Source organism: Marinomonas sp. CT5 (genome assembly GCF_018336975.1).
Classification (GTDB): domain Bacteria; phylum Pseudomonadota; class Gammaproteobacteria; order Pseudomonadales; family Marinomonadaceae; genus Marinomonas.
In genome coordinates this window covers 3,417,046-3,532,388 of the sequence record NZ_CP025572.1, presented here as the reverse complement: position 1 = coordinate 3,532,388, position 115,343 = coordinate 3,417,046, and the positions used below count along the sequence as shown (strand labels likewise).

General features: G+C 42.6%; 98 protein-coding genes, 1 tRNA gene, 2 pseudogenes and 1 CRISPR repeat array (1 of these 102 running past the window's edge). Of the genes and pseudogenes, 69 read left to right on the top strand and 32 right to left on the bottom strand.

All coding sequences use genetic code 11. The features are described from left to right. From C0J08_RS16920 to C0J08_RS16895, 6 genes are all read right to left on the bottom strand, one after another. Nucleotides 1-1,097 carry the 5' portion of a DEAD/DEAH box helicase gene (locus C0J08_RS16920; protein ID WP_212653088.1) on the bottom strand. Its footprint begins 262 nt before the window's first position, so the window shows 1,097 of its 1,359 coding nt (coding positions 1-1,097); it begins with the start codon at nucleotides 1,095-1,097; its stop codon lies off the left edge, out of view. Between the two features lie 193 nt (nucleotides 1,098-1,290). Continuing rightward, the gene (locus C0J08_RS16915; protein WP_212653087.1) at nucleotides 1,291-2,172 is read right to left on the bottom strand and encodes a transglutaminase family protein; all 882 of its coding nucleotides are present in this window, start codon (nucleotides 2,170-2,172) and stop codon (nucleotides 1,291-1,293) included. Continuing rightward, nucleotides 2,169-4,748, bottom strand: a complete 2,580-nt coding sequence (locus C0J08_RS16910) for a circularly permuted type 2 ATP-grasp protein (RefSeq protein ID WP_212653086.1) — start codon at nucleotides 4,746-4,748, stop codon at nucleotides 2,169-2,171. Before C0J08_RS16910 ends, C0J08_RS16915 begins: the two co-directional genes overlap by 4 nt. Nucleotides 4,749-4,776: 28 nt before the next feature. Continuing rightward, entirely contained in the window at nucleotides 4,777-8,136 is a 3,360-nt protein-coding gene (locus C0J08_RS16905; RefSeq protein ID WP_212653085.1) for a transglutaminase family protein, read from the bottom strand. Then, a complete protein-coding gene (locus C0J08_RS16900) occupies nucleotides 8,133-9,077 on the bottom strand; it encodes an alpha-E domain-containing protein (protein WP_212653084.1) in 945 nt (314 codons plus the stop codon). The genes C0J08_RS16905 and C0J08_RS16900 overlap by 4 nt, the downstream gene beginning before the upstream one ends. Before the next feature lie 5 nt (nucleotides 9,078-9,082). Beyond that, nucleotides 9,083-10,534, bottom strand: a complete 1,452-nt coding sequence (locus C0J08_RS16895; protein WP_212653083.1) for a circularly permuted type 2 ATP-grasp protein — start codon at nucleotides 10,532-10,534, stop codon at nucleotides 9,083-9,085. A 331-nt stretch (nucleotides 10,535-10,865) separates the two neighbouring features. Here C0J08_RS16895 and C0J08_RS16890 point away from each other — a divergent pair, with 331 nt between their 5' ends. The 4 genes from C0J08_RS16890 to C0J08_RS16875 all read left to right on the top strand — a co-directional run bounded on the left by C0J08_RS16890 (nucleotide 10,866) and on the right by C0J08_RS16875 (nucleotide 17,169). Then, nucleotides 10,866-12,065 carry an FAD-dependent monooxygenase gene (locus C0J08_RS16890; protein WP_212653082.1) on the top strand — a complete coding sequence of 400 codons (1,200 nt, stop codon included), beginning with the start codon at nucleotides 10,866-10,868 and terminating at the stop codon, nucleotides 12,063-12,065. Nucleotides 12,066-12,260: 195 nt separating this feature from the next. Continuing rightward, nucleotides 12,261-14,600: a glucose/quinate/shikimate family membrane-bound PQQ-dependent dehydrogenase gene (locus tag C0J08_RS16885; protein WP_212653081.1), complete on the top strand. Its 2,340-nt coding sequence runs from the start codon at nucleotides 12,261-12,263 to the stop codon at nucleotides 14,598-14,600. Between the two features lie 224 nt (nucleotides 14,601-14,824). Then, nucleotides 14,825-16,138: a Na+/H+ antiporter NhaC family protein gene (locus C0J08_RS16880; protein WP_212653080.1), complete on the top strand. Its 1,314-nt coding sequence runs from the start codon at nucleotides 14,825-14,827 to the stop codon at nucleotides 16,136-16,138. 140 nt (nucleotides 16,139-16,278) lie between these two features. Further along, on the top strand, nucleotides 16,279-17,169 hold the full coding sequence (locus C0J08_RS16875) for a DMT family transporter (protein ID WP_212653079.1): 891 nt from the start codon (nucleotides 16,279-16,281) through the stop codon (nucleotides 17,167-17,169). Here C0J08_RS16875 and C0J08_RS16870 read toward each other — a convergent pair. Then, nucleotides 17,166-17,747 carry a TetR/AcrR family transcriptional regulator gene (locus C0J08_RS16870; RefSeq protein WP_212653078.1) on the bottom strand — a complete coding sequence of 194 codons (582 nt, stop codon included), beginning with the start codon at nucleotides 17,745-17,747 and terminating at the stop codon, nucleotides 17,166-17,168. The genes C0J08_RS16875 and C0J08_RS16870 overlap by 4 nt on opposite strands. 93 nt (nucleotides 17,748-17,840) lie before the next feature. Here C0J08_RS16870 and C0J08_RS16865 point away from each other — a divergent pair, with 93 nt between their 5' ends. Both C0J08_RS16865 and C0J08_RS16860 read left to right on the top strand, forming a co-directional pair. Next, nucleotides 17,841-19,028, top strand: coding sequence for an efflux RND transporter periplasmic adaptor subunit (locus C0J08_RS16865; protein WP_212653077.1), 1,188 nt, complete (start codon nucleotides 17,841-17,843; stop codon nucleotides 19,026-19,028). Nucleotides 19,029-19,031: 3 nt separating this feature from the next. Then, nucleotides 19,032-22,157 carry an efflux RND transporter permease subunit gene (locus C0J08_RS16860; RefSeq protein WP_212653076.1) on the top strand — a complete coding sequence of 1,042 codons (3,126 nt, stop codon included), beginning with the start codon at nucleotides 19,032-19,034 and terminating at the stop codon, nucleotides 22,155-22,157. A 386-nt stretch (nucleotides 22,158-22,543) separates the two neighbouring features. Here C0J08_RS16860 and C0J08_RS16855 read toward each other — a convergent pair. The 4 genes from C0J08_RS16855 to flgA form a co-directional block, all read right to left on the bottom strand. Continuing rightward, a tRNA-Arg gene (locus tag C0J08_RS16855) sits at nucleotides 22,544-22,619 on the bottom strand. 81 nt (nucleotides 22,620-22,700) lie between these two features. After that, complete coding sequence (locus C0J08_RS16850; RefSeq protein WP_212653075.1) at nucleotides 22,701-23,180, bottom strand: flagella synthesis protein FlgN; 480 nt, start codon at nucleotides 23,178-23,180, stop codon at nucleotides 22,701-22,703. A 37-nt stretch (nucleotides 23,181-23,217) separates the two neighbouring features. Beyond that, the gene (flgM, locus tag C0J08_RS16845; RefSeq protein WP_212653074.1) at nucleotides 23,218-23,532 is read right to left on the bottom strand and encodes a flagellar biosynthesis anti-sigma factor FlgM; all 315 of its coding nucleotides are present in this window, start codon (nucleotides 23,530-23,532) and stop codon (nucleotides 23,218-23,220) included. A 113-nt stretch (nucleotides 23,533-23,645) separates the two neighbouring features. Continuing rightward, complete coding sequence (gene flgA / locus C0J08_RS16840; protein WP_212653073.1) at nucleotides 23,646-24,338, bottom strand: flagellar basal body P-ring formation chaperone FlgA; 693 nt, start codon at nucleotides 24,336-24,338, stop codon at nucleotides 23,646-23,648. Nucleotides 24,339-24,477: 139 nt separating this feature from the next. On the opposite strand from flgA, the gene C0J08_RS16835 reads away from it, so the two are divergent. The 29 genes and pseudogenes from C0J08_RS16835 to pseG all read left to right on the top strand — a co-directional run bounded on the left by C0J08_RS16835 (nucleotide 24,478) and on the right by pseG (nucleotide 51,269). Next, nucleotides 24,478-25,407 (top strand): chemotaxis protein CheV, encoded by a 930-nt coding sequence (locus C0J08_RS16835; RefSeq protein ID WP_212653072.1) that lies wholly within the window; start codon nucleotides 24,478-24,480, stop codon nucleotides 25,405-25,407. 57 nt (nucleotides 25,408-25,464) lie between these two features. Continuing rightward, nucleotides 25,465-26,301 carry a CheR family methyltransferase gene (locus C0J08_RS16830; protein WP_212653071.1) on the top strand — a complete coding sequence of 279 codons (837 nt, stop codon included), beginning with the start codon at nucleotides 25,465-25,467 and terminating at the stop codon, nucleotides 26,299-26,301. A gap of 211 nt (nucleotides 26,302-26,512) precedes the next feature. After that, nucleotides 26,513-26,905, top strand: coding sequence for a flagellar basal body rod protein FlgB (flgB, locus tag C0J08_RS16825; RefSeq protein WP_212653070.1), 393 nt, complete (start codon nucleotides 26,513-26,515; stop codon nucleotides 26,903-26,905). 5 nt (nucleotides 26,906-26,910) lie between these two features. Further along, on the top strand, nucleotides 26,911-27,360 hold the full coding sequence (gene flgC / locus C0J08_RS16820) for a flagellar basal body rod protein FlgC (protein ID WP_212653069.1): 450 nt from the start codon (nucleotides 26,911-26,913) through the stop codon (nucleotides 27,358-27,360). A 10-nt stretch (nucleotides 27,361-27,370) separates the two neighbouring features. Then, complete coding sequence (locus C0J08_RS16815) at nucleotides 27,371-28,075, top strand: flagellar hook assembly protein FlgD (RefSeq protein WP_212653068.1); 705 nt, start codon at nucleotides 27,371-27,373, stop codon at nucleotides 28,073-28,075. Between the two features lie 12 nt (nucleotides 28,076-28,087). Continuing rightward, nucleotides 28,088-29,785: a flagellar hook-basal body complex protein gene (locus tag C0J08_RS16810; RefSeq protein ID WP_212653067.1), complete on the top strand. Its 1,698-nt coding sequence runs from the start codon at nucleotides 28,088-28,090 to the stop codon at nucleotides 29,783-29,785. A gap of 141 nt (nucleotides 29,786-29,926) precedes the next feature. Continuing rightward, complete coding sequence (gene flgF, locus C0J08_RS16805) at nucleotides 29,927-30,670, top strand: flagellar basal-body rod protein FlgF (protein WP_212653066.1); 744 nt, start codon at nucleotides 29,927-29,929, stop codon at nucleotides 30,668-30,670. Between the two features lie 49 nt (nucleotides 30,671-30,719). Beyond that, nucleotides 30,720-31,505: a flagellar basal-body rod protein FlgG gene (gene flgG, locus C0J08_RS16800; RefSeq protein ID WP_212653065.1), complete on the top strand. Its 786-nt coding sequence runs from the start codon at nucleotides 30,720-30,722 to the stop codon at nucleotides 31,503-31,505. Between the two features lie 13 nt (nucleotides 31,506-31,518). Continuing rightward, on the top strand, nucleotides 31,519-32,376 hold the full coding sequence (locus C0J08_RS16795) for a flagellar basal body L-ring protein FlgH (RefSeq protein WP_212653064.1): 858 nt from the start codon (nucleotides 31,519-31,521) through the stop codon (nucleotides 32,374-32,376). Between the two features lie 49 nt (nucleotides 32,377-32,425). Continuing rightward, a complete protein-coding gene (locus tag C0J08_RS16790; protein ID WP_212653063.1) occupies nucleotides 32,426-33,514 on the top strand; it encodes a flagellar basal body P-ring protein FlgI in 1,089 nt (362 codons plus the stop codon). A gap of 7 nt (nucleotides 33,515-33,521) precedes the next feature. Continuing rightward, nucleotides 33,522-34,496: a flagellar assembly peptidoglycan hydrolase FlgJ gene (flgJ, locus tag C0J08_RS16785; RefSeq protein WP_212656345.1), complete on the top strand. Its 975-nt coding sequence runs from the start codon at nucleotides 33,522-33,524 to the stop codon at nucleotides 34,494-34,496. Between the two features lie 239 nt (nucleotides 34,497-34,735). After that, a complete protein-coding gene (flgK, locus tag C0J08_RS16780) occupies nucleotides 34,736-36,712 on the top strand; it encodes a flagellar hook-associated protein FlgK (protein ID WP_212653062.1) in 1,977 nt (658 codons plus the stop codon). Nucleotides 36,713-36,716: 4 nt separating this feature from the next. Next, entirely contained in the window at nucleotides 36,717-38,027 is a 1,311-nt protein-coding gene (gene flgL / locus C0J08_RS16775) for a flagellar hook-associated protein FlgL (RefSeq protein ID WP_212653061.1), read from the top strand. Nucleotides 38,028-38,049: 22 nt separating this feature from the next. Continuing rightward, nucleotides 38,050-39,588: an HD-GYP domain-containing protein gene (locus C0J08_RS16770; protein WP_212653060.1), complete on the top strand. Its 1,539-nt coding sequence runs from the start codon at nucleotides 38,050-38,052 to the stop codon at nucleotides 39,586-39,588. A 350-nt stretch (nucleotides 39,589-39,938) separates the two neighbouring features. Then, nucleotides 39,939-40,419, top strand: a pseudogene (locus C0J08_RS16765) (flagellin N-terminal helical domain-containing protein); the annotation flags it as partial. Beyond that, nucleotides 40,416-41,357 carry a flagellin gene (locus C0J08_RS22805; RefSeq protein WP_349304791.1) on the top strand — a complete coding sequence of 314 codons (942 nt, stop codon included), beginning with the start codon at nucleotides 40,416-40,418 and terminating at the stop codon, nucleotides 41,355-41,357. The pseudogene C0J08_RS16765 and the gene C0J08_RS22805, both read left to right, overlap by 4 nt. Nucleotides 41,358-42,034: 677 nt before the next feature. Continuing rightward, nucleotides 42,035-42,205: a hypothetical protein gene (locus C0J08_RS16755; protein ID WP_212653059.1), complete on the top strand. Its 171-nt coding sequence runs from the start codon at nucleotides 42,035-42,037 to the stop codon at nucleotides 42,203-42,205. After that, entirely contained in the window at nucleotides 42,198-42,377 is a 180-nt protein-coding gene (locus C0J08_RS16750) for a hypothetical protein (RefSeq protein ID WP_212653058.1), read from the top strand. The genes C0J08_RS16755 and C0J08_RS16750 overlap by 8 nt, the downstream gene beginning before the upstream one ends. Then, nucleotides 42,370-42,549, top strand: coding sequence for a hypothetical protein (locus C0J08_RS16745; RefSeq protein ID WP_212653057.1), 180 nt, complete (start codon nucleotides 42,370-42,372; stop codon nucleotides 42,547-42,549). Before C0J08_RS16750 ends, C0J08_RS16745 begins: the two co-directional genes overlap by 8 nt. Continuing rightward, nucleotides 42,542-42,721 (top strand): hypothetical protein, encoded by a 180-nt coding sequence (locus C0J08_RS16740; protein WP_212653056.1) that lies wholly within the window; start codon nucleotides 42,542-42,544, stop codon nucleotides 42,719-42,721. Before C0J08_RS16745 ends, C0J08_RS16740 begins: the two co-directional genes overlap by 8 nt. After that, nucleotides 42,714-42,893, top strand: a complete 180-nt coding sequence (locus C0J08_RS16735; protein WP_212653055.1) for a hypothetical protein — start codon at nucleotides 42,714-42,716, stop codon at nucleotides 42,891-42,893. The genes C0J08_RS16740 and C0J08_RS16735 overlap by 8 nt, the downstream gene beginning before the upstream one ends. A gap of 494 nt (nucleotides 42,894-43,387) precedes the next feature. Continuing rightward, nucleotides 43,388-44,500 (top strand): flagellin N-terminal helical domain-containing protein, encoded by a 1,113-nt coding sequence (locus tag C0J08_RS16730; RefSeq protein WP_212653054.1) that lies wholly within the window; start codon nucleotides 43,388-43,390, stop codon nucleotides 44,498-44,500. Between the two features lie 63 nt (nucleotides 44,501-44,563). Then, a complete protein-coding gene (locus tag C0J08_RS16725) occupies nucleotides 44,564-44,986 on the top strand; it encodes a flagellar protein FlaG (RefSeq protein ID WP_212653053.1) in 423 nt (140 codons plus the stop codon). 40 nt (nucleotides 44,987-45,026) lie between these two features. Further along, entirely contained in the window at nucleotides 45,027-46,382 is a 1,356-nt protein-coding gene (gene fliD, locus C0J08_RS16720; protein WP_212653052.1) for a flagellar filament capping protein FliD, read from the top strand. A gap of 42 nt (nucleotides 46,383-46,424) precedes the next feature. Continuing rightward, nucleotides 46,425-46,865, top strand: a complete 441-nt coding sequence (fliS, locus tag C0J08_RS16715) for a flagellar export chaperone FliS (RefSeq protein ID WP_212653051.1) — start codon at nucleotides 46,425-46,427, stop codon at nucleotides 46,863-46,865. Further along, on the top strand, nucleotides 46,858-47,154 hold the full coding sequence (locus tag C0J08_RS16710) for a hypothetical protein (RefSeq protein WP_212653050.1): 297 nt from the start codon (nucleotides 46,858-46,860) through the stop codon (nucleotides 47,152-47,154). Before fliS ends, C0J08_RS16710 begins: the two co-directional genes overlap by 8 nt. After that, nucleotides 47,144-49,252: a motility associated factor glycosyltransferase family protein gene (locus tag C0J08_RS16705; protein WP_212653049.1), complete on the top strand. Its 2,109-nt coding sequence runs from the start codon at nucleotides 47,144-47,146 to the stop codon at nucleotides 49,250-49,252. Before C0J08_RS16710 ends, C0J08_RS16705 begins: the two co-directional genes overlap by 11 nt. A 2-nt stretch (nucleotides 49,253-49,254) precedes the next feature. After that, nucleotides 49,255-50,274: a pseudaminic acid synthase gene (gene pseI / locus C0J08_RS16700; protein ID WP_212653048.1), complete on the top strand. Its 1,020-nt coding sequence runs from the start codon at nucleotides 49,255-49,257 to the stop codon at nucleotides 50,272-50,274. Further along, on the top strand, nucleotides 50,271-51,269 hold the full coding sequence (gene pseG, locus C0J08_RS16695) for a UDP-2,4-diacetamido-2,4,6-trideoxy-beta-L-altropyranose hydrolase (RefSeq protein WP_212653047.1): 999 nt from the start codon (nucleotides 50,271-50,273) through the stop codon (nucleotides 51,267-51,269). Before pseI ends, pseG begins: the two co-directional genes overlap by 4 nt. Here the strand turns inward: pseG and pseF are convergent. The 4 genes from pseF to C0J08_RS16675 all read right to left on the bottom strand — a co-directional run bounded on the left by pseF (nucleotide 51,244) and on the right by C0J08_RS16675 (nucleotide 54,805). Further along, entirely contained in the window at nucleotides 51,244-51,954 is a 711-nt protein-coding gene (gene pseF / locus C0J08_RS16690; protein ID WP_212653046.1) for a pseudaminic acid cytidylyltransferase, read from the bottom strand. The two genes, pseG and pseF, sit on opposite strands and share 26 nt — an antisense overlap. 3 nt (nucleotides 51,955-51,957) lie before the next feature. Continuing rightward, a complete protein-coding gene (gene pseC / locus C0J08_RS16685; protein WP_212653045.1) occupies nucleotides 51,958-53,145 on the bottom strand; it encodes a UDP-4-amino-4,6-dideoxy-N-acetyl-beta-L-altrosamine transaminase in 1,188 nt (395 codons plus the stop codon). Continuing rightward, on the bottom strand, nucleotides 53,132-54,127 hold the full coding sequence (pseB, locus tag C0J08_RS16680) for a UDP-N-acetylglucosamine 4,6-dehydratase (inverting) (RefSeq protein ID WP_212653044.1): 996 nt from the start codon (nucleotides 54,125-54,127) through the stop codon (nucleotides 53,132-53,134). Before pseB ends, pseC begins: the two co-directional genes overlap by 14 nt. Nucleotides 54,128-54,238: 111 nt before the next feature. Continuing rightward, on the bottom strand, nucleotides 54,239-54,805 hold the full coding sequence (locus C0J08_RS16675; protein ID WP_212653043.1) for a DNA-3-methyladenine glycosylase I: 567 nt from the start codon (nucleotides 54,803-54,805) through the stop codon (nucleotides 54,239-54,241). A gap of 115 nt (nucleotides 54,806-54,920) precedes the next feature. On the opposite strand from C0J08_RS16675, the gene C0J08_RS16670 reads away from it, so the two are divergent. The 6 genes from C0J08_RS16670 to C0J08_RS16645 all read left to right on the top strand — a co-directional run bounded on the left by C0J08_RS16670 (nucleotide 54,921) and on the right by C0J08_RS16645 (nucleotide 60,351). Then, nucleotides 54,921-55,541 carry an NUDIX domain-containing protein gene (locus C0J08_RS16670; RefSeq protein ID WP_212653042.1) on the top strand — a complete coding sequence of 207 codons (621 nt, stop codon included), beginning with the start codon at nucleotides 54,921-54,923 and terminating at the stop codon, nucleotides 55,539-55,541. A 4-nt stretch (nucleotides 55,542-55,545) separates the two neighbouring features. Then, nucleotides 55,546-56,526, top strand: a complete 981-nt coding sequence (yihG, locus tag C0J08_RS16665; protein ID WP_212653041.1) for a 1-acylglycerol-3-phosphate O-acyltransferase, YihG family — start codon at nucleotides 55,546-55,548, stop codon at nucleotides 56,524-56,526. Nucleotides 56,527-56,546: 20 nt separating this feature from the next. Beyond that, nucleotides 56,547-57,014, top strand: coding sequence for a DUF1249 domain-containing protein (locus C0J08_RS16660; protein WP_249344354.1), 468 nt, complete (start codon nucleotides 56,547-56,549; stop codon nucleotides 57,012-57,014). 35 nt (nucleotides 57,015-57,049) lie between these two features. After that, nucleotides 57,050-57,631, top strand: coding sequence for a YqiA/YcfP family alpha/beta fold hydrolase (locus C0J08_RS16655; protein ID WP_212653039.1), 582 nt, complete (start codon nucleotides 57,050-57,052; stop codon nucleotides 57,629-57,631). Nucleotides 57,632-57,763: 132 nt separating this feature from the next. Continuing rightward, complete coding sequence (gene parE / locus C0J08_RS16650; RefSeq protein ID WP_212653038.1) at nucleotides 57,764-59,662, top strand: DNA topoisomerase IV subunit B; 1,899 nt, start codon at nucleotides 57,764-57,766, stop codon at nucleotides 59,660-59,662. A 74-nt stretch (nucleotides 59,663-59,736) separates the two neighbouring features. Beyond that, the gene (locus C0J08_RS16645; protein ID WP_212653037.1) at nucleotides 59,737-60,351 is read left to right on the top strand and encodes a UPF0149 family protein; all 615 of its coding nucleotides are present in this window, start codon (nucleotides 59,737-59,739) and stop codon (nucleotides 60,349-60,351) included. Between the two features lie 108 nt (nucleotides 60,352-60,459). Here C0J08_RS16645 and C0J08_RS16640 read toward each other — a convergent pair whose 3' ends face one another. Then, nucleotides 60,460-61,656 carry an amino acid aminotransferase gene (locus C0J08_RS16640; RefSeq protein WP_212653036.1) on the bottom strand — a complete coding sequence of 399 codons (1,197 nt, stop codon included), beginning with the start codon at nucleotides 61,654-61,656 and terminating at the stop codon, nucleotides 60,460-60,462. A gap of 179 nt (nucleotides 61,657-61,835) precedes the next feature. Between C0J08_RS16640 and C0J08_RS16635 the strand changes: the two genes are divergently transcribed. The 7 genes and pseudogenes from C0J08_RS16635 (at nucleotide 61,836) to cas6f (ending at nucleotide 70,653) form a co-directional block, all read left to right on the top strand. Further along, nucleotides 61,836-63,071: a methyltransferase gene (locus tag C0J08_RS16635; RefSeq protein ID WP_212653035.1), complete on the top strand. Its 1,236-nt coding sequence runs from the start codon at nucleotides 61,836-61,838 to the stop codon at nucleotides 63,069-63,071. 102 nt (nucleotides 63,072-63,173) lie between these two features. Then, entirely contained in the window at nucleotides 63,174-64,001 is an 828-nt protein-coding gene (locus tag C0J08_RS16630; protein ID WP_212653034.1) for a WYL domain-containing protein, read from the top strand. Nucleotides 64,002-64,137: 136 nt separating this feature from the next. Further along, nucleotides 64,138-65,190, top strand: a pseudogene (cas1f, locus tag C0J08_RS16625) (type I-F CRISPR-associated endonuclease Cas1f). Between the two features lie 53 nt (nucleotides 65,191-65,243). Continuing rightward, on the top strand, nucleotides 65,244-68,120 hold the full coding sequence (locus tag C0J08_RS16620; RefSeq protein ID WP_212653033.1) for a CRISPR-associated endonuclease Cas3'': 2,877 nt from the start codon (nucleotides 65,244-65,246) through the stop codon (nucleotides 68,118-68,120). Between the two features lie 3 nt (nucleotides 68,121-68,123). Beyond that, nucleotides 68,124-69,071 (top strand): type I-Fv CRISPR-associated protein Cas7fv, encoded by a 948-nt coding sequence (gene cas7fv, locus C0J08_RS16615; RefSeq protein WP_212653032.1) that lies wholly within the window; start codon nucleotides 68,124-68,126, stop codon nucleotides 69,069-69,071. 8 nt (nucleotides 69,072-69,079) lie between these two features. Beyond that, the gene (gene cas5fv / locus C0J08_RS16610) at nucleotides 69,080-70,090 is read left to right on the top strand and encodes a type I-Fv CRISPR-associated protein Cas5fv (protein ID WP_212653031.1); all 1,011 of its coding nucleotides are present in this window, start codon (nucleotides 69,080-69,082) and stop codon (nucleotides 70,088-70,090) included. A gap of 8 nt (nucleotides 70,091-70,098) precedes the next feature. Next, nucleotides 70,099-70,653 (top strand): type I-F CRISPR-associated endoribonuclease Cas6/Csy4, encoded by a 555-nt coding sequence (gene cas6f, locus C0J08_RS16605; RefSeq protein ID WP_212653030.1) that lies wholly within the window; start codon nucleotides 70,099-70,101, stop codon nucleotides 70,651-70,653. Nucleotides 70,654-70,784: 131 nt separating this feature from the next. Beyond that, nucleotides 70,785-76,933: a CRISPR direct-repeat array (repeat unit 28 nt; unit sequence GTTCGCCGCCGAGCACGCGGCTTAGAAA). 196 nt (nucleotides 76,934-77,129) lie between these two features. Here the strand turns inward: cas6f and C0J08_RS16600 are convergent. After that, nucleotides 77,130-77,828, bottom strand: coding sequence for a pirin family protein (locus C0J08_RS16600; RefSeq protein ID WP_212653029.1), 699 nt, complete (start codon nucleotides 77,826-77,828; stop codon nucleotides 77,130-77,132). 125 nt (nucleotides 77,829-77,953) lie between these two features. Here C0J08_RS16600 and C0J08_RS16595 point away from each other — a divergent pair, with 125 nt between their 5' ends. The 6 genes from C0J08_RS16595 to yjfF all read left to right on the top strand — a co-directional run bounded on the left by C0J08_RS16595 (nucleotide 77,954) and on the right by yjfF (nucleotide 84,719). Next, nucleotides 77,954-78,856 (top strand): LysR family transcriptional regulator, encoded by a 903-nt coding sequence (locus tag C0J08_RS16595; RefSeq protein WP_212653028.1) that lies wholly within the window; start codon nucleotides 77,954-77,956, stop codon nucleotides 78,854-78,856. 80 nt (nucleotides 78,857-78,936) lie between these two features. After that, nucleotides 78,937-79,884, top strand: coding sequence for an AEC family transporter (locus tag C0J08_RS16590; RefSeq protein ID WP_212653027.1), 948 nt, complete (start codon nucleotides 78,937-78,939; stop codon nucleotides 79,882-79,884). 182 nt (nucleotides 79,885-80,066) lie between these two features. Beyond that, on the top strand, nucleotides 80,067-81,053 hold the full coding sequence (locus C0J08_RS16585) for an ABC transporter substrate-binding protein (protein WP_283247100.1): 987 nt from the start codon (nucleotides 80,067-80,069) through the stop codon (nucleotides 81,051-81,053). A 79-nt stretch (nucleotides 81,054-81,132) separates the two neighbouring features. Next, nucleotides 81,133-82,674 carry a sugar ABC transporter ATP-binding protein gene (locus C0J08_RS16580; RefSeq protein ID WP_212653026.1) on the top strand — a complete coding sequence of 514 codons (1,542 nt, stop codon included), beginning with the start codon at nucleotides 81,133-81,135 and terminating at the stop codon, nucleotides 82,672-82,674. Nucleotides 82,675-82,734: 60 nt separating this feature from the next. Then, nucleotides 82,735-83,754, top strand: a complete 1,020-nt coding sequence (locus C0J08_RS16575) for an ABC transporter permease (protein ID WP_212653025.1) — start codon at nucleotides 82,735-82,737, stop codon at nucleotides 83,752-83,754. After that, the gene (gene yjfF, locus C0J08_RS16570) at nucleotides 83,751-84,719 is read left to right on the top strand and encodes a galactofuranose ABC transporter, permease protein YjfF (protein WP_212653024.1); all 969 of its coding nucleotides are present in this window, start codon (nucleotides 83,751-83,753) and stop codon (nucleotides 84,717-84,719) included. Before C0J08_RS16575 ends, yjfF begins: the two co-directional genes overlap by 4 nt. Nucleotides 84,720-84,800: 81 nt before the next feature. On the opposite strand, the gene galU is transcribed toward yjfF, so the two are convergent. Both galU and C0J08_RS16560 read right to left on the bottom strand, forming a co-directional pair. Further along, on the bottom strand, nucleotides 84,801-85,637 hold the full coding sequence (gene galU / locus C0J08_RS16565) for a UTP--glucose-1-phosphate uridylyltransferase GalU (protein ID WP_212653023.1): 837 nt from the start codon (nucleotides 85,635-85,637) through the stop codon (nucleotides 84,801-84,803). An 87-nt stretch (nucleotides 85,638-85,724) separates the two neighbouring features. Then, on the bottom strand, nucleotides 85,725-86,603 hold the full coding sequence (locus tag C0J08_RS16560; protein ID WP_212653022.1) for an ArgP/LysG family DNA-binding transcriptional regulator: 879 nt from the start codon (nucleotides 86,601-86,603) through the stop codon (nucleotides 85,725-85,727). A 99-nt stretch (nucleotides 86,604-86,702) separates the two neighbouring features. Between C0J08_RS16560 and C0J08_RS16555 the strand changes: the two genes are divergently transcribed. Then, the gene (locus tag C0J08_RS16555) at nucleotides 86,703-87,311 is read left to right on the top strand and encodes a LysE/ArgO family amino acid transporter (RefSeq protein WP_212653021.1); all 609 of its coding nucleotides are present in this window, start codon (nucleotides 86,703-86,705) and stop codon (nucleotides 87,309-87,311) included. A 46-nt stretch (nucleotides 87,312-87,357) separates the two neighbouring features. Here the strand turns inward: C0J08_RS16555 and C0J08_RS16550 are convergent, their stop codons facing one another. The 5 genes from C0J08_RS16550 to betI all read right to left on the bottom strand — a co-directional run bounded on the left by C0J08_RS16550 (nucleotide 87,358) and on the right by betI (nucleotide 92,790). Then, entirely contained in the window at nucleotides 87,358-88,641 is a 1,284-nt protein-coding gene (locus tag C0J08_RS16550; RefSeq protein WP_212653020.1) for an MFS transporter, read from the bottom strand. A gap of 352 nt (nucleotides 88,642-88,993) precedes the next feature. Beyond that, nucleotides 88,994-90,184 carry a choline ABC transporter ATP-binding protein gene (choV, locus tag C0J08_RS16545; RefSeq protein WP_212653019.1) on the bottom strand — a complete coding sequence of 397 codons (1,191 nt, stop codon included), beginning with the start codon at nucleotides 90,182-90,184 and terminating at the stop codon, nucleotides 88,994-88,996. Nucleotides 90,185-90,187: 3 nt separating this feature from the next. After that, a complete protein-coding gene (gene choW / locus C0J08_RS16540; protein ID WP_212653018.1) occupies nucleotides 90,188-91,033 on the bottom strand; it encodes a choline ABC transporter permease subunit in 846 nt (281 codons plus the stop codon). An 80-nt stretch (nucleotides 91,034-91,113) separates the two neighbouring features. Continuing rightward, nucleotides 91,114-92,049, bottom strand: a complete 936-nt coding sequence (locus C0J08_RS16535; RefSeq protein WP_212653017.1) for a choline ABC transporter substrate-binding protein — start codon at nucleotides 92,047-92,049, stop codon at nucleotides 91,114-91,116. 153 nt (nucleotides 92,050-92,202) lie between these two features. Then, nucleotides 92,203-92,790, bottom strand: coding sequence for a transcriptional regulator BetI (betI, locus tag C0J08_RS16530; RefSeq protein ID WP_212653016.1), 588 nt, complete (start codon nucleotides 92,788-92,790; stop codon nucleotides 92,203-92,205). 424 nt (nucleotides 92,791-93,214) lie between these two features. On the opposite strand from betI, the gene C0J08_RS16525 reads away from it, so the two are divergent. The 5 genes from C0J08_RS16525 to C0J08_RS16505 all read left to right on the top strand — a co-directional run bounded on the left by C0J08_RS16525 (nucleotide 93,215) and on the right by C0J08_RS16505 (nucleotide 97,577). Continuing rightward, nucleotides 93,215-94,369 carry a MalY/PatB family protein gene (locus C0J08_RS16525; RefSeq protein WP_212653015.1) on the top strand — a complete coding sequence of 385 codons (1,155 nt, stop codon included), beginning with the start codon at nucleotides 93,215-93,217 and terminating at the stop codon, nucleotides 94,367-94,369. A 72-nt stretch (nucleotides 94,370-94,441) separates the two neighbouring features. After that, nucleotides 94,442-94,831 (top strand): DUF1801 domain-containing protein, encoded by a 390-nt coding sequence (locus C0J08_RS16520; protein WP_212653014.1) that lies wholly within the window; start codon nucleotides 94,442-94,444, stop codon nucleotides 94,829-94,831. Between the two features lie 147 nt (nucleotides 94,832-94,978). Then, on the top strand, nucleotides 94,979-95,677 hold the full coding sequence (locus C0J08_RS16515) for a sterol desaturase family protein (RefSeq protein WP_249344352.1): 699 nt from the start codon (nucleotides 94,979-94,981) through the stop codon (nucleotides 95,675-95,677). Between the two features lie 33 nt (nucleotides 95,678-95,710). After that, nucleotides 95,711-96,379: a YceH family protein gene (locus C0J08_RS16510; RefSeq protein ID WP_212653012.1), complete on the top strand. Its 669-nt coding sequence runs from the start codon at nucleotides 95,711-95,713 to the stop codon at nucleotides 96,377-96,379. A gap of 139 nt (nucleotides 96,380-96,518) precedes the next feature. Beyond that, a complete protein-coding gene (locus C0J08_RS16505) occupies nucleotides 96,519-97,577 on the top strand; it encodes a Gfo/Idh/MocA family protein (RefSeq protein WP_212653011.1) in 1,059 nt (352 codons plus the stop codon). Between the two features lie 96 nt (nucleotides 97,578-97,673). On the opposite strand, the gene C0J08_RS16500 is transcribed toward C0J08_RS16505, so the two are convergent. After that, nucleotides 97,674-98,462, bottom strand: coding sequence for an inositol monophosphatase family protein (locus tag C0J08_RS16500; protein ID WP_212653010.1), 789 nt, complete (start codon nucleotides 98,460-98,462; stop codon nucleotides 97,674-97,676). A 320-nt stretch (nucleotides 98,463-98,782) separates the two neighbouring features. On the opposite strand from C0J08_RS16500, the gene C0J08_RS16495 reads away from it, so the two are divergent. Continuing rightward, complete coding sequence (locus C0J08_RS16495) at nucleotides 98,783-99,505, top strand: RNA methyltransferase (protein WP_212653009.1); 723 nt, start codon at nucleotides 98,783-98,785, stop codon at nucleotides 99,503-99,505. 139 nt (nucleotides 99,506-99,644) lie between these two features. Here the strand turns inward: C0J08_RS16495 and gnd are convergent, their stop codons facing one another. After that, nucleotides 99,645-101,168, bottom strand: a complete 1,524-nt coding sequence (gene gnd, locus C0J08_RS16490) for an NADP-dependent phosphogluconate dehydrogenase (RefSeq protein ID WP_212653008.1) — start codon at nucleotides 101,166-101,168, stop codon at nucleotides 99,645-99,647. Between the two features lie 561 nt (nucleotides 101,169-101,729). On the opposite strand from gnd, the gene C0J08_RS16485 reads away from it, so the two are divergent. The 4 genes from C0J08_RS16485 (at nucleotide 101,730) to C0J08_RS16470 (ending at nucleotide 105,504) form a co-directional block, all read left to right on the top strand. Next, nucleotides 101,730-103,286: a phosphoenolpyruvate carboxykinase gene (locus C0J08_RS16485; protein WP_212653007.1), complete on the top strand. Its 1,557-nt coding sequence runs from the start codon at nucleotides 101,730-101,732 to the stop codon at nucleotides 103,284-103,286. A 109-nt stretch (nucleotides 103,287-103,395) separates the two neighbouring features. Then, nucleotides 103,396-104,175, top strand: coding sequence for a TatD family hydrolase (locus tag C0J08_RS16480; RefSeq protein ID WP_212653006.1), 780 nt, complete (start codon nucleotides 103,396-103,398; stop codon nucleotides 104,173-104,175). After that, nucleotides 104,172-105,050 carry an SDR family oxidoreductase gene (locus tag C0J08_RS16475; protein ID WP_212653005.1) on the top strand — a complete coding sequence of 293 codons (879 nt, stop codon included), beginning with the start codon at nucleotides 104,172-104,174 and terminating at the stop codon, nucleotides 105,048-105,050. Before C0J08_RS16480 ends, C0J08_RS16475 begins: the two co-directional genes overlap by 4 nt. A 37-nt stretch (nucleotides 105,051-105,087) precedes the next feature. Continuing rightward, nucleotides 105,088-105,504 carry a hypothetical protein gene (locus C0J08_RS16470; protein WP_212653004.1) on the top strand — a complete coding sequence of 139 codons (417 nt, stop codon included), beginning with the start codon at nucleotides 105,088-105,090 and terminating at the stop codon, nucleotides 105,502-105,504. Nucleotides 105,505-105,506: 2 nt separating this feature from the next. Here the strand turns inward: C0J08_RS16470 and C0J08_RS16465 are convergent, their stop codons facing one another. Together C0J08_RS16465 and C0J08_RS16460 are read right to left on the bottom strand one after the other, a co-directional pair. After that, nucleotides 105,507-106,379 carry a hypothetical protein gene (locus C0J08_RS16465; protein WP_212653003.1) on the bottom strand — a complete coding sequence of 291 codons (873 nt, stop codon included), beginning with the start codon at nucleotides 106,377-106,379 and terminating at the stop codon, nucleotides 105,507-105,509. Between the two features lie 19 nt (nucleotides 106,380-106,398). Continuing rightward, nucleotides 106,399-106,938: a YceI family protein gene (locus tag C0J08_RS16460; protein ID WP_212653002.1), complete on the bottom strand. Its 540-nt coding sequence runs from the start codon at nucleotides 106,936-106,938 to the stop codon at nucleotides 106,399-106,401. Nucleotides 106,939-107,075: 137 nt separating this feature from the next. On the opposite strand from C0J08_RS16460, the gene C0J08_RS16455 reads away from it, so the two are divergent. Beyond that, nucleotides 107,076-107,972 carry a LysR family transcriptional regulator gene (locus C0J08_RS16455; protein WP_212653001.1) on the top strand — a complete coding sequence of 299 codons (897 nt, stop codon included), beginning with the start codon at nucleotides 107,076-107,078 and terminating at the stop codon, nucleotides 107,970-107,972. 28 nt (nucleotides 107,973-108,000) lie between these two features. On the opposite strand, the gene C0J08_RS16450 is transcribed toward C0J08_RS16455, so the two are convergent. The 3 genes from C0J08_RS16450 to C0J08_RS16440 form a co-directional block, all read right to left on the bottom strand. Then, on the bottom strand, nucleotides 108,001-109,917 hold the full coding sequence (locus C0J08_RS16450) for a beta-ketoacyl synthase (RefSeq protein ID WP_212653000.1): 1,917 nt from the start codon (nucleotides 109,915-109,917) through the stop codon (nucleotides 108,001-108,003). A gap of 141 nt (nucleotides 109,918-110,058) precedes the next feature. After that, the gene (locus tag C0J08_RS16445; protein WP_212652999.1) at nucleotides 110,059-110,925 is read right to left on the bottom strand and encodes a glucosaminidase domain-containing protein; all 867 of its coding nucleotides are present in this window, start codon (nucleotides 110,923-110,925) and stop codon (nucleotides 110,059-110,061) included. A gap of 179 nt (nucleotides 110,926-111,104) precedes the next feature. After that, on the bottom strand, nucleotides 111,105-112,076 hold the full coding sequence (locus tag C0J08_RS16440; RefSeq protein ID WP_212652998.1) for a glutathione S-transferase family protein: 972 nt from the start codon (nucleotides 112,074-112,076) through the stop codon (nucleotides 111,105-111,107). Nucleotides 112,077-112,187: 111 nt separating this feature from the next. Here C0J08_RS16440 and C0J08_RS16435 point away from each other — a divergent pair, with 111 nt between their 5' ends. The 3 genes from C0J08_RS16435 to C0J08_RS16425 all read left to right on the top strand — a co-directional run bounded on the left by C0J08_RS16435 (nucleotide 112,188) and on the right by C0J08_RS16425 (nucleotide 115,019). Continuing rightward, nucleotides 112,188-113,339 carry a GGDEF domain-containing protein gene (locus C0J08_RS16435; protein ID WP_212652997.1) on the top strand — a complete coding sequence of 384 codons (1,152 nt, stop codon included), beginning with the start codon at nucleotides 112,188-112,190 and terminating at the stop codon, nucleotides 113,337-113,339. A gap of 394 nt (nucleotides 113,340-113,733) precedes the next feature. Beyond that, entirely contained in the window at nucleotides 113,734-114,375 is a 642-nt protein-coding gene (locus C0J08_RS16430; protein ID WP_212652996.1) for a TetR/AcrR family transcriptional regulator, read from the top strand. A gap of 26 nt (nucleotides 114,376-114,401) precedes the next feature. Continuing rightward, nucleotides 114,402-115,019, top strand: a complete 618-nt coding sequence (locus C0J08_RS16425) for a LysE family translocator (RefSeq protein ID WP_212652995.1) — start codon at nucleotides 114,402-114,404, stop codon at nucleotides 115,017-115,019. A 61-nt stretch (nucleotides 115,020-115,080) separates the two neighbouring features. On the opposite strand, the gene C0J08_RS16420 is transcribed toward C0J08_RS16425, so the two are convergent. Continuing rightward, the coding region (locus C0J08_RS16420; RefSeq protein ID WP_212652994.1) for an integrase core domain-containing protein at nucleotides 115,081-115,343 on the bottom strand (263 nt) is incomplete at its 5' end.

The following is a 115,343-nucleotide window of genomic DNA, read 5'->3' as shown; positions in this document are numbered from 1 at the left end:
ATCAATTTTTGAGTCAAACGCTCAATGGCGCGTAATTGATCTAATTCGTCCGCAGCCACTAAGGAAATGGCCTTGCCAGTTGCGCCAGCACGACCAGTACGACCAATACGGTGAACATAATCTTCGGCAACATCAGGTAGGTCAAAGTTAACCACGTGGGGCAATTGCTCGATATCTAATCCACGAGCAGCAATGTCTGTCGCAACGAGAATACGGATACGGCCTTCTTTGAAATCGGCTAAAGCGCGAGTACGTGCACCTTGGCTTTTGTTGCCGTGAATGGCGCTAGCTCGAATACCGGCGTCTTCTAATTGTTTAGTGATTTTATTCGCACCGTGTTTAGTACGAGAAAATACCAAGGCTTGATCCCATTTGCCGTCCGCGATGAGTTGAATCAATAACTCAGTCTTACGTTTTTTATCAACGGGATGCAGCCATTGTTCAACGGAAACGGCTGTCGCATTACGTGGTGTAACCGAAATTTCGACTGGGTTATTGACTAGGCCTTTTGCCAATTGGCGAATTTCTGGAGAAAAAGTCGCAGAGAACAATAAGTTTTGACGCTTCTTAGGCAAGATGGCGAGTATTTTTTTGATGTCATGGATGAACCCCATGTCGAGCATACGATCGGCTTCGTCTAATACAAGAACTTCTAGTTTATCGAATCGCACCGCTTTCTGATTGTACAAGTCCATCATACGGCCAGGTGTTGCGATTAAAATGTCCGCGCCGCGTCGTAGGGCCATCATTTGAGGATTGATTTTTACGCCACCAAATACCACAGTCGATTTTAGGCCAAGGTGTTGTCCATAGTTTTTTACACTTTCTGCAACTTGTGCGGCTAGTTCACGGGTTGGAGTCAGTACCAAGGCTCGAACTTGATTATTTTGCGCATGTTCTCCTTTGCTAAGAAGCTCAAGCAAAGGCAGTGTGAAACCGGCTGTTTTACCTGTTCCTGTTTGGGCTGCTGCCATCACATCTTGGCCTTCAAGAATAGCAGGGATTGCCTGAGCCTGGATGGCGGATGGCTCAGTATAGCCTTGATCTTCAATGGCTTTAAGGATGGGGGCAGAAAGCCCAAGTTTGTTGAAACTCATAGATGTTCTCATGTTTTATAAAGGCAGGTGCAAAGCTGAAAGGTCAGGTTATGCAAGAATTTCGCGAAGCTTACCTTATATCTGCTCTACATGCTATGTGTATGAGTTTTGCTTAATAATTGTACAGTTGGAAATTACAGTAACAGTGCTTTTTGTATTGCCGTTAAGACGAGTATAGGTGACTGATATCTGTTTATACTCGCTTAACATCCACTGACACGGCTAGTTGTTGTGAACCTCCACCCTCAAAAATCACTCCTTGTAACGGCGTAACATCGGAATAGTCTCTACCCCAGGCGGTGACAATATGTTGATCGCTTGGCATGAGATCATTGGTTGGGTCAAATTCAACCCAGCCTAATTCAGGAATAAAAACCGCAAACCAAGCATGAGATGCATCCGCACCCACTAGTTTTTCTTGTCCCGGTGGAGGCAAGGTTTCTAGATAGCCACTCATGTAACGAGCTGGAATCCCCACTGACCGAAGGCAACCAATAGCCAAATGAGCAAAGTCCTGACACACACCACTGCGCTGTTTAAGGACTTGCTCAAGCGGTGTTGCAACGGTTGTGGTGGTTGGGTCAAATTTAAACTCAGTAAAAATTTTATGAGTGAAAGCCAGTGCTGCTTGCAAAACGGGTTTTTCATCCGCGAAGGTACTTAACGCATAGGCTTTTAAATTCTCTGAACAGTGGATTTGTGGTGAATCAAGCAAATATTCTTTTGCCATACGCAGTTCAGGGGTATTTGGGGTACTTAATTGTGCCCGTAATTGCCCGCAAGTTAAGGTACTTTGGTTTTGCCATTGCAGTACATCAAGCGGAGTGATTTCAAAGTCCGTAGTGACATCAATCACTAATTTTTTATGGGCTTCTTGAATAGAAAAGTAAAACGTTTGATTACCAAAATAGTCTTCCCCATCGTTCTGATAAACCGGTGGCGGATTGATGTGAACTTTTTGATTTAGACAGCGCTGATTTCGAGTGTCTCGTGGTAATAAGTGAGCCATGTTGTAGCATAAGCTCACCGGTGCGCCATAGGTATATGCAGTAATGTGACGAACGCGGTATCTCATAGACTTGTTCCTCGGGTCGCTTCAGTCAAAGACTGTGGGCCAGCGGTATGATCGAAATATTTATCGCTAATGAGGACGGTAAATTGCTCTAGTTGCTCTAAAAACTCGGTCATGAGTTGTGCCAATTTTGGACGACTTTGGCTTTCTGTATCGACTTTGGCAAGCTCTTCCAGGTCGGCCAGTTGGATATCATTTAGTGACTTCAAAATGATTTTATTTTCTGGGCTTAAGCCAGCTGTGGTGGATTCATTTCTAGGCAATTCTTTTATGTATTTACGTAGTTGATTGACTTGGTAAAACAAAGAGCGAGGATTTGTACCATCAATCATTAAGAGATCTAATCCATACGCTACACGAGCGCGATTACGGTAGCGACGACGGAAAGAGATAAGTGCTTCTACGCTTAATAATACGGACTCAAGAATTTGTTGCTGTGGCATAGATGGCAATGATTTGGTTAGAGCTGAACGAAGTAAGGTTGCCGTTTGCAAGGCACGTTCGGTACGTCGACCAATTTCCTGGAAGGTCCAGTCGAGTCCGCGCAGCATACTTTCGTGATTCAGTCCTGACAGAGCCAATAGTGAGGTTACCAGACTGTCTAATGACTCTTCTGGTGCAGAAGGTAAACCATTGGTGTAGGCACGATCTAATTCATGGATATGATCACGTAGCTCATTGATAATAATTCGAGTATCGGCAGAAAGCATTTCTTTGACTTGTTCACCACAGCTTAGCATGGCTTGCAAGTTGGCTTTCACCGATCCAGCTCGGCTGCCATCAGTAATAATAGAAATAAGTTCGGCTTCAGGGTTGGCAAACATATTGTCATCGGCTTCCATAAAGCCTGGCAGGCAACCTGTTTGGGTTGAGGCAATTTCAAGCAACATGCGTCGGCTTTCTTCCGGTAAAGGATCAATGCCATTCATTTGTTTAAAAATGGTTCTTAATAGGCGCATGCTTATTTCTGCTCGTTCGGCATAGCGACCCATCCAGAATAAGTTTTCCACTACTCGACTTGGTAAATTTGCCTGTAACGCTTCGTCCTGCAATAAGACTTGGTCATTGATTAAGGTGTTCTGTACTTCTGGCTCGGCAGAGATGACCCAAGTGTCTTTACTTTTAGAGTTAGACATATTGGTGACAATGTTTTCTTTTAACGATTCACCGGAACGAGATAAACCGCCAGGCATCACTGTGAAGCCAGTTGGATTAGCAACGGTAAATGTTCTTAGTAGACTCGGTCTGGCTTGTATTTTGCCGTCTAACCAAATAGGTGACATGGAACCTGGCACGTAACTTTGCGCCGTGTAAAGGTGAGGTGCTGTTTTAATTTTCTCTATCGTACTGAGCTTTTGTTTTTCGTTTAACGTGTGACCGTAAATGCTATTGCTGTCATGACGACGTATTGCGGGTTTAATAATCAGGTTATTAAGATTGGCAATGACATAATTTAAATCGTCTTTATCACCACACCACCAAGTATTGACGGATGGCAAAGAAAGCGGTTCGCCGATCAAAAAATTGCTGATTGCTGGTAAAAACTTAACCAATGCCGGAGCTTCCAAAATGCCGCTGCCTAATGGGTTAGCGAGTACGACATTACCAGCACGCACAACCTCTAAAAGCCCAGGAACACCAAGGAATGAATCGGCTCTTAATTCTGCTTGATCACAGTAGGCGTCATCGACTCGGCGTAATATGACATCCACTCGAGCCAAGCCGTTTAGTGATTTCATCCACACTGCACCATTGCGGACCGTTAAGTCGCTGCCTTGTACTAATGGAAAACCAAGGTAGTTTGATAAGTAGGCTTGCTCGAAGTAAGTGCTGCTATAAGCGCCAGGAGACAGCATGACAATGCGTGGTGTGTCTGTCCATTGACTGGCAAGAGAGGTCAACATATTTTTAAAGGATTGAAAAAATCCGGCAAGGCGACGAACTTGATTGTCTCGGAAGCTATTTGGAATGACGCGTGACACAACGGTACGGTTTTCTAGTGCATAGCCTGCGCCAGTAGGGGCTTGGGTACGATCACCAATAACCTGAAATTGGCCTAGGTGATCTCGGACCAGATCGACGGCGTGATGTAATAATTGGTGTGCACCTGGGACCATAATGCCATGGCATTGGCGTAAAAATCCAGGATGACTAAAGATAATTTCAGCAGGTATTATGCCGTTCTTTAGTAGTTCTTGTGGACCATAAAGATCTTTTAAAATGAGATCGAATAGATTTGATCGTTGGGCTAAACCTTGTTCAATGACAAGCCATTCATTAGTCGGAATAATATTGGGAATAAGGTCCAGCGACCAAACACTTGGCGTAAGTGGGTCGCTGGTTAAATTATAGGTCGCTCCGTCTTCACGAAGTATGCGCTGAGCACGACGTTGGCGGTCGAGTACTTCTTCGTCTGAGTTATTGCTTATGTTGCGCAGAAAGGATTCCCAATGCGCGCGCGGTTGGCGATCTTCCGTGAAGGCCTCATCATAAGCGTTTATCGGTTTATCATAGGCGGTAGATAACGTCGGCTTTTCATCAATCACCGACGTTACAAAGGTACCTGTTTGAAGTTGCATAATGAGCTTGAGCCTAAAAAATTAATTATTAGAGAACATTATACTGCTTCCTTAGATCTAATGTATGCGGATATTCGTTCATTGGCTCTTCGGCTGGTGGTGACATAGCGCGAGGCTCGTCGCCATTTGGATAAAAAGAGCGTAATGCACTGAAGGCGGGTGGTGGTGATAATGTACCTTGAGTGAAACCATGATCCCAAAAACGGTTTACTCGACGGGCTTCCGCCTCATTGCTGTTTACAGGCACATTGTCATAGGTTCGTCCGCCAGGATGAGATACATGATATGTGCAACCGCCAACAGACAATCCATTCCATGTATCAATTAAATCAAACACAAGGGGCGTATCGATTCCTAACGTTGGATGTAACGCTGAAGGTGGCGCCCAAGCTTTATAACGAACGGCACCGACGTATTCGCCTTTGCGCCCAGTAGAACGAATCGGCACTCGACGACCGTTACAGCTCAGTACATAGCGTCCATCAGTTAAGCCTGATAGTTTCACTTGCAAACGTTCAACGGACGAGTCTACATAACGAGCGGTACCTGACCCTGTGATTTCTTCACCAAGTACATGCCAAGGTTCAATTGCCCAACGAAGCTCGATTTCCATATCATCAATTTGTTGACGACCATAATGTGGAAAGCGGAATTCTTCAAATGGAGCCAACCATTCTAGTTTGAACGGGAAGCCATGACGTTGAAGGTCTTCGACCACTTCTTTTACATCTTGCCAAACAAAATGCGGTAGCATGAATTTGTCATGCAAGCTGGTGCCCCAGCGAACTAACGGTTTTTTGTACGGTTCTTTCCAGAAGCGTGCGACTAAACAACGTAACAACAGCATTTGCACCAGGGACATATGCGGGTGTGGCGGCATTTCAAAACCACGGAATTCTAATAGGCCTTGACGACCACTGGCGCTGCCAGCAGCATAAAGTTTATCGATACAGAATTCAGAGCGATGGGTATTGCCGGTGATATCCACTAACAAATTACGCATTAAACGATCGGCTAGCCAAGGCTCATCGACTAAACCTTCAGGCATGTTTTGAAAGGCGATTTCCATCTCATACAAGGCTTCATCACGGCCCTCGTCTGGGCGTGGCGCTTGACTGGTTGGACCAATAAACATGCCCGAGAAAAGGTAAGACAGGCCCGGGTGATGCTGCCAGAAAGTCACTAGACTTTGGAGTAATTCAGGGCGTCTCAATAACGGACTGTCTGCTGGTGTGCGACCTCCTAGAGTCACATGGTTACCACCACCAGTCCCAGTGTGGCGACCATCGAGCATGAACTTTTCTGCCCCTAGGCGGGAAAGGTAAGCTTGGTGATATAGGGTTTCGGTATTGTGAACCAACTCTTGCCAGCTTGCAGCGGGGTGTATATTTACCTCGATAACACCTGGATCTGGTGTGATTAGGAACTTCTGCAAACGCGGATCTTTCGGAGGCTCATAGCCTTCAATAACAATTGGCAATTCAAGGTCTTTCGCAACGGCTTCAAGCTGATTGAGCACATCAACAAAATGTTCGAGATGTGTCATTGGAGGCATAAATATATGCAAGCGACCGTCGCGAGGTTCAATACATAAGGTCGTGCGAATCACATTTTTCAGTGTTTTTTCAGGGGCTAAGGCAGTTTTTGCTGGTTTTTTAGCAAAATGCTGTTTGGCCACGCTGTCTAAGACAGCATTGTCTTTTTTATTTGCCAAAGGCTGACGAGGATCGAAGGGGTCGCGTTCTGGGATACGGTCCTCTTCGGCTTGTGCGGGCAAAGAATTCAGTGGTAAACGATAGCCCATTGGGCTGTCGCCTGGTATTAAGGTAATGACATCACTGCGCATTGGCCATAGAGAGCTGTTCCAACGATTGCTTACCGTATCGAATTCTAAAGGTAAAACAAATCCAGTCGTGGTACTTAAACCACGGCTAAGCAGTTTTGCTAGACGGCGGCGTTCTAGGTCGTCTTTTAAGTCTGCTTTGGTTGGATCCGCATCCGCTGGTAGCGATTGTTCCATCCATAAGTAATACAGTGTGTCTTCATAAGTGCTTTGAAGATATTGTTTATCCAGCGAAAGCTTTTCACATAACAATTCGCCAAAGGCTTGTGCCTCTTTGATGGTGTGTTTGTAGTCCTTATCGACACGCGCTAAATATTTGGCGTCATTCCACAGAGCTTGGCCGTCAGTACGCCAGAAACACCCAAGTGCCCAACGTGGCACTTCTTCTCCTGGATACCATTTGCCTTGACCATAATGAAGTAGGCCGTTAGCGCCGAATTCTTGCTTCATTTTGATCAGCAAGTCTTTGGCTAACTTCAGTTTTTCTGCACCCAATGCGCCTGTATTCCATTGTTCTGAATCCATATCATCAATGGAAACAAAGGTTGGCTCGCCCCCCATTGTCAGACGAACATCACCTTCTTCAAGTTGTTTGTCGACGGCAAAACCTAGGGCTTTGATCGTGTCCCATTCGCCTTCAGCATAAGGTTTGGTTACCCGTGGATCTTCATGGATACGAGTCACTATGTTGCTGTAGCTAAACTCACATTCACATTCGTCGACAAAGCCTGTGATTGGTGCCGCTGAAGCGGGTTCTGGTGTGCAAGCTAACGGAATATGACCTTCGCCTGCGAATAAACCAGAGGTTGGGTCTAGGCCAACCCAGCCTGCCCCTGGTAAAAAGACTTCACACCAAGCATGTAAGTCAGTGAAATCTTCTTCCGGGCCGGATGGTCCATCAAGTGCTTTTACATCGGCAGTGAGCTGCACCAGATAACCTGATGCAAAACGTGCTGCTAAACCTAAGCTTCGAAGTATCTGAACTAATAGCCACGAGGTATCTCGACAAGAGCCTTTTTTTAGAGTGAGCGTTTCTTCACAGGTTTGAACGCCCGGTTCTAACCGAATGCCATAGCCAATTTCGGCGGCTAAACGACTGTTGATTGACACTAGAAAGTCATTAATTGGCGTGTTTTTACGGTCGACTGTTGATAGCCATTTGTCTAATAAAGAACAAGATTCGGTAACTTGTAAGTAGGGTTCGAGCTCTTTCTTCAAGGCCTTGTCATAGGCAAAGGGGTATTCTTCTGCGTAACTTTCAACAAAGAAATCGAATGGGTTGATCACCGTCATATCGGCGATGACTTCCACATAAAACTCAAGTTTATTTGTCTTCTCTGGAAAGACTAAGCGAGTTTGAAAGTTACCAAATGGATCTTGTTGCACATTGATAAAATGCGTTTCTGGTAGCACTTTCAGCGAGTAAGCATGAATCTTAGTACGTGAATGTGCCGCGGGTTGTAGTCTTAAAACATGAGGTGCTACGTTGATAAAACGATCGAACTCATAGGTAGTTTTGTGCTGTATTGCGACTCTAATAGTCATGCCGCGTCTCCTTGCCGAAAATGAAACCAGTTTTCGGTGATCTGGTGGTTTATTTCAATAATGGCAATCTGTATATCATTAAGATGATTATGGAAGTCTTCATCCAAATCTTCGGAACTCTTGATTGGGTAGTCGAAGGTTAAAAGTTTATCGACTTTAGAGGCGATTAGAGTGTCATGCGGTAATTTTGTCGCAGCTTCACCGATTTGACCTAAACAGTAGGCAAGAGATCGAGGAAAGCAAGGATCGTTCATTAAGAATGTGGTCGCTTTTGCTCCGTTGATAGACGTTCTAACGGTTCGACGGTAGTCAAGATAAGCACTTTGGGATTTCAGTACTTTTGACCATGTCACTTGCCCTAATTGTATGCGTGCTTCAGGTTCGGACTGCAACATCAAAGAGACGGCTGCATCTAAAATACGGGTTCCCATGTCGGCGCGCTCTAGATAGCGCCCCATAATGAGGAAATGCCAACCACTATCGCGGCTCATGGTACCGGCTAAAAGACCAATGATTTTTTGGCAACCTTCAATAATAGTATTTAAAAAAAGGTGGCGTTCGGAGCGGTTAATACCCTGTTTGATATTTTGTTGAGCATACAGAACTAATTCGTTTATCAGCTCCCATGTTTCTTTTGGCACTACATCACGGGTGGTGCGAATGTTTTCTCTAACCATTTTTAATGATGACAGAACAGAACTGGCGTTTGTGTCGTCTGCAAGGAGAAATTTCACCACGTTGCGTTCGTCTTTGACTTTATAGCGTTGTTCAAAGGTTTCTTCACCGCTTAATATTTCTATTAGGTTATACCAAGAAACGGCAATGTCTTTAGGCAGGTCGAATAGTAAGTCATCGTAGACACTCACTAATCGAGCCGTGTTTTCAACACGTTCTAAGTATCGTGCTGTCCAATATAAGCGTTCTGCGACTCTAGATAACATGATGATTACCCCTTAGTTTCAACGATCCAAGTATCTTTACTACCACCACCTTGTGACGAATTAACGACCAAGGAACCTTTTTTCATTGCCACACGAGTTAGGCCACCAGTCGTGACGTAGGTGTCTTTGGCTTGTAATATGAAAGGTCTAAGATCTAAGTGGCGAGGTTCTAAAGCACCTTTGGAAATTAAAGTGGGTGCGGTCGATAGTTTTAGCGTTGGTTGAGCTATGTAATTTCGTGGATGCTTGGTTATTAATTCCGCAAATAAGGCCTGTTCTTTTTTGGTGGAATGTGGGCCAACTAACATGCCATAACCGCCGGATTCGTTGGCAGGTTTGACAACCAATTTATCTAAATTTTCAAGTACGTAAGCGCGTTGTTCTGGATCATCACATAAGAAGGTTTCAACATTTTTCAGAATGGGCTCTTCTTTTAGGTAATAACGAATAAGATCCGGCACATAAGCATAAACCACTTTGTCATCGGCAACGCCAGCTCCTGGAGCATTGGCTAAGGCGACATTACCTTTGCGCCAAGCTCTCATTAATCCAGCAACACCTAAAACAGATTCGGGGTCGAAGGCTTCGGGGTCAATAAACAAATCATCAATGCGACGATAAATAACATCAACTCGCTCAGGACCATCAATTGTTTTCATGTAAACACAGTCGTCACTGTCGACAAATAAGTCGCTACCTTCGACCAGCTCTGTCCCCATTTGTTGGGCTAAAAAAGCGTGTTCAAAGTAGGCTGAGTTATATATTCCTGGTGTTAATACAACAATTTCAGGGTTTTCTATATCCCGCGGTGATAAAGCGGCTAGGGTGTCAAATAACTGCGAAGTGTAAGAATCAACCGGTAGGATAGACTCATTTTCAAACAACTCAGGTAAAACGCGTTTGGTGATGGCACGGTTCTCTAACATGTAGGATACGCCAGAAGGCACTCGTAAGTTATCTTCTAAAACAAAGAAGTCGCCATTTTCATCTCGTACTAGATCTGTTCCACAAATGTGTGCCCAAACGCCATGAGCTGGTGATACACCAATGCATTCAGGCCTGAAGTTTTTGGAATCTTTAATGATGTGTTCTGGGATGATGCCGTCTTTGATGACGTTTTGGTCGTGATAGAGGTCGTTGATGAAAAGGTTGAGGGCGGTGAGACGTTGTTTTAATCCTGATTCTGCTATTTTCCAATCTGAGGCTTTTATGGTTCGGGGAACAATATCGAAGGGCCATGCCCTGTCTATATTGCCTTCTTCTGTGTAGACCGTGAAGCTGATTCCCATCTCTTGTATGGTGGCTTCTGCGGTGAGGCGTCTTTTTTCTAATTCGTCTTCTGAAAGACTGTCTAAATACCCCAAAAGCTGTTTTGCAGGACTTCTAGGTTTGCCTTTGTCATCGATAAGTTCATCAAAAAAATCGGATGACGGGTAATGGCTGGTTAGTTTTTCCATATGTACCTCGTTCTCTTTATCAAGCCGGAGGTGGGTGCCTTAAACTCGCACACATTCGCGTGCTTTTTTGGTGCATCCGCCCCACATCGGGGAGACTTCTTTGCTTTGTAAGGTTTAGCCTAGCAATATCACTACCTTGATTGGCTAGGCTATGCATAGTGTTGTCGCACTACTGGAAAAATATAGCAAGGATCGAGCCACACTTTTTTATAAGTATTTTTTGAATTTTTGTTTGAAGATGTGTGATACAGATCGATACTTTTTAGATCAAAATTCGCTACTATGGCGCTGTAAATTCTTGTAAAAGCATCATTTTAAAGAGGAAAAACGAGTGAGTCAGGTTAATCGTGTTGTGATTGCTGGTGCGGGAATTGGAGGTTTATGTGCTGCATTGGCTTTGGCTAAGCGTGGCGTTAAGGTGACGGTTTGTGAGCAAACTGCGTGTCTTGGTGAGGTGGGCGCGGGTTTGCAGATGAGTCCCAATGCCATGAAAGTACTACGCAAGTTGGGGGTGGCAGATGAACTGCAACGGTTTGCTTTTGTACCACAACGTGCCGCGATACGTGATTATAAAACAGGCGAATATTTTCTTAAATCTGCTTTAGGTGAGTCCGCAGAAGCCCGCTATGGCGCGCCTTATTGGCACTTGCATCGCGCTGATTTACATCAGGTCTTGGCTGAAGCCTGTTCACAGGTTGGTGTTGAGTTGGTGCTAAATGCGGCCGTTTCTGGTTATCGTGATTCCACAGAATCAAATGAAGTGTGTTTGCTGCTTGATGATGGGCGTGAGATTGGCGCGGACTTGGTGGTCGGTGCGGATGGTATTCGTTCGAAAGTACGTGAGCAAATGCTGGGTATTGAGCGTCCAACTTTTATGGGGCAAGTAGCGTGGCGTGGCGTGATTCCGGCGAGAGACTTGATGGTGGAAGTCAAACCCGATGCCTGTGTTTGGGCTGGTCCTGGCCGTCATTTTGTCAGCTATTATTTACGTGGTGGTGATGAGGTGAATTTCGTTGCTGTGGAAGAACGCAGTGATTGGCAATCCGAATCTTGGCGTGAGGAGGGCGATGTCGAGGAGTTGAAGAAAGCCTTTGCTGATTGGCATCCAGAAGTAAGTGAATTGGTAAAGTCTGCCAGTAGTACCTTTTTGTGGGCGTTAAATGGTCGAGATGAGTTGCCAACATGGTATCAAGGTCGTGTTGTTCTACTTGGTGATGCTTGCCATCCAATGTTGCCTTTTATGGCGCAAGGTGCGGCAATGGCAATCGAGGATGCTTACGTACTAGCAGAGTATGTATCTCGATACACTTTGAATGATGCTTTGAGGAAGTATGAACAAACACGGAAACCACGAGCAACTAGGATTCAGCAAATGTCGAAAGCTAATGCTGGTTTGTACCATCTACAGGGTGGTGTATTTGGTAAGATGAAACTAAAAGCATTACAAGCCGCAGGACGTTTAGTGCCAGAGGTTATTCAGGCAAAACTGGATAAGGTTTATGGCTTTGATGTGACGGCTGATATCCCTTAAGTGGACATCTCAGTTTGTGATTAATTTTCTATTTCCCTTTCAAATAAGTAAAAAATGAGTCTGTTTGCGTATTTTTTGTTCTATGCTTTTACTTTGAGCTCTAATCATTTATGTTGATATAGTGATGATGCGGCTTTGTTAGAGACCGTGTTGCTTGTTGTATTTTGTGAATTTAACGCGAAGGGATTGTGTCATATGATTGTTCTCTCGGTATTGTTTTTAGCCATAGGTTTGGCTTTGCTAATAGGTGGTGGCTGGCTAGTGTCTTTAGACGGCAGTCTCTACTACGCAGTTGCTGGCATTGCATTTATCGCTGTTGCTTTGTTGCTTAGAAAGCGAAATAAAATGGCGAATTTTCTTTATGCTTTGTTGTTAATCGGGACGCTAATTTGGTCGATTATGGAGTCAGGCCTAAGCTGGTGGCCTCTAGCGACGAGAATGGGGCTTTTCTTAGTTCTGGCGATTCCTCTGTTGTTATTGGCGTATTTTAAACGCCGAGGTGGTGGACGTTTACTCTTGCCTGTTTGGTTGGCGACCGCAGTGGTGACTCTTTCCCCGTTATTTATGACCTCACCGACAAGCGTTGAAGGTGAAATGACCCGTTCAGTAACCATGTCTGATGCAGATACAGGTGATGTCAACAAAGGGGAATGGAATGCCTATGGTCGCAGTAATTTAGGCCAGAGATTTTCTCCGTTAGCGCAAATTACGCCCGATAATGTCGATGAGCTACAGCTTGCTTGGCAATATCAAACGGGTGATAAGAAAGGCCCTAAAGATGTGGGCGAAACAACGTATGAAGCAACACCTCTAAAGGTTGGTAATGCGCTTTATATCTGTACGCCACATAATTGGATTGTGGCGCTCGATGCGGATACAGGTGAAGAGCAATGGGTGTATGACGCCAAAGTACCTGCTGAAAGCCAGCGTCAGCATCAAACTTGCCGAGGCGTATCTTATTTACCGCCTTCCAATGCAGAACAACTTCCTCCTGTGCAAAAATCTTCTGTACCGGCTGAGAATTTAACGAGCATGCAATGTGATGCGCAATTATTTTTGCCCACTTCAGATGCTCGTTTGTTGGCTGTTGATCCTACCACTGGAGCGCGTTGCGCAAACTTTGCCGATAATGGTGTATTGGACTTAATGCACAATATGCCGTTTAAACAGTCTGGTTATTACTACTCCACATCACCACCATTAGTGGCGGGTGGTGTCGTAATTGTCGCGGGTTCTGTTAATGATAACTACGATATAAATTCCCCATCCGGTGTTATTCGAGCTTACGATGTGAAAACAGGTGAGTTGAAATGGAATTGGGATTCAGGTCACCCTGAAGATACAACGCCAATTGGCCCAGACGAAACCTACGCAACAAGTTCACCAAACAGCTGGTCGGTTGCCAGTGCAGATGAAGAACTTGGTCTAGCTTATTTCCCAATGGGCAATAGAACACCTGATCAATTAGGTATGTATCGTACTCCGGCGGAAGAAAAATACGCGACATCGGTCGTGGCTTTAAGCCTTGAAACCGGTCAGGTGGCTTGGGTGCAGCAGTTTGTTCACCACGACTTGTGGGATATGGACACACCAGCACAGCCTGCTTTGTTGGATTTGGACACGCCTTCTGGTAAGCAGCCAGCATTGGTTGTGCCGACTAAACAAGGTGATGTGTATGTGCTGAATCGTAAAACGGGTGAGCCTATTTTTCCTATAACTGAAGAGCCTGCGCCACAAGGAACCATTCCAGGTGACTACGCGGCGAAAACTCAGCCAACTTCAGCGTTAACTTTCAAACCTGAAAAGTTAACGGAAGCAGATATGTGGGGCGCAACCCCTTTAGACCAACTCATGTGCCGTATCCAATTTAAGCAACTACGTTATGAGGGCCGTTATACGCCACCATCCGTAGAAGGAACCATTGTCTACCCAGGAAACTTTGGGGTATTTAACTGGGGCAGTATTGCCGTTGATCCAAAGCGCCAGCAAATGTTTGGTATGCCACTTTATTTAGCGTTTACTTCTACTTTGCAGCCTAGAGATGGGGCCGATTTGAGTGGTGCAAACAAAGGTGAGCAGGGCTTGAACTCGAATGAAGGGGCCGATTACGCGGTGGAGCTAAAACCTTTCTTGTCTCCATTGGGCGTTCCATGTCAGCAGCCACCTTGGGGTTATGTTGCTGGTGTTGACCTAAAAACGGGTAAAACCGCTTGGCAGCATAAAAACGGTACGATTGAAGACATGACACCATTTAAGCTGCCTATAAAAATGGGCGTTCCTGGTATTGGTGGTCCTGTGATTACCGACGGTGGTGTGGTTTTCATGGCGGCATCTGTTGATAACTATTTACGAGCCTATGACTTGTCCACTGGCAAAGAGTTGTGGAAAGGTCGTTTACCAGCTGGTGGTCAGGCTACACCAATGACGTACCTAAACAGCAAGGGCGAGCAAATAGTCGTTCAGGTGGCGGGTGGTCATGGTTCTATTGGTACAACCATTGGTGACTATGTTGTGGCTTATAAGCTAAAAAAATAGTTTATTAAAGGCTGGTTTAGTCTAAAAGGCTCAGCAAACGCTGGGTCTTTTTTATGTCTTTAAAATATAAATGGTCTATCACTGAGAGATTTTTGTTATATCGTTTGGTGACATTCATTGCCAATGGTTATTGGTTTTTGAAGTGTTTTTTTACTATCATGCGCGCCTTTCTTCCCTACGACCAAAAGTTATAGGGTTAACTTACTCTGGAATCCTCAGACGATATGACTTCTAAATCCCCTCTGGCATTATTGCCATTATTCTTATTTCTCGTTCTTTTTGTGGGCAGCGGCCTTTGGTATCAGTCAGAAGGTGTGGATTTTGCCTTCTATCAGATATCTGCCCCTGTTGCTATTTTGCCGGCTATTGCCTTCGCGATTTTATTGGGGAAAGGGCACTTTAATCAGCGTATTGAAACCTTTATTCAAGGTGTAGGCGATAACACCATCATTACCATGGTGTTGATTTATTTGCTGGCTGGTGCGTTTGCTAGCGTGGCTAAAAGTGTTGGTGGTGTGGATGCAACGGTTAACTTTGGCTTGAGTGTTGTCCCGCCTTCATTGTTGTTACCGGGTTTGTTTGTTATCACTGCGTTCGTTGCGACATCAATGGGAACGTCGATGGGAACCATTGCTGCAATTGCTCCCATTGCGATTGGTGTCGCTGAAGCCGCTGATTTGCCTTTACTGCTGACTGTGGGGACGGTTATTGGTGGGGCAATGTTTGGTGATAATTTGTCGATTATTTCGGATACCACGATTGCTGCAACGCGAACTCAGGGCTGTGACATGCGCGACAAATTTCGCATGAATTTTAAAATCGCTATGCCTGCGGCTTTAGTGACTCTAGTTTGGTTATTTTTCCAAAGCAGTGATGCGCAAATTACAGACATTCAAGACTATGATCTAATTCGTGTGTTGCCATATGTCGTGGTTTTAGGTTTAGCCGTCGCGGGTGTTAACGTCATGTTGGTGTTGTTTAGTGGCATTGTTTTAGCGGGTGTCATTGGCTTAACACTACAACCAGAGTATTCAGTGGCCACTTGGTCTGCTGATATTTATGCTGGTTACACTGGTATGCAGGAAATTTTGATTCTTTCTTTGTTGATTGGAGGTCTTGCTGCCTTAATGAAATCCCAGGGTGGCTTAGATTGGCTAGTGGGGTCTATTGAACGCATTAGTAAATCACTTGGGGCTAAAGCGGGTTCAACACGAGCTGGTGAGTTAAGTATCAGTGCTGCCGTTGCTTTAACTAATTTGTGTACAGCGAATAATACGGTATCAATTTTGATTAATGGCTCTGTCGCAAAAAATATCGCCGAACGCTACAATGTCGACCCGAAACGCAGCGCTAGTTTATTGGATATATTTTCTTGTGTGGTACAAGGAATTTTACCCTATGGTGCGCAAATCTTATTGGCATCTTCTTTGGCGAAAGTATCGCCATTAGAACTGGTCGGTTATGTGCAATACAGCTGGTTACTAGCCGTTGCTGCTTTGATTTCTATTTTTATTGCTTGGCCAAAAGGAGTTAAATAGTCCCTAGTTAGGTAGGATAAATATTTTATTGAAAGCCCATGCAATCTGCATTATCTGCGGTTCTGTGGGCTTTTTTTGTTATGTCTTTTAGTCCGCTTAAGACTCTAATTTAATTAGTTATTTTCTCGTAAGGAAAGCTCTTGAAACAGGGTGCTCATTTTAAAGCCGAATTAATACTGGTACTGGTGACTATTTTGGCTGGTTTTGGCTGGATTTTTTCTAAGGAAGCATTAGCCGGCTTACCGCCACTTTTTTTTATGGGAGTGCGCTTTATTGTTGCTGGCTTTGTTTTGTTTCTTGCGGGGCAGAAGTACTTTCGAGGTCTAGATTGGCAAAATGTTAAACAAGCTAGCCTAGTAGGTTTAGTGATGGGCATCTCTATGATGTTTTGGGTCACAGGATTAGATCAAGGCTCAAACTTAGGGGTAGGGGCTTTCATTACTAGCCTTGGCGTGGTTCTAGTTCCTGTTGTTGCTCGTTATATGTTTGGGGCTCGTCCACCACTGAGTATTTGGGTTGCTTTGCCAATTGCAGTTATTGGCTTGGGCTTTTTAGCACTGAACAATGGGATGAATTTTGAATTGTCTCATTTGTATTTTTTAGGGGCGGCGATAGGTTCTGCATTTCAGCTAAATTTGTTGTCTCGTTTTTCTATGCGCATGCATGCCTTGGTGCTAACTGCCATTCAGCTAACGGTAGCTGGTGGTTTTTTATTGTTTCTATCTTTATTAACTGAGTCATTACCGTACAGTGTCAGTATGGCTGTTGGTGGGTGGTTTTTGCTTAGTACTTTGGTAGCAAGCAGCCTGCGCTTTTTTTTACAGACCTATGGGATGAGTTTGACTCCTGTGAGTCATGCGGCCGTTATTATGAATTTGGAGCCTGTTTGGACGGCGATTTTTGCAGTGATCTGGTTTAGTGAGTCGATGGCATCTGGGCAGATTTTTGGCTGTGTGTTGATTTTTATCGCTATGGTGGTGAGTCGATGGCCGCAAATTCGAGCGATTTTTAAACCATCTAAATCCATTTAGTTAAAAGTATCTGGCAGAATGTTGTTGAGCGTTTGGTGATATATTTTGTATGTTTCTTTGCTAAAAGGCCTCGTTTGGAAGTCCCAACGGACCAAAAGCCCTTCTGCTAAGGTTACTAGCATTTCAATACGCGCGATGGCTTCTTTTTCTGTTATTTCAGGGTAACGTGCTGTTAGGATGACAACCGCTCGCTTTTGCAGTCGAATATGTGATTCACGATAAATTTTGGCAATCACTGGATTGCGAGTCGCTTCAGCCTGAATTTCTGTGTGCATGATTCTCATATTATGAGTTTCTTGGCTTTCTTCAGAAAAATGCCTTTTTAGCCAATCCTTCTTATCTAGAAAAGAGGACATAAACTGTAATCTTTTTTGCGTAAGCTGCTCTACTAATGCACAGATAATGTCATCTTTATGGGCATAGTAACGGTAAATTTGACCCACGCTTAACCCTGCCGTTTTTGCAATTTCACTCATGCTTGCTTTATGAAAACCTTTCGTTAGAACGTGTTGCTCCATGGCATCAATAATGCATTGTTTTCGCAGGTCGTTATTGCATGGTAGTTTAATAGTTCTCATTTATTTGCACGATTTGTCATATATTAGGCGTATTGCTTATATTATAGTGCCTGTGAATGATCATTCTCAATATTTTGAAAGGAAGTCTCCTCAATGTTGTCTAAATTTAAATTTGCTTCAAGTATATTGCTTGTTTTGTTGCTGGTTGGTTGTCAGGAGGAGTCCCCTAAGTCAGCGGCAGCCCCATCTGCTCCCCCTAAGGCTCAAGTAGGTGTTGTAACTATTGAGCCTAAAAAAACAGATTTAATTGCGGAATTACCAGGACGAACTACATCAAGTTTGGTTGCTGAAATTCGTCCTCAAGTGGGTGGAATTGTAAAGAAGCGCTTTTTTGAAGAAGGTCAAAACGTTAAGACCGGTGACTTGCTTTATGAGTTAGATGACTCCACTTATGTTTCTTCTTACAACCAGGCTCAAGCTGATCTAGAGTCTGCTAATGCCAGTCTTAAATCGGCTCAGTTAAAAAAAGAGCGTTACACTCTACTTCGAAAACAAAATAATGTGTCTCAACAAGATCTAGACGATGCAGAAGTTGCTTATTTAGAAGCTAGGGCAAAGCAAAAAGGCTCTGAAGCTGTCTTAGAAAATGCCAGAATTAATTTAGGCTATACCAAAATCAAATCACCAATTGATGGCCGAATAGGTATCTCTCGAGTGACGGTAGGGGCCTTGGTAACGGGGAGCCAAGCAACGGTAATGACAACCGTTCGTTCATTGGATCCTATCTTTGTTGACTTATCCCAAACCAGTTTAGATCAGTTGAAGCAACGTAATTTTCTTGCTCAGGATGACGTTGTGAAAGGTTCTAATAAGGTGTCTTTGATTCTTGAAGACGGTACTAAATATCAATACCAAGGTAGCTTAAAAGCCAGAGAAGTAAGTGTTGATGAATCCACTGGTAGTGTGACTTTGCGTGCTGAGTTTCCAAACCCAGATAACCTTTTGTTACCCGGTATGTTTGTTCGTGGTTTGATCCATGAGTTAACACATAACGCAGCACTTCTTGTGCCTCAACAAGGGGTATCTCGTGATGTGAAAGGTAATCCCATTGCTTTGGTTGTTAACGATAAAAATGTGGTTGAACGTCGTGTTTTAACCGTCGAGCGTGCCATAGAGAATCAATGGTTGGTTCTTTCTGGAATTAAAGCGGGCGAGAAAGTGATTGTTGAAGGTTCAATGAAGGCAAAGCCAGGCAATGAAGTAATAACCGTTGCGATGAAACGAGACAGTAAAACGGGTGCTATTGTCGACGCCAATGGTTCTTCAGCTCAAGGGAATTAATCTATGTTAGCTCACTTCTTTATAAATCGTCCGGTTTTTGCGTGGGTAATTTCCATTGCAATTATGCTGGCAGGTATTGGTGCGATAACGACCTTACCTGTCTCTCAGTATCCAAATGTAGCACCACCGACCATTAGTATTTCTGCAACCTATTCAGGGGCGTCAGCAAAAAACGTTGAGAATAGTGTGACTCAGGTTCTAGAGCAGCAACTGACTGGGTTGGATGGATTGTTATATTTTTCATCTTCTAGTAGTTCAAGTGGTCGTGCCAGCATTAATGTTACTTTTGAGCAAGGTACGGATGCAGATATTGCTCAAGTACAGGTTCAAAATAAGATTCAGCAAATTACCTCTAATTTGCCTACCTCTGTACAGCAAAATGGTGTCACGGTTAGAAAAGCTAACTCAGACTTCTTGATGGTGGCGGCTGTTTATGATGAAACCGATAAAGATACTGCTAATGATATCTCTGATTTTTTAGTATCGAGTATTCAAGACCCTGTCTCCCGCGTTGATGGCGTGGGTAGTATTCAGGTATTTGGTGCTGCCTATGCAATGCGTGTTTGGTTGGATCCACTAAAACTTGCCTCTTATAAGCTGATGCCTTCTGATATTGCAGCGGCTATTAATGCGCAAAATACGCAAGTGGCAGCTGGCAGTCTTGGAGCTTATCCAATTATTGAAGGGCAAGAACTCAATGTTACTGTCACCGCTCAATCAAAATTACAAACAGTGGAACAGTTCAAAGACATTATTCTGGCTTATGATGATAGTGGGGCAACGGTTCGCTTAAGTGATGTTGCGAGAGTTGAGCTTGGTAGTAAGTCTTATGGTTATATACCACGTTTAAATGGCCATCCTGCTTCCGGTGTTGCCGTGATGCTAGCACCTGGCGCTAATGCGTTGTCGACATCTGAAGCCGTTAAAAAGACGCTGAATGGTTTATCCAATAGTCTGCCTGAGGGCTATAAGTTTTCTTTCCCTGTTGATAATACGGATTTTATTCGAATTTCTATTGAGGAAGTGGTCAAAACCTTGTTTGAAGCCATCGCCTTGGTAGTTATTGTTATGTTCATCTTTTTGCAGAATTGGCGTGCAACGCTTATTCCTGCGATCGCAGTGCCAGTGGTCCTGTTGGGGACTTTTGGTGTGCTGGAAGTGTTCGGTTTTTCCATAAATACCTTAACGATGTTTGGGGTTGTGCTGTCTATCGGTTTGTTGGTAGATGACGCCATTGTCGTAGTAGAAAACGTCGAGCGCGTTATGGAAGAAGATAAATTGTCACCGAAAGAGGCGACGATTAAATCCATGAAAGAAATTACCAGTGCCTTAATTGGTATTGCGGTCGTTTTGTCTGCGGTATTTTTACCGATGGCGTTCTTTAGTGGCTCAACAGGTGTTATCTATCGTCAGTTTTCGATCACGATTGTTGCGTCGATGGTTTTATCTGTTGTGGTGGCTTTAACCTTAACGCCTGCCTTGTGTGCGACTTTGTTGAAAGCAAATCACGAGACAGGCAAAAAAGGGCTTGGTGGTTGGTTCAACCGTAATTTCGATCGCTTCACCGGTAAATATTTTAACAGTGTGAGTAGTATTGTTAAAAAGCCTGTTCGCTGGATGGTGGTTTACGGGCTAATAGTTGCGGGTCTTAGTGGTCTAATGATGAATTTGCCATCTGGCTTCTTACCGACTGAAGACCAAGGTCGAGTGATGGTCATGGTGTCTTTACCGGAAGGGGCATCTATGTCTCGAACGGATAAAGTCATGCGTAAGATTGAGACTTACTTTTTAGAAACTGAGAAAAAGAATGTGAATGACATTTTTACTATCTCAGGTTTTAACTTTATGGGTAGTGGGCAAAATGCTGGTTTAGCCTTCATAGCGTTAAAAGATTGGAGTGAGCGTGTTGGTCCGGCTAATAGTGCCAGTGCTATTGTCGGACGATCTTATGGTGCTTTTGCTGGAATACGGGATGCACAAATTTTCTCTTTGATACCGCCATCGATCCAAGGTTTAGGTCAAAGTAGTGGTTTTACTTTCCAGCTACAAGCTACAGGTAATACGGACCGTGAAACCTTATTAGAAATGCGTAATGCTTTGCTTAACGATGCAAATGCTAGTCCATTGTTGACTGGGGTGCGTTTGGGGTCGCAATCAGAAGGGCCGCAGTTGCATATTGATATTGACCAAGAAAAAGCTTCTGCGCTTGGTTTGTCGATGACAGATATTAGCTCGACTTTGAGCAGTGCTTGGGCTGGTCGTTATGTTAATGACTTTATCGATCGTGGTCGAGTGAAGACTGTGTATATGCAAGGTGAGGCTGAGTACCGTTCTGCCCCTGAAGATCTTCAGCATTGGTATGTTCGCGGTAACGACAACACCATGACGCCATTTTCTGCATTTGCTAAGAGTGAATGGACCTATGGACCGAAAAGCTTGAGTCGTTTCAATGGTTTAGCCTCTTATGAAATTCAAGGCTCTGGGGCGCCTGGTGTGAGCTCTGGGGCGGCGATGGATGAACTTCAGCGTGTGACAGATAGTTTGCCTGGTGTAATGGGCTCTTGGAGCGGTTTGTCTTATCAAGAACGTTTATCAAGTGGGCAGACTCAATTGCTTTACGCTATTTCTATTCTTGTCGTATTTTTATGCCTTGCTGCACTATATGAAAGCTGGACTGTGCCGTTTTCTGTGATCTTGGTTATTCCTCTTGGGGTAATTGGTTCTGCAGGTGCTGCGCATTTACGTGGATTGGAGAACGATGTCTACTTTCAGGTTGCTCTGTTGACGACAATTGGTCTTTCGTCGAAAAACGCTATTTTGATTGTTGAGTTTGCGGAAGCCGCCTACCGTCGTGGTGTAAATGTCTGGGATGCCGCTACCCAAGCTGCTCGTTTGCGTCTACGGCCTATTATCATGACATCTATGGCGTTTATGGTGGGAACCCTGCCGTTAGCCTTGTCTTCCGGTGCTGGTGCAAATAGCCGAATTTCAATTGGTTCTGGTATTGTGGGTGGTACGTTAACAGCGACTGTTCTGGCAATATTCTTTGTACCTTTATTCTTTGTTATCGTGCGTCGTATTTTCTCGAAACGACCAGAAGCTTTATCGAGCAATGATATCTCAGAGTAATTTGTCATTTAGTTGATAAAAAAGGAGCCAAGTAAGTTATGCTGCTCACTTAAGAGGGAGCTGCATGATGATATAGTGGATATCTTGTCTTTGTCTTCTTCACCACGCGAGGCCTAGTCCTATTAGGCCTCGCTTTCTTTCACTTAGAAACAATCTTTGACCGTTTCACCCCAAAAAAGAACTACCTCTGACATTCACTAAAGAACTTGATCTTCAGGTAGGCGTCGTAGCCTGATATTGGTTTTGAAGAAAGAGTTAATGCGGACTCAGTTAAATGATTTGAAAATGGGTGGAGTTGATCAATATTAAGAAGTAGCTGCTGAATAGATAAAAGCCTTAAGTGAACAGTATTAGCTTTTGAGTTCTTTTTTTATGGTTTTTTGAAATGGTGTCCCCACCAGGACTCGAACCTGGAATAGCTGCTTAGGAGGCGGCCGGTATATCCTGTTTACCTATGAGGACGTATTATTGAGTGGGATTTATACCTTAATTAAGGAGAAAATACAAATGAAATCTTAGTATCGCATTGATTTTTATGACTTTTTAAGCGCGGCCGAGGGTGTGTTTACTACTGACTGGGCGAGTAGAGCCTCTAGAAGTATAAACCTTATTTTTATTGTTATGGCCTTGAAGAAGCTCATAAAGATGCTTATTGCGTTTTTGCAGGGTGTTTAAGATGCGTGCATTTGTATTGTTTTTAATTTTACAGTTCTGAAGTAGGGCTTCACAGTCTTTCATTAAAAGCCTAATGTCATCCATTGAGCTATCTTGTTGACTAAGCCAATCTTTAAATTCTTCTTCAGTAGGGTTTTTCCTATCGACAATGTCAAATTTAATGAGAATGTTGACTCTTTTCTCATTAAGAAGATTCATTTCGTCGAGGAGGGTTTGTTTTTGGTTGGATAGCTCGATTATTGCCTCACTATCTATTTCGCCATAAGCTAGTCTTTCTTCATCAAGAAGCAATGAGAGTTTTTGTAAAATCTCTTTGCTTCTGACAAATATAGGGGCAATAGGAATCATAAGGCAGATCGCTTTAAGGCTGTATATTTAGTACAGCCTAGAATAGCGAATCCATAGAGGCCATGTTATTTGCAAGTTTTTGAGTATCGATTTTGTACTCGCCAGCTGCAATGGCACTTTTGATTTTCTCTACCTTATCCATATCTACATCAGGCAAACTATTAATTTTAGATTGCTGAGTTTGTAGTGTTTGTGCCGCTCCACTTAACTTCACAGTATCTTCCGCAAGGGTTCCACCGCTTTGAACAGCGTTATTTTTTGCTGTTGTATTGTTAGCAACATCATCTTTTTGCGATCGCTCACTTTTGTTGATGGTGCTTTGATTTGATAGACCTGAAAAATGTATTGCCATTGGGTTTTCCGCCCTGATTATGATTTGCCTGTCTATGTTGTCGGCTGAGTTTATAAATACTTTAGTACAAAAAACACAAAAAGAGAATTTATAAGTCGCCTATCACTATTTGATCAATAGTTTACAAGAACCTCACTGTCAGTTACAACTTTGGCGTATATAATTCGTCCAGAACTGGCGTTTTTAACTCGAATCTGTTGATTTTTTACGCCGTTTTCTAGGGCGATGCCATTCATTTTAACTATAATTGTACCGCTTCTTGCTGTTATTAGTACGGAGTCGCCTTTTTTGACAAGTGTTGGAGGAGTCGTTAAAGCGTCTGTAATAAAGGTGTTTATGCGTAAATTCCGTGATGCAACAAGGCCGTAGGGTGGGTTCTTCTCGGTGAAAATATGTCCTCTTAAACTGGATATATCCACTTCGCCAACATCTGTGTTTGATTTGCTGATGATTTGTCCTCTGTTGATAGGAGTGATGGCTTTAATAGCGGGAAGCATAATGGTCTGAGTGACAGGAACATAAGATTTCCAAATTGGCGACTCGCAACTGATTTCGTAATTAGTTCGTTTTGTTGCTTCAGGTCTTTGATTGCTGATTTGTATTGATTTGTTATCGCAATCAGGTAGGTAATTGAGAGCTGCACTATTATTTAGGGAAATGTTAATGGTGGCATTAGGGTAAATATCTGACAACCGAGGTATTTCTACTTGGTTGATGTAGCGATGGATTTGTTCTTCAACTGGGGTGGCAAATAATAAGCCTGCTTGGAAACAAAAGAAGGCTATGCTTAGCCTTGTAATTCGCATGATTTGTTCTCTTTGTTTATTATTACGTGATAAATAAGATAGTTAGTAAAAAAATTAAAATCACTTTATCATTGGATGATACATTTTAACAATTTGAGGTTATACCTCAGTATAATGTTTACACATTTTGGAGGCGTTTATGGCTGGAGTTCTGGATACTGTTAACCAACGTACACAGCTCGTAGGGGAAAATCGACTAGAATTGTTGTTATTTCGCTTAAATGGTAAGCAAATATACGGCATTAACGTCTTTAAAGTAAAAGAAGTGCTTCAGTGTCCTAAGCTAACAACTATGCCTCATAGTTCTCCTGTGGTAAGAGGTGTTGCCCATATTCGTGGTGGTACCATTCCCATCTTAGACTTAGGGTTGGCAACTGGTGCAAGTCCAATCGAAAATATCAGTCAGTGCTTTGTCATTATTACGGAATATAACCGCAGAATTCAGGGCTTTCTGGTTCGTGGTGTTGAACGTATTGTTAATATGAATTGGAGTGATATTCAGCCACCGCCAAAAGGGTTATCGAATGACAACTACTTAACTGCAGTTTGTCAGGTTGAGAAAGAGATGGTTGAAATTATTGATGTTGAGCAAATTCTTTCTGAAGTGGCTCCTATGCGTCAAGATATTTCAGATGGTATTGTCAATTCTGGTGTAACTGAAAATGCTCAAAAGCATCACATATTAATTGTGGATGATTCTTCTGTAGCACGTAAACAGATTAAACGTTGTATGGAACAGGTTGGCTTTGCTACTACTGTGTTATGTGATGGTCGTGAAGCACTAACTTATCTTCAAAACATGGTTGCTGAGGGTAAGGATGTAACGACAGAGTTTTCTATGGTGATTTCGGATATTGAAATGCCAGAAATGGATGGCTATACCTTAACAACCGCAATCCGTAACGATAGCCGTTTACAGGACTTGTTTATATTACTCCATACTTCACTTAGCGGTGTGTTTAACGAAGCAATGGTTAAAAAAGTAGGAGCTGATGGATTTTTGGCTAAATTTCAGCCGGATGAATTGGCTAGATTGGCAATTGAAACAGTACAGGTACAATCTGAATAATTTTGTTTTCTAATACCTGTATTTTTAATAGTTGAACCTGTCACTTATGGAGTTTTAATGCTCAGTAGTACAAATGCAATTACACCTAATGGCTATGTTAGGTTTCGAGATTATCTACAGAAGGTTTGTGGAATCTCATTAAGTGACAATAAGCAATATTTGGTTGCGAGTCGCCTTGGTAAAATTTTAGAGAGAGAGGGGTTCTCTAAAATTGAGCAATTGGTAGACGCATTAGAGCGGTTAGGTGGTTCTAAGTTAAAAGAAGAAGTCATTAATGCAATGACAACGAATGAAACGCTTTGGTTTAGAGATTCTCATCCCTTTACAATTTTAAGAGATAAAGTTTTACCAGAGATGAAGGTTTCACCGTTAAGGATTTGGTCTGCAGCTTCTTCTACAGGTCAAGAGCCTTATTCTATTAGTATGGTTATTGAGGAGTTTAAGTCTTCTCGTCCTGGTGTTTTAAAAGCGGGTGAGAAGATAATAGCGACGGATATTTGTACAAATATTCTCCAGCATGCCAAGCAGGGAGAGTACGATAGTTTAGCCATCGCTCGTGGACTTGGAGCGGACTTACAGCGTCGCTACTTTGATAAAGTAAATGATCAGACTTGGAAGATTAAGCCAAACTTGAGTTCTCGTGTTGAGTTTAAATATTTGAACTTAATCGACTCTTTTTCAATGTTAGGCAAGTTCGATGTTATTTTTTGCAGAAATGTACTGATTTATTTTACTGTGGATCTAAAGTTAGACATTCTCAAAAGAATGCATGCTTCATTGAAGCCTGGGGGCTACTTGTTTTTAGGTGGTTCAGAGGCTTTGAGTGGATTGTCTGATTATTTTGAAATTGTTCAATGTCACCCGGGAATAGTCTATAAAGCAAAAGCTTTGTAACTTGTAATCCAATACTCTTTAGTTCATTCCTAGAGCTCGTCTAACTCTGTTAGGCGGGCTTTTTTGTTGTCTTTATACTATCTTTTTTATTGCCGCTTTTTGCCGTTTATTGTTTTTATTTTCTTAACTTTATGATTTTTATGGTTTTTTTATTTTGGCATCATAATTGCTTTATCTTTTCCAAGGTAGATTGTTTTTTATTGAGGATTAAATGGCTATATCTTTCGCAAGTGCATTTGCAGGACATGATAAAACGTTAGAGTTTAGAAGTGCTAGAGCGGCTGTCCTTGCAAACAATATTGCTAACGCTGATACACCAAATTTTAAGGCGAGAGATATTTCATTTGATTCCTATTTGAATAAAGAGCAAAGCCGATTGCAACTAGCTGAAACGAATCCTCGTCACATTCACGCAGAAGGTTTTGCTGGTGAACCAGATGGGTTGCTATATCGAAATGCTAGTCAACCATCATTGGATGGAAACACGGTAGATATGCAAAGAGAACAAGCTGAATTTGCTCAGAACTCTCTTCAGTTTGATACGAGTTTTATGTTTTTGGACCGAAAAATTAACGGTATGAAAAAAGCGCTTGCTGGGAATTAATAACGATGTCATTGAGTAATATTTTCACTATATCAGGATCTGCAATGAGCGCCCAAACCGTACGTTTAAATACGGTCGCGAGTAATATGGCGAATGTTGACAGTGCGGCTAGTTCAGCGGATCAAACTTATCGTGCGCGCAAGCCTGTGTTTTCAAAAATGATGAATGACAGCATGCGTCAATATGGTTGGGGGAATGCAACCATCGATAATAGTGGTGCTGGTATTGGTGTGAAAGTGGATGGCATTGTGGAGTCTGATGCTCCATTGCAACCAAGATATGAGCCGGATCATCCTATGGCAAATGAAGATGGTTATGTGTTTTATCCAAACGTAAACCCAATTGAAGAGATGGCCGATATGATGTCAGCTTCTCGATCTTTTCAGACGAATGTAGAAATTATGAACTCAGCAAAAAGTATGATGCAGAAAATGCTCACGCTTGGGCAGTCATAGGAGCTGACAGATGGCAAATATATCTGATACGAAAGGCTTAAGTGGATTAATTTCCCAGTATGGAACGGATGCTGCAAAGTCGAAAGCTGGAATTGAAAAACCTGAAGTTGCAAAAGATGAGGCCGCTTTAGCAGACCAGAATGTCTTTTTGAAGCTCTATATTGAGCAGCTTAAAGGGCAAGATCCAACAGCTCCTCAAGATACGAATGACATGGTGGCTCAAATGTCACAGTTTAGTTCGTTAGAGCGATTGACCAGTATTTCTGATCAACTGGAAAATATGGCAACGTCATTGACGTCTAACCAAGCACTTAGTGCTTCTACTCTGGTTGGTAAGTCTATTTTATTAGATGGTAATAAGACTAATGTGACTGACAATGTAGAGGGTGTACAAGTTAGAGCTGTTATACCTGAAAATTCACAGTCGGCGTCGTTAAAAATATTTGATGCAGATAATCGTCTTGTTCGTACTGTGCCTTTAGATTCCGGCGAGTATAAATGGGATAAGTTGGATGATGACGGAAATATATTGCCGTCTGGGGAATATCGTTTTGCCGCCTCATCAACGGATGAAAAAGGTGAGGTTTCGACAGCAAGTATTCAGCTGCCAGCGCGGATTCAAGGTGTCACCATCAATGGTGAAAATGGCACTGTGTTGAATGTAGAAAACCACGGCAAAATCAAACTCACGAATGAATTAGAAATATTAGGGTGATTGGAGAATATTATGGGATTCAATACTGCACTATCTGGCATTAAAGCGTCTGCCGATTATTTAAGTGTTACCGGTAATAATATTGCCAACGCCGACACGACAGGCTTTAAAAAGTCTCGCATTGAATTTGATGACCTTTATAACACTAGTGTGTTAGGTGCCGGAAGTGGCAACAGCATTGGTTCTGGTGTGAGTGTTAGTAAAGTGTCGCAAGAGTTTGCACCAGGGAACTTATCTTATACTGATAACAATCTTGATTTGGCGGTTGATGGATCAGGATTTTTTGTGTTGGACGCTGGAGTTTCTCAGACCTACACAAGAGCAGGGAATTTTAAGCTGGATGAGAGTGGCTTTTTGGTAACAAATACAGGAAGCCATGTTCAGGGGTTTAATGCGGTAGATAATGTTGTAGGCGGGAATTTAGAAGATTTAAAAATTCCGACGGATCGAATTGCACCAGAGGCAACAACGTCCATGGAATTGAAGGTGAATTTGAACTCAGACAATAAAGATGTTCCTGCTTACATTAAGGCTGACTTTGATCCAACCAACCCCGATTCCTACAATTATACTCAAACACAAGGTGCTGTTGATGCGAATGGTCGAACTCACGTTGTGACTTATTATTATTCGAAGAGTGAATTGCCAAATACCTATCAAGTTCATGTTACGGTGGATGGTAATTTAACCGATGATACTGGTGTCCCGTTTATGGGGGAAACCTACGCCACTTATAATACGTCTGAGGGTGGTGTGGATTATAACGGTGACGGTATTCTTGAGCAGCCGAATCAGCTTCTTTATCTTGGTGCTGCAAAACCTGGTGCCGCAGATATTGCTGCAATGACGCAAGCCCCCATAACTATCAATGGTACGCTAGGCGGAGTGGCTATTACTTCAACGCTTGCTCCTACTGAAGTTCGTGATAACAGCTCTGTTGCTCGTGATGAATTTGACCCTTTAAATGTTGATTCTTACAACTATGGTAATACTCGAACAGTATATGACTCTGTGGGTGGTGCGCATACTTTAGGTTATTACTTCATTAAGCAGGGTGAAAATAATGATTATGAGTTGCGTGTTACTTTGGATGGCAAAGAAACTTACACAGACCCATTGACCGGAAATGAAACTCGCTTTTTGAAAGAAAATACATCAGTAGGTTTTGATGCTGCTGGTAACTTGCGTGGAACATATCGCGGTTTACCTCCTTATGATGTCCCTCAGCCAATCAATTTAGAAATAACGGGGATTGATCCATCCAATCGAGGTAAGGTTACACCTTTAGACTTATTTGGATCGACTCAATTCGCTTTAGAAAATACCGATACTTTTGATCAAGACGGTTTTGCTGCTGGCGAGCTTCAGGGGGTTTCTTTTGATGAGGATGGTTTGTTGGTGGCAACCTATTCTAATCAACAAACGGCAACACTTGGCCAGATAGCGTTGGCAAACTTTGATAGTACCGACGGTCTTATTCCTAATGGTCACACTGGCTGGCTAGCTAGTAAAGGTTCTGGACCAGCTGATATTGGTCGTCCAAATAGTGGTACCTTGGGACGAATTCAAGGTGGTGCATTAGAAGAATCAAATGTTGATCTAACCGCTGAATTGGTTGCTCTGATTGAGGCTCAGCGGAATTATCAAGCAAATAGTAAAACATTAGAAACCGAAAATACGGTCACTCAAACGATTATAAATTTACGTTAATTTTCTGGAGAGAGAAGATTTCATGCCGGAGCAGCCTCGCTGTTTCGGCATTTTTTTTGCCTTTTTACCGGCGCTATTTAAGTTGGTACGTTTTTTGATAGTAAAAGGTTAATTAGAGTGGACTCTTCTAGGGGAATTAAAGTGGATAAGGCCTTATATTTGGCAATGAGTGGTGGTGTTCAGACCATGAATGCTCAAACAATACACGCTAACAATTTGGCAAACGTAAACACAACAGGCTTCCGTTCTGATTTTGAACAAGCCCGTTCGATGCAGGTATATGGCGACTATTACCCTAGCCGTGTATATGCAATGACAGAAAATCCCGCTACTCGTTACACTCAGGGAGATATGATTCAAACTGGTCGCAATCTTGATGTAGCTGTTGCCGGTGATGGCTTCATTGCCGTTTATGATGACAGTGGGCAAGAAGCGTATACACGAGCTGGAGACTTGCAAATTAATGCCGCAGGGCAACTAGTAACAGGACGAGGTTTGCCTGTTGCCGGAGTAGATGGTCCTATTTTTCTTCCGCCTGTTGATAGTATCAATATCACCGAGGATGGTTCTATTTCTATTGTTCCTCAGGGTGGAGCAAATAATGAAGTAGCGGTTCTTAATCAAATTAAGCTAGTGAATCCAGATAAACAGAATTTACGCAAAGAAGAAGATGGATTGATTCATACACGCGATGGCCAACCGCTGGATATAAACCCAAATGTTAAACTAGCAAGTGGTTTTATAGAGGGAAGTAATGTTAATGCCGTTGAAGAGATGACACACATTATGAACCTAGCTCGTCGTTTTGAAATGAATGTGAAGATGATGGATACCATTCGCAATAACGCCGATTCTTCCGCTCGAATACTGCAGCGCTCATCTTAAAATCGTTGAGTAAACACACAGAATAAATGATATAAATTTAGAGGCTTTTATGAATTCAGCATTATGGGTCAGTAAAACCGGTTTAAGTGCCATGGATAAGCAATTGAATGTTGTAGCCAACAACTTGGCAAACGTATCAACAACCGCGTTTAAAAAAGACCGAGCGGTATTCGAAGATCTTATGTATAAAACCGTTCGTGCGCCAGGCGGATTAAGTGCTCAAAATGCAGAGCTGCCATCCGGTCTTCAGCTAGGTACTGGTGTAAAAGTAGGGGCTTCGCAAAAAGACTTCTCAAATGGTGATTACAATATGACGGATAGGCAGCTCGATATTGCTATCCAAGGTAAAGGTTTTTTACAAGTGTTACAGCCAGATGGCACCATTGCTTATACCCGTGATGGTAGTCTTCAATTAAACAGTCAGGGGCAGCTTTCGACATCAGGTGGTTTGGTGGTTGAGCCTGGTATTCAGATTGACCCAGATGTCATTGAAATCATGATTGCGGAAGATGGTATTGTGTCGGTTCGTAAGAATGGTGATGCCGATGCTCAGCAGGTTGGTGCGATTAATATTGCCGGTTTTGTTAACCCAACTGGATTGAATTCAGCAGGGCAGAATTTATTTACAGAGACAAATGCTAGTGGGCCGCCTCAGGTTGGGGTTCCTGGTACAGATTCATTAGGTACGATTGGTCAAGGTATGCTAGAAGCATCAAATGTCAATTCTATTGAAGAATTGGTTAATATGATTACAACGCAAAGAGCGTATGAGATGAATTCTAAAGTGATCGCATCGGCAGATGGCATGATGAGCTTTGCGATACAGCAGCTATAGTAGCGTGTGGAATATGATGAAGATTAAGTTTGCTTTTTTGGTTGCTTTTAGCGCTTGCTTGTCGGGCTGCCTTTCTTGGGATGTGAATGTGAATGAGCAAGCGGTTGCTAATGCCGCTGCCGCAGGTGCTGCAGGCGCATTAACGGATGCTGTCGTTGATGCGGTAACCAATAACAATGATACGGAAGAACAGACAACGCCAGAGGAAGCGCCTAGAGAAGGTTATGTTCCTAATCCGAATGACCCATTGAATGGTCCGAAAATTACGCATTCAATACAGTCCGATGACCCCTATTATGCGCCAGTATATCCGAACGGTATGGCTCCTTCCCAAGCTCCAACAGGTGGTATTTATCAGACTGGTATGGGAGACGTGTTTTTTGGCGACCAAAAAGCCAGTAAGGTTGGGGATATTTTGACCATCAACTTGAATGAAACAACAACGTCGACCAAAGCAAATGCGGCCACAGTGTCTAAATCATCATCAGCAACCATTGAAAACCCGACAGTCTTAGGGCAAGAGCTTAGAATGGATACCACGTTGCCGCAGCAAGGAACTGATTTTTCGGGAAATGCGTCGGCTAATCAAAATAACAGTTTAAGTGGAACCATTTCTGTTACTGTTTATAAGGCTTATCCTAATGGGCTGCTTGCTGTGCGTGGTGAGAAATGGCTACGTCTGAATCAAGGGGATGAATACATTCGGTTTTCCGGAATGGTGCGTAAACAAGATATTTCTCCTGATAATACGGTTGAGTCCGAGCGTGTGGCAGACGCAAGAATTACATACTCAGGTACGGGCGACGTGGCAGCTGGAAGTGAACAAGGTTGGGTGAGTCGTTTGCTTAATGCCAGTAACATGCCTTATTAATTTAATGATTTAACAGCTGGAGGCTTTTGCCTCTTAAATAGGTGATGCGATGAAGCTCATAGCACTAATTGTCTTATATTTATTATCTTTTTCTGTTCAGGCTGAACGTCTGAAGGACATTGCTAGTGTTCAAGGGGTTCGAGAAAACCAATTGTTTGGCTATGGTTTGGTTATTGGCCTTAATGGAACGGGTGATAGTACGCCTTTTACAAACCAAAGCTTTGCCAGTATGTTATCCCGCTTCGGCGTGACTTTGCCGCAAGGTGTTAGTGCAACATCGAAAAATATTGCCGCTGTATCATTGACAGCGACCCTGCCTGCCTTTTCTAAGCCTGGCCAAAAAATTGATGTTACGGCTTCTTCTATTGGTAATGCCAGTGCGTTGCGTGGTGGTACGTTGTTATTGTCGACACTAAAAGGTGCCGATGGTGCGGTGTACGCTATTGCGCAAGGTAACTTGGTTGTTGGTGGGTTAGGAACTAATGGAGCGGATGGCTCAAGAACCGCTGTTAATATACCCACAGTTGGCCGTATTCCTAACGGCGCAAGCGTTGAGCGAACGGTTCCGAGTAGTTTTAATACAGGCGACACTTTGACTTTTAATTTAAATCGACCAGATTTTACTACGGCAAAACAAGTATCCGATAAAATTAACAATTTACTCGGTCCTGGTGTCGCTACAACATTGGATGCTACATCAATTCGAGTGTCGGCACCTCGTGATCCTAGTCAGCGTGTTACGTATTTGTCGATTTTAGAGAATTTAGATGTTGAAGTGGCGGAAGAAAAAGCACGTATTGTTATTAACTCGCGAACTGGCACTATTATTATTGGTCAGCATGTTAAGGTCTCACCAGCAGCGATTACTCATGGCAGTTTAACGGTAACCATCAAAGAGGTTCCACCTGTTGCTGGGAAAGATGGAACGGTAACCGGTGGGGAAACTATCATTTCGCCTCGTGAAGGTATTGATATTGCTCCTGATAGTGGACATATGTTTGTTTTTGATCCTGGTGCGTCATTAAATGATATTGTTCGTGCGGTTAATCAGGTGGGCGCGGCTCCTGGTGACGTCATGGCAATTTTGGAAGGCTTAAAGCAAGCTGGCGCAATTAATGCGGACTTAGTGGTGATATAGTTTGGCGATGAATACTGTTCCACCAAAGCAAGATTTCTTTGCGGATTTTTCAAGTTTAACGGCTTTAAAGACGAAGGCGCAGCAGGATCCTGATGCCGCTCTAAAAGATGTGGCTCAGCAGTTTGAGTCTATTTTTATTAATATGCTGCTGAAAAATATGCGAAGCACTAATGAAGCGATAGGGAGTGATTTGTTCTCCAGTGCTCAAACAAAGCAATACCAAGAGATGATGGATTCTCAGATGTCACAAAGTTTGGCGAAATCTGGTGGGATTGGGTTGTCTGAAGCTTTGATTCGTCAATATCAAACTAAGCAGCAGGGCTTGTTTAGTTCTCCAGAAGCAAAACAACGAGGAGATGCCGATTTCCTGAATCAGGTGGCAAAACAGGACCTTGTTAGAATCAAGGCGTTGGCCCAGCGAGCTTCTACTGAATTTATCCATTCTGTACAACAAGAAGCATCAGACCTTTCTGCTGCTGAACAATCGTCAGCGCCGTCTGCGGTTTCAGTGATTTTTGATTCTCCTGATGAGTTTGTACAGAATTTATGGCCTCATGCTCAGCGAGTGGCGGCTAAGCTTGGTGTTAACCCAAAAGCAATATTGGCACAGGCCGCATTAGAGACGGGTTGGGGAAAATACCCTATTGCGAAGGAAGATGGGGCGGCTAGTTTTAACTTATTTGGTATTAAAGCCGATAACCGCTGGCAAGGTGATCGAGCTGTTGTAAACACATTGGAGTTTAGAGATGGTATAGCAAAACGCGAAAAAGCAGCGTTTCGTGCCTACAATTCTTTTTCTCAGAGTTTTGAAGATTATGCTGATTTCCTTTCAACGAGTGAGCGGTATAAAGATGCCCTTGAATCTGGAAAAGACGCGTCAATGTTTGCCGCTTCTTTGCAAAAAGGGGGATATGCAACGGACCCTAAGTACGCAGAGAAAATTGATAACATTCTTTCTAGTAAATGGTTTCAGAAGTTATAGCGTTTTTCTGGTCGTGAACCTTTGTGAGAGAGCCGTTCAAAAGAAGCTTGTATGCCTTGCATTGCTTGGGTTTTGGGTTATTTAAGCCTATTTAGTTTCTATTTTTTCAGTGTATTTTATCCCTTATCTAAATAATAAAATTCTCAAATTTCCATCTTTGGTAAAGTTTTTGCATAAGTAGTGATTAGAGACAAAAATATCTAATGGTTACTTCTGAAAACGTACTAGGGGTGTGAGCTATGAGCTCAAGTTTATATTCAATTGGTTTGTCTGGACTGCAGTCCAGTAATGCCCGTATTAACACTACAGGGCAGAATACATCCAATGTGGATACTGAGGGTTATAGCCGTCAAAGAACGGACACCACTAGTTCACCTGTTGGTGGTGTTGTTCTTCGTGATACGTCTCGACTTGTCGATAATTTTGTAAGTTCACAGGTTCGTACGGATACCTCCACTTTTTCTTATTACGATGCTTATCAGTCGATGATATCCACGTCTGATAATTTGTTGGCTGAAGACAGCATTTCGTTAAACACTTATCTCAATAAATCTTTTGATGCTTTGCAAACAGTTAATAACGACCCAACTTCATCGTCATTACGACAGCTTGCTCACTCAAGCTTGCAAAACTTGGTGCAGCAATATCATGTTCTGTCTGGTGTGGTGAGTGATCAAGAGGGGTTGGTTGATGAGCAGCTGTCTTCTTCTTTAGAGGATGTAAATGCGATTACTTCGGAAATCTCTAATTTGAATGGAAAGATTCTTAAACAAGAAGGTCTATCTATTTCTCCAGCGAATGAGCTTCGTGATCAGCAGGAGCTTTTAGCAAAAAATCTCTCTAAATACTTAGATATTAATGCACAATTTAATGATAAAGGTTTAATGACCATCCAATTGGCAAATGGTCAGCCTTTAGTCATGGATCAATATCCTACAAAAATAACAGTGAGACCAAACCCATTACAGCCGAAAAAAATCGATTTGGCGGTAAATTTTGGCGACTATGAAGTTGGATTAAAAACTCAGGGATTAGGTGGAAGTGTTGGCGGATTAATTGATTATCGTTCGGAGTTTAGTGTGTATGCTGATAGAACTTTAGGGCAGCATGCGATAGCTTTGGCTGATGCAATGAATACCCAGAATAAAAAAGGTATTGATGCTAATGGCGAATTTGGTCAAAATTTATTCTCATTGGGAAAAATTAATGTTTACTCAAGTTCTGACAATCTTCACAAGGTTAAGAATATCTCAGTCAAAGTATCTGATGGTCAGTCAGCTAAAATAACCAAAGACACTTTTGAGTTGACTCGAACTGATGATAATCACTTTTCGATTAAGAAATTTGACCTTAATGGTCAATCTACCGAGAAACCTATTACATTTGATCCGAGTACCTTAGCCAAAGATAGCGATGGCTATTTTACAATAGAAGAGCTGGGCATTGATCTGCGTTTGGCGGATATTAATGAAATAGACAGTGATGACGTGTTTCGTTTTACTCCGACTGAAGGGGCGGCCAAAGGTTTGTCTTTATTTGCAAAAAATGGTGAAGCGTTAGCATTGAGCGCTCCTATTGCTGTGAATACTAGTTCTGATAATTTGTCTGATGCAAAAATTTCTTTAACCTCAGTGACTAATACTAATCCTGAGTCTTCGGCTTTTTCTTCAGATGGGCCGCTTTACCCAAGTGCACCCCATGAAATTTATTTCACATCACCAAGTTCCTATGTTGTTAGGGATGCTTCTGGCGTCGAGATTGCTTCGGTTAGTAATGTTACTCAGTACACTAAATTACTTGAACAAGCAGGGTTATCTGAAGAAGCGGGCTTTGATGTGTCTGTTTCGTCTAAGCCTCACCGAGGTGATGTGTTTACAATGAGTACTGATAATCTTGGTGTGTCTGATAACTTTAATGGTTTAGCATTAGCAGACTTGCAGAATAAGTCTGTTGTGGCTGGGAAAGCCACGTTGATGAAAGCTTTTTCTGGATTTATTTCTTATGTTGGCAGTAAAACGGCCGAAATAGAGGGTCATGCTGATGCCAGTAAAATTGTTATGGATGAAAGTGTGGCACGCAGGGATAGATTGTCAGCAGTTAGTCTTGATGAGGAAGCTGTAAACCTTTTGAAATATCAACAATCTTATTCCGCTTCTGCTCAGGTCGTGACAGCAGCTCGAACAACGTTTGAGACACTGCTTGGGATTATGAGGTAAGTTTATGCGTGTAACAAATAACTTAATTTACGGCCAAGCAAGTAAATCAATCGGCCAAGCCAATGACAAGATTCTTAATATTCAAAGTAAGATTGGCGCTCAAACAAATATATTAAAACCCAGTGATGACCCTGTTGGTGCCAGTCAGATTCTTTTGTACGATGGAAAAAACCAGACCCTAAAACAATATGATGAGGCCATGAAAATGGCTAAAGGGAACTTGGAGTATCAAGAAGTCGCATTAGATAGTATGAATGACTTCTTAGATACTGCTGCGGCCTTATTTATCCAGGCGCAAAATGATATTAATACTCAAGCTGACGTTAATGCGATTGCCCATGAGATTTCTTTAATTACAGAATCTATGGCTGACTTAATGAATTCTAAGAATGCAGACGGAGGCTATATTTTTGCGGGTACGGATTCTCAAAGCCCTGCTTTTGTTTTAGGCAGTGACGGACGATATCATTGGTCGGGAAATGAAGGGCAGAAATACGCCCAGATTTCAGAGGATTTAAAAATCCCTGTCACTAATTCAGGTAAAGCGTTATTTCAGGATATTTGGACCAATCGTACCTTTAATGCAAAAATTGTTGATGGCAATGTGTTAATGACCGATAAAATTCAAGATCAGTCAGATTTAGATGCTTTTATGGCCAAAAATTATGATCCTGAACACCCCGAGTTAAATACGTATCAACTGACGACTTCTTACCCAGAAGGGGAAGGCCCTAAAGCGGATGCTGGAAATTCCAAAAATGATGATAGTGATACAGAAGAAAAACCAAATAACTATCATTTATACACCGGTATGCCAGCTAACTATGTGATTAAAAATAGTAAGGGTGAAGAGATAGAATCTGGTACTTATACTATTGGTAAACCAATTGTTTTTTCTGGGATGTCTTTTATATTAGATGGGGAGCCTGGTGCTTCGGTTGATATTACGCTTAACAAACCAGTAAAAGATAACGTTCTTAATCAGATTAATGATTCATTAGCGGTGTTGAGAGATGTGAATTCTACTTATGAAGAGCGTGAAGCTGCATTTTTTAGTGCGACTTACAGTATTAATAGTGCTCGACAAAGAATAGGTGACGGGCGATCTGAAATCGGTGCAAGATTGAATATGATCGAAGATCGTGAGGATTATAGTTCTGCGAACCAATTATCTAATACTGTGGCTCAAAGCCGAGAAGGTGAGTTAGATATGGGGGCAGCCGCAACGGAATTGTCGATGAAAGAGTCGGCACTAAATGCATCGCAAAAAGTGTTTTCTCGTATGAGTAACCTGTCTTTATTTAATCAGATGTAATGTATCGTAAAAGGTAAGTAAGATGTCGGCATTTAAACTTGAGTCATGTTTTGGGGCTGATATCAATGTCGGGTATTTTGATATGGTAGAAATACTCGACATATTAGGCATTAAAAAAGAGGTTGTTGGCTGTAAAAGAGTTCAAAGCATTATAAAAACTCATGGCCGAAAAAATCGTTTAGTTAGTATCGCTATGCGTCAAGTGGCTTTTGACGTTTTACGTCCTACCTTAGACTCTTCATTTCTTCCTTATGATCCTTTTTTTTCTGATGATAAATTACTTAATACTAAGCGTGAACGTTTATATGATGCGGAAGAGCGACTGCTTTTGCTCTGTATGTCTATTGCATCTGGTCGCTCGGTTAAAAGTTTAAAAAAACTTAATCCGGATTTCACAACAAAAGAATTGCGCAATAAACATACAAAAAATCAAAGTTTGTTTCGCTATTTTAGACAAGAATTAAATGATCAAACGAGAGAATATATTCTTAGTCATAAAAAGCGTTCTAATGAGAATAATGAAGGTGAAGCAAAAAGCACTGCAGCCTATATAGACACAAGTTTCCAAGCGAAGAAAGCCGAAGCAGCTCAAAAAAAAGTGCTGGAAATGAAGTGTATCCCCACTTCGTTTGATGATGAAACAGTTACGGCTTTTAAACTTTTCAAAGATGGTCATGCCTTATTGGCGTCACAAGTTGAGCTATTTAAGCGTGGTGAGCAGCTTGATATGCCGGATTTGATGAAGTTTTGTCGACGTTTGATTGAATCTCATACTCGTAATAATTTCGCTTTAATGGCCATTCGCCATATAAAAGACGCTTCTATTTATCTAGAGCAACATGCTATAGGGATGGCCGTTCTTGGTATTCACTTTGCTAAGGCGATGAAGCTATCTGATGCCTATATTGAAGTTATCGCACTTGGAGCATTGTTGTTTGATTTAGGGCGTTTTCGACTGCCAATGGTAATGATGACAAAAACAACAAAAATGACTGATGCGGAATTTGATCTATTTCGTAAACATATAAAGTTTGGGGAGCAAATATTGCAGCAATGCGAGAATGTTCCTAAAGCCGTCTATCAGATGCTTTTTGATCACCATGAAAAGGTTGATGGATCCGGCTATCCAGAAGGTAAATTAGACCAAGAAATTTCTGTATATGGCAAAATTGCCGCTATTATTGACGCTTACGATGCAATGACTTCGGAGCAATCTCATAAGCCTTCAATGGGACCGATTAAAGCTTATCGACAAATGCAGAAAGAATCAGGGCTGGCATTTGATAAACAGCTATTAACCGTTTTTTTAAAGAGTATTGGTAGTATACCTGTTGGATCTTGTGTTTCTTTATCTAATGGTCGTGTTGGCTTTGTGCTGACTTTAAATAAATCCTTTAAGCCTTCTTTGGTTCGTCAAGTATACAGTATGACGAATAAAGCGTTTATGGCTGCGTCGGATATTGAGCTAAATAAATCAGCCAATCTTAGAACCGAGGTTGTTATTGAAAAAGAAGTAGATCCGCAAACATTAGGTTTGCAATTTATTAATCACATCTCGTAATTTTTCTTAGCATTTTTTTGTTTTTAGGGTTCTAAAGCGCTGTCATTTTTTTATCGTTATTTTTAAGGCGGTGCTCCTTGTGAGTACCGCCTTTTTTATCTAAAAAATTCACTTAATGTTCGTCTTTTTTCCTATTTGTTTAACTTTAACTCTAAAGTTATCCCTCTCTTGTTCGATAACCGTTTGTACGTTTTTTTACGCGAATAAAAAAACAAAAAAGTTTAAAAAAGTACAAAAAATATTAAAGGTTACCACGTTTGTGTCGATAACTTTTATAAGAGACAAAAACCCCAAAAAATCAATTAAATCAGAGGGTTGTCTTGTGGTTAAAATTCTTAGGAGAGAAGAAAATGGCTTTATATGTAAACACAAATGTGTCATCGCTGAATGCTCAGCGTCAGTTAACAAGTAGTGGTAAAACACTCGATACAGCGTATCAAAGATTGTCTTCAGGTCTTCGTATTAACAGTGCGGGTGATGACGCTGCGGGTTTGCAAATATCTAACCGATTGACCTCCCAGATTAACGGTTTGAATCAGTCTGTCCGAAATGCAAACGATGGTATTTCATTGGCTCAAACAGCTGAAGGTGCCTTAGAAGAAACAACCAATATGCTTCAGCGTATGCGTACATTGTCTATTCAGTCAGCAAATGGTTCGAACGCTGATGAAGACCGTATCGCACTACAGCAAGAAATGGGGCAGCTTGCTCAAGAAATTAACCGAATTGCAGACATCACTACATTTGGTGGTCGAACTCTGCTTGATGGCACCTATAAAGGTATTTTCCAAGTTGGTGCAGATGCAAACCAAACCATTAGTTTTTCAATGGAATATGGTGGCATAAATAATTCTATCAACCTGGCTGGTAATGGCGGCTTTACTATTTCCGGTTTGACTTCCGGTGTTCCTTACGTAGAACCAGAAGAGCCAGAGGAGCCTAAGAAAGATCCTTTCGAGATTATTCCTACCGAAGACGGTGGTTTTGTTAATCAGTATGGCGATGCCATTAATGAAGATGGTCATTTGATTAACGAAAATGGCGAATTAATTAACGAAGAAGGCCAACGTGTAAATGAAAATGGCATTCTGATGAACGAAAACGGTGAGCTTGTCAACGAAGAAGGAAAACGTGTTAACGAGAACAATGTTCTTATTGATGAGCAAAATCGTCCAATTAACGCGAATGGTGTGTTGATTGATGAAAATGGTACGCCAATTAATGAAGATGGTACGCCAAGAGAAGATGTCTTGAACGAAGACGGTACTATTTTAAAAGCGGATGGTACGACAGAGCACCCAGACGGCAGTATATCTTTTCCAGATGGCCGCATTATTCATCCCGACGGCTCAATTGAGCAACCAGATGGGACTATTAATCACCCAGATGGCTCAGTGACGCAGCCTGATGGAACGGTTATTGAGGCGGAGAAAAAATACGGTACGCCTTTGGTTACGGCAGACTCTGTATCGATTACTGATGTGAAAAACTCACAAAGTATGATTGCTATGTTGGATACCATGATTCAAGCCGTTGACTCCAAGCGAGCAGAACTAGGTGCCGTACAAAACCGATTTAGTTCAACAGTGAATAACTTGTCTAGTATTTCTGAAAACGTAGCAGCGGCACGCTCTCGTGTTCGAGATGCTGACTATGCTGCTGAAACGGCGTCATTAACAAGCTCACAAATTATCCAGCAAGCCAGTTCTACGATCTTGGCACAAGCGAACCAGAGACCACAGGCGGCTTTAGCTTTGCTAGGGAATTAACCGCTAGACTTTGAAGCCTCTAAATATGATGAGGCTTCATTTAAACATTCGAGTTTTCTCGGAATATAGGCAACTTCTCTCTCCTAGAGGTGCCTTTTTAGCCGGGTGATTTTTCACCTGGCTTTTTTTTGCCCAAATAACGTGTTTTTGGGTCTTTAGGGCAGTGTTTTAAGGCTTATGCCAAAGACAGTTCAGAATTTAAGACTGACTTTGAGATTGGCTTTTGTTGTCTGATGGTGTGTTTAGAAAAGGTGTTTTTTTATAAATGGTCTTTTCAGCGTGATTACTCATCAGATGTGGAAATTAATGGAATATTTGGTGGGGTACTCGTATCCGAATCGAACTGAAAGAACAGTTTGGATTGCCTGCTTTTTTTGTCAAAGGCGGTTTGCTTGTCTTTTTAAAGCGATCTAATTTGATGTCTAGTTTATATGGCAGGCTCTTCAGGCTCAGTATCATACCTTGGCTCTCTTGCTTATGTTTTATGGATAGCAAAGAGGGAGTGAATGGCTATGTCAAAAATTGGGCCCGCCACTTTTCCATCCTCTGCGTTTTAAGTTTTAGACCTCAACAGGATGATCTATTTGCTTTTTTGAAAAGCAATGAGCTGTTGAATGTTTATGTGTGTTGTCTTTTTCGTTCATCTCTTTCTGGCCCAAATGGGCGAAGGTGGTCTGATGAATAGTCATGATGATATTTTGCAGTGGTGTTTTTCTGTCCGGCGTTTGTTGGAAACTCTGCCTCAATTCTATTTACCTATCTGCTTAATTCGGCATGACCTGCCATGTTCGCTTGGTTTTCAGCTGTGTGTGCCTGTTCCGTTTGTATGGGGAGTTCAGGATGAATAGCCAGGTCATTAACGGCGATATTTTGCTGTGGCGTTTTGCTGTTCGGCGTTGGCTAGACACTCTGCCTCAACTCTATTTGTCGGTCTGCTCAATTCGACACCTTCCGCCATGTTTGTTCGGTCGCCGAATGAGTGTGTCTGTTCCACTTGAGTGGGGAGTCCAAGATGAATAGCCAGATCATTAATAGCGATATTTTGCTGTGGCGTTTTGTTGTTCGGCGTTTGTTGGGAGCTCTGCCTCAATTCTACTTACCTGTCTGTTTAATTTGGCATGAATTGCCATGTTTGTTCGGTCGACAAATGAGTGTGTCTGTCCCACTTGAGTGGGGAGTCCAAGATGAATAGCCAGATCATTAATAGCGATATTTTGCTGTGGCGTTTTGTTGTTCGGCGTTTGTTGGGAACTCTGCCTCAATTCTATTTGCCTGTTTTATCAATTCGACACCTTCTGTCATGTTCGCTCGCTTGTCGAGTGGGCGTGTCTGTTCCACTTGAATGGGGGCTTCAAGATGAATAGTCAGATCATTAACGGCGATATTTTGCTGTGGCGTTTTGTTGTTCGGCGACGGCTAGACACTCTGCCTAAATTCTATTTGCCGGGCTGCTCAATTCGACACCTTCCGCCATGTTCGCTCGCTTGTCTAGTGGGTGTGTCTGTTCCACTTGAATGGGGACTTCAAGATGAATAGTCAGATCTTAAATAGAGATATTTTGCGAAGACATATAACTGTTAAGTCGTTGTGCGTGGCTTTAGCAGAATGGCGCCTTGTGTCTTTTTTATCCGTTTGTTGAGAGGAGATGACTATCAATTTTGATTGTTATTTTGAGCGGCAAAAAACACTCCTTTTTTGTGGGGAAATTTGCCGGAAGAGGCAAAATCAGGGCGCAAATTTTGGCAATAATTTAAGGGTTATATCTCCGCTTCGTGAAAATAGAGAGATTTTAAGAAAAATGTGCGTTTTTTGTCTTTTTTAAAGAAATTGCAAAGATTTTTCTAAAAATAAATTGTTTCTAAATGTCTTTAGAAACAATGAATTAGGCATTTTTTTGCCGTTTGATGGGAGTTTTTTTACCGAATGTGGGAAAAAAAATTCCTAAATTGACTAAAGGTTTTCAAAGTGTTGTCGAAAACCTTATACGAGCTGCTTTATTTGCAGGATAAAATGAAAACTAGGAGGCTATAATGGCTTTATACGTAAATACGAATATTTCATCTTTAAGTGCTCAGCGACAGTTGATGAAATCAGGTAATACTCTAGATACCTCTTTCCAGCGTTTGTCTTCTGGTTTGCGTATTAACAGTGCGGCAGACGATGCGGCAGGTTTACAGGTATCTAACCGATTAACCTCTCAGGTTAATGGTTTGAATCAGGCTGTTCGTAACGCCAATGATGGTATTTCTGTTGCGCAAACTGCGGAAGGTGCATTGGATGAAACGACAAACATGCTGCAACGTATGCGTACTTTGTCTATTCAATCTGCGAATGGCTCGAACTCTGAAGATGATCGTAAAGCGCTTCAACAAGAAATTAGTGCTTTGTCTACAGAGATTGACCGTATCGCCTCTGATACAACCTTTGGTGGACGTGCTCTACTAGATGGTAGTTACGAGGGTGTATATCAAGTTGGTGCTGATGCAAACCAAACAATCAGCTTTGACTTGAGTAAAGGTGATAACCAGGATTATGCAAATAATGGTGGCTTCACGATGGCTGGTTTGTCTTCAAACGCTGCAGATGAAGCAAAATATCAAGAAGAAGTTGATACTTTTGAAGCAAGAACCGCTGAGTATAATGCTCAGAAAGAAGCTGCAAAAGCAGAAGCAAGAGCAGAAGCTGAAGCCAATGGTGAAGAGTATGTAGACCCTGAGATTCAAGCGAAAGCTGATGCAGAAGCTCGTGGCGAAGTTTATGTAGACCCTAACGCTCCTAAAATGCCAGAGCCACCAGCGAGTCGTTCTAGAAGTTTTGGCGATCAAGAGCAAGGTTTTGGAGCACCATCTGTTACAACGATGGCCAATGCACAAAGTATGATCGATATTTTGGATAATATGATTTCTGCTGTAGGCTCTAAACGTGCCGAATTAGGTGCTGTTCAAAACCGTTTGGGTTCAAGTATCAGTAACTTGAGTAACATACAAGAAAACGTATCCGCTGCACGTTCACGTGTACGTGATGCTGACTTTGCTGAAGAAACTGCTAAACTAACAAGTGCTCAGATTCTTCAACAGGCGAGCTCATCAATTTTGGCTCAAGCAAACCAACGTCCGCAAACAGCGTTGTCTCTTCTAGGCTAAAATTAGTGGTAACGGAAAGCTGGAGCTTTGTTCCAGCTTTTGTTTCATTCAGAGGACTAGTGTATGTCTATTAATTCTAGTGATTTTTCTAAACAGTCTTTGGGAGTCGTTGCTACTAGGCAGGATCAGCGTACGGGAGAGCAATTTAGGGCGCAACGTGAAGCGAATGCTAAAGCTATTCAAAATTCGGCCGATAGTAACAAGGCGGATAATAAGAGTAGCAATCAGAGTTTTGCGCATTCGCCTAAAATTGATCCTGAAAAAATTGTGAATGCTAATAAAAAGATGTCTCAGCTGAACGTTCAATTATCATTTGAGATGACGGAAGATAGAAGCAAAAATATCGTTAAAGTATTAGATCAAACAACAGGTGACGTGGTTCGTCAGATGCCGACAGAAGAGTTTCTAAAAATGTCGGAAAGAATTGATGCTATCATGAGTCAGTTAAGTGATGTGAAAGGAACATTAGTTAATAGTGAAGTTTGATTTGTTGTAAATATAAGGTGTTGAAACTAGGAGATTTTGTATGGCTATTGGCTCATTAGGTGCTGGATCCGGTATGGATCTTGAGTCTCTAGTAAGTGATATGGTAAGCGCCAGAAGAGATACAAAAGTAAAATTATATGAAGACAAGTTAGCTGGTTACGAAGCCGAACTCTCTGCCCTTGGTTCAGTGGGTTCAGCAATAGATAATTTTAAAACCTTCGTGAAAAACTTAAACGATGATACGCTTTTTTCTGGCCGTAATGCCATTGTCGAGCAGAAAAATGGCAAAGAAGCTTTCACGGTTACTCCTGATAAAACGGCTTCCACTGATAAATACTCGATTCAAGTAAACCAGTTGGCTAAAGGTAGCCGTCTCATTTCAGATATCACATCCTTTTCCTCACGAGATGAAGTCGTTACCTCATCTGGCGGTAAGCTTACCTTAACGGCTGGTGATGAAGAGCTTGAGTTGGATGTCAAACCTGGTACGACCTTGTCAAAACTTCGTGAGCTGATAAATTCTGAAGGGAAAGATTTTGGCGTCTCTGCTAACTTAGTAGATGACGGTGAAGGCCATATGTTTTTCACCATCACCTCAACAAAAACAGGGGCAGGAAACACACTCAATATTGATAGTAGTAACTTAACGTTAGACAGCGCAGCATTAGGTGGTTTTTTTCCTGGTTTAAGTGTTCCTGAAGGTGGTGAAGCGCAAGATGCCTATATTACTGTTGATGGTATTTCAGTACGTAGTGACTCTAATGATTTTGATGATGCTATTGCGGGACTTTCTATTAAGGCTTTGGATGTATCAAAAGAACCTGCCAAAGTTGAAGTGACCTACAACAAAGAGCAAGTTGAAGAAAGCATTCAAGGTTTCGTAAATTCCTATAATGAGTTAATCGCTGTTTTTAAACAGAACTCCGCAAAAGGTGCTGTTTTAAATGGCAACAGTATGATTCGAAATTTAAGTACCTCTTTGGCAGGTGACTTAATGTCTAATCGTGGCAGTCCAAACAGTCCATTTACTTCTATTTTTGATGTTGGCGTTGAGCTGCTAGATAATGGCACTCTCTCTTATGATAGTGAAAAATTTAATCGTGCCGCTGATACCGATTTCGACGCTGTAGCTTCTTTGTTTGTTGGGGATAATGGATTAGCAAAGTCTCTTGATAGCTTGTTAGATAGCTATACAGGTCCAAGAGGAATGAATAGTACCCTAAAGGATTCTGTATCTAAGTCGATAAGTAATACTGAAGAGTCACTTGCTGACTACGAGGCACGCATGGAGAAGTACGAAGCATCTTTGCGCAGTAAGTTCACTAGCTTAGACACCCAGCTTGCGAACATGAATGCTCAAGGTGATTATCTGAACTCAATGCTAAATAAAATGTAATATGGCGACGCTGTCGTTTTTGTAAATATTTGAGGTTGTTTTATGTACGGGAAAAAAGGGATTCAGGCCTATAAAAAGGACTCTATTAAATCCGATTTAGCCTCGGCAGATCCTCATAGAGTCATACAACTTTTAATGCAGGGTGCTTTAGAACGCTTAGCGTTGGGTAAGGGCTGCATTGAACGTGCAGATTGGGCCGGAAAAGCGGCTGCTTTTACTCGCGCAATTGAGATCATCAATGCACTTAGAGACGCCTTAGACCGAGATGTTAATCCTGAGCTTGTTGACAATTTAGACGGATTGTATGATTACATGATTATCCGCATTAATGAGGCCAGTGTATCGAAAGATTGTGCTGTTATTGATCAAGTCATTGCTTTGATACTACAAATTAAAGGTGCTTGGGATCAAATCACGGAAGCTGATAAACAGCAAGCTTACAGTGGTGCAAATGATGTGACAGCTGGGGCTGTTAATGCTTGATCTAGAGCAGTTGACCCAGTTAACTGAAGATTTAGAAAAAGCAGTATCATTAGAAAATTCAGATGAAATTCAGCGCTTGTGTTCAGAGTATAATGATTTTATCTTTTCATTAGCACCTGAAAAAGAAAATGTTCTAGCCAATGAAAAGTTAAAGTCTTTTATTAAAGTTCACCAGTCAGCAACGCAAATACTCAAAAATACCCACAAAGCAATGCAAAATCAGTTGTATCAATCTATCAAAGTCCGTAAAAGTGTCAGTAAATATAAAGGCGTGAAGCATGCAGAATGAAGACAATGGCTCTAAAATTAAGCATGCAGAGGAATTTCTCGCGACCTTCAAAGAAGGGGTCGTTAGGTTAAGAGAAAAAGACCAAGAGCTCACAGATCGTTATATTAAAAATATGACAACCTTCTCTCAGATCATGCCGCATATTTATGAAGAGCTCCAAGGTTATCAGCCTAAAAAACGCTATGTTTATATGGAAGAATCTGGGGATATGAATGTATTTAGGGAAGACATTGGTGTTCCTTTATTTTCAAAAGACCCTAGAGCTCAAGCCAAAGACAAAGTCGATTATGCGCTTTCTAAGCCTGCGAAAACCCTTCTTAATCTTGAGCGCTCTGTTAATAATGAGAGCCGTCATGTCTTTTATAGCAATAAAATTCTCGACGAAGTTGAAGTTCAATCTGTTGGTTTAGCAAAGCAGGACGAATGGCCAGATTTTGTCGGTGCCGCTATTGTGTTTGGCATAGAATTTGGTTATCAACTTGAATTACTGCTTAGTAGAAGAGAAATAAAGCACCTTTACCTTTACGAAAGTGACTTAGACTTTTTTCACTATTCTTTGTATGCGATAGATTGGGAAGACATACTAGAAAAGTTTAATCGCGATGGTAGGACAATTCATTTTTTCTTAGGCATCCAACCGGACGAATTTACAGATACTTACCTCCTTCAGTTACAAGAAAATGGTTACTTCTTAGCACCGGAAACGTACCTTTTCATGGGCTATAAAAGCCCTGAAAATAATAAAGCCTTTGAATATTTTAAAAAACATTATTCGCGTCAAGTTATGGGATGGGGTTTCTTTGACGATGCTTTAATTGGTATTGCTCAAGGCCTAAGATCATTACCTAAAACGAAAGTCGCTCATTTCCAAGGTCGTGAAAAATTACCGAAATGGGTGACTAATGTGCCTGTTTTTATTTTAGGAAATGGTCCTTCACTTGATCAAGGTATTGAATTGATCAAGGAGGTTCGTGAGCAGGTCTTGTTAATATCATGTGGTTCCACAATTAATACCCTTAGTAAATTGGGTATTGTTCCTGATATTCATGTGGATATTGAGCGCATGAAACAGACAGTTGATAAGTTTCTCTTTTTAGATAAAGAGTATTTGAAAGGTATTTGGGGGCTGAGTGTTGATGTTATGCACCCTGAATATTTTGATTACTTTGAGCGTTCTGGAATGGGCTTGAAACCAGGTGAAGCTATTACCTCATTGATTTTAGGGCATGCCCGTGCTCAAGGTGATGACAAAAATTATGTTCAACTGAATTACTGTAATCCTGTTGTTGCCAATTTGGCTTTGTCTTATGTGCATTTATTTGGTCTTAATAATGTTTATTTCCTAGGTATCGATAACGGGTTTAAAGACAAAAATACCCATCATTCTGCGCACAGTGGTTATTATAAAGATGGTAAAGAAACTGGTTTTCAGACTTTCCAAGAAGCGGTACTAGTTGAACGAGAAGGGAACTTTGGTGGCACAGTTTATGCGACGGGCATGATGGATACTACCAGAGTACAACTTGAATCTCTTATTCGATCTTTGAAAAAACGCCGTAATTTTGAGAGCTATAATTTATCGGATGTGGCGAAAATTGAAGGCGTGACCCCACTGCCGATTGAAGATGTTCTTATTACAGATCCTGTCATTGACCACAAAAAAGTTATTGATTTGTTAGAGAGTGCTTTCTTTACGGATCCGCCTACTGCTATTTTGCAACAAACAACAGATAGCCTCATTTCTGTGGATGATTTTCTCAAGATTAGTAAAACGCTTCGAAGTGGTTGGGACGATACGATTAAAACGCGTGAAGATGTTTGTAACCTGCTTTGGTCTTATCACCGTGAGATTTATTTTTTACGAGGCAGTGTTTACCGTCATATTCATGACCTGTTGATAGGCTCTTTTACTTATTCCGCTTTTCTAATAGTGCAGTTTTTATTTAAGTATGAGGACGAAGCGGAAACGGTTGCTCGTGCGCGCCACTTGTTCACACCTTGGTGTGAATTTTTGGAAGAAATGCCAAGCATGCTGCAACAAGCGTCTGATTATGTGGATCAAGGCAACGATCACCTTATCACTTATTACAATGGTTAATTATGTTCGAACGAACGCCTTTTATTATTGCTGAGTTATCGGGCAACCATGATCAAGATTTTGAACTAGCTAAAGCAATGATTCACGCTGCCGCAGAGGCGGGGGTGGATGCTATTAAGCTGCAAACCTATACGCCAGATACCATGACGTTAGACGTGCGTCATGGTGAATTCATGGTATCTGAAAGCGATAGTTTGTGGCGTGGCTCCAACTTGTATGATCTATACAAAAAAGCCTCAACCCCTTGGGAATGGCATAAGCCTTTGTTTGAATTGGCTGAGTCGCTAGGGTTAGTTGCTTTTAGTTCGCCTTTTGATTTAACGGCAGTGGCATTTTTAGAATCCATCGACGTTCCCCTGTACAAAATAGCTTCTTTTGAGATGACGGATATTCCACTGATTCAGGCCGTCGCTCGCACGGGCAAGCCGATTATTATGTCGACGGGAATGGCGAGCGAAGAGGAAATTGCCGAGGCTGTGGCCACCATTCGCGCTATTGGCGATAACCCGCTCACCTTGCTTAAGTGCACCAGTACTTACCCTTCCAAAATTGAAGATTCTAACCTAGTGACAATGGCCGATTTAGCAGCAAAAACAAATTGCCCAGTTGGATTATCTGACCACACCCAAGGCTTAGGTGCGGCTGTCGCAGCAACGGCGCTCGGTGCGACCGTTATCGAAAAGCACTTTGTTTTAGATCGAAGTGCTGGCGGTGTTGATGCTGAATTCTCTATGGAGCCCGAAGAGATGAAAGCGCTGGTGGTGGCTTGTCGAGCCGCTAAAGCGGCCCTTGGCACCGTAACTTACGGTGGTTCAGAGGCAGAACAAGCTGCGAAGAAATATCGTCGTTCTATTTATGTGGCGGCCGATTTGCCTGCTGGAACGGTTCTGACCGAAGAGCATCTGAAAATTATTCGCCCATCCTATGGGTTAGCACCTAAACATTGGCCAGAGGTATTAGGAAAAACTTTGGCTGTCGATGCACAAAAAGGTCAACCGCTTGCTTGGGATATGATGGCGTGAAACTTTTGGTGCGAGCCGATGCTTCTGTCGAAATCGGCATGGGGCACAGAGTTCGCTGCCAAGCCTTGATCCATGCCTTTGACGAATTAGGCTGGCAATGTCAGTTTGTGGTAGATCGTCGTTATCAAGCCTTTGCTTCCCCTGAAGATTGTTTTATTGGCGGCAAATCAGAAGAAGAGTGTAAGTCTGAGTTTTTAGCTTTGGCGAAACAGGCTGATGTCGTGGTATTGGATCACTACGGCTACAGTGCCGAAGAGATTACGGAATTGCATCAACATCAGCCAAATTTACTGGTGTTAGATGACATGAATGATAGGGGCGACTTCTCTTGTAAATGGCTCCTAAACCCACTCAAAGAAACCTATTCCCAACGGATAGAATGTCCATTAACGGGAAGTTCCTATGCCTTATTAAGACCCACCTTTCAGCGCTTAGAGTCAAGTGACAGTACCCCAAATCAACTGCTTATTACCTTGGGGGGAACCGATCCTTTGGCTTTAACGTGGCCAATTTTAGACGCCTTGGAGTCATTTGGTTTTCCAATGCAAGATATTCAAGTGTTGCTGGGGGCGAATGCCAAAAACGCTGATCAAGTCATCTGCTTCTGTAAAGAAAAGCATATTGCTGTTGAGCAGGGGATAACGAATGTTACTCCTTTGATGCAACGGGCGAAATTGGCGATTTCCGCTGCGGGTGGAACGCTATTTGAGTTAGCTTGTGTGGGCGTACCAACGCTATTTGCTCAGGTGGCCGATAATCAAACACGCTCCTTAGAGCAGCATACTCCCTTGGGTTGGTGTCGCTCCATTCGGTTTGATAATGTCGCTGAAAGCGTGCGGCAGCAACGAATTGAAGCTTTGGTGAAGGAGGCAAGTCAGCGTTGGTTAGACAAAGCATGGCAAGAGCGTGCCCGTAAAACCGCACGCAGCTTAGTGGATGGAAACGGCGCTAAGCGTGTGGCTGAAAAGATTAACTCTTATTTTTCAGCGCCATGATTTGTGTTAAGCGCAACCAATCTTCTTCGGTATCTAAGTCCTGAATTCTGTGTCTTGGCAGCATCAGTGGCTTGGACCTAGGACCAAAAATTTCCTGCTCAAACCAATCTTTCGTGCTTGCCCAATAGAACTGCCCCGCATCATGAATTGCTTCGATTAAATCTTGTGAGCGTTTGCCAATGTGTTCAGGGAACATGGGGGCTAATTCACCATTTTTTTGAATATGAAGCGCGCGCTGAATGGGAAAGGCAAAGGTCGTTGCCGAAAAACAGAAGGCCGTTGTTTTGTCTAGTTGTGCTAAACCTTGCTGAAGATCTTCAGGCGTTAACATTGGGCAGGTGGCATAAATGAGACAGGCTTGGTCAGGTGTTTTGCCTTCTTTCATTATTTGGTTCAAAGCATGCTGCATGACTGGAGTTGTTCCAGTCATATGATCCGCCAAATCCGCAGGACGTAGGAAGGGCGTTTCCGAGCCAAATTGCCGCGCGACGCTAGCTATTTCATCATCATCGGTAGACACAATAATACGATCAAATAAGCCTGAAGCCTTTGCTGTTTCAATCGAATAAGCAATCAAAGGCTTTCCGTCTAATAGACGAATATTCTTTCTTGGTATACGTTGCGAGCCGCCACGAGCAGGAATAACAGCAACTCGATAGCTTGGTGATTCAGCAGAGTTCTTCATGGTTTAGGCGCTCATCACACGGTTAGCAATCAAAGCATGCTTTAAAATTAAAGCGACTCGCTCTTGCTGTGCGTAAGTAAGGTCGGCAAAAAGCGGCAAGCTCAAGGTACGAGCGTAATAATCTTCAGCGATCGGGAAGTCGCCACCTGCAAAACCAAGCTGTTGATAATATGGTTGGATATGCACAGGGATATAATGCACCTGAGTCCCCACACCGGCCTGACGCAAACTGTCAAATACCCCTTTTCTAGCGGTTTCATTGCCGATGGGTAATAAAATGGGAAACAGGTGTAATGACGAATAATTGTCTTTGTCCTGATAAGGCAAGATTACGGGTAAATCTTTGAGTAACCTTTGGTAGTTTTGAAACTGCTTGTGGCGTCGAGCAATAAAATCGTCCAAGCGCGATAGTTGAGATAGGCCAAGAGCCGCTTGCAACTCGGTCATACGGTAATTAAAGCCTAAAGTGTGTTGTTCGTAATACCAGTCCCCAGGGATTTGCGTTAATTCCTCAGGGGACTTTGTTGTCCCTTGGGCGCCATGGGTTCGCATGTGTTTAGCGAGCTGTTCGTCATTTGTGACAGCCATACCGCCTTCTGCTGAGGTGATTATTTTCACCGGATGAAAGCTGAAGACACAAATGTCGCTGAATTCGCCATTCCCTACGTACTTGTTTTGGTATTTGGAGCCAATCGCATGGGAAGCGTCTTCAATGATACGAAAGCCATACTCTTTAGATAAGATATGAATGGCTTTCATGTCGCAGGATTGGCCTGCAAAATGTACGGGAATAATGACTTTTGGTAATTTACCTTCGACTTTTGCTCTGGCCAATTTATCGGCTAATTTTTCCGCGCACATATTGTAGGTACGAGGATCAATATCAACAAAATCCACGTCCGCACCACAATAACGAGCGCAATTGGCAGACGCAATAAAGGTGTTCGGCGAGGTCCAAACGCTATCGCCTTCACCAACACCTAACGCCAAACAGGCAAGATGCAAAGCCGAAGTCGCACTGTTCGCTGCAACGCCGTAGCGAGCGCCTACTTTGGCGCAAAGCGCCTGCTCAAACTCGGTAACGCAAGGGCCTTGAGTTAAAAAATCTGAGCGTAGCGATTTTACCACGGCGGCAATATCGTCTTCGCTAATGGACTGTCGACCGTAGGGGATAAAATCAGTGTGCGCCATCGAGGGTTAAAATCTCTTCAATACTTAAAAAGTGAGGGTTGTTACCAGATTGGTATTCGTAGCCTGGTTCAACCAAGTTGCCTGTTTCACCTAAACGGTTATGAGCGAAGTCCATATTTTCCTGATGAAATTTGATGCTGGGTGAAATCACATAATGGTCTTTAAATTCATAGGTATGATAAGAATCATCAGCAGGACACATAACTTCATGCAGTTTTTCACCTGGACGAATGCCCACATCTCGGGTTGGAATATTAGGAGCATACGCTGCTGCCAAATCCATAATGCGCACAGATGGAATTTTCGGGACAAAGATTTCACCACCATGCATGCGTTGGAAATTCTTTAAGACAAAATCGACGCCCATTGGCAGCGTAATCCAGAAACGTGTCATTTCTGGATGGGTAATAGGAATAGAATCCGCGCCTTCCGCGGCTAGCTTCTGGAAGAAAGGAACAACAGAGCCACGAGAGCCAACCACATTACCATATCGAACCACAGAGAAACGGGTGCGACCTTGACCAACCATATTGTTCGCGGCAACAAACAGTTTGTCTGAAGCAAGCTTGGTGGCACCGTAAAGGTTGATTGGCGCTGCGGCTTTGTCAGTAGATAACGCAATGACTTTCTCTACGTCATTCGCAATGGCAGCAGCAATCACATTTTCCGCACCATGGATGTTGGTTTTGATGCATTCCATTGGATTGTATTCCGCAGCCGGAACTTGTTTGAGTGCCGCAGCGTGAATGACAAAATCCACATCTCGCATGGCTTGGCTTAGACGGTCTTTGTCACGAACATCACCGATGAAATAGCGCATACAAGATGAATCAAATTCTTGTTGCATTTCGTATTGTTTGAGTTCATCACGAGAATAAATGATCAGTCGTTTAGGTTGGTAGTTAGCTAATAATGTTTTGACATACTGATGGCCAAAAGAACCTGTGCCACCAGTAATAAGAACGCTTTTATCATTGAACATGTTTAATACCAAACGAGGTGATGAAAATATAAAGATACTTTTATTATATCGACTACTTTAGGCTAAACCTTAATGAAATCAAGGAACTGCCGCTAATTAAGGCGCTTTTATCTATTTATTTTGTTTTCTAGATATGCATTCAGCAATGTGATCGTTCACCATGCCTGTAGCTTGCATAAAGGCATAACAGGTCGTTGCGCCAAGAAATTTAAAGCCTCTTTTTTTCAGGTCTTTGGCAAAGCGAGTGGACAGCTCCGTCACGGCGGGCGCCTCGGTGTGATGCTTGATTGGGTTATCAATGATTTTATTGTCGCTAAATGCCCAGTAATACTGGTTAAATGAACCAAATTCATCGACGATTTTCAAAAAGGCTTTTGCATTATTTATGGTGGCTTCTATCTTTGCTCGATGACGTACGATACGTTCATCTAATAATAGTCGCTCGACGTCTGTCTCGGTCATTTTTGCGACCTTATTAGGATCGAAATTATGGAAAAGTTCTCGATAACCTTCTCGTTTGCGTAAAATAGTAATCCAACTTAGACCTGCTTGCGCGCTTTCGAGTACAATACACTCAAATAGCATTTGATCATCATGGACAGGAATTCCCCATTCATTATCATGATAGTGAATGTATTCAGGAGATCCTAAACACCAAGCGCAACGTATGTTTTCCATTAACAACTCCAAACTTGTCATAGTTGCCGACATATTTTGTCGACGTTGAGAAGGCGTAGCGTGACTTGCCGTGATGAATCAATCATATCAGACCTTATTTCAAGGAAGCGATAATATGAAGTTTAAACCAACTTACAACAAAAAAGATGTTGAGGTTTTAACCGACGAATGTCTCTACAAAGGCTTTTTCGAGTATCGAAAGCTGACTTTGAGGCATAAAAAATTTAGCGGTGAATGGAGCGAGCCTATGTCTCGCGAGATGATGGTTCGCAGCGATGTTGTGTGCGTACTTTTGTTTGATCCAGTTGCCGACAAAATATTGTTGATTGAACAGTTTCGTCCTGCTGTATTAAAGAGTGAATCACCTTGGTTACTTGAGTTGGTTGCAGGGATGGTGGAAGAAGGTGAAAGCGATGAGGAGGTAGCACGTCGTGAATCTCTAGAAGAAGCCGGTGTATCAGTAAATCGCTTAGAGTATATGTTTAAATTTACTCCTTCACCGGGGGGATTGGTCGAACATATTCGCATGTATGCCGCTGAGTTTGATTCCAGTTTGGTTGATACCTCGAAAATTCATGGTCTTGATAGTGAAAATGAAGATATTAAGCTGCATTTAATTTCTTCAGATGATGCCATTGCTCTGCTTAAAAATGATGTGGAAAACGCCAGTACTATTATGGGGATACAATGGTTTGCTTTAAACAAAAACGATTTACTAGCCCGTTGGTGTGTCTAAGCAGATGAAGCCAGAAGTTTCTACCTTTGCCTACAAAAAAACACTGATTCAGCCAGTAATTGGTCTGGTTTCTTTTGTATTCATGTGTATCAATGTATTTTGTTGGGCATTGTTGGTTCATCTTATCGCGCCCTTATTACTATTAAAGCGTACGTCATATGAAAGTTTTGCTGAACGTTGTGTGAATCGTTTGTACGATGGTTGGTTGGCCTCTTGTGAGTGGTGGTTTAGACATGTTTTAGGCGTAAGGTGGGAGCTGGATGACACTATGCAGGTCGACTTTGAGCATTGGCATTTAATCATAGCTAATCATCGATCATGGGTAGATGTTTTTGTCATTTTTGCTCAGCTTAAAGGTCGTAGGCCCTTGCCAAGAGTGTTTATGAAGCAAGCCTTGATTTGGATGCCCTTTGTAGGTACGGCAACCTATATTATGGGGTTTCCCTTTATGAAGCGTTATACCAAAGAGCAGGTTAAAAAGAACCCTAAGTTAGCGGGTAAAGATTTAGCTACGACAAAACGATCTTGCAAACGATTACTAAACCGTCCTAATTCCATCATGAGTTTTGTCGAAGGTACTCGGTTTTCACCTAGTAAACATGAGCAACAATCTTCACCTTATCAATACTTACTTAAGCCAAAAGCTGGTGGCATAGGCTTTATATTGCAAACTATGCCTGGAACAATAAAAAGTATTACAGATATCAATGTCTTATATGAACAAGAAACCGTAACTGGATGGGATTTGTTATGCGGTAGAATCGGCAAGGTAAAAGTCATGGTACGCGAAGTGGCTCTGCCTGAGAGTATTCTGGCGCTAGACTATCGAGCAGCTGAAAAAGATAGAGAGCACTTTTTTACGTGGTTTAATCTATACTGGCACGATAAAGATGTGCGCATGAACCATCAATTGGAAAGATTAAGACAACCATCAAATAAGGGCGTCGAACAAAATTTTGCAGCGAGTAAGACTTCGCAAGAATGAACAAGGTGACGAAGGGTGACATGACTAAGAAAACATCGAAACACTATGTACCAGATTTAGTGAGCTTACAATTGCTCGGCGAACTAAACTATCGCCGACTTGGTAAACTCATGCGTGGACAAGAAGAGATGGATTCTTGGAATTTTTCTATTCATAGCGCAGGCGATCAAGAGAGCCGTTTACAATTGACGCTTGGCAAAGAGAGTCGTTTTACGTCTGAAATTATGCTGGAATTTGGCCCGGAAATTCCAAAAAAACTGCTCTTCAAAACTACTCTGTCTATGACGATTCGTTTGTACCATGATGTAGGTATTGCAGAGATTACTGATGGGCATCGACAATATCAGGGAGCCTATCCTTATCCCAATGATGCCATGTTGCATCGAGATGAAAAATTTCGTTTAAACCAGCAGTTAGCTGATTTGTTAGAGCTTTGTTTGAAGCATGGTCATCGACTAAACAATACCTTGTCCTTTCAGTTCGCCTAATTTTGATTTTAACCTTTTAACAGAGATGAAACCCCTTGACTGCTCTATTGTATATTCATGGTTTTAACAGCTCTGAGCGTTCCCATAAAGCCATGGTGCTGTGTAATGCAGCCAAAGATATGGGAGTACCTGACGCGGTGATTTCGCCTCGTTTATCTTGGCAGCCTGCTGAAGCAATTAAGCAACTAGAAGCCATCATTGAAGCCAATCTAGAGCAAGGTATCACACTGATTGGGAGCTCACTTGGCGGTTTTTATGCTGTTTATCTGGCGGAGAAATATTGTTTAAAAACCATTTTGGTGAACCCTGCCGTGCAAGCCCCAATTTTATTAAAAGAGCATCTCGGAGAACAATTTAACCCTTACACCGATGAAAAATATGAATTAACTCAATTGCATATGAAAGAGCTTGAGCAATTAATCGTTACTGAGCCAACCGCTGATTTATATTGGCTGATGATTCAAGAAGGTGATGAGGTGTTGGATTACAAAGAAGCACTAAAGTGCTTTCCGCAAACGGCACGATTAACCCATGAAAAAAATGGAGATCATCGCTTTACTGATTTTGAACGATTTACCGGAGAAATTCTGCGTTTTGCTGGAATATTAACTGAGTAAGCTACTGCTTTTGTTGGACTATTTCACACTAAGTAAAACCAGTGATAGACTCTAGCCCATCTAATTTACACTCGCACGCTATACAGTCCTTTTTCCCTGTATTGCACGATCAACTTGGAAGTAAAAACACGCATGTCTGCAAAAGAATATAACGCCGGATCCATAGAAGTTCTTAGTGGCTTAGAACCTGTACAAAAGCGTCCAGGAATGTATACAGATACTTCACGGCCAAACCATCTAGCACAAGAAGTCATTGATAACTCCGTGGATGAGGCGTTGGCGAAGCATGCAGATCGCATCGAAGTCATCTTGTACAAAGATGGCTCCTTAAGCGTAGAGGACAACGGTCGTGGTATGCCTGTCGATATTCATCCAGAGGAAGGTATTTCCGGTGTTGAATTGATTCTGACCAAACTTCACGCGGGCGGCAAATTCTCCGGTGATAATTACCAGTTTTCAGGTGGTTTACATGGTGTGGGTGTATCGGTAGTTAATGCTTTATCTACTTCATTAGAAGTTTGGGTAAGACGTAACGGTGTCCATTATCACATTGGTTTTGAAAATGGTTTCAAAACTTCAGAGCTAAAAGAAATTGGCACAGTCGGTAAGAAAAATACCGGCACAAAAGTGAAATTTACGGCCGATACAAAATATTTCGATAGCCCTAAATTCTCTCTCTCGCGTTTAAAACATCTATTAAAAGCCAAAGCTGTACTGTGTTCAGGCCTTCATGTCGTGTTTATCGATCAAAGTGGCAGTGAAGAGGTTCGCGAAGAGTGGTTTTATCAAGATGGTTTGAAAGACTATCTGGCTCAGGCCAACGATGGTTTTGTATTGCTACCAGATGAACCTTTTATCGGTGGACTAACTGAAAAAACACAAGGTGTTGACTGGGCTGTGCAATGGCTACCGGAAGGTGGAGAGCTGGTCACAGAAAGTTATGTTAACTTGATTCCTACTGCTCAGGGCGGAACTCATGTTAATGGGTTGCGAACTGGTTTGTTAGACGCCATTCGTGAGTTTTGTGATTTTCATAATTTATTGCCTCGTAGTGTCAAACTCACCGCAGAAGACGTGTGGGATCGTTGCAGTTATGTACTTTCCGCTAAAATTCAAGAGCCTCAGTTTTCGGGTCAAACCAAAGAGCGACTGTCTTCTCGTCAAATTGTTGCCTTTATCTCAGCGACAGTGAAAGACGCCTTTAGTCTTTGGTTGAATAAGCACGTTGAAGACGGCAAGAAAATTGCTGAAATCGTCATTAATAGTGCGCAAACTCGCCTAAAAGCCAGTAAAAAAGTTGTTCGTAAAAGAGTGACTCAAGGCCCAGCACTACCGGGTAAATTGGCTGACTGCTCTGGACAAGATTCTGCACGAAGTGAGCTTTTCTTAGTGGAAGGGGACTCGGCTGGTGGCTCTGCTAAACAGGCTCGTGAAAAAGACTTCCAAGCCATTTTGCCACTTCGCGGTAAAATTCTTAATTCTTGGGAAGTGGATTCTAACCAAGTACTGGCATCACAGGAAATTCATGATATTTCTGTAGCGCTTGGTGTTGACCCTGGTGAAGAAGATTTGAGTGGTCTGCGTTATGGCAAAATTTGTATTCTTGCCGATGCCGACTCGGATGGGTTGCACATCGCTACCTTGATCTGTGCTTTGTTTGTGCGTCATTTTCCAGCTTTGGTGAATGGTGGACATGTGTTTGTGGCGATGCCGCCTTTGTACCGAATTGATCTTGGTAAAGAAGTTTATTACGCCCTTGATGACGAAGAAAAAGACATCACCTTGCACAAAATTGCCGCTGAAAACAAACGTGGTACGCCAAACGTACAACGATTTAAAGGTCTGGGTGAGATGAATCCATCGCAACTTCGTGAAACAACCATGGCACCGGATACACGCCGTTTGATTCAACTTACCATGGAAGACAAGTTGGACACTGATGAGCTACTTGATAAGTTGTTATCTAAAAAGCGTGCAGGAGACCGCAAAAGCTGGCTAGAAACGTACGGTAACTTAGCGATTATTGATTAATGAATCAAAATATTATCGCTTTTGCCTAGACAAGCTAAAATATATGTATAGCTCAACTGATTGGAAACAAATGAATGCCTGAAAAGAAAGATGATGACGTCATCAGCGAAGAAGTCCTTTACGAGAAAATAGATCATTATTTATTAACGTTTGGGACAGACCGATCGCTTATGTGCGTATCGGAGTTAGATGGTTTCTTAACTGCGTTAGGCTGTTCTGTACAAGAGCTAGAGCCAGATGTTTGGTTGAATGCTATTTGGGGGGCGGATGAAGATCAACCAGTTTGGGAATCGACCGAACAAGAAGATGAATTCCTAAGTCTTGTCTTAATCATGTATATGGAAACCATGAATAGCTTGCTGTTTGGGGAGTTTTATCCCATTTACTTAGAGCAGGAAGTCGATGGTGAATACAATATACTAGTAGAAGAGTGGTGTGTTGGATTTATTCGTGGTGCGAAATTGATTGGCCTTGGAATCAACGGTGATCGAGATTTCTTTGATGAAGCGTTAGCTCCAGTTCGTTTGTTTGGAACGGAGACTGGTTGGAAAAAACTCGAAGGTATGGTGGAAGAAGAAGTGGCTTTCTGGCGAGATACTATAGAGCCATCTGTTTTGCGTTTGGTAAAACATTATCATCCAGAAACACAAACTAGTGTAAAAGATTCAGATAAGCGCATTCTTCATTAAACCGAAACTTTATTATCCGCTAGGCTTGTGAATAATAGGCCCTAGATCAAAAAAAACGTGATCAGTGATGAATTGAACTGATCACGTTTTTTGTTTACCGCTTAGTTGTTAACCAACAACTTTTGCAATGCTTTCGCATAAGTAGTCGATGTTGCTATCACTAACACCAGACACGCTCATGCGGCCAGTATCGGCAATATAGATAGAGTAGTCATTACGTAAAGCGCGAACTTGCTCTAGAGTCAAACCAGAGTAAGAGAACATACCACGCTGATCTTTAATGAAGCTAAAGTCTTTGCTAGCACCCGATGCGGCTAACTTTGCAACCAGCTTTTCACGCAAGCCATTAATGCGGTCGCGCATTGCAGCCACTTCTAATTCCCATTCTGCTTTTAGTTCAGGATTACTCATAATGGTGTAAACCACAGCCGCACCATGAGCAGGTGGCATAGAGTAGTTCGCACGAATTGCCTGACCAATAATAGAGAACGCAGCATTGGCTTCATCCGCAGACTCAGCAATAACACTTAAACCACCACAACGTTCGCGGTAAATTCCGAAGTTTTTCGAAAAAGAATTGGCGATTAACATATCTTTAACGTTGGCCGCCATATGACGCAGACCCGCTAAGTCTTCATCTAAACCATCACCAAAACCTTGATAGGCTGCATCAATCAAAGGCAGCAAGCCGCGTTTATTGACAAAATCGGTTAATACTTTCCAGTGGTCGAATTGTAGATCGATACCCGTTGGGTTGTGGCAGCAGGCATGCAGCAATAGAACATCACCTTCTTTTGCTTCGGCTTCTAGTTTCGCCATCATATCGTCAAAGCGCAGGCCGTTTGTTTCTGGGTCGTAGTAAGGGTACTCTTGCACCTCTACACCAGCAGAGTTGAAAATAGACTGGTGATTTCCCCAAGTAGGATCACTTACCCAAAGACGGGCGTCTTTCAAGTTGGCACTGATAAAATCGGCCGCAACTTTCAGCGCGCCCGTTCCACCAGGTGTTTGGGTTGAGCGGATACGACCCGATGCAATTAATGGATTGCCTTCACCCAATAGTAAATCTTTAATAATGGCTTCAAATTCAGTCGCGCCATAAATGCCTAAATAACTTTTAGAGTTTTCTTGCTCAAGCAAAATAGCTTCCGCTTTTTTTACCGTATTCAAAATCGGAGTGTGGCCATTATCGTCTTTATAAACACCTACACCTAAATCAACTTTATTTGGGTTTGGATCTTGTTGATGGGCAATAATAAGGGCTAAAAGAGGGTCGCCTGATACAGCTTTAAGATGCTTGAACATGATATTTTTGGGGTCCTTTTTTTACGTCACAGTAAAATCGCTGTGAAGATAATTGTTGCTTGAATAGCCTCTTCATTTTGCCGTTTTTATGACAAAATACAATCCAAGTGAGAGGGAATTTTTCCCAATACTGTAAAGAAATATAGACACCCTGATTTTCCTTCCTTGCGAGCCAATTCATGACTGCTTTCCAACATCACTTTCAACTACTGGATGCCTGGCTAAAAACGCATACATCACTCTGGCAGTTCGATACCTTTGCTCGTTTGGACAATCCTTGGAAAAATGCTTATCCCGAGTTGGCCACGTACCTAGAAAAAGAGAGTCTAGAAAAAGAGAGTCTAGAAAAAGAGAGCAGGGAAGGGCCAAGCGATTCTTTCTACGCGCAAGTTTTTCGTCTCTGTCCAGACCTAAAAAGTCCGCTGAATTTTTCCGAGCTTGAAATGCTTGATCTAACTTCGGAGCGAACACTTACTAACACAATGCCAAGCTATGTTTCAGCCGGAATAAAAGGCCGAAAGTGGTCGCAAATCCAAGCCTTTGTCGCCCTGACGCCAAAAGCAGAAAGCTATGTGGAATGGTGTGCAGGAAAGGGCTACCTGGGCAAATTATTGGCCTTTCAAGACAACAAGCCCGTTCACAGCCTAGAATGGCAAAAAGCCTTGTGTGATGCGGGCGAACAAGAAGCCAAACGACTCAATCTACCACAGATGTTTACTCATGCCGATGTGCTAAAAGGTGAAGGCGAGTTGGCGTTAGCGAATACTCACTGCGCTGTAGCACTTCATGCTTGTGGGGACTTGCATCGAGAGCTCATCCAGCAAGCAATTGTGGCAAACACGGGCAAACTTTGCCTTTCTCCATGCTGCTACCACCTGACGAAAGAGGCGCTTTATCGCCCACTATCCCAATGGGCAAAGCAATCCCAGCTTAATCTACGCCAAGCCGATCTCAAACTCGCGGTAAAAGAAGTCGCCACCGCAGGTGCACGTGAACAACGCCTCAAGCAACTGGAACTTACTTATCGCTTAGGGTTCGATTCATGGCAAAGATCGGCTCGTCAGCAAGATGAATATCTGCCTGTTCCCTCCATCCAAAAAGCCATATTGAACCAAGGCTTTACAGCCTTTTGCCACTGGGCGGCGGAACAAAAAGGGTTGTTACATTTAAAAGCCGATTTGCCCTTTGAATCATTCGAATCACAAGGCCAACAACGCTGCCAACAAATTCAAAAACTCGAAGCCATCAGCCAACTCTTTCGCCCCGCGCTGGAATACTGGCTTGTCCTTGACCGCGCCCTTTACCTAGAAGAAAACGGCTACCAAGTCGAGATAGGAAAATTCTGCGACAAAAGCCTAACCCCAAGGAACTGGATGGTTAGGGCAGAGCGCAAATCAATAAGCAGCGCAGAGTGACAAATTCATTGATCTGACTACAAAAACACCACAATTGTGGTTTGGTTATCACAAAAAACTGCGTTACATTGCTAGGCTACAAAGAGTAAGGAAGTAGTCAATATGGAAGTCGCGCAGCGTTATTGGATGTTAGAATTAATTGCCTTTTGGGAAGGACAAATAAATACCAAACCACTAATGACTGCTTTGGGCCTCACGCGGCAAAGTGTCAGTCAGCTTCTTAAACAATATCAGACCGATTTCCCAAACTCGTTAGATTATGATGCCACACGAAAAGCCTACCAAGTAACAAGCTATTTCAAACCGCACTACATTGACCAAACCGTGGATGAATACTTTGATTGGCTAAACTACGGTAAAATCCCCACCTTTTCCAATGCGGCTAAAGACGCCACCCAATACAGAATGCAAGCCTTAGCGCGCTTCGTCTCACCACAGGTCATGCGACCTTTATTAAAAGCTGTTAAAGACAAAACCGCTGTGGATTGCGAATATTTATCCGTTTCCAGCAGCGACCCGCAAGGCCGATTAATTTACCCCCATAGCTTTGTGAAAACCGCCGGACGATGGCACGTTCGCGCCTACTGTGACGTACGAAAACAATTCCTCGACTTTGTACTCAGCCGCTTTCAGAGCGTCGAGTACGATGGCAAAATCGCCGAACAGACCGCACAACAAGACACCCTGTGGAATACTCAAGTCTCACTGATTCTTACTCCTGACTCCCGCCTTACCGACAAACAAAAACGTGTGCTTGAAAACGACTACGGCATGACAGATGGTCAACTGAACATCACTACCCGCGCCGCCCTTGTCAAATACACCCTCGACGACTTACAGATCAAAACCAAAATGCTCGAAGCCAACCCACAAGCCCAACAACTGGTGTGTGTTAACTACACCGACATAAAACAATGGCTATTTGACTGATAAACACTGTTTAACACTGACATAAGGCAAAACCTGTCAAATTACTTTACCTGTGTAAATGGACAGCGTTGTGGCATTGAGAGAAGCAAGGCACAGTGGATACAAGGCAAATAACTAGAGCGAGAAGGGACAAACAATGGAACAGTTCTCACCATCGGATATGAAAACCATATTGCACTCTAAACGAGCCAATATGTACTACCTCGAATACTGTCGGGTGATGCAAAAAGATGGTCGAGTCTTGTATCTCACGGAAGCGCTTTCTAATAAAAAGTCAGGAGAAAACCAGTATTTTAATATCCCGATTGCCAACACCACCGTGCTTCTACTTGGTAATGGGACCTCGATCACCCAAGCCGCCATGCGTATGCTTGCTCAAGCAGGCGTGTTAGTTGGCTTTTGTGGTGGCGGTGGCACGCCTCTGTATATGGCGTGCGAAGTAGAATGGTTTACTCCGCAAAGTGAATATCGCCCGACAGAATACCTCCATGGTTGGCTGCAATTTTGGTTTGATGACGACAAACGACTTGATGCAGCGAAAACTTTCCAAAAAGCGCGCCTTGATTACCTTGAACGGATTTGGACAAAAGACAAAGACTTAAAAGGTGAAGGCTTCGCCCTGCAAGATGCGGTATTACAATCGTCTTTCGAGACCTTTCATAACCGAACCGATGCCGCGACGAAACAATCCGATTGATTACTCACCGAAGCTCAGCTCACCAAATCCCTTTACAAATACGCTGCTAATGCTGTGCGTATTGAGGATTTTAAACGTCAGCATGACTCAAGCGACAAAGCCAACGATTTTTTAAGCCACGGTAACTATCTCGCCTACGGCTTAGCCGCTTGTTGTTTATGGGTGCTCGGCATTCCTCATGGTTTTGCCGTCATGCATGGCAAAACGCGCCGTGGTGCGTTGGTGTTTGATGTCGCCGACTTGATAAAAGACGCCATCGTTCTGCCTTGGGCCTTTGTCTGCGCCAAAGAAAACGCCACAGAACAAGAATTTCGTCAGCAAATTCTACAAAAATTCACCGACCATAAAGCGTTAGATTTTATGTTTGATACGGTCAAAAACGTGGCATTAAATCTTGGTAGTTCATCAAATAAGCAAAATGACCTCGAAGAACAAGAGGCACTTGTAGGTCGTTCTTTAGAGCGACAAAACGACGAGGATACCGAACGATGATGGTGACCTTTGTTTCTCAGTGCGAAAAAAACTCACTCAAAAAGACCCGCCGTGTGTTAGATGCTTTTGCCAATCGAATCGGCGACAACACATGGCAAACCCTGATTACCGAAGACGGCTTGCTTACCGTCAAAAAAATGCTGCGTCAAACCGCCAGCAAAAACACCGCCGTAAGTTGCCACTGGATAAGAACCCGTGCCAGAAGTGAATTGCTTTGGGTGGTGGGGAATAAGAATAAGTTTAATGAACAAGGTATCGTGCCGGTTAATACCACAGAAAAAGAGGTTTTTATGGATGTTGTAAGAGACAAACCCAAGCAAGGTGTGTTGTATGCTAACACTCATTTGCAGCCATTAAGCGAGCACTTGTTTGCAGTCGGTTATGTTGCCGAGCAGCTACATCACAAGTTATTTCCCGAAAGCACACAGTTTTCGCTGGTAAACTTTATTGCTGGTTGCTTTCATGATTTAGGAAAAATTGATCCTAAGTTCCAAGAATGGGTTACTAACCCCAAAAAGAAAGAATTTGTAGCAGAAGATGGCCAGCATATTGATGATGCTAAATTTAGCTTTGATAAACACCCTAGGCACAATGAACTATCATTATTATTTTACCACCTACTAGATAGTGCTGAGCTGAAAGCCCTCAACCCGAGTAATAAACGTTCAGTAAAGCATGCTGTGTACTGGCATCATGCTAAGCCATATCGCAAAGAGAAAAGTGGTTTTGATTCTTACAAAGACATCTGTAAAAAGCTTATAGCAAACCAGAAGGGAGTTGGTTTAACTGATATTGTCATGCAAGCTCAAACACTGCTTAAGCTCGTTATTGGTATAGATAAAAAATATCGAAACTCAAGCAATAGTCTGCTAGAAAAAACTTTTTCAACTGAAATTGCTGAGGCATTAGAAGCGAATCTCCCTGATGCACCACCTTTACCTAATTACAAAGAGTATGAGCTGGAAGAGTCAGTCTCGGCCAATAATACCAATGTAAAAGTTAACGCCTTGAATAATATTGCACGTGCTTGTTTGATCACCGCTGATCGTAAAGTCTCTGCTTTAAGTGCTGCAGAGTTACATAAGGCCATTTTTGAGCGTAACTTAAACGATATCGTTACTGATCTGCTTGGCGTTGAGTCTACTCTTTGTGGTGATATCGATACGTGTCTCAAAACTTTTTTTCCTAATAGTGAACGCAGTAAAAAGCAAAGTGACATTGCTAAGGAGCTGACTACTGCCGAAGATGTTGCGGTACTTGCTGGAGCTGCTGGCTGCGGTAAAACCAAAATTGCTTTGGAATGGGCAAAACTACAAGGTGCAAAACGCATCATTTGGGTATGTCCCCGCGTACAAGTCTGCCAAGGTTTATTTTATGAACTAACCTCAGAACAATATCTGCCTAACAGCACCATTGAAATTAATACCGGTGAGTTTAAATTTCATAATCAGTGGGATAACCGAATTTCCGATGACGAAAATTTTTCTGGAGATATCGTTATTACTACTATTGATCAAATTTTGGGTGCAGTGATCAGCCATACTAAGGCCAATACTCTTATCGATTTTTTAAACGTGCATGTAGTATTTGATGAGTTTCATGAGTACGTGAATATGGCATCGTTTAATTTGTTGTTTGCAGAGCTAATAGCATCTAAAAAAATGCAGCAGCAACAGGCGAATACTTTATTAGTGTCGGCAACGCCACATTACGTTTTTGTTGAAGAGTTATTGAGCATTCATCCCGACGATATCAAAGTCATGCCATCGTTCAACCAAAGCCAATATCAACTCAATTTTAAAGTATTTGATGATAGCAAACTTGATAATACTAACCCGTTATTTGTCCCACAAAGGGGCTGTACCTTCGTAATCAGTAATATGGCGTTAACAGCACAAAATAGCTTTATCACTAATCAACACACTGAAAATGCCGTGCTGTTGCATTCAAAATTTATTAAAAGTGATAAACGTAAATGGTTTGCTGAGGTGTACGAGGCATACAAACGTGCTGGTACACGTAAGTATGAGGTATTGCGCAGTGGTCCAATTGTGCAAGCGTCGCTTAATATCAGTTGTGATTATATGGTGGCCGAAATCACCAGTGCTGAAGATAGCTTACAGCGGTTAGGACGATTAGATCGTTTTGGCGAAAATAGTGATGTAAATATTTACACCTTAGCTGTACCAGAATCCGTCGCTAACGGAAAAGGAAAAAGCCCAGCAGCAGGTTTTTTAGGAAAAATGTACGTACTGAGCTCAGTGCGGGCGTGGTATCAGTTTTTACAAAGCGAGCTTGTCGATAGAACTTTTACCTTGCCTGAAATTTATCAACTTTATTTCAAATTTCATCATACTGAGCGTAATCGAGATTTTATAGAGAGTGATCTAGTAGCAGCACTTAAAAATAGTGTCCAACAAATTAATGCAAAAGTGATTGATCCCATCACAGTACCGCGGAAGAAAAATAAAGATAAAAAACATAACAAAATCAGCAAAGCATCGCTACGTGGTGATAATCGTTTTGTGCAATTGGCATTAATTAACTTAACCAATTTAGTACCGCAATTCTTAGATGAGTATGCTTATTCAATGCCACTAAATGATGACAGCAATATTGATAACCTCACATATCCCACTAGAGTCATCCGTGGTTACGATCAAAGTGACAAAGACTTGTTATCTCACATGTTTAAAAAACACCACAATATTATGGGAGGAATTAAATCCTATAATGATAATGCGTTGTTAAATGAAGCGCGCGATCCAGAATCGCCCATTTATTTAAGTTACACCACCAACGACCTACTAAATGTGGGTGGAGAAAGTGCCCGACATCCACACGCTATTTATTATGTAGTATGTGATAAGCAACCGATTGGCGCAATGTCTATCAAACAAATTAATCAAACCACAGAAGACGAGGAATAACCTATGGAAAAAGTAACCGGAATTAAAAGTGTTGATTTTAAGATTAAAGCATTGGGTCATGGTGTAGTGAACTGGAATGGCCCAACTACTTTAACTGGTGATAACGGAAAAACAGTAGACAACCATACGTTGCCAAAATTGAGAGGTTATTCAAACTTAACAGGTAAAATAAAAGACGAGACAGGTTATAAATATAAAAAAGAGGCGACCGATATCGATTTTAAAAAAACGCCTTTATACATAAGTCAAAACTGTATTCGCCACCACTTATTTAAAGAGCAAGCTTTTGATCTACATTTTTCAGGAGAAAAAAACTTAGAAAAAGTATTGGCTTCTATTACAGGACTTGTTCGTGGCTATGTTGTGCCTTCTAGTCAATGCAAAAGAAGCAGCCCATTATTAATAGAAGATTTCGTTGATCAATTAGGAAATGGTAATTTTGAGCAGTTTGGTCAGGCAGGTGAACGAGATAGTTCATCGTTTTTTTCTAAAACCACGTTTGGCGATACTGAATATATTTCCTATGGCTCTATTAGCATTGAGCAATTGCAATTTATCTCACTAGATAAAAAGTTTGACCGTGCTAGCATGATCATTAAAGAAGGTCAGGGTGAAGAAGTTGCAGAAACAGTGCAAGCTTTCATCAAAGGGCTCAATCCATCGTTAAATCCAATCGCGACTTTTCATAGTAATTATGTCCGTAAAGGCACTATTTTCGAAGAAGGTGAGTGCGGAATTTTACTGAATGATGATGCAATACAAGCAATTATTGAGCATACATTGTCACGTATTGCCGATTTAAGTATTCGTCAAGCCAAAGGTTACATGTATGTTGATGAAATCACGGTAGATTATAACGACAGTCATAAAATGATGCGTATTAAGCGCGATGAGTCAGAAATCGTTAGTGAACCACAATCGCAGTATGCCCAATATTTTTACGCAAAATAGGAGGCAATATGAAAATCACGATTGATTATGATTCATGCTGGCGTAACTCGTTTTTGGGTGGCTCAAATAATGAGACACTACCTAAAAGGGGGAGAGAGTTTTTAGGTTCTATGACTAACCTTAAAAAAGAGGGAAATTTTAAAGTCTGTGATATTACATTAGATACTGTAATGGGATTGTTAAATCGATTGATTGGTGACCAGCGTAAGCTATATCAAGCGCGCAATAAAAATTATGAAAATACTTATTATTTTGAAAATTTAGAGGGTAAAGTAACTTTTATAGATAAATCATTATTGACTAATGAAATGACATTTATTCGTAACATGAATGGTAGTACAGATCAAAATTCATTTACGGGAATGATTAAAATAACCGATTCTGTTTTTACGTCTGATTATTCAGAAGAGTTTTGGGGGGTATTAAATCTAGATGTGCCAGAGTTATGCCGTTTTATCGTTGACAAGGTAATGGTTGAAGAAAGTATTAAACTTGACCCAATTGAAATTATTAGTCGCCTTGAATTTTTGAATAAAGAAAAACCTAAAAAAAATGAAAGTGTCGTTGCTAGTGCAGTGAATACTTTAAAATCACTTTTTCCTGACATAGACTATTTTAATAAAAAAGGTCAGGTAATGACCATTAGCCTTTATTGCTCTGCTTTATATTTACAATTGGTTCGGCTAGAGAAAAAGTATGATATGTCTACTGCAAAGACTAAAGCAGGTGGCATAAGCGGTATTTCAAAACGAGGTTTTACTAAAAAAGATTTTATGGACAGGTTCACGACAGGGCCCAAAAAAACAATATGGGGAAATCCCTTTGTTAAAAAAGAAAAGATAAAGGGACAAGGAGAAGTAACAACTATGATGACTAAAGCTAGTGGGCAACTAGAAATAATTATTGATGTTGAACGTGATAAAGGGCTCGAAATTAAAAAACTTATTGAGAATGCTGGCGTGTCGAGTTTTTATTTAGGTAAAAAAGGACTTGCTTATGTGTCAAATATTCGAGTTTAGGGGGAAGTATGGATTCTTATATTGATATCCGTATTAGGCCAGATGCTGAAATGCGAGAAAATGTATTATTAAACAAGGTATATATCAAGTTCCATAAAGCCCTTTTCGATCTAAGATCTTTAGATATAGGGGTTAGCTTTCCTGAAACGAAAGTTATGCTTGGAACTTTAGTTAGAATACATTCAAGTCAAGAAAGATTAGAAGAGCTAATGGCTCTTTCATGGTTAGGTGGTTTATCTGGTTATTGTGTATTCAGTGATATAAAAACAGTGCCTGAATGTGCTCAATACAGACGTGTCTTTCGTTGGCGCCCTAATATGAGCAAATCTCATCTAAGACGCTTAATAAAGCGAGGTTCAATTTTAGAGCATGAAATGAAAGCTTATAAAGCCAAAATGTTTGCTGATCAGATGACCACCTTGCCTTATCTTGAAATGGAAAGTACCTCTAATGGAAAGCACCATCGACGTTATATTAAAATGACGGATATTCAAGCCAGCCCACAGATCGGTGACTTCGACTATTTTGGTTTGAGTAAAACAGCAACAATTCCTTGGTTTTAACCAATGAAAAAGGCTCTTTAAAAAAACACTTTAAAAAACAGCAAGTTACAATATGCCGAAAAACCATTGGTAAAAACGTCTATTTTTACCTAACTGCATGTTGTAACTTGTTTTTTTGCAACTAGACTATTGTTTGCCGCCGAGCACGCGGCTTAGAAAATTATCGAGGTTATACGCTTCAAGAGCTGGCTGTTTGCCGCCGAGCACGCGGCTTAGAAAGTCTCGGCGAGTATGGGCAAGGCTAAGCTAGTGTTTGCCGCCGAGCACGCGGCTTAGAAATGCGTCATCGGGATTTCGATCGGGCATTCGTCGTTTGCCGCCGAGCACGCGGCTTAGAAAATCTGGAGCTGTGAAGTTGACGGGGCAGGATCGTTTGCCGCCGAGCACGCGGCTTAGAAAATCTTTAGATAACTGAACTGCGTCATCCGATGGTTTGCCGCCGAGCACGCGGCTTAGAAATTCTTGCATGGATACAGTTTTAAGTACCCTGAGTTTGCCGCCGAGCACGCGGCTTAGAAATATATATTGTTGCCCTACTAACCCCGAATTGCGTTTGCCGCCGAGCACGCGGCTTAGAAATAGCGCGATTTTATACACGCGCTCAACTTCCAGTTTGCCGCCGAGCACGCGGCTTAGAAAGAAAGTTTCCCCTGGCTCTGCTTGAATGATAAGTTTGCCGCCGAGCACGCGGCTTAGAAAACTCTTGGAACGTCTCTGGCGCTTCGTCAAAAGTTTGCCGCCGAGCACGCGGCTTAGAAAAATTAAAAATAGATTATGCGTTTTGGGATGATGTTTGCCGCCGAGCACGCGGCTTAGAAAAAAAACATTGCAGAAAGTTCAGTCCATTTTGTGTTTGCCGCCGAGCACGCGGCTTAGAAATTCCAAGTCAAAAAAGGCACTAAGGGCTTGCTTGTTTGCCGCCGAGCACGCGGCTTAGAAAAAAAGAGCAAGAGCGTATTATTTTCTTAATACGTTTGCCGCCGAGCACGCGGCTTAGAAAACTTGCCGCCGCACCCTTTAGGCAATTCATTAGTTTGCCGCCGAGCACGCGGCTTAGAAATTATGAAGGTGGTGATAGTTCAGGTGGTTTTGGTTTGCCGCCGAGCACGCGGCTTAGAAAATATAACAGAACAAGAGCGATACGCTAGAGTTGTTTGCCGCCGAGCACGCGGCTTAGAAATACATATATGTGACAGAGGTTAGCGTATGAGAGTTTGCCGCCGAGCACGCGGCTTAGAAAACACTACTGGACGGGTTCGCATGTCGCAGGACGTTTGCCGCCGAGCACGCGGCTTAGAAATTTGTATTATCTTCGGCACTGTCCCAATCTTTGTTTGCCGCCGAGCACGCGGCTTAGAAATCTTGGTGCGAACATGAACCAAATCGCCTACGGTTTGCCGCCGAGCACGCGGCTTAGAAATTACATGTACAAAGCAACATTCATTGATAAGCGTTTGCCGCCGAGCACGCGGCTTAGAAAGTTGTCATTTCTAAATGGCTTATTTCCTGCGGGTTTGCCGCCGAGCACGCGGCTTAGAAATTTTGTAGACCGTATTAAGCGTAAATATTTGCGTTTGCCGCCGAGCACGCGGCTTAGAAATTCTAAGTTCAACACTTTGAAATCATTAAATTGTTTGCCGCCGAGCACGCGGCTTAGAAAATTTCGCGGCCTCGATAGCCGCCGCCGTGGTCGTTTGCCGCCGAGCACGCGGCTTAGAAATTTAGGGTTTGCGCCGTGTCTACACCCTCAGAGTTTGCCGCCGAGCACGCGGCTTAGAAAACCCGAACGAATCACCAGCCCACCAACCCCCGGTTTGCCGCCGAGCACGCGGCTTAGAAATTGACTGACACCTTTTCCCTCTCTGACTGTTTGTTTGCCGCCGAGCACGCGGCTTAGAAATGAGACTTAGTGACAGGCGTTTCTAGAGGTTTGTTTGCCGCCGAGCACGCGGCTTAGAAATTTAGCAAGTAAAGCAAAACAAGAAGCAATACGTTTGCCGCCGAGCACGCGGCTTAGAAATGATAACAACCCGCCTACTACACCTGCTGCTAGTTTGCCGCCGAGCACGCGGCTTAGAAAGAAATGATCACGTAAGGCGCTTTCTACTTGTGGTTTGCCGCCGAGCACGCGGCTTAGAAACTGCGGCAATTCAGCAAGGTATTGATGAAGCCGTTTGCCACCGAGCACGCGGCTTAGAAAATAAGTCTGGCATTTATGAGGCTTGCACATCAGTTTGCCGCCGAGCACGCGGCTTAGAAAAAAAATATGCGGTGTTAAATTTGAAAATAAATGTTTGCCGCCGAGCACGCGGCTTAGAAAAGTAGGGGGCGGCTTTTCTACGCCTGTAATAAGTTCGCCGCCGAGCACGCGGCTTAGAAATCGTTGCTGTCCACTGGTGATAGTGTGATAGTGTTCGCCGCCGAGCACGCGGCTTAGAAATTGCTGTCATTCGCTCTCTAGACGGTACGTGGGTTCGCCGCCGAGCACGCGGCTTAGAAATGTGAGGATCACGGAGAGCCTAGAGCAATAGGGTTCGCCGCCGAGCACGCGGCTTAGAAACCAACGAGAAATGTAAGCCGATTCTTTGTAGCGTTCGCCGCCGAGCACGCGGCTTAGAAATACAGTGGGAAGAAGAGGGGATCTAACATGGCGTTCGCCGCCGAGCACGCGGCTTAGAAATCAAGCGCGTCTGTTTTGCCCTCTGCATCCAGGTTCGCCGCCGAGCACGCGGCTTAGAAAGTTATGACTGGCTAAGCCGGAAGATTTGCATGGTTCGCCGCCGAGCACGCGGCTTAGAAAATCTACATAATCAGCAAAAGGCCCTGTATCGAGTTCGCCGCCGAGCACGCGGCTTAGAAAAAGGTCATGGCGGAATACATGGAATTGTGGGAGTTCGCCGCCGAGCACGCGGCTTAGAAAACATTTTGAACCCTTGCTGGTGATGTAAAAGAGTTCGCCGCCGAGAACGCGGCTTAGAAAATGAAAGAATTGGCTAAAACGGTAGCGACCAGGTTCGCCGCCGAGCACGCGGCTTAGAAATTAAATTGGTGGTTGATCAGCCTCTTAACATAGTTCGCCGCCGAGCACGCGGCTTAGAAAAAACGCTTAAGCCGTTTTATGAGTCGTTAGAGGTTCGCCGCCGAGCACGCGGCTTAGAAATTTCCAGCCGCAATCAATACAAATAGATTCATGTTCGCCGCCGAGCACGCGGCTTAGAAAATTGTGAAATCACCGATGATACGAACACGTTCGTTCGCCGCCGAGCACGCGGCTTAGAAAAAATCATGAACCACACGGCCACGATGTTTGGGCTTCACCGCCGAACAGGCGGCTTAGAAACCGACAACAGCAGAGTTTGACCAGGTGCTAATCTTCACCGCCGAACAGGCGGCTTAGAAAATGCAAATAGCGAAAGCGAGAAACACAGCAAACTTCACCGCCGAACAGGCGGCTTAGAAACTTGAAACGCATCACGGCCATCTGGTGACATTGTTCGCCGCCGAGCACGCGGCTTAGAAATGTATAAACTCTGCCTTCTCTACTGGGTTTAAGTTCGCCGCCGAGCACGCGGCTTAGAAATTTCCTTGTCCCACACATCACAGCCATTAATCGTTCGCCGCCGAGCACGCGGCTTAGAAATGTTTTAGTGTCGTAAGGAAACATATTAACAAGTTCGCCGCCGAGCACGCGGCTTAGAAAGCTGGCGGAAAGGGAATGAAGAGCGTTTGTGAGTTCGCCGCCGAGCACGCGGCTTAGAAAGTAATACGGGAAAAAGTATTGATGAGCTTTTGGTTCGCCGCCGAGCACGCGGCTTAGAAATAAGTGCGGAAAATCAGAAATGACACATAAGCGTTCGCCGCCGAGCACGCGGCTTAGAAAATCAAGCAGCTTCTGCACTCGTTTTACAAATAGTTCGCCGCCGAGCACGCGGCTTAGAAAATTATGCAAGACGGTTTAAACACTTAAACGATGTTCGCCGCCGAGCACGCGGCTTAGAAAGTCCACTCTAGCATTTTATGAATCATGTTTAAGTTCGCCGCCGAGCACGCGGCTTAGAAAAGTGGCCTGCAAGACCTCCACAACTTCACTACGTTCGCCGCCGAGCACGCGGCTTAGAAAACATAAAAAAAGCCTGATTTGACTACTAACGCGTTCGCCGCCGAGCACGCGGCTTAGAAATTGATTGTGTTAATCGTCGGCGCCTTAACTTTGTTCGCCGCCGAGCACGCGGCTTAGAAATATTCAAGGCCCGTTTACTATTAAAGACTTTCGTTCGCCGCCGAGCACGCGGCTTAGAAAGTTCGCGCCTCCCGCTCTGAAATCGACTTTCCGTTCGCCGCCGAGCACGCGGCTTAGAAACCCGAAATGGTATCAGCATTAGGTGGAGTGTTGTTCGCCGCCGAGCACGCGGCTTAGAAAAGTTTGAAGAATTTCGATACTTTCAAAGGGCTGTTCGCCGCCGAGCACGCGGCTTAGACATAGTCCATGAAACTCCTAATCTCTCGTCTCCTGTTTGCCGCCGAGCACGCGGCTTAGAAATACAAAAAGTGGCCGTTGGTACAGTGTTACGTGTTTGCCGCCGAGCACGCGGCTTAGAAAAGCGGTGTGCAAACCGTATCAGATACCGCCACGTTCGCCGCCGAGCACGCGGCTTAGAAATATTTTTAGCCAGTCGAATGGGAAAAGCCAGAGTTCGCCGCCGAGCACGCGGCTTAGAAATTATTCTGGTCGTGCTGCGGGTCTGCGTGCTCGTTCGCCGCCGAGCACGCGGCTTAGAAAAAACGTGTTCGTATTCAGGCCAATCACTTTCAGTTCGCCGCCGAGCACGCGGCTTAGAAAAAACGGAGGGAGTGTTGGCGACGAACGCACGTGTTCGCCGCCGAGCACGCGGCTTAGAAAATCACCACACGCCCATACCACTTTGCAAAACGGTTCGCCGCCGAGCACGCGGCTTAGAAACGCTTGCAAAAGCGGCTGAGGCCGTCGTTAAAGTTCGCCGCCGAGCACGCGGCTTAGAAAATGCCCGTATAGCCGCTCTGTGGATCGTTAGCGTTCGCCGCCGAGCACGCGGCTTAGAAATGTTGAGTACACTAAAGCCCTAAACGTAGCCGGTTCGCCGCCGAGCACGCGGCTTAGAAAAGTGACGACAAGGGGCTGGGGTAGTCAATTACGTTCGCCGCCGAGCACGCGGCTTAGAAACAGAACTGTCCAAACGACTCGCAGAACACGCCGTTCGCCGCCGAGCACGCGGCTTAGAAAATTCATACCGATGGACATAACAGGAACGGGATGTTCGCCGCCGAGCACGCGGCTTAGAAACAGAACTGTCCAAACGACTCGCAGAACACGCCGTTCGCCGCCGAGCACGCGGCTTAGAAAATTCATACCGATGGACATAACAGGAACGGGATGTTCGCCGCCGAGCACGCGGCTTAGAAATGCGTGCTCCATACCTCTGTCACCCGGTGCAAGTTCGCCGCCGAGCACGCGGCTTAGAAATTAACCCCTGTATGTCGAGGTGCACAAAAAAAGTTCGCCGCCGAGCACGCGGCTTAGAAAATTCATGTTCATCATGTCACGAGTCTGCGAATGTTCGCCGCCGAGCACGCGGCTTAGAAAAGACACATCAGACATAATTTCTGATAGTCGGAGTTCGCCGCCGAGCACGCGGCTTAGAAAAGCGGGAAACGTAAGCCGATTCTTTATAACAAGTTCGCCGCCGAGCACGCGGCTTAGAAAGCGACAATTTACACAAATACGCCTATCGCAACGTTCGCCGCCGAGCACGCGGCTTAGAAAAAAGGCAAGAACAGCACAATCGAAATCGAAAAGTTCGCCGCCGAGCACGCGGCTTAGAAATCGTGAAAACCATCCTCGATGTTCCGCAAGTAGTTCGCCGCCGAGCACGCGGCTTAGAAAGCAAACGCAATCCACCGATGGGCGGCGCAGTGGTTCGCCGCCGAGCATGCGGCTTAGAAATTTTGATTTTGCAATGAGCTGAACCAGCGCGCGTTCGCCGCCGAGCACGCGGCTTAGAAAAGACGAGTGGTACAACCATATCATCTTGCCATGTTCGCCGCCGAGCACGCGGCTTAGAAAAGGGGAAGTGGACTGTTTTATCTTGGCTCATGCTTCACCGCCGAACAGGCGGCTTAGAAATATCAAAGCGAACGGAGGAAGAGAAGAAACCACTTCACCGCCAAACAGGCGGCTTAGAAATCCTGTGGTCCTTTTACTTTTGGCTTTATGGTCTTCACCGCCGAACAAGCGGCTTAGAAAATACAGTTATTGACACGAGTCCAAGGAACGGCCTTCACAGCCTAACAGGCGGCTTAGAAATGCAAATTGACGATCTCAGTAGACGCGCCCGTCTTCACCGCCGAACAGGCGGTTTAGAAAAGAAGAGAACGCCAAATCACAGTCGTTTCTCCCTTTTGCCTCTCTCATGCTCATGCTGCCCTACGTTTTGGTGGGGTTACACCAAGTCGAACAGTAGGGCTTTAACGCGTTTTTCGTTTAGTTTTACGAAGTTAATTTCGGATACGTTTTCAATTTTCGCGCCGTCACCAGGTTGCATGGTGATGTCGTTGCCGAGTGACAGTTCGCCTTCTATTAGGTGTATGTAGTAGCGGCGGTTGCTGTCGGCTTGCCATGTGGCCTGTTGTTGTTCATCTAGGATCAGTTGCACCAGTTGCATGTCTTGTTTAATTTGCAGTGTGCCGTTTGCTCCGTCTGGGGTGATGATGGTGTTGAATCCTTCATTTTGGCTGAAGGCTTTTTGTTGGTAGCCCGGTTGTTCGCCAAGTTGGTTGGGTTGTATCCATATTTGTAGGAATTTAAGTTGTTCCGCTTTGGAGGCGTTAAATTCGCTGTGGTAGATGCCTTTGCCTGCGGACATGAGTTGGTATTCGCCTGCGGGTAGCTCTTTGACGTTGCCTGTACTGTCTTTGTGGGCGATGGTGCCTTGTAATACCAGGCTGATGATTTCCATGTCTCTGTGACCGTGGGTTTCAAAGCCAGCACCTGGGATAACGGTGTCGTCGTTGATCACCCGTAGATGAGAAAAGCCCATATGTTGTGGGTCGAAGTAATTGCCAAAAGAAAAGGTGTGGTAGCTGTTTAGCCAACCAAAGTTTGCTTGTCCACGGTCTTGAGCCTGTCTAAGTGTAATCATGATGTGTCTCCTTAATGGGGCGTTACCCTTCTAACTCTATGGGAGCAGTGTAGTGGTTGCTAAAAAGAAAGAAAATCGGAAGGTTTTGAGCTAGTATTTCAAAAAATTTGAATAAAGGTTTAGGTATGGCGTACGCAGTTACGTTGGAAGCATTGCGGGTGTTAGAGACGATCCATCAGTTGGGCAGTTTTGCCGCGGCGGCGGAGGCTTTGTTCAAGGTTCCTTCCGCTTTGACTTATACGGTGAAGAAGTTGGAAGAGGATTTAGGTGTGGCCTTGTTTGATCGGTCCCGCCAAAAAGCGGTGCTGACGCCAGCAGGTTTGTTGGTGTTAGAACAAGGTCGAGCCATTTTGGAAGCGGCCATGCGCCTAGAGGACTCGATTAAGCAATTTGAGTCTGGCTGGGAGCCGAAGCTCAGAATTGCCCGTGATACTGTGTTGTTGGAGTCGCCTTTGATGTCTGTAGTGGGGGATTTTTTGACGCAGAATCGTCCGGTTGAGCTGAGTTTATCTGAAGAGGCGGTCGGCGGAGGTTGGGATGCTCTACAAGATGATAGGGCCGATTTGGTGATTGGTGCTACAGGGGAGCTCCCAAAAGGAAATGTTCATATTCGTGCGATTGGTGAAATCGAATTTGTGTTTGCTGTGTCACCAACGCATCCGTTGGCGTTAAATCAAGGTACAATTACTACGGCGCAATTGCGTCAGTTTCCGGCGATTGTGGTGGCAGATAGTTCAAAAATTTTGCCGGCTCGCAGTAGTGGTGTTTTTGAAAGTCGACAGGTGTTAAGAGTTGATACCATGCGTAGCAAAATCCAAGCCCAGTGTTTGGGGTTGGGGGTGGGGTATTTGCCTAAGCATCGTATTGTCGATGAGCTGAATTCTGGTCGTTTGGTGTTGCGTGAGTGTGAATTGCCAAGACCGAATCAGATGGCGTATTTGGCATGGCGAAAGGAAGATCCAGGTAAAGGGTTATCTTGGTTTGTTGAGCAGTTGGCAAGTCAAGATTGGCAACTTTTGCCCGTATAAACTTTTGTGTAGCTATTGAGCTTGTTACATCGTACATAAGTTTCTTCATAAGGGATTGTTTATTTTTTAAAGGGGTATTTGTGTTTTCTCTCTCTTTGTCTGTGTTGCCAGTGTTTATATTGTTAATGGCTGGTGCTTTGTGTCAGCGTTGGCGTTTTCCGATGGATGGCTTTTGGCCTGGTGTCGATAAGTTGTCTTACTGGGTGTTGTTTCCTGCTTTGTTGTTTAGCAAAACGTCGCAGATCGATTTTAGTAATCCTATGTTGGCAAAGTATGCGTTGATTTTGTTGCTGGCTTTGCTGGTCACAGCGATCTTCGTGTTTGTTGTTATTTGGTTTATGAAGGTGTCACCACCAACTGGGTCTTCTATGCTACAAGCGGGAGTGCGTTTTAACACTTTTGTTATGTTGGCTGTGGCGGGTAGTGTGTATGGGAATGATGGGCTGGTGCTGGCGGCGTTGGGGTCGTCGGTGTTGATTCCTTCTATCAATGTGTTCTTGGTGGTATCGATGACCTTAATGCATGGTCCGTCATCGGCTGATAGTTCTTCTGCGACATCTTTACCACGATTGTTAAGTGGTGCGCTCATTCGAAATCCTTTGATTGTGTCTATCTTGCTTGGCAGCAGTTTGAATTTGCTCGGATTGACGCCGATTATTTTAGTATCTGATGTGCTGGGTATGTTGTCTCAGGCCGCATTACCATTGGTGTTGTTGTCGGTTGGCGCCAGTGTTCGATTTGAGACGATTCGCTCTGTTGGTATGACGTTTGTGGTATCTGCTGTGGCACGTTTTGTGGTGTTTCCTTTGGCGATTGGTTTGATGTGTTGGTGGTTAGATGTCCGTGGTTTGCCAGCCTTGATTGCTGTGTTGTTTGGTGTGGTGCCAACGGCAACATCAGCTTACGCTTTGGCCCGTCAGTTAGGGGGAGATGCAGATAGAATGTCGGCGTATATTACCATGCAGACGTTGTTGTCGATTGTGAGTTTGCCGCTGAGTATTTGGTTGAGCCAACAGTATTTAGCTTAGATATATGGATAAAAAAGTCATGTTACGGTGTTCTTTCATATCAATATTGATATGAAGTTTGCTGTAACTTGCATTTGAAAGGTAAGGGAGGGAGATATATTGTGAATTTCAGAGTGTTAACTTGTCTGTAATGATAGGTGGTGCTCAGAATAGATCACAACAAAAACAAAAAGGAATCTAGTATGCAATCTCTCTCTGTTCGTTCTTCGTTTCCATGGCTGGGTGCATTCAAACGCAAGGCTGTGTTGACAACGTTCTCTGTGTTACTTCCTGTGTTGTCTGCTTCGGCGATGGCAGCAGATCTTACGATAGGTTTCTCGCAAATTGGCTCCGAAAGTGGCTGGCGAACGTCGGAAACCGAGTCCATTAAAGCCGAGGCTGAGCGCCGTGGTTATGACCTAAAGTTTTCTGATGCTCAACAAAAGCAAGAAAACCAAATTAAAGCAGTACGTTCATTTATTGCACAAGGTGTCGACGGTATTTTGCTCGCCCCTGTGGTAGAAACGGGTTGGGATCAAGTATTAAAAGAAGCGAAACGCGCTAGAATCCCTGTTGTATTGATTGATCGTGGCGTGGCGGCTGATTCAAGCTTGTATTTAACGAAAGTGGCTTCGGACTTTAAAGAGGAAGGTGCGTTAGCGGCTTCTTGGTTGGCGGCGAAAACCAATGGTCGTTGTAACATTGTTGAGCTGCAAGGTTCAGTAGGTTCATCGGCGGCGATTGATCGTAAAACAGGTTTTGATTCTATTATCAGTAACTTCCCAAATATGACAATTATCCGTTCTCAGTCTGGCTCCTTCACCCGTGCCGGTGGTAAAGAAGTGATGGAGAGTTTCTTGAAAGCCGAAGGCGGTGCGAAGAATATCTGTGCTCTGTTTGCTCATAATGATGACATGGCATTAGGTGCGATTTTGGCGATGAAAGAAGCCGGCGTAAAACCAACAAAAGATATTTTAGTGGTTTCTATCGATGCGGTTCCAGATATCTTTAAAGCAATGGCGGATGGCGAAGCCAATGCAACGATTGAGTTGAACCCTCATCTTGGTGGCCCAGCATTTGATGCGATTTTAGCTTCTCAAAAAGGAGAGAAAGTAGATAAATGGATCAAAGCCAATGGCCCATTGTATCTTCCTGATACGGCTGCAGCGGAATACGCGAAGCGTAAATAATATAGCCATACGCCTAGGGGCATGATGGTCCTAGGCGTAGATTATTGATTTATGTTCGTCAAAATGGAGACTGCGGGTCATGTCGCAATTAGTTGAAGAAGCGTTGGTTGTCGAAGAAGTGCAAAGCGCAGTTCGTCCTTTATTAGAAATCAAACACTTATCTAAATCTTTTACCGGTGTCCAAGCCCTTAATGATGTGTCTTTGCAGATTAATCCTGGGGAAATTCGAGCCTTGCTTGGTGAGAATGGTGCGGGAAAATCCACTTTAATTAAAGTGCTCACTGGGGTGTATCCGCGAGATCGCGGTGAGATTCTGTTAGAGGGAAATTTAATTCGTGCGTCTGATAGTGGTCATGCTCAGCGCTTGGGTATCAGCACGGTTTATCAAGAAGTTAACCTTATTCCTACCATGTCTGTGATGGAAAATTTGACATTACAGCATCAAGAAAAAACCTTCGGTCTGATTAGCTGGAAGAAAGCAGAAGTTCGCGCCAAAGCGTTATTAGCTCAAGTGGGTTTGGATATCGACCCGTTGCGTCAGCTAGACACTTATTCCATTGCCATTCAGCAGCTTGTTGCCATTGCACGTGCACTCAGCACGCAAGCCAAAATGCTGATACTTGATGAGCCAACGGCCAGTTTAGACAGTGATGAAATCAAGCAGTTATTTGATCTTATGTCGCGTTTAAAGTCCGAAGGGTTGGGGATTATTTTTGTTACCCACTTTTTGGATCAGGTTTACAGCATCACCGATAGCATCACAGTATTGCGCAATGGCGAGAGCATTGGCACTTATAAAACGGCAGAATTGTCTCGTTCCGATTTGGTGAGTCATATGGTGGGGAAATCCTTAGAAGACCTAACACCAAAGGCACACGATCACTCTATTCAGCGGGAGCGCGATGCGCTTTTGCAGTTAAATAATGTTGGCAAACAACGCTACCTTGAACCATTAGATTTAACCATTTCGGCAGGCGAGATTGTCGGAGTGGCTGGCTTACTAGGTTCAGGGCGTACGGAACTTTGTGAGCTGGCATATGGCTCGGTGAAACCGGATCAAGGGGATGTTTCATTAAGTGATCGATCACTTACAAAATCGTCTTTACGTCACGCGATTCAAGTGGGGATGGGTTATTGCCCTGAGGACCGTAAGCAAGATGGCATTGTGGCGGAGTTGAGTGTCCGAGAAAATATGATTTTAGCCTTGCAGGCAAGCAAAGGTTGGTGGTCGCCGATTTCCATGGCGGAGCAGCAGAAGCTGGTTGCAGAAATGATTAAGCGCTTGGCGATCAAAACGCCCGATATGGACAAGCCTATTGGTGAATTGAGTGGTGGCAACCAGCAAAAAGTCATTCTTGCCCGTTGGTTGATTACGCATCCGAAATTACTGATCTTGGATGAACCGACACGAGGTATTGATATTGGTGCTCACCATGAAATCATTCAGATTATTAAAGAGCTGTGTGAGCAAGGCATGGGATTATTAGTCGCGTCTTCTGAGCTGGAAGAGCTGGTTATGTTTGCTCATCGAGTGGTGGTGATGAAGGATCATCATAAAGTGTCGGAGCTTCATGGGGATGAGGTTTCAGAACAAGCGATTTTGCGCACCATTGCCAGTTAAAGCGCGATTGAATGTCTCTAACCAATCTTTTTATAAGCCGTACTAAAAGTAGCAGTATCTATGAAAAATAATAACTTTCTGCATAAACATCAAAAAACGCTCGCTCCCTTATTGTCGCTGGTGCTGATTATCTTGGTCACCGCATCGATAACACCGGGATTTCTGAGTATTCAAATGGTTGATGGCCATCTATTTGGTAGCCTGTTGGATATTTTACATCGAGCTACGCCTACTGCATTAGTAGCATTAGGCATGGCGGTGGTCATTGGTACTCGGGGAATCGATTTGTCCGTGGGGGCGGTGATTGCAATTTCCGGTGCCGTAACAGCGGTGTTGACGGTGAATACGGATTTTCCTGTCTGGCTCGTCATTTTATGTGCTCTGGGCACAGGTGTCGTTTGCGGGCTATGGAACGGCATTTTAGTGTCGGTATTTAATATTCAGCCCATTGTTGCCACCTTGATTTTGATGGTGGCGGGGCGTGGTATTGCTCAGATGATTACCGAAGGGCAGATCGTTACCTTCCATTCGGATGTATTGGATGCCATTGGAAATGGTTACTTTTTAGCGTTTCCAATTCGAGTGTGGATTGCCATTGGCATGATTGTGTTGACGGTGTTAGTGATGCGTAAAACCGCTTTGGGATTATTTATCGAAGCGGTCGGGGCCAACGTCCGAGCCAGTCGTTTAGTAGGTATTGAAGCGCGATTACTGGTTTTGTCTGCTTATGTTTTTTCCGGTTTTTGCGCGGCTGTGAGCGGCATTATTTTGGCCGCCGATATTCGTGGTGCTGATGCGAATAACGCTGGGCTGTGGCTAGAATTGGATGCCATTTTAGCTGTGGTATTAGCGGGAGCGTCGTTAGCGGGCGGGCGCATTTATTTATTACTGACCATCGTTGGGGTGTTGATTATTCAAACCCTAACCACGGCCATTTTGACCAGTGGTCTACCAGCGCAATATAACTTGGTGGTAAAAGCGACCATTATCCTTGCTGTGTTGTTGATTCAGTCTCCTAAAACCCGTCAATGGGTGTCTGCTGTTTTCCAGAAGAATAATAAAGGAAGTGCCAAGTCATGATTAATGAACGTAACCTGCCTATTTTGGCGACCTTGTTGGTGTTTATTCTGCTGTACGGCTTTGGAATGTACGAATACAAAGGCTTTCGTGACACCTTGGTGTTTTCGAATTTGTTGACCGATAACGCCTTCTTGATTGTGACTGCGATTGGTATGACGTTTGTGATTTTATCTGGCGGTATTGATTTATCAGTTGGTTCAATGATCGCGTTTATCGGTGTGCTGATGGCGTATTTGATTACCAATACGGGTATGCATCCTTTATTTGCGATAGGTATCGCTTTGATAGTCGGTGTAGCGTTTGGCGCGATTATGGGGGTGATCATTGCGTTTTTCGAAATCCAAGCTTTTATCGTGACCTTGGCGGGGATGTTCTTGTTTCGCGGCTTGGCGTATTTAATCAATTTAGATGCGGTGCCTATTAATCATCCTTTTATCTATGGGCTATATGATATTTATGTGCCTTTACCTGGACGAGGCGGTTTAACCTTTATCGCTATGGCCATGTTGGTGTTATTAGTGTTGGGTATTCTGATCGCACGTAGAACGCGTTTTGGTATGAATGTGTATGCATTGGGAGGTGACAGTCATTCTGCCGCTTTGTTGGGGGTGCCAGTCAAAAAGACCACGATTAAAATTTACGCATTGAGTGGTTTTTACAGCGCGATGTCTGGGGTGGTCTTTGCTATTTATACTGGCTCAGCGTATCCGTTAGCTGCGGTTGGCGTAGAGCTGGATGCCATAGCTGCGGTTGTGATCGGTGGTACCTTGCTAACGGGTGGTGTGGGCTATGTATTTGGTACTTTCTTAGGAGGAATGATCCAAGGCATTATTCAAACGCTTATTACTTTTGATGGTTCGTTAAACAGCTGGTGGACTAAGTTAGCGGTTGGTGGTTTGCTGTTGTTCTTTATCTTGCTGCAAAAGGGCATTGTGGTGTGGGTGAAAAAACGCTCAGCAGCTTAGTAACTTTAGGTTATAAAAAAACCAGTACAGAGATGTACTGGTTCTTTTGCTCTATATTGGTGCGATTTTAATTAAGTAAAATTACGCTTCGGTTGGGTCTTGGTAAATGTTTTTGTAGCAGTAGTTGGTTGCTTCAACGAAGCCATCTACACTGCCACAGTCAAAGCGTTTACCTTTGAATTTATAGGCCAATACGCAGCCTTCTTGTGCTTGTTGCAAGATGGCATCGGTGATTTGAACCTCACCGTTACGACCTGCTGGCGTATTACGAATTTTGTCAAAGATATCAGGCGTCAGAATGTAACGACCAATAATCGCTAGGTTAGATGGTGCATCTTCTTTTGCTGGTTTTTCTACCATGTCAGTCACGCGGTAAAGGCCTTCCATCATGGATTCGCCTTTAATCACACCATATTTGTGCACTTCGTCTTCTGGCACTTCTTCGATTGCAACAATGGTGCAACGGAACTGGTTATATAGTTTGGCCATTTGTGCCATTACGCCGTCATCTTCACCAAAGCAAAGGTCATCAGCTAGTACAACACCGAATGCTTCATCACCGATTAATGGTTCGCCTGTTAAAATGGCATGTCCAAGACCTAACATGTTGTTTTGACGAGTAAAAGAAAAGTTCACGTTGTCGATTAAGTGGCGAATACCTTCTAGGTATTTTTCTTTACTGCTGCCCGCAATTTGGTGTTCAAGTTCATAGCTGATGTCAAAATGGTCAGCAATGGCACGCTTACCACGGCCCGTGACGAAAGTAACGTTGTTCAAACCCGCTTGAACAGCTTCTTCTACACCGTATTGAACCAAAGGCTTGTTTACAATCGGCAGCATTTCTTTAGGCATGGATTTAGTGGCAGGCAAAAAACGGGTGCCATAACCAGCGACAGGGAATAAACATTTGCGAATCATAAATTTTCCTTAAAAATGGTTTTGAACTTTGTTAAATGGCTGTCTAAAAATAATACGGCATAGCCAGCCTGTTTCGCGATGCATTGATTATAAAACATCTCGTGTGACACTTTTTATCACCTTGCTTAAACGGTCTAATACAGGTGAGTTGAGTTTGTACCAATGCCAATATAGAGGCAAGGCTAGCCGTTTGTTTGGCAGCAAGGATACCAGTTTCTTACTTTTTATTTTCTGTTTAATTTGAATACTAGGAATTAAAGCACAGACTGTGCCACCCATTACGAGCTCGACAAATCCATGGGAAGATGGATACCAATGACTGTGGCTAATATCGGTTTTTACTTTTAAACATTCATTCTGGTAGCGCGCCCAAAGCTCATCATGTTCGTCATAAATTAAAGAAGGGGATTTTAAAACGGCTTCGGCGCTTAGATCCCCTTTTAAATAGTCTTTGATAAAGCTTGGGGTAGCGACCAGCTCATAAAACATATTGCCGAGAAAAATAGAATCACCTCCTGGCACTGGTGTACCTATCTGACTGACACAAGCAATGACTTCGCCTGTTTGTAAAAGTGATCGGGTTTTGGCTTGGTCGGCCGCTTTAATATGTAATTTGTTGGAATCGGTTGCGGAAAACTGATTAACCACGTCAGTAAACCAAGTGGCGAGTACATCGTTATTTACGGCGATGCTGATTGGTTGAGTGGCTTGCTCACCTTGAATCGCTTCTTGTAGACCTTCTTCAAGCATGGTGACTTTGTTGAAATGTGCCAACAGTTGCTCACCAAGTGACGTAGCCACTACTGGTCTAGCGCGTATGAGCAGAGGACGCCCACATTCTTGCTCTAAGCGTTTGATATTTTGTGAAACGGCAGATTGTGTCAGATGCAGATAGTCGGCTGCTTTATCAAAGCTTTGGAATTTCAGCACAGCGTGCAGAGAGGATAGTGCTTTATAATCCATCATAAAAATATCTAATATAACTTAAGTTTAATTAATTTAAATTTATAACCCGTTTTGGCTAAGATCAAGCCACTTTTGAAAATAGATAAATCGGAGATAACTATGTTGGCCTTTATCAGTGGGGCAATTACGGGTGGTGGATTAATTGTGGCGGTTGGCGCCCAGAATAGCTTTTTATTAGAGCAGGCATTGAAGCGACACTATGCTTTTCCCATCGCTATGTTGTTTATCTTGAGTGATGCTCTGTCAATTGCGCTTGGGGCATTTGGTCTGGGGCTGATTATACAAAGTCATGATTGGTTGTTGTCCATCTCTCGTTGGGCGGGCGTCGCGTTTTTAGTCTGGTTTGCTTTGGGAAAATGGCGCGCTTCATTTCAAGAAGAGCATTTAATTCTAGAACAATACAGTAAACGTCTGGCCTTATGGCCTTTGGTCGTGATGGGCTTTGCTGTGACCTGGCTCAATCCGCATTTCTATTTAGATACCATGATTTTAATGGGGAGTTTGGCAAATCAATGGCAAGAGGCTAAATGGCAATTTGTGTTTGGTGGCGTGTTTGCGTCTGTGGTGTGGTTCTTGTCCTTAGCCTTGATTGGAAAGCTGTGTGCTAAATGGTTAGAAAAAGCCGCTTTCTGGCGGTGGTTTAATCGTATAAATGCGATTTTGATCTGGAGTATTGCGCTCAAAATTGCCACACAACCCTTGTCTTAAAAAGAGCAAGGGAGGTGGCTTTATCTAATTAAGCAAGTGCTGTCGTTTACAGTTTGATTTCCACCTCGTGGCTCTTCTCTTCCACTGGAGCAGAAGAGTCTGCCTCGACAAGCATTTCTGCTGTTGCCACAGAGGAGACCGTAAGTGCAACTGGAATTTGATCCCCTTGCTCTTCGATAACCATAGCTGGCTGATGTTTGATTCTGTATAAGGCAACTAACGCCACAGTGATATTGAGCCCAGCAACAAACCAGAACAGTGCTTCAATACGCAGCGTATCCATTAATGCCGCAGCGACTAGTGGTCCTATCATACCGCCAATGCCGTTAAGCAGAATCATCCCGCTACTGGCTGATAGTATTTGCTCTGGACGAAGTTGGTCGTTCATGTGGGAAGACGCTAGTGAGTACATAGGAAAGGTAAATGCCCCCACTGCAAACATGCCGATCATCATCAATATTTGATTGTTCAAGTTGCCGCCGAGCGGCACAATAAAGGCCGATACCGCGCCTACAACACCTACCCATAGAATGGTGACTCGACGGTCTTGTCGGTCGGAAAGTTTCCCTATTGGCCATTGCAATACCATCCCGCCCACATAGCTGGCACCTATGAAAAACGAGATTTCAACAATATTTAAGCCAATGCTTTTTGCATATAGTGCTCCCAGACCCAATATGGCACCAGAGGTCGCCCCGGCGATAGTGACACCAGTAACACCGAGTGGGGCTGTTTTAATTAAACCAACAATATTGAGTTTTTCCGGTATGTTGATGGTAGGAGAAGGCGTACGCACCAGCAGTAACGGAACCACGGCTAAAGAAATTAACACTGAAGTCAAAATGAACAAGCCATAGCCACTAGGCGAAGACAAGTTCAACAAAAACTGACTGATGGTTTGGCTGGCCCAGATCTCGATAATATAAATAGAAAATAAACGACCGCGCGTTTTGTTAGTGGCAATATCATTTAACCAACTCTCGGTCACAATAAATAAACCGGCGTAACACAGGCCTGTTCCCATGCGCATTAGCATCCAGAACCATGGATTTACCACAGCAGATTGCATCAAGATAGTAATGGAAGCCAAAGACGCTACGGCTGCAAAAACACGAATATGGCCGACGTTCTTAACCCAACTTGGAACTAAAAGGGAACCAAGAATAAATCCAAGATAGTAGGCGGACATAATCAAACCTGTCGCTGTGGTATTGAACTCCTCAATAGAGGCTCGAATACCGATCAGTGAGCTTTGCAAGGCGCTTGCCATGGTCAGAACGGCAATACCTATGAGCAGACTCCAAATTGGAAACAGGGTTTGCTTTAACATTGAGTGTCCTTTTAGACTAACTGTATGAGACATTTTAATGACGACTTTTTTTGAGTGATCATTAGCAACGCTCTCATTGTATTAAACATCAAATCTATTATGATCGGGGGTGATCATTATTTCGCCTGACTATACGGATTGAATTTCTGATTGCAATGCTAAAGCCCCGTATAATGGGGATTTTTATTGCTAGAATAAAACATAGACTATTAATTAAGATGCAACGCATCGTAATTACAGAATTCTTGTTATAAATGACCTAGGAATAATGCATTTTTTGCAAAAAAGGCCAGATGTTTTTTCATCTGGCCTTTTTGTTGATCATGTTAAGACAATGCTATTTTCGCCAACGTTACGCGGCTTCTTCATCGCGTCCAAAATGTTTACCCAGTAGTGCGTGGTAAAAGTTATGGTCGTTAAGAATGCCGATGCATTGGCCTGCATCTTCCATCACCATGAAATGATTGGAGTGGTAGCGTATTTCTACCGCATCACGCATAGGGATGTTAGCAGGTACAATGAAGACGGTGTTGTCAGGTACGTTGGCAAGGATAGTTTCTGGTGTCCAGCGGGCTGTTGGAATCTCACCTTTAGCGCACAGGACTGAAATAAGTTGGCCATTTTCTAGTTTCATCTTAACGTCATCATTGATAATGATATGCTCGTCTTGTACCGCTAAATCATGCAATGGCGTCATCAGTGAGTTGCCACATAGCACATTTAGTGGATTAGTATGGGCAACGAATTTTTCTACATATTCAGTGGCTGGGTTAAGCACGATCTGCTCTGGGGCGTCTTCTTGAATGATTCTAGCGGATTCCATAATGGCGATTTTACTGCCGATCTTCAGGGCTTCGTCTAGATCATGGCTGACGAAAATAATAGTTTTATTTAAGCGTCTTTGTAGCTCAATCAATTCATCTTGAAGTTGTGAGCGAATGAGCGGATCTAAAGCGGAGAAAGGTTCATCCATTAGCAACACATCCGTGTCCATAGCAAAGGCTCTTGCTAAACCAACACGCTGACGCATACCGCCGGACAATTCGTCTGGCTTTTTGTCTGCCCATTTATCAAGACTGACCATTTTAAGCTGTTCTCGAGCCTTTTTAAGACGCTCTGCTTTTGGCATTCCTTGCATTTCTAAGCCGAAGGCCACGTTTTCAAGTACGGTTAGCCAAGGCATTAAGGCAAAGCTTTGAAATACCATAGATACGCGACGAGTACGCATATGGCGAAGGGTTGCGTCGTCACACTTTGCCATGTCGACCATTTTATCGCCATCTCTAACAAGACAACGTCCGCGGGCGATTTTATTCAAGCCATTGACGGCACGTAGTAAAGTAGATTTGCCTGAGCCCGATAGCCCCATCAGTACGCAGATTTCCCCTTCGTTAACTTCAATATTGGCATTTTGTACACCAACGACATCGCCAGTAATACCAAGTATTTCATCACGAGAGTGGCCTTTATCCATAAGAGGAAGTGTTTTTGCTTTATTGTCACCGAAGACAATATCGACATTTTCAATGCTTACAACAGCCATAAATTACCCCTCGCTCTTAGATGCTGGTGACTTACAGATACGGTCTAGCATGATGGCTACCAATACAATGGCAACACCGGCTTCAAAACCTTGAGAGATGTTTACTGTGTTTAGTGCGCGAATAACTGGCTTACCTAAGCCATCAGCACCAACCAAGGCGGCTACCACGACCATAGATAGAGACAACATAATGCACTGTGTGACACCGGCCATAATGTTTGGCATGGCTGCAGGTAACTCTACTTTGTATAGCAGTTTTGATTTTGTACAACCGAAGGCTAAGCCGGCTTCAATGAGTTCATTTGGGACTTTACTCACGCCTAAGTATGTTAAGCGAATTGGAGCGGCGATGGCGAAAATGATGGTTGAAATCAACCCAGGCACGTAACCTAAGCCAAATAAAATCAGCGTAGGGATCAGATACACAAAGGTTGGAATCGTCTGCATTAAATCTAAAATTGGGCGCAGTGTGGTATATAGCCAAGGTCGGTGAGCGGCTGCAATACCAATAGGAACACCAATAAATACACTGATTGCTGTGGCTGAGACGACAAGTACTAAAGTTTGAATGGTTTCTACCCAGTAGCCCATGTTAATGATGAGCAACAGAGATAAGGTAATAAAGATCAGTAGGCTAATGCTGCGATGTAGAAACCAAACACCGACTAAAATAATGGCAATGACCGCAAGTGGATGAAGGGCATCAATTGCATCAACCATTGTAACTATCATGGTTTCTAACGTAATGGAGACTAGATCGAAAAATACGGAAGCGGCAGTGACCAGCCAGTCGACAAAATTTTCCATCCAAGCGCCAAGAGGGATTTTATTATCCGTCAGCCAATTCATATATGTGTTCTCCCGATAGTTCGATGATGCTCCCTTAGTGGGTTATCACTAAGGGAGTAGCAGTATGCTAATTATGTGGATTACAGGCCTAGGTGAGATTTCACGGCGCTTAGACCATTATCACCAGATTTTGTGGTGACACCTTTTAGCCAAACATCAAGAACTTCAGGGTTTGCTTTGAGCCATTCTTTTGCTGCGATATTAGGCTTTTTGCCATCGTCCAGAATGGCGCCCATAATTTGGTTTTCCATCGGCAAAGAAAATTTTAAATTTGAGATAAGCTTACCAACGTTAGGACATTGCTGGATGTAACCTTTACGAACGTTAGTGTGAACATCGGCGCCTCCGTAGTTAGGGCCGAAGTAATCGTCACCGCCAGAAAGGTATTCCATTTTAAAGTTGGCGTTCATTGGGTGTGGTGCCCAACCAAGAAAGGCAATCCATTTGTTACGGCGAGCGTTACGGCTAACTTGGGATAGCATTCCTGCTTCACTAGATTCCACCAATTGGAAATTACCTAAACCAAAGGCGTTGGTATCAATCATATCTTGAATAATGCGATTTCCATCATTACCTGGTTCGATGCCGTAAATTCGACTTGAGAACTCTTTGCGGTGTTTGGCTATGTCTGAAAAATCCGTAACACCAGCATCATAAGCATCTTTGCTAACTGCTAGAGTGTATTTTGCACCAACTAGGTTGGCACCAAGGTCTTCAACCGTGCCAGCTTTAAGGTAAGGTTCGATGTCAGCTTGCATGGTTGGCATCCAGTTGCCAAGGAAGACATCTATATCGCCATTTGCTAACGAAGTGTAAGTAACAGGAACAGATAGCAATTGTGTTTTGGTTTTGTAGCCTAGGCCTTTGACAACTTCACTGGTTACCGCTGTTGTGGCGGTAATATCTGTCCACCCTACGTCCGAAAAGCGCACAGTAGAACAATCTGCAGCCATTATTAGTCCCGAAACACTTGCCACACTAATGGCTATTGCGGTCTTTTTTGCCTTATTTAACATACCCTTACCCTCTTTCTATTGAACTCAAAATCAATGAGCGAATACAGCGTCAGGTATTGACGCTGGACGTGAAAACTCCTAAAACGTTGGGTGCACTTTTTCTTAAGTGCATCCTGGAAAATAGTGATGTTAATTATTGGTTCCGGCGCGTGTTTAGGCTTGATCCTGAAACACGAGATCCAAGTAATCCTGTATTTGTGCGGCGCATTCTTTTTTATTAATGCCACCTGCTAGAGAGCCTCGTAACCACATACCATCAATAAGTGCAGCAACGGTGAGAGCAATGTTACGGGCTTTTTTAACTTCAAATTCTTCTTTTAGCACACACACAAGCGATGTTTTTAAACGCTTCGAGTAGACATTTTGTAATCGATATAAAGAGGGCTTATGCATGGCCGATGCCCAAAATCCAATCCAAGTTTTGACGACTTGAGGGTGGGTTTGGGATTGGCTAAAACTGGCTTTAACGATTGCCATAACCTTATATTTGGCTGATTTATTTTGCGTTTTTTGGACTTCTTTGGATAAAACTTCAAAAAACTCACGTATTAAACTTCGCATAGTTTCTTCGTATAAACCGTCTTTACCGCCAAAATAATGATTAATAATGGCTGGTGAAACGCCGGCTTTTTTTCCAATAACACTGACGGTTGCCCCCGCAAAACCATATTTGTCTATGGCTTTTATTGCGGCCTCGATGAGCTGAGGTTTACGGATCTCGGGCATTCCAACTTTTGGCATTGTTTATCCTTTTTTATTAAACAGCCGTTTAATTAAAACTATACTAGGCTGATTGTGCAATTTAGGTCAACCCTTGACAAAATCAAAACTTAGTTCTCTAAATAAATTAAATATATGATTTTTAAGGGTAAAATCTGGTTTTAAGTTTTTTTTAAAATATTTTTTTAGGGTCATTATGTCGGTTTAAGATAAAAAATAAGGATTTTTTACCTCATATTGTCCTCAAAACGACATCATTACTTGGCTTAATTCACTCTCCTTGGTGGCTATTATGACTGGAGTTCCCAGTAACTGATGTGTTAATTGTAAAAAGGCATTGCATGACTGCTGCACGCCATTACATATTTATAACTTATAAACGCGACTTTGGTTTATGGTTTGTTGCAAAGGCTTTTAAAAAAATTAATTGTTGGAGTGTTTTATAATGGATGTTGGCTTTTCTGTATTTGATACCTTGATAGATCGATCTAATAGCAGTAGCGATAAGTGGTCTAAGTTTTCTGACTCGGTTATTCCTATGTGGGTGGCTGATATGGATTTTGATTCACCAGATTGTATAAAAACTGCTTTAAGCCAGAGAGTTAGTGAAGGGGTTTTTGGTTATACACATCCGCCAAAAGCATTAGTGAGCGCGATTCAATCGCATTTATCCAGTCGTTATGGGTGGAGTGTTTCTTCTGCTCACTTAGTGCATTTACCGGGATTAGTATGCGCTTTGTACTTAAGTGTTCGTGCTTTTTCCAATGAGGGGGATGGTATCGTTGTACCTGGTCCAGTCTATTATCATTTAACGAAAGCTTCTGAGCTATCTGGGCGAGATTTATTGAGTGTGGATATGGTCATTCAAAATGATCGCTGGGTGCCGGATATGGCGCAATTCGAAGCCGCTTGTGCTAATCCCAAAAGTAAGATGATTTTGCTGTGTAATCCCCATAATCCTGGAGGAACTGTCTATACCAAGAAGGAATTGTTAAGTATTCACTCCTTGGCAAAGAAACACGATCTGGTGGTAGTGAGTGATGAAATTCACTGTGATTTGATTCTGGATGATTTGCCTCATATTCCATTTGCAAGTCTAAATAAAGATGCCGCTAATCGTACGATTACCTTAATGGCACCCAGTAAAACCTTTAATATTGCCGGGCTCGGCTATGCTTTCGCCGTTATTGAAAATACTCAACTACGTCAAGTATTTAATCAAGGAAGAGCTGGTTTGATACCATCGCCTAATATGCTTGGTTTCACAGCGGCAACAGCCGCTTATGAAGAAGGGCAAGAGTGGCATGAGGAGTTATTGGCATATTTAAAAAGTAATCGAGACTTATTGGCTGAAAGAATTGCTGCAACCCCTCTTAAAATGGTGCATTTAGAAGCGACGTACCTAGCTTGGATTGATGCATCAGCATTGTCGCTTGATAGTCCGTATCAATTCTTTGTCGATGCGGGTGTTGGGGTTTCTGATGGTAAAGATTTTGGTAATCCCAATTATGTTCGCCTAAACTTTGGTTGTCCCCAATCTATTCTCGATCAGGCCATGACTCGTATTGAAGAGGCATTAATAGAACATAATCTCATGTGATTCATTCCACTATCATTGATTAAGTCAGTAAGGTCGGGTTCTTTCTATCACTAATAAGTAGTAGGCGATCTTATGTTGACGTGTGTGTTTGATGACTGTGTAGAGCAATATGTACAACAAACCCTCCCTGCTCGACGAGAGGATTTATTGCAAATTATTGAGATGATGAGAGCCGTAGCACCAGAAGCAGAGCTAGTTAATGACCTAGGGATTCCTTACTTCAAACTGTGTTCTGGTTGGTTGTATGGCGTCGCTGCACGTGTTGATCATATCTGTATTTATTTTTCTGATTTAAGTGTTTTGCATTCATTTCGGAGTCGTTTACCACGGGCACAGTTTGGCGATGATTGTCTTATCATTCATCGATTAGATGACATAAACCTTAATGTTTTTATGGAACTTCTTGGGCAAATAAAAGTCCATTTTTTTATCAATCATCAAGAGTCTTCTGATCTTAATTAATGCTAGTGGAAAGTTTTTGATTGTTTTTAAAACTTTTTAATTTGGACTGTATGCTAAATGATAGATTTTACTGTTCGCATAGGTGTTTTTGTCCTGGTCTTTAGCTCGCTGATATTTTGGCAATGGAATTGGCCAAGAGGGGTTCTCTTGCAATGGCGCCAGCGTTGGCGACATAACCTTTCTTTATTAGTTATTGGGGCAATTAGCGTGCGAATTTTTCAGCCGTTATTCTTGTCTATTGTCGCTTTATCTAGTCATAATTTCGGTTTATTTAATTTATTCGATTTGTCATTTTTGTTTGTCTTTTTGCTGAGTATTTTGTTGCTGGATTGTCTTATTTATTGGCAGCATCGTTTATTCCATTACGTTCCTTTTTTGTGGCGCATTCATCGCGTACACCACTCTGATCCCGAGTTAGATGTGAGCTCAGCGGTGCGTTTTCATCCTCTTGAAATTATTTTATCTCTGTTCCTTAAGGCCTTAGCAGTTTGGTTGCTGGGGATTCCTGTGGCGGCCGTATTGGTATTTGATATTCTATTAAATGCATCGGCTATGTTTAATCATACCAATGCAAGGTTGCCAGCTAATATCGAAGCATGGGTCAAGAAGCTGATTGTCACCCCAGATATGCATCGCATACATCACTCAAGAGAGAGCCTTGAAGCGAACAGTAATTACGGATTTTTCTTAAGTGTGTGGGATGCTTTTTTTAAGAGTAAAAGAAATGAGGCAGTGGAGGGTGATAAAAACTTAAAAATAGGCTTACCTGATACGGTGACGTATCAACCAAGATCGTTAAAGGAAGTATTGGTGATGCCTTTTACATTGTTTAAAAAGCATCGTTAAAAACGAATAGAAAAGAAGCTGTTAGGAAAAACTATGAGTTATCATGAAGTAAACTTTATCGAAATGCGTGTTATTGGTTGTCTTATGGAAAAAGAGGTAACCACACCAGATCAATATCCTCTTAGTTTGAATGCCCTCGTTAATGCCTGCAACCAAAAATCTAACCGTGAACCTGTGACTCATTTTACTGAACTAGAAGTGCAAGACGCAGTAGATGCTCTGGTAACTCGTGGGTTAGTGACTGAAATTAATGCTTCCCATAGTCGAGTCAGTAAATATCAACATCGATTTTGTAATACCGAGTTTTCTGATTTGCAATTATCGTCAGCTGAAACGGCGATTATTTGTTTGATGTTTGTTCGTGGCGCTCAAACCCCAGGGGAGCTTCGCTCACGCAGTGGTCGTTTGCATAGTTTCCAATCCCGAGATGAGGTAGAGCTTGCTTTGCAATCACTGCAAACTAAAACAGGGGGGCCTTATGTACGCCAACTACCAAAAGAGCCTGGTAAGCGTGAGCAACGCTATCAGGAGTGCTTTTGTATCGACTCAGAGCGTCCCAAAGAAGCTGTAGTAGAGTCTGCCACATCGGTTTCACGCGATGGATACACAGAACAGCTCGAAGCCAAGGTAAAAGAACTGGAAGAGCAAGTGGAAAAGTTAAATGTACGTATTCATGAACTTGAAAATGCCAGTGGACTATAGTCTTCTTTAACGTCAAACTTAGCGAGATATTTTGCATGGCTTCGCGCAAAGGTCTCTTGTGACATTTTGAGCGCCGCTATGTTTGTTGCTGAAGCGTTATTGGCGTTAATGCTTTGTTTAAGTCTATGGGGAGAATCCTATGAAGAAGGTACGCTGGGGTATTATTGGTACAGGTCAAATCGCGCATTTATTTGCGAGTGATTTTTGTCATGTCAAAGCGGGTGAACTTCGTGCGGTTGCTTCTCGTAGCAAGGCTTCTGCTGATGCATTTTCGAGCGAATTTGGTATTGAGTTGGCATATTTCGATTATTTTTCACTGATTAATAGCCATGAAGTCGATGCCATCTATATAGCAACACCTCATGTCTATCATTACGATTTGACAAAAGCTTGTATTCTCGCTGGTAAAGCCGTGTTATGCGAAAAGCCTTTTACCATTAATGAAGTTCAGTCTAAAGAGCTTTATGAGTTAGCTCTAGAGCATAACGTGTTTGTTATGGAGGCCATGTGGACGCGTTTTAACCCTGTTATCGAGCAAGTTATGGAATGGGTTGAAGAAGGAGAGATTGGCAGCTTGAATAGCATTCAGGCGAGCTTTAACTTTGTCGGACCGACAGACCCAACTCATCGCTTGTTGAATCTTGAGTTAGGTGGTGGGGCCTTGCTGGATATTGGTATTTATCCGGTGTTTTTGGCGCAGTTGTTTTTCGGTAAACCTGACTTTATTCAGAACCAAGCTGTTATTGGCGACACCGAAGTGGATGTGTTCGAGCAAATACTGCTAGGTTGGGAAAGTGGACAGCTTGCTTCACTGGATGCGTCTTTAATTTCGTGTAACCCAAATCGCGCCATGCTATCTGGCTCTGAAGGGTATATTGAAATTGATTCCGAATGGTTTAAAGCAAAATCTTGTCGATTAGTGAGTGCCGATAATAAAGAACGTGCGGTCGAGTTTGACTTCCCTGGAAATGGTTATCAATTTGAAGTGGACGAAGTGAACCGCTGTCTTGAAGAGGGCTTGATCCAAAGCCCTAATCACAGTTGGCAGGACAGTCTAGAACTAATTGCGACACTTGATGAAATTCGCCAGGATATTGGTTTGTATTATCCTGGCGAAGATGCTTCGGATGATGACCATCATCACCATGAAGAAGATTTGCCTCACCATCATCATGAACACAGTCATCACAAACACTAGAAAGGTTTCTAGGCTCGCGATGTAATGAAAATAAAAAAAGGCTCTTTTCAGTGATGAAAAGAGCCTTTTTTAAGCGCTGCGAACCTAAGTCAAATATTAGTTTAGGTGCTTGTTTAGAACAGGTAGCAATACTTTAAATAGGCGTGGTGCAGCACATAATACGTCGCCTTTTTCTAAACTTGGTGAGCCATCAAACCCTGAGAATAGGCAGCCTGCTTCTTTCGCAATGAATAGCGGAGCTTGCATTTCCCATTCTTGAAGTTTGATACCCCAAGCGGCATCTAATCGACCTGCTGCTACGTTAGCAAGCATCAATGCTGGGCAATCTTGCATAACGGCGCGAGCACCTTGCTCTGCAATGTCAGTAAGAACAGCGAATTGGCCTGAAAGAGAAGGCATTAAACGGTCTGTCGCTGGGAATTGTGCTGCTACTGTCACGTTTTCTAAAGTACGTGCCGCGCTGCTACGGATTCGAGAGTTGTTCAGGTAAGCACCGCGACCTTTACTTGCGTAAAATTCGTCTTTGGTGTGAGGATTTAGCACAAGAGCGTGCTCTACTTTACCGGCAACTAAATAGCTCATTGTAATAACGTTGCCTGTTAGGCCGCGTGAAAATAAGTGCTGACCTTGAATGGCATCAATAATCCATTCACCTTCTTCGCCATTTTGCACTGTGCCTTGCAGGCGAGTTGTAATGGTGTCTGCTGGGTAGGCTTTTTCTAAGTGGTAAACAATGCTACGTTCTGCGCCAGAGCAAACAGCTTGATAAACTTGTTCAGCAGATTGGCCTTGCTCTTTATCAAAAAGCAGTTTCTCTTGTGAGTGAACTATATATTCTGCAGCGGCGCGAGCTGCTTTAAGTGCGACATTGATTCTAGGTTGCATAATTTACCGTCAATTATTTCGTCATTAAAATGCACATACCGCCCATAAGACGATAAGTTGCCAGATAAAGTGTTAAAGAGCGGGCCTCTCCGTTTTATCTTTTTGCTGCGCCAAGTCAGCTTGTGCGCATTCTTTCGAGCAAATTTCAAAAGAATAAAGGATACAAAACCAAGTGCCTAAATAAGAGCGCGAATTCTATCGCAGCAGAGTATTTTTTACTAGTGAAACTTTGGTTAAAAACTGATCGGTTTGCGGCATCTAGGTAAATATCTGTTAAGATACGCCGCATTATTCGACTGCTATTATTGGTACCTCATAAAATGCAAAATAAAGTAAGAATTGTCCTTGTAAATACATCGCATCCAGGCAACATCGGGGGCGCTGCTCGAGCAATGAAAAACATGGGGTTGGCGGATCTGTATCTTGTTGCACCTAAGCAATACCCTAGCGATGAGGCCGTAAGCCGAGCTTCTGGTGCGACGGATATTTTAGATAACGCAGTGGTTGTTGATACGTTAGAGGAAGCCTTGGCTGATTGTCAGCTTGTTATTGGTACAAGCGCCCGAGAGCGTAATATTCCTTGGCCTTTGGTGGACCCAAGGCAGGCGGCTGATTTGGTTTACGAAGAAGGTTTACTGACTGCTTTTGTATTTGGTCGTGAAGATCGAGGATTAACCAACGAAGAGTTACAGCGTTGCAATTATCATGTACATATTCCTTCCGTGGAGACATTCAGCTCATTGAACCTAGGTGCGGCTGTTCAGGTTATTGCATACGAATTGCGTATGAAAACGCTGTTGATGAAAGATGCCCCAGTAGTGGCAAATAAATGGGATGTGCCTGCGGCAAATGTAGAGCAAATTGATTATTTACTTGGGCATTTGGAAAAAGTATTAGTGCAAACTGAGTTTCTTGACCCAGACATGCCGATGCAAGTGATGACGCGTTTCCGCCGTCTTTTCCAGCGTTCTCGGTTGGATCAGCAGGAAGTAGGGATGTTAAGAGGTATGCTGACTTCAATGGAAAAGAAAATGAAGCCATAAATACGACTTTCGCTAATACTTTGTTATAAATAGACTCAAAGTGCTCATTTATAATCTCAAGTAGTAGCCTGTATTTTAAGCTGAAAAAAACGCTGACTTATTGCTAAGTCAGCGTTTTTTTTACTATAAGAATGGTGTCTTAAGCTTTACGCTCTGGACGGCCTTTTTCTTGCCAGTAAGTATGGAATTTTTGTCCTGGTTCCGCATCGACACGCTCGTAGGTGTGAGCGCCGAAGTAATCGCGTTGTGCTTGCAGCAAGTTAGCTGGTAGCACTTCAGAGCGGTAACCATCAAAATAGGCCAATGCCGAGAAGAGCGATGGTGTCGGTATGCCTGATTGCGCTGCTAGGACAACCGCTTTACGAAGCCCTGTTTGCTTGCTTGCCATAGCATCGGCGAAGTAATCGCTAAGTAGTAGGTTTTCGAGTTCAGGCGTTTTAGTAAATGCATCAGCAATTTTCTGTAAGAAAGAGGCTCGGATGATACAGCCACCACGCCAGATTTTAGCAATATCACTGAAGTTGAATTTCCAATCATATTCTTTTTCTGCGGCGCGCATTAGTTGGAAGCCTTGAGCGTAAGCACAAATTTTTGCGCAATATAATGCTTCTTCGACAGCTTTTTCGACTTCTTCTGCAAGGATTTCACCGCTTTCGACCTCGGCAGTAAGAATGCCTGCTGCGTGTTCTCTTTCGCTAGTTAGTGTGCTCAGAGCGCGTGCATAGACAGATTCACTGATGATACCAGCAGGTACGCCCATTTGTGTTGCACTGATGGATGTCCAGCGACCAGTGCCTTTTTGACCTGCGCTGTCTAGTATCATGTCCACAAGTGGGGCGCCGGTTGTATGATCGTATTGCTGAAGAATATCCGCCGTGATTTCAACCAAGTAGCTGTTTAAAACGCCTTGGTTCCATTTCTCGAATAATTTGCCAATTTCTTCTGGTTCGTAACCCAGCAAAGAGCGAAGTAGATGATAAGCTTCGCAAATTAACTGCATGTCGGCATATTCAATTCCGTTATGAACCATTTTAACGTAATGGCCTGCGCCATTTGGCCCTAGGTAAGCAGTACAAGGTTCGCCTTCAGTTACAGGTTTGCCAGGCGTGTTGCTCACGATAGGCTTACCATTTTCGTCAACTTTAGCAGCAACCGCTTCCCACATTGGCTGAAGGTACTTCCATGAGTCAGCGTCACCACCAGGCATTAAAGATGGGCCAAAACGTGCGCCAACTTCGCCACCTGAAACGGCTGTACCAAAGAATTTGAATTTTTCTTTGTAGTCGGCCTCTCGACGAATCGTGTCTGTCCATTGACTGTTTCCGCAATCGACAACGATATCGTCTGGTTCAAGGCCTGCCTCGATTAAGTTGTCACAAACGGCATCGACAGGGCTTCCGGCAGGGACTAGAACAACAATGACTCGTGGCTTAACTAGGTTGGCTAGCATATCTTCCATACTTGAGCAGCCAATAATTCGAGCTTCAGAAGAGGGATCAGGGCGTTCAGCTTTTTCGGTGTCTAAAACGTCTTGTATTTTATGCGCGTCAAGATCAAAACCTGCAACTCGGTAGCCATGGTCGGCTAAATTTAAGGCCAAGTTCTTACCCATGACACCCAGGCCAACAAATCCTATATTGCAGTTCTGATTCGTTTTTAACATAAATATCGATCAACCTTTTGAACAATTGTAGGGGGAATTGAAGAAAGAATCTTACCATGAAGAGAGTGAATTCAGGACATAATCACAGGAAGAAAAGCTCAAATAATTGTATTTTTTTAGGAATTCTTAATATAAACCTTACGATTTAAGAGGTTTTGTCGTAGATAGGCACATAGTTAGTTTCGCTATTTAGGCCAGTTTTTAAGTCAGTAAGAAGGTTTCTATTTAGTTGAAAGCTGACAAAAAAGAAAGAAAACTACAAAAATATACGGTTGAATGGAGATATATCGAGCTAAAGTTGTTTGTTTTTCTTCGTTTTTTAATGTAATTGCTATATATAACAATGGGTTAGATGATATTGAAAAATTTCATAATGGTAATAAAATAACATATTGTTATAACAATATTTTTTTTTAGATTGTTTTGTTACTATGTTTTTCACAGAGAAAAAATTTCATATAAAAGAGTGCTTTAATAGGTCATCAAAAGCAGAATTGTCGTATTGAGGCACTTTTTATAGAAATGATTAGACAACCTTTTTCGTTCAGAGGATTTAGTAACATGAACTCCGCATCAGACGTAACGACTATTCATACCAACTTAACTACGCCGCAGCTGGTGGAAAAAGCCCTGCAAAATGGCGAAGGGGTTCTTGCCGATAATGGCGCACTTGTTGTTGAAACAGGTGCTCGTACAGGTCGATCTCCTATGGATCGCTTTATTGTAGAAGAAGCGTCCAGTAAAGATAGTATTCATTGGGGGCCGGTAAATCGCGCATTTCCTGAAGCGAAATTCGCTCCACTTTGGGATCGTGTTGTTGCTTATTTGGATGGCCAAGAGTCGTATGTGTCTAATATTCATGTTGGTGCGGGAGACGAATATTATTTACCTGTGATTATGCGTACTGAAACGGCTTGGCATCATTTGTTCGGTCGTAACTTGTTTATTCGTCCTGAGACTTATAATCCGTCAAGCAAAAGTGAGTGGCAGATTCTTAACGCGCCAAATTTTGTTTGTGATCCTGAGCGTGATGGTACTAATTCTGATGGCTGTGTGATTCTAAATTTTGCTGAGCGTAAGGTGCTTATTGCTGGCATGCGCTATGCTGGTGAAATGAAAAAAGCCATGTTCTCTGTACAAAACTATTTGTTACCTGCTCATGATGTATTGCCAATGCACTGTGCTGCAAACGTTGGTACGGAAGGCGATGTGACCTTGTTCTTTGGTTTGTCTGGAACAGGTAAAACTACCTTGTCAGCCGATCCTGAGCGCTTTTTGATCGGTGATGATGAGCATGGTTGGGGTAAAGATACGGTCTTCAATATTGAAGGTGGTTGTTACGCTAAAACTATCGACCTTTCGCAAAAAAATGAACCGATTATTTGGGATGCGATCAAGTTTGGTACTATTGTTGAAAACGTTGTATTAGACCCTGAAACACGTGTCGCTGATTATGCTGATACCTCTTTAACGCAGAATGGTCGTGCTGGTTACCCTCGTGAGCACATTGAAAAACGCGCCGCAGGAAATCGTGCAGGTGAACCAGATTCGATTATCTTCCTAACATGTGATTTGACTGGCGTTTTGCCTCCTGTTTCCATTTTGTCAAAAGAAGCAGCAGCTTATCACTTTTTGAGCGGTTATACCGCTTTGGTTGGTTCAACTGAGATGGGAGCGGGTACTGGTATTAAATCAACCTTCTCTACTTGTTTTGGTGCGCCTTTCTTCCCTCGTTCTGCTGATGTGTATGCGGATCTTTTAATTAAGCGTATTGAAGAGTTCGGGAGCAAGGTTTACCTGGTAAATACTGGTTGGACTGGTGGTGCTCATGGTCAAGGTGGTAAGCGCTTTAGTATTCCAACGACTCGTGCAGTTATCTCGGCGATTCAATCTGGTGTATTAGCTGATGCCGAAACTGAGCATTTGGAGGATGTTAACTTAGATGTTCCAACTCAAGTTCCTGGTGTCGATGGTGTTTTATTGAACCCACGTAAAACATGGTCTGATCAGGCTTCTTATGAAGCGCAAGCGAAGAACTTGATTTCTCAGTTTGTTGAGAACTTTAAGAAATTCGATACCGTATCTGACACTATTGTAAAGGCTGGGCCAGTACTTTAAGCTAACTTTATAGTGTTATTCAGAGAGCCGCGCATTTTTGCGCGGCTTTTTTGTCTCTGTGATTTGATAAGTTAGTACTTTACCTCTCAAATAATGTAATCTTTTGTATATGTATATTGATAGCCATTGTCATCTAGATTTTGACGTGTTCGATGAGCAGCGAGATTCGTTGATCTTACGGTGTATGGAAAATAAAGTGGGTGGTTTTTTAGTACCAGCAACAACTTTTGTTAGTTGGTCTAAATTAGCAAAATTAGTGGGGCGTTACCCTTCATGGCGTGCCGCCTATGGTTTGCATCCTTATTTTTTATCTGAAGCTTCTTTCGAGCAAATTGATGTGCTTGGTGAGCAATGCGATGCTCAGCGTGTAGTGGCTGTGGGCGAAATCGGTTTGGATGATTGGCCTAATGCTGTGGATATGAAAACTCAAATAGACTTCTTTTCTCGTCAGCTAGACGTTGCTAAGTCATTGAAGTTACCTGTTATTTTACATGCTAGAAAAAGCTATGATTTGGTACTGAAATATTTGCGTGAGATTGGTTTTTCTTACGGAGGCGTTGTTCATGCATTTAATGGTAGCTTTGAGCAAGCCAAGCGTTTTATTGATTTAGGTTTTGTTCTTGGTATTGGCGGGACGATTACGTATCCGAGGGCTAAAAAAGCACACCGTGTTCTGGCTGCGCTAGATCATGGTTCTTTTGTTCTTGAAACTGACTCCCCTGATATGCCTCTTTGTGGTTTTCAGGGTGATGATAATACTCCGCTTTCAATTCCTCTTATTGCACAATGCGTTGCGTCAATAAGAGAAGAAAGTGTGGAGCAGATTGCACAACAGACATGTGATAACCTACTGAGGGTTTTTCCTAGGTGGAACGAGGACTTGCTTTGAATAATATACAAGATATTAATGCTCCTATTCGTATTCTTCTTTTGGGAAGTAATACAGAAGTTGGTTCGTCTTTATTAAATTTGTCTGAACAAAAGAATGAATTTGAATGGTTATGTCCAGATGAATCACTTTTGTTGGATTTAGAGCGCCGAGCAGAATTAGAGGCAATGAAGTTTGATGTAATAATTGATGCATTGAGTTTACGTTATGCCTTACAAAGTGATTACAGCAAATACTTATCAGTTCTACGCTATTTTAGTGAACAAAAAACAACGCCACTGATTATGATTAGTAGTGCTAGAGTTTTTTCTGGGAACAAAGATGCGCCTTATACAGAAAGTGATAAGCCGGATGGGGAGGAGCCATATGCTTTAGCCTTAATTGAGGCTGAGTCTATTGTGCTAAGTAACCCTAATAATATTGTGTTACGAACAGGTTGGCTATTTAGTGGTAAAGGTGATGATTTCGTTTGTCGAACGCTTGGGCTGATTCAAGATGGTGTTAACCTTGCATATAAAGATGACTTGATCGGCAGCCCAACTCCTGTCTCTGACTTAGTTCGTGTGGTTTTGTCTATGGTCAATCAGGGCTATTATGGCTCTCAGAATAAAGGCATTTATCACTATTGTTGTGCAGAAGAAATTAGTTGGATTCGATTGGTTGAAGCAATTTTAGCAACATCTAGCCAATTTGATTCGAAAGCGCAGGTCGAAGTTGAAGCAATTGGAGATTCTTTTCCTGAAATAGAAGAGGTCTCAATGATGAAAAGACAATCTTTGTCTTGTCGAAAGGTTTTTAATCATTTTGGGATTAAGCAGCGCCCATGGCGATCAAAGTTGAGAAACTTGGTGAAAGAGCTGTATCAAGCAGGTTAATAGTTGTTTAAGGGCAAGCTGAACTTAAGGAGTTGATGTGTACAAAATAAACCACAAAGCGGTGTTGCTAGTCTTTATCCTTCAGATGATCGTTGGAGTGATTTGGTACTCTTCCGCTCCAGAGTTGTTGATGGGGCGGTCTGCTTTGGTTGGTGTGTCCACGCGACCTTCTGTCGGAATGTCGTTATTATTTGTGCTATCAACTTTTGTTTCTTTGTATTTTATGGCTTGGTTATTGGCTAAGGTTAAAGGGCTTTCTGGTTTTGGGCGTTTTTTTCTGATTGTTCAGATTTGGTTTTTTATTGTATTGCCAAATTATATTTTTCTTATCATGCATTTAAATATTAGTGAAACGGATTCTTTTTATTTGCTGTCTTACGGTGCTATAAACTGCGCCATAGCGGCGTGTATCTTGCCGTTATGGCGATCTTCTCGGTCTATTTTCAAAGATTAGTTTTAGTAGAGGCTACTTTCTGGCCAAACTAACCATAGGCTTAATCCACTTACCAAGGCGCTTACGACAATTTGGCTTAGAATAATAACAATACTTTGTTTATTACTTGTCTTGCCCTTTAAGAGAATGGCAATAGGTGTCAAGAAGATGCTCGCAGTAATCATAAGCATTACTTTTAATGGTATATCTGCAAGCACATGACTTTGGGTAATCAGTCCTCCGAGTATTAGAATTGCTGGAATAGTAGCGTAATTCACTGTTTTATTCGTGATATAGCCAATTATCAGATAACCAAATGTCGCTGCGCCAAAAGCGCCTAGTAACTGCCCAATCAACAAGCTGCCACCAATTGATATAACCGGAGCCGCACTACCAGCTACAACCATTAGGCCTATAATTAATAAATGCGGCGAAAGACTTCTTTGTTTATTAGAGTCCATTTTTTGTATAAGACTTTGCTCAGAAAGAAATAAATAGAGCATTACAATAAGGGCGCTCACAATAGCCCAGCTTAGGCTGATAATAGCTCCAGAGTGTCTTAATACTGGGTTAAGTAAAAAGTAAAAAGAAAAACCAAATAACACAATCTTTAGCGCATTTTTTGGAAGTGATTGTTTTACTAAAGTTAAGAGTAGAATCGAGATAATACCGATCAATGCGCTTACAGTGTAATTATCAATGGCCTGCTTTGGAGGGAAACTTAGGCCTGAATGAATCAGGCCAAGTCCGACAATAAAGCCACCAAGGTAACCAAGATAGGATGATGCACGTGTTAACTTGCCAGCAATAAAGCTGACTATTAGTGCGGCGATAAAAGGGTAAACTGCCGTATTTAATAGCATTAAAATAGTTGAATTGCTGGCTTCTTCGTACATGATCGCTTTCCTTGATTGATTATTGGCGTATGCCTTCAACATAAACTTCAATTTCTGTCGCATCGGTTACGCCAGGAATAAAGTAAGTTACGCCAAAATCGCTGCGTTGAATGGTCGTTGTTGCTTCAAACCCTGCGCGGTAGCCACCCCAAGGATCTTTACCTTCACCAATTTTCTTAACATCAAAACTAACAGGCTTGGTTACGCCATGAATCGTTAAGTTACCTGTGAGTTTATCTCCTTCAAATTTAGTGCTTTTGAAAGTTAGTGTTGGGAATTGTTTTACATCTAAAAAGTCAGGACTACGCAAATGTTTGTCACGTGCATCGTGATTGGTATCAATGCTATCGGCTTGTATAGTCAATGATGCGCTATCTGATGCTTGGTCTTTATCGAAAGTAAAGTCACCTTCAAAATTATTAAAGCGTCCAACGGTTGTGCTAACACCCAAATGTCCTACTTTGAATACAACTGCAGAGTGGGCAGGATCAATCTGGTAGTCTGCAGCCATAGTGATACTTGATGTAAGTGCGAGTGCACCAATAGTGAGCAGTTTCATATTACTTTCCTCTATTAGATTTAAAGATAGGGAGAGTGTAATTTGTTTTTTTAAATAAATAATCCATCTAAAAAACAATTCAATATTTACTAAAAAGAAATGATAATGAGTGAACTTTTGCTGATAAGGGGGATTGAATGGATAAGCTGCAAGCAATGAAAGTGTTCTGCCGTGTATATGAAGCGGAAAGTTTCAAGTTGGCCAGCGACTCACTTGATATTTCTCGTCCTATGGTGACGCGTTACATTAATTTTCTTGAAGAAGAATTGGGCTCGAAGCTTTTGCATAGAAACACTCGGAATATCAGTATTACTCATGTCGGTCGTAAATATTACCAGCACTGTATAGCAATACTTGATGCGATCGAAGAAGCCGAATCTGAAATTGGTGAGTTGACACAAAAACCAAAGGGGCTATTAAAAATAAGTGTACCTATGGATTTTGGCTTATCGTATCTTATTCCTTTATTAGATCGATTTAACCGACAGTATCCGCAAATAGTTTTAGATATAGACTTTAGTGATAAACGGGTGGACATGACTGAGTCTGGTGTTGATATTGCGATTAGAGGTGGGGATTTAGGTGGCGATCAGTTCGTGGCACGGCCCTTGTGTTATTCAAGAGGCGTGGTTTGTGCGTCGCCGGATTATATTGCAAAGCATGGAGAGCTTGATTGCATAGAGAATTTAGTTGACCACTCCTGTTTGTTATACAGTAATGCGTTAATCGCAAATCGCTGGTCATTAACAGATGAAGAAGGTGTCTCTCAAACTGTTACTACTTCTGGGGCTTTTATTGCTAATAACGGTGGGGCTTTAACACGCTTCGCTTTAGCTGGTTTGGGGATCATTTATCAGCCAGATTTTCTAGTGGCTAAATACATCAAGTCCGGCGAGTTAGTGAATCTGTTACCTAAGTATAAAGGTTACGAAATCTGCTTTTATGCTATCTATCCACAACGAAAGTTAATGTCTAGAAAAACACGTTTATTGTTGGACTTTTTAGAGAAGAATCTAGCAGACATAAAATTTTGATTTTAGGTCTGCTAGATTTTCTTTTGAATTATTTTAAATCGCTAAATTCATTTTCAATGTCAAGACTTACTGGCATGTCGTAACCTGGTAGGCGTATTTCTTTGTCAGTAATGTTTAGCTCTTCGCCACCAAGTACATTGAAGCCAAATTTGTAGACAGGAAGAGTTTCTCCTCGAATTGCGGATTGATTATACTCTTCCGCAGCAGCTGCAACATCAGTGTTTTTCGCTTTGTAATCGCTCATTTGCTCTGCAGTATAGCGTTTGTTAAGCATTTTCATTGTTTGCGTAGGGGATAGCAAAACAGCGGTTGCATTATTGCCGCCGAAACCTTTTGAGTTGAGCAATGCTGCATCAAAATAGTCTTTCCCGTAAGCTTCATGCTTAAGCTGAAATTTTAGGCCGTCTTGGTAAACATCATCGGCAATAGCATTTGATGTTGTGATACCTGGAAGAATGCCGTCTTTCCATACACCTAATGATAAATGTAATTGGTCTCCACCGGCGGTACCTTGAGAGTGTCCTAGAAAGGCTTTCATGGCGACAACTGGTATCGCTGTCGCTCCGAAACTGGTGGCGGCTTGACTAAGTACATGAGACTCCGTAATACGGTTCTGAGGTGTACTGGTGCCATGAGCCTGAATGAAAGTGCGTTGTGTTAAACCATCATTGCCTATTATGTTTTGTAGGTAAGCCATGGCTTTGCTCATGGTTAAATAATTACCAATACCTGGTGCTGAGATAGATTTCTTATGACCATCAGCATGAGAAAAAACCGCTGGAATAGCACCGAATATTTCTGCTCCAAGTTCAATGGCAAGCTCATCATCCATTAGTAGTGTCCATTGGCTAGATTCGCCAATAGTAAAACCACAGTTATGAGCAAATGGGCGGCAGCTGCGAGTATGGTCGGGCTCTTCTTGGTTGGTTATCTGATCGAGAGCCAGCAAAGCGGTGTCCTCTGCAAGGGCTCCCATGGTTCTAAAGCCTTCTATAATTTCGGGAGTAATTGGTGCATCGCTGCCACCAACCATAGCCACTCGGAACTTTCCAGATTTAATGCCATCAATGGCTTTTTCCAAATTGAAGAAATAAGTGGCGCAGGCGCCAATGGATGTACCTACATTACCAACACTTCCTAAAAGATAGGCGTTGACGAAATCTGCTGGCATTTGTGCATAGCCGAGAGGTAAGTGTTTGGATGTGGTTCTTTTGCCCATTAAGGCGGATTTGAGCATGCCACCAAAGCCTAAATCGTCCATTTGCCCTATTGAGTTAGCGGCATATACTGCCATTTGATCTGGTGCAACTTTATTGCGGATTATTTCCCAGTCAATACCACTACTTTGAATAGCATCCGATGCACCGTAGACAGTCATTTGTAGTCCACGAGGATGGTTACGGCTCTGATAAAGTTTAGATGGATCAAAGCCAGTTGGTAATTGTCCTGCTGCTTTAACAGAAAGTGGCTTAGTGTCTTTTATGAACGTCTCTAGATTACCATCAACAACGACTTTACTGAGAGTGGGGGAAAGTTCTGTAACTTGCCAGTTTGTAGGGCGGTCATTAGGAAGAGAACGGGTTTTGATCGTGAAGCAAAGTTTCTCTTCTGTGTCCGTAGCGTGCAAGGTCGTCGACTTATGTAAAACAACATGGTCAACATCAAATAGGCTTGGGTGAATGCGACGTATCAGAGTACGTGCCAGTAATGATTCGCCAATGCTGTCAATGAGTGTTGAAGGGTCTAACGCTTCTCCACTATCTGTGTACCACAGACCATTTTTGTACTCTGCCATATTTGTAATGGTAGCAAGGTCGAGTAGGACATCCTGTTGGATTGAATTTGGAAGAAGGTCAAAGACAATTCGTCTATATGCTTGATGTGAAGAGGTACGACCAGCCGAATTGATTCCGCCAAAGCCAACAATAACAGGTAAACGGGCCAATTGAATTTCCTCGTTTTAAGAGTGGGTGAAATATCAGGTATTGTAATGAAGGGGTGAGCGCTTAGCCACCCCAGAAAATGCAATTTCATGTCATTAAATTGCATTTTATAACATTCAGCTTCAATGAAGCTAATATTCTTCCTAGGGCGCAGCTTTGGCTTGGTTTCGGTTGAAACGCCAAAGTTTGTTGTAATTTATTAGGCCTTCAATTTCTTCTACATAGGCTTGACCTCGTTGAGAATAGTGCTCTAAGCCGTGAACAAGGGCAAGACCTGTTATGGCCTCATTATTCTGCCTTAGCTCTAAACGTGTTTTTCTGAGCTTTTTATAGGCAGCATTGGTGTTTAAATTGTCTATGTAAGCAAATACAGATTCACGAGCATCATGGAACTTTCTAACTTCATGATCGGCATCATCACTTCGTGATTCAGGCACTAATCCACAGCCTTTACGGAAGCACCACTGGCCAAAATAGTTATTTCCTTCTGTGGCGAAACGGGAAGTTCCCCATGCCGATTCGTTAGCTGCTTGAGCTAAAACTAACGATACCGGAATAATATCTAAGCGATTAAGCAGGGCTTTTATGTCGTCTTTAGAATACGCATCTTGCTTTTTAAGTTTATGATTTTGTCGAAGTGTTGAGATCCATTTTTTATTTTTTGCGGACATTTTTTTGTTGCTATTTAATAGAGCGTTGAGGCGCTCTCGATCTTTTAAAATAAGATTGTTTTTTTCGTTTACAAATGGAGTGAGGTAGTTAAAAAAAGTTTTTTTGCGTTCTTTAATGTCTGTTATTGCTGCAAAATCGGGGACTTCAGATTGAATGGGGTGAGATTTAAAGTAGCTAATTTCATCCGATGTGGCTTCTCCCGAGTCTTCTTGAAGTGAGCTTGATTCGGCTGTCTCATCTTGAGATGTGTCATCTATTTCACTTTTAAAAGGTCCAGCTTTTATCCACAAAATTAATATTAGGGCAAAAGATAAGATCCAGAGTATTTTTTTTTCCATAAAGAACCACAAGTCTCATATATTTGTATTTTTTAACGGAATCTAGCAAGTTGTAGATTCCGTTAAAGCAGTAACGAATAAAAAAGTGAGTTCATTATCCTTAAAAATACGTCACTTTAATAGACTTTAGCCAATGCTTCTTTAATTTGCCTTAATTTCATTTTTTAGTTGATTGATCTTTAAGGAAATAATTTAGCCGGCCCAACTGGAACGACTTGCGTCGGGTTAATTGTTTTGTGGCTATAGTAATAGTGGCGTTTGATATGTTGTAAATTTATGGTACTTGCTACATTAGGAATATCGTATAGCCTTTTTAAGTAAGCATTGAGCTTTGGGTAATCTAAAATACGCTTTAGGTTGCATTTAAAGTGGCCGTAATAGACCGCGTCAAAACGAATCAATGTGGTGAATAGACGCCAATCGGCTTCAGTTTGTTCGTCACCGACTAAATATTCACTGCTTGATAATTTTTCTTCTAGAAAATCTAATGTATCAAACAGTGGTGTCAATTCACTTTCGTATGCTTCTTGGGTAGTGGCAAAACCACATTTGTATACACCATTATTGACCGTGTGGTAAATGCGCTCGTTGATTGCATCGATTTCTTGAGCTTTGTGGTCAGGATAAAAATCCAGATGGTTATTAGTGATGTCATTAAAAGCGCGATTGAAGATACGGATAATTTCTGATGATTCGTTTGAGACGATAGTGTCACGTTCTTTGTCCCAAAGAATTGGAACCGTCACTCTCCCGCTATAATTTGGTTTGGCTTTTTTATAGAGCTGATAAGCAAAATCAAAATGATGTAGGGGGTCTCCAAGTTCTATATTTGGATCTTTGAAGTGGTCGTCTTGTTTAAACTCCCAACCATTTTCAAGCATGTCCGGGTGGACACAACTGATACTAATTATATCTTCAAGCTGTTTCAGTTTAATAAAAATAAGTGCTCGGTGTGCCCAGGGGCAAGCAAGAGAGACATACAGGTGATAGCGCCCAACTTGTGCGGGGAAATGACTTGGGTTATCGGGTTGGCATTCCTTTTCTGGATAAATCCAGTTTCTGAACTCAGATTCGCTACGTACAAATTTGCCCTTATTCGATTCTGTGTCGTACCATTGATCGACCCACTCGCCATCTACAAGTAATCCCATTGTTTTTTCCTTATCAGTTAGTTTTCACATTATTATTAATGAAATAGAACCATTTTCGGGGCAATATATTGATCGTATTTAATCGAATCATTCGATGGGTTTTATTTTTTTATGCTTGACCGTTTAGGTTCATTGTTTGTTCCATGCATCATTTTGCTAGCCAGTGTTTATGCTAGTTTGTATGTCGGCTTGTTACCACCTTTGTGGTTCAGTTTACTGCCTTTTCTGCCTTTCATTTTAGCGGGTGTTGCAATTTTACTTGCTTGGCATTTCAACAAAGGCCGAGTGTTGATTCTCATTTTACTTTTGCTTATTCCAAAGCTTTACGGGGATTCAGATCAATCTGCATCGTTAGCCTACTTGGTAGTTTCTTGTTTCTGTATTGCTTTACTTGGTGTTGTTAAAGAAAGAGGTTTTTTTAATCGGTTTGTAGTCAATCGAATTCTATTTGTATTTATGCTGATTTGTTGGTGTTACGCCATTGAGCTGGGATGGGTATCTTTAGCCTTTTTGGATCATGCTTTTTTTTCTACAAGTGTTAGTTGGTCTAAGGTTCTCTTGTGGAGTGTTTTGTTTTTTAGCATGTCTGTAACTGTTGTGGGTTGGTGGTTCAGTGGTGACTCCTTTCGGGCCAGTGGGTTCATTAGTATCGTCAGTTTGTTGGTAATCAGTCGTTTTGTTTCATCTGATATTCAGTTTGATGCCTTGCTTTCTGCTCAGTTTGTGCTTTGGGTTTGGTTTTTATTGATGGAAAGTCATCGTATGGCGTATTTGGATGATATGACTAAGCTACCTGGGCGGCGGGCGTTGAATGAGCTGTTGTTGGAACTACCTAAACATTACGCTATCGCAATGGTGGATGTAGATCATTTTAAAAAATTTAATGATTCCTACGGTCATGATATGGGGGATAAAGTACTAAAAAGTGTTGCGGCTCAATTAAAGTTGTTTGCCAATCCTGGTCGTGCTTTTCGTTATGGTGGTGAGGAATTTACCATTGTATTTCGCGGAAAACACCTTGATGAAGTTGATGATGCCTTAGAATTAGTAAGGGCAAATATCGAAAGTAATTATATTGAAGTTTTTGACGCTAAAAAAAATCAAACAGTTGAAGTGAATGTTACCGTGAGTATTGGTGTTGCTTTTGCGTTATCTGGTGAACCTGCTGAATGGGTTTTAAAATGTTCCGATGAAGCTTTGTATCAGTCGAAAAAGAAAGGAAGAAACCGTATTTCTAAGTCTTCTGCCCTTAAAAATGACTAAAAACTAAAAAAATTGATCGATCGGTCAAGTTTTTTGCTCTAACCTATTGCACTGCTCAATCAGCTGTCTATAATCTCTTTAATCATTCATATAGCTTTACTAATTGTAAGTTAGTAGGGCTGATCAAGAACATTGATGTACGTGGTATTTCTACAGCGTCTCAATCACAGTGCCAACGTGGTGTAGTAGTTAGCCTTATGACGAATGCCTATAGTCTAAGGTCTCTGCTACGAGGGGAAATGGGGAGCTTCGGCTCCCTTTTTTTATGCAATTTTTTCTTAAAGCTTCGAGCCTATTGTAAAGAATGTTATTCTTCTTGCTTATCGCACAGGATGGTAAGCCGATATAGAAAATATTCCCCCTTTAGCAATATTTTGAACAGCGAGGCCAATCCTTGACCGAAGTTAAACGACCAAAAGATCAGTTGAAAGCGCATATCCGTGCTCAAAATCAAACCCTTATTTTAGAAACATCAGAACGAGTTTTTGCTCGCCAAGGTTTGGCTAAAACCACCACTCAAATGATTGCGGATGAAGCAGGTTTACCTAAAGCGAATGTCCATTATTATTATCGTTCTAAAAAAGATCTTTTAGAGGCTGTTTTAGAGCGCATTCTTCGTCTTTGGTTAGATTCTGTCAGTGAGTTTAATGTTGAGGAAGGACCAAAGCATAATTTAACGCGTTACATTAGCGAAAAAATAGATCAGTCGCGTACCAATAAGAATGCGTCAAAGATTTTTGCGATGGCGTTAATTGGAGAAGAAAAGTTTGTTCTAGATTACCTAAGAAATCTGTTTGTGACTGAGCTCAGTCGAGAAAAAGCGACTATACAGGTATGGGTCGATAAGGGATTAATGGAACCAGTATCAACCGAACACTTGTTTATTAGTATTTGGGCGATGACTCAGACGTATGCGGACTTTGACGCTCAAGTGAAAATCATGCTGCAGAAAGATGAGCTGGAAGAAAGTGATTATGAAGAGGCTAAACAATTTATTACTAAAATGGTTTTAGCTGGCTGTGGTGTTGCTGGGTAATTGTTAAAATTTATGGAGAACTGGACATGACATTAGAGAGTGGCATTACTTTTTTTCTCGCTATTTTTATTTTTGGTATTACTCCAGGACCTGGGATTTTTGCCATTTTAGCGAGAAGTATTTCAAAAGGGGCGCGAGCAAGCTTCTCACTTTGTGTTGGTATGGTGATGAGCGATATCATCTATTTGGTGATGGCGTGTTATGGTTTGGCGACCATTGCTTCCGCTTGGGAAGAAGTGTTTCTTGTCATTCGTTATGTTGGTGCCGCGTACCTTATTTATTTGGGATGGAAGATGTGGGTATCACCTGTTTCGACGGCATCAGCAAATGATTTGCAAGAAGTGAATAGTGAAGTTGCGAGTTTTATTCAAGGCTTCATGATTTCTGCGTCTAACCCTAAAGTAATACTTTTTTACGTGGCGTTCTTGCCGACGTTTATGGATTTAACCATCTTAAGTGCGTCTGATATTGTCTTGGCATCGTTTCTAACTTTTGTGGCTTTGCTATTAGGCCTGACACTGATTTCGGTTGGGGCTTCTCAGGCGAGACGCTTTATGAAGTCGGAACGTTCGATGAAAAGGTTAAATAGAACAGCGGGCGGTATTATGGCAAGTGCAGGGGCTTTTTTGGCTCTTAAGAGCTAAGCTTCTATATAAGCTATCGTCTATAAAATGTGTCGTCCTAAAATAAGTTGACGATTTTTTGTTAAGCCAGTATGGATTCCATACTGGCTTTTTCATGCACTTCTTCTGGTGTTTTCATATTAAGACTTAAGTGAGGTCGATACCTATTATAGATATCAATAGACTCACTAATATGCCTTTCTAATTCTTTAAAAGTTCTGCATCTTCCAATCAAAAATTCTTGCTTCAATATGCCATTCACCCTTTCTGCTAACGCATTTTGGTAGCAGTCATAGCCATCTGTCATCGACGGCTTTATTTTATTGCGTTGTAATTCTTTTTGAT

What these genes read in the sequence shown, in the direction of transcription:
- C0J08_RS16915 (WP_212653087.1), bottom strand. Translation starts at nt 2,172, where the DNA reads ATGAGATACCGCGTTCGTCACATTACTGCATATACCTATGGCGCACCG.
- C0J08_RS16910 (WP_212653086.1), bottom strand. Translation starts at nt 4,748, where the DNA reads ATGCAACTTCAAACAGGTACCTTTGTAACGTCGGTGATTGATGAAAAG.
- C0J08_RS16905 (WP_212653085.1), bottom strand. Translation starts at nt 8,136, where the DNA reads ATGACTATTAGAGTCGCAATACAGCACAAAACTACCTATGAGTTCGAT.
- C0J08_RS16900 (WP_212653084.1), bottom strand. Translation starts at nt 9,077, where the DNA reads ATGTTATCTAGAGTCGCAGAACGCTTATATTGGACAGCACGATACTTA.
- C0J08_RS16895 (WP_212653083.1), bottom strand. Translation starts at nt 10,534, where the DNA reads ATGGAAAAACTAACCAGCCATTACCCGTCATCCGATTTTTTTGATGAA.
- C0J08_RS16885 (WP_212653081.1), top strand. Translation starts at nt 12,261, where the DNA reads ATGATTGTTCTCTCGGTATTGTTTTTAGCCATAGGTTTGGCTTTGCTA.
- C0J08_RS16880 (WP_212653080.1), top strand. Translation starts at nt 14,825, where the DNA reads ATGACTTCTAAATCCCCTCTGGCATTATTGCCATTATTCTTATTTCTC.
- C0J08_RS16870 (WP_212653078.1), bottom strand. Translation starts at nt 17,747, where the DNA reads ATGAGAACTATTAAACTACCATGCAATAACGACCTGCGAAAACAATGC.
- C0J08_RS16865 (WP_212653077.1), top strand. Translation starts at nt 17,841, where the DNA reads ATGTTGTCTAAATTTAAATTTGCTTCAAGTATATTGCTTGTTTTGTTG.
- C0J08_RS16860 (WP_212653076.1), top strand. Translation starts at nt 19,032, where the DNA reads ATGTTAGCTCACTTCTTTATAAATCGTCCGGTTTTTGCGTGGGTAATT.
- C0J08_RS16850 (WP_212653075.1), bottom strand. Translation starts at nt 23,180, where the DNA reads ATGATTCCTATTGCCCCTATATTTGTCAGAAGCAAAGAGATTTTACAA.
- flgM (WP_212653074.1), bottom strand. Translation starts at nt 23,532, where the DNA reads ATGGCAATACATTTTTCAGGTCTATCAAATCAAAGCACCATCAACAAA.
- flgA (WP_212653073.1), bottom strand. Translation starts at nt 24,338, where the DNA reads ATGCGAATTACAAGGCTAAGCATAGCCTTCTTTTGTTTCCAAGCAGGC.
- C0J08_RS16835 (WP_212653072.1), top strand. Translation starts at nt 24,478, where the DNA reads ATGGCTGGAGTTCTGGATACTGTTAACCAACGTACACAGCTCGTAGGG.
- C0J08_RS16830 (WP_212653071.1), top strand. Translation starts at nt 25,465, where the DNA reads ATGCTCAGTAGTACAAATGCAATTACACCTAATGGCTATGTTAGGTTT.
- flgB (WP_212653070.1), top strand. Translation starts at nt 26,513, where the DNA reads ATGGCTATATCTTTCGCAAGTGCATTTGCAGGACATGATAAAACGTTA.
- flgC (WP_212653069.1), top strand. Translation starts at nt 26,911, where the DNA reads ATGTCATTGAGTAATATTTTCACTATATCAGGATCTGCAATGAGCGCC.
- C0J08_RS16815 (WP_212653068.1), top strand. Translation starts at nt 27,371, where the DNA reads ATGGCAAATATATCTGATACGAAAGGCTTAAGTGGATTAATTTCCCAG.
- C0J08_RS16810 (WP_212653067.1), top strand. Translation starts at nt 28,088, where the DNA reads ATGGGATTCAATACTGCACTATCTGGCATTAAAGCGTCTGCCGATTAT.
- flgG (WP_212653065.1), top strand. Translation starts at nt 30,720, where the DNA reads ATGAATTCAGCATTATGGGTCAGTAAAACCGGTTTAAGTGCCATGGAT.
- C0J08_RS16795 (WP_212653064.1), top strand. Translation starts at nt 31,519, where the DNA reads ATGATGAAGATTAAGTTTGCTTTTTTGGTTGCTTTTAGCGCTTGCTTG.
- C0J08_RS16790 (WP_212653063.1), top strand. Translation starts at nt 32,426, where the DNA reads ATGAAGCTCATAGCACTAATTGTCTTATATTTATTATCTTTTTCTGTT.
- flgJ (WP_212656345.1), top strand. Translation starts at nt 33,522, where the DNA reads ATGAATACTGTTCCACCAAAGCAAGATTTCTTTGCGGATTTTTCAAGT.
- flgK (WP_212653062.1), top strand. Translation starts at nt 34,736, where the DNA reads ATGAGCTCAAGTTTATATTCAATTGGTTTGTCTGGACTGCAGTCCAGT.
- flgL (WP_212653061.1), top strand. Translation starts at nt 36,717, where the DNA reads ATGCGTGTAACAAATAACTTAATTTACGGCCAAGCAAGTAAATCAATC.
- C0J08_RS16770 (WP_212653060.1), top strand. Translation starts at nt 38,050, where the DNA reads ATGTCGGCATTTAAACTTGAGTCATGTTTTGGGGCTGATATCAATGTC.
- C0J08_RS22805 (WP_349304791.1), top strand. Translation starts at nt 40,416, where the DNA reads ATGGAATATGGTGGCATAAATAATTCTATCAACCTGGCTGGTAATGGC.
- C0J08_RS16755 (WP_212653059.1), top strand. Translation starts at nt 42,035, where the DNA reads ATGAATAGTCATGATGATATTTTGCAGTGGTGTTTTTCTGTCCGGCGT.
- C0J08_RS16750 (WP_212653058.1), top strand. Translation starts at nt 42,198, where the DNA reads ATGAATAGCCAGGTCATTAACGGCGATATTTTGCTGTGGCGTTTTGCT.
- C0J08_RS16745 (WP_212653057.1), top strand. Translation starts at nt 42,370, where the DNA reads ATGAATAGCCAGATCATTAATAGCGATATTTTGCTGTGGCGTTTTGTT.
- C0J08_RS16740 (WP_212653056.1), top strand. Translation starts at nt 42,542, where the DNA reads ATGAATAGCCAGATCATTAATAGCGATATTTTGCTGTGGCGTTTTGTT.
- C0J08_RS16735 (WP_212653055.1), top strand. Translation starts at nt 42,714, where the DNA reads ATGAATAGTCAGATCATTAACGGCGATATTTTGCTGTGGCGTTTTGTT.
- C0J08_RS16730 (WP_212653054.1), top strand. Translation starts at nt 43,388, where the DNA reads ATGGCTTTATACGTAAATACGAATATTTCATCTTTAAGTGCTCAGCGA.
- C0J08_RS16725 (WP_212653053.1), top strand. Translation starts at nt 44,564, where the DNA reads ATGTCTATTAATTCTAGTGATTTTTCTAAACAGTCTTTGGGAGTCGTT.
- fliD (WP_212653052.1), top strand. Translation starts at nt 45,027, where the DNA reads ATGGCTATTGGCTCATTAGGTGCTGGATCCGGTATGGATCTTGAGTCT.
- fliS (WP_212653051.1), top strand. Translation starts at nt 46,425, where the DNA reads ATGTACGGGAAAAAAGGGATTCAGGCCTATAAAAAGGACTCTATTAAA.
- C0J08_RS16710 (WP_212653050.1), top strand. Translation starts at nt 46,858, where the DNA reads ATGCTTGATCTAGAGCAGTTGACCCAGTTAACTGAAGATTTAGAAAAA.
- C0J08_RS16705 (WP_212653049.1), top strand. Translation starts at nt 47,144, where the DNA reads ATGCAGAATGAAGACAATGGCTCTAAAATTAAGCATGCAGAGGAATTT.
- pseI (WP_212653048.1), top strand. Translation starts at nt 49,255, where the DNA reads ATGTTCGAACGAACGCCTTTTATTATTGCTGAGTTATCGGGCAACCAT.
- pseF (WP_212653046.1), bottom strand. Translation starts at nt 51,954, where the DNA reads ATGAAGAACTCTGCTGAATCACCAAGCTATCGAGTTGCTGTTATTCCT.
- pseC (WP_212653045.1), bottom strand. Translation starts at nt 53,145, where the DNA reads ATGGCGCACACTGATTTTATCCCCTACGGTCGACAGTCCATTAGCGAA.
- pseB (WP_212653044.1), bottom strand. Translation starts at nt 54,127, where the DNA reads ATGTTCAATGATAAAAGCGTTCTTATTACTGGTGGCACAGGTTCTTTT.
- C0J08_RS16675 (WP_212653043.1), bottom strand. Translation starts at nt 54,805, where the DNA reads ATGGAAAACATACGTTGCGCTTGGTGTTTAGGATCTCCTGAATACATT.
- C0J08_RS16670 (WP_212653042.1), top strand. Translation starts at nt 54,921, where the DNA reads ATGAAGTTTAAACCAACTTACAACAAAAAAGATGTTGAGGTTTTAACC.
- yihG (WP_212653041.1), top strand. Translation starts at nt 55,546, where the DNA reads ATGAAGCCAGAAGTTTCTACCTTTGCCTACAAAAAAACACTGATTCAG.
- C0J08_RS16660 (WP_249344354.1), top strand. Translation starts at nt 56,547, where the DNA reads ATGACTAAGAAAACATCGAAACACTATGTACCAGATTTAGTGAGCTTA.
- parE (WP_212653038.1), top strand. Translation starts at nt 57,764, where the DNA reads ATGTCTGCAAAAGAATATAACGCCGGATCCATAGAAGTTCTTAGTGGC.
- C0J08_RS16645 (WP_212653037.1), top strand. Translation starts at nt 59,737, where the DNA reads ATGCCTGAAAAGAAAGATGATGACGTCATCAGCGAAGAAGTCCTTTAC.
- C0J08_RS16640 (WP_212653036.1), bottom strand. Translation starts at nt 61,656, where the DNA reads ATGTTCAAGCATCTTAAAGCTGTATCAGGCGACCCTCTTTTAGCCCTT.
- C0J08_RS16635 (WP_212653035.1), top strand. Translation starts at nt 61,836, where the DNA reads ATGACTGCTTTCCAACATCACTTTCAACTACTGGATGCCTGGCTAAAA.
- C0J08_RS16630 (WP_212653034.1), top strand. Translation starts at nt 63,174, where the DNA reads ATGGAAGTCGCGCAGCGTTATTGGATGTTAGAATTAATTGCCTTTTGG.
- cas7fv (WP_212653032.1), top strand. Translation starts at nt 68,124, where the DNA reads ATGGAAAAAGTAACCGGAATTAAAAGTGTTGATTTTAAGATTAAAGCA.
- cas5fv (WP_212653031.1), top strand. Translation starts at nt 69,080, where the DNA reads ATGAAAATCACGATTGATTATGATTCATGCTGGCGTAACTCGTTTTTG.
- cas6f (WP_212653030.1), top strand. Translation starts at nt 70,099, where the DNA reads ATGGATTCTTATATTGATATCCGTATTAGGCCAGATGCTGAAATGCGA.
- C0J08_RS16600 (WP_212653029.1), bottom strand. Translation starts at nt 77,828, where the DNA reads ATGATTACACTTAGACAGGCTCAAGACCGTGGACAAGCAAACTTTGGT.
- C0J08_RS16595 (WP_212653028.1), top strand. Translation starts at nt 77,954, where the DNA reads ATGGCGTACGCAGTTACGTTGGAAGCATTGCGGGTGTTAGAGACGATC.
- C0J08_RS16585 (WP_283247100.1), top strand. Translation starts at nt 80,067, where the DNA reads ATGCAATCTCTCTCTGTTCGTTCTTCGTTTCCATGGCTGGGTGCATTC.
- C0J08_RS16580 (WP_212653026.1), top strand. Translation starts at nt 81,133, where the DNA reads ATGTCGCAATTAGTTGAAGAAGCGTTGGTTGTCGAAGAAGTGCAAAGC.
- C0J08_RS16575 (WP_212653025.1), top strand. Translation starts at nt 82,735, where the DNA reads ATGAAAAATAATAACTTTCTGCATAAACATCAAAAAACGCTCGCTCCC.
- yjfF (WP_212653024.1), top strand. Translation starts at nt 83,751, where the DNA reads ATGATTAATGAACGTAACCTGCCTATTTTGGCGACCTTGTTGGTGTTT.
- galU (WP_212653023.1), bottom strand. Translation starts at nt 85,637, where the DNA reads ATGATTCGCAAATGTTTATTCCCTGTCGCTGGTTATGGCACCCGTTTT.
- C0J08_RS16560 (WP_212653022.1), bottom strand. Translation starts at nt 86,603, where the DNA reads ATGATGGATTATAAAGCACTATCCTCTCTGCACGCTGTGCTGAAATTC.
- C0J08_RS16555 (WP_212653021.1), top strand. Translation starts at nt 86,703, where the DNA reads ATGTTGGCCTTTATCAGTGGGGCAATTACGGGTGGTGGATTAATTGTG.
- C0J08_RS16550 (WP_212653020.1), bottom strand. Translation starts at nt 88,641, where the DNA reads ATGTTAAAGCAAACCCTGTTTCCAATTTGGAGTCTGCTCATAGGTATT.
- choV (WP_212653019.1), bottom strand. Translation starts at nt 90,184, where the DNA reads ATGGCTGTTGTAAGCATTGAAAATGTCGATATTGTCTTCGGTGACAAT.
- choW (WP_212653018.1), bottom strand. Translation starts at nt 91,033, where the DNA reads ATGAATTGGCTGACGGATAATAAAATCCCTCTTGGCGCTTGGATGGAA.
- C0J08_RS16535 (WP_212653017.1), bottom strand. Translation starts at nt 92,049, where the DNA reads ATGTTAAATAAGGCAAAAAAGACCGCAATAGCCATTAGTGTGGCAAGT.
- betI (WP_212653016.1), bottom strand. Translation starts at nt 92,790, where the DNA reads ATGCCAAAAGTTGGAATGCCCGAGATCCGTAAACCTCAGCTCATCGAG.
- C0J08_RS16525 (WP_212653015.1), top strand. Translation starts at nt 93,215, where the DNA reads ATGGATGTTGGCTTTTCTGTATTTGATACCTTGATAGATCGATCTAAT.
- C0J08_RS16520 (WP_212653014.1), top strand. Translation starts at nt 94,442, where the DNA reads ATGTTGACGTGTGTGTTTGATGACTGTGTAGAGCAATATGTACAACAA.
- C0J08_RS16510 (WP_212653012.1), top strand. Translation starts at nt 95,711, where the DNA reads ATGAGTTATCATGAAGTAAACTTTATCGAAATGCGTGTTATTGGTTGT.
- C0J08_RS16505 (WP_212653011.1), top strand. Translation starts at nt 96,519, where the DNA reads ATGAAGAAGGTACGCTGGGGTATTATTGGTACAGGTCAAATCGCGCAT.
- C0J08_RS16500 (WP_212653010.1), bottom strand. Translation starts at nt 98,462, where the DNA reads ATGCAACCTAGAATCAATGTCGCACTTAAAGCAGCTCGCGCCGCTGCA.
- C0J08_RS16495 (WP_212653009.1), top strand. Translation starts at nt 98,783, where the DNA reads ATGCAAAATAAAGTAAGAATTGTCCTTGTAAATACATCGCATCCAGGC.
- gnd (WP_212653008.1), bottom strand. Translation starts at nt 101,168, where the DNA reads ATGTTAAAAACGAATCAGAACTGCAATATAGGATTTGTTGGCCTGGGT.
- C0J08_RS16485 (WP_212653007.1), top strand. Translation starts at nt 101,730, where the DNA reads ATGAACTCCGCATCAGACGTAACGACTATTCATACCAACTTAACTACG.
- C0J08_RS16480 (WP_212653006.1), top strand. Translation starts at nt 103,396, where the DNA reads ATGTATATTGATAGCCATTGTCATCTAGATTTTGACGTGTTCGATGAG.
- C0J08_RS16465 (WP_212653003.1), bottom strand. Translation starts at nt 106,379, where the DNA reads ATGTACGAAGAAGCCAGCAATTCAACTATTTTAATGCTATTAAATACG.
- C0J08_RS16460 (WP_212653002.1), bottom strand. Translation starts at nt 106,938, where the DNA reads ATGAAACTGCTCACTATTGGTGCACTCGCACTTACATCAAGTATCACT.
- C0J08_RS16455 (WP_212653001.1), top strand. Translation starts at nt 107,076, where the DNA reads ATGGATAAGCTGCAAGCAATGAAAGTGTTCTGCCGTGTATATGAAGCG.
- C0J08_RS16445 (WP_212652999.1), bottom strand. Translation starts at nt 110,925, where the DNA reads ATGGAAAAAAAAATACTCTGGATCTTATCTTTTGCCCTAATATTAATT.
- C0J08_RS16440 (WP_212652998.1), bottom strand. Translation starts at nt 112,076, where the DNA reads ATGGGATTACTTGTAGATGGCGAGTGGGTCGATCAATGGTACGACACA.
- C0J08_RS16435 (WP_212652997.1), top strand. Translation starts at nt 112,188, where the DNA reads ATGCTTGACCGTTTAGGTTCATTGTTTGTTCCATGCATCATTTTGCTA.
- C0J08_RS16425 (WP_212652995.1), top strand. Translation starts at nt 114,402, where the DNA reads ATGACATTAGAGAGTGGCATTACTTTTTTTCTCGCTATTTTTATTTTT.